We start from the raw sequence: 115,343 nt of genomic DNA on the forward strand, positions 1-115,343 counted from the left end.
GGCCCCTTGTGGCCCATGGGGGCGGGGGGGGGGGGGGGCGGGGGGGGGGGGCGGGGGGGGGGGGGGGGGCCCCCCCCCCCCCCCCCCCCCGGCCGCTCCCTGTCGCGGGACTCGCGCAGGTCGACGGAGGATCACCGACCGGTCTCGCCGGGACACCGCTGTTCCCTCTTCGAGACGCACCTGCAACACCCCGTACCGCACGTTCCGGACCCCTGCGACGTCACAGTCGGTGAAACGACGTCAACCGTCACAGGGGGTACCCAGGATGAAGTGGCACGGGACACGACGACCGGTCGGGATGGTGCTGGCGCTGACCGCGGCGAGCGGTCTGCTGCTCAGCGGGTGCAGCGGGGAGGACGGCGGGGCGGATGCCACGTCGGCCGACCACGGCCGCACCCGGGATGTGCCCCGCCCCGGCCCTGACGGCCCCGGCCGGTACGAGGGCGGTGAGCCCGAGGGCGAGCAGGAGTCCCGCGAGGTGGCGCCCGAACCCGGCCACCTGTCGACCTTCGCACTGGACGTCGACACCGCCTCCTACGGCTACGCCCGCCGCACCCTCGCCGAGGGACGGCTGCCCGACCCGTCGACCGTGCGTCCCGAGGAGTTCGTCAACAGCTTCCGCCAGGACTACCCGCGCCCCGACGGCGACGGCTTCACCGTCACCGTGGACGGCGCCCGCACCGACGAGGACGACTGGTCACTGGTCCGGGTGGGTCTCGCCACCCGGGCGGCCGAGCGGGACGCCGACCGGCCGCCCGCCGCCCTCACGTTCGTCGTCGACATCTCCGGCTCGATGGCCGAACCGGGCCGGCTCGACCTGGCCCGCGAGGCCCTCGGCACCATGACCGACCGGTTGCGCGACGACGACTCCGTCGCGCTCGTCACCTTCAGCGACGAGGCGGAGACCGTCCTGCCGATGACCCGGCTCGGCGGCCGCCGGGGGACGGTCCACGACGCCGTCGACAGCCTGGAGCCCGCCGACTCCACCAACCTCGAGGCCGGGGTGGAGACCGGGTACGGGACCGCCGTGGACGGGCTGCGCGAGGGCGCCACCAACCGGGTCGTGCTGGTGTCCGACGCCCTCGCCAACACCGGCGAGACGGAGGCGGAGGCGATCCTGGAGCGCATCTCGGCCTCCCGCCGCGAGCACGGCATCACGCTGTTCGGCGTCGGCGTCGGCAGCGACTACGGCGACGCGCTCATGGAACAGCTCGCCGACGAGGGCGACGGCCACACCGTGTACGTGTCCGACAAGGCGGACGCCCGCGAGGTGTTCTGCGAGCAGCTGCCACGCAACATCGAGCTCACGGCCCGCGACGCCAAGGCGCAGGTGGCCTTCGACCCGGAGACGGTCGCCGAGTTCCGTCTGGTCGGCTACGACAACCGCCGGGTCGCCGACGAGGACTTCCGCGACGACCGGGTCGACGGCGGAGAGGTGGGCCCCGGTCACACCGTGACCGCCCTGTACGCGGTGCGCACCCGTCCCGGCGCCGAGGGGCACCTCGCCACGGCGACCGTGCGCTACCTGGACCCCGGCAGCCGCACGCCGCACGAGGAGTCCGGCGACCTGGAGACCGGCGGACTCGTCGACTCGGTGTGGGAGGCGCGGCGCGGGCTGACGGTCACGGCCACCGCCGCCTACTTCGCCGACGCGCTGCGCTCCCCCGGCCGGCGCGACAGCGACCTGCCGGGCGCCCCGGGGCTCGGCGAGCTGTCCGAGCGGGCCGAGTCGCTGGCAGGCCGGACCGAGGACGCGGACGTGCGTGAGCTGGCGGAGGCGATCCGTACGGCGGACCGGCTGGACTGATCCGCCCCGGCCCGTTGACTCGTCCTTACGCATGGGTAAGTTTACTCCCGAGTAAGTAACTAGGGACAGCACCAGCACAGCATCAGCCGCGACCGGGAGCCGTCATGGGCGTACGCAAGGATCTGAAACGGGCGAAGCGACGGGCCGATCTGGCGGGCCGTACCACGGTGGAGACGGTCAGGGACGAGCACGGAGTCGTCCGGGAGGCCCGCACCGAGGCGCTGGCCGCGCGCCCCGCCACGGGGAGCACCGCCGACATCCCGTTCACCAACGCGGCCGAGGCCCCGGACGCGGTCGTGCTGCGGAGGCAGGAGGAGGGCGTCTGGCGTCCGGTCACGGCGGCGGCCTTCGCCGGGGAGGTCACCGCCGTGGCCAAGGGGCTGGTCGCCGCCGGTCTCGAGCCGGGTGACCGGGTCGCCGTGATGTCCCGCACGCGGTACGAGTGGACGCTTGTGGACTTCGCCGTCTGGGCGGCCGGCGGGCAGACCGTGCCGGTGTACCCGACGTCCTCGCCGGACCAGGTGGAGTGGATCGTCCGGGACTCCGGCGCCCGGTACGTCGTCACGGAGACCGCCGGCAACACCGCCGCCGTCCGGACGGGCACCGCCGACCTGCCCTCGCCGCCGCGCGTGTGGGAGCTGGACGGCGGCGCCGTGACGGACCTGGTCACGCGGGGCCGGGACGTGCCGGACGAGGAGGTCACCAAGCGCCGTACCGCCCTCACCCCGGACACCGTGGCGACCGTCTGCTACACCTCCGGCACCACGGGACGTCCCAAGGGCTGCGTACTCACCCACGCCAACCTGTACGCCGAGGCCGCGAACACGGTCGAACTGCTGCACCCCGTGTTCAGGGCGGTCACCGACCAGGTCGCCTCGACGCTGCTGTTCCTGCCGCTCGCCCACATCCTGGGCCGCACCCTGCAGATCTCCTGTCTGATGGCGCGCATCGAGACCGGGCACTGCCCGAGCATCAAGCCGGACGAACTGCGGCCCGCGCTCAAGGCGTTCCGCCCGACGTTCGTGGTGGGCGTGCCCTACCTCTTCGAGAAGATCCACGACACGGGCCGGGCCACCGCCGAGAAGATCGGGCGCGGCGCCTCCTTCGAGCGCGCCCACCGCCTCGCCGTGCGGTTCGGCCAGGCCCACCTCGACCGCTTCCTGGGGCGCGGCAAGGGTCCCGGACCCGGCCTGTACGCCGCGTGGGCGCTGTACGACCTGCTGGTCTACCGCCGGGTCCGCAAGGAGCTCGGCGGGCGCCTGCGGTACGCGATCAGCGGCGGCTCCCCGCTGGAGCGCGACCTCAACCTGTTCTTCTACGCGGCCGGCGTCATGGTGTACGAGGGGTACGGTCTGACCGAGACGACGGCCGCCGCCACCATCGTCCCGCCGCTGGGTCCCCGCCCCGGCACGGTCGGCATCCCGGTCCCGGGCACGGCGGTGCGCATCGCCGACGACGGCGAGGTGCACATCAAGGGCGGCATCGTCTTCGGCGCCTACTGGAACAACGCCGACGCCACCGAAGAGGTCCTGGACGACGGCTGGTTCGCCACCGGAGACCTCGGTGCGCTGGACGAGGACGGTTATCTGACCATCACGGGCCGCAAGAAGGACCTCATCGTCACCTCCGGCGGCAAGAACGTCTCCCCCGCCCTGCTGGAGGACCGGCTGCGCAGCAGGCCCCCCGTCGCCCAGTGCCTCGTCGTCGGCGACAACCGGCCTTTCGTGGCCGCGCTGGTCACCCTGGACCCGGAGACCGTCGCGCACTGGCTGTCGGTGCGCGGGATGCCCGCCGACACGCCGCTGTCCGAGGTGGTCCGCGACCCCCGGATGCGCGCCGACGTGCAGAAGGCCGTGGACTACGCCAACGAGGCCGTCTCCCGCGCGGAGTCCATCCGCAAGTTCACCGTCGTGGAGGGCGAGTTCACCGAGGAGAACGGCCTGCTGACCCCGTCGCTGAAGGTCAAGCGGAAGGCGGCGCAGGAGGCGTACGCGAAGGAGATCGCGGCGCTGTACGCGTGAGCCGGGCGGTCGGGGCCGTCAGGGGCCGTCAGCGCAGGTCGAGCCGCATCAGCACGCGCGGGTGGCCGGCCAGGACGGACGTGGTGTCGGCGGCGTGGGTGAAGCCCGCCCGCTCGAAGTTCTTGCGGAGCCCGGCGTACGCCATGGTCAGGTCGACGCGGGCGTCGCCGTTGTCGAGCGGGTAGGCCTCGACGGCGGGGGCGCCCTGCGCGCGGGCGTACGCGACGGCGCCGGCGATCAGGGCGTGCGAGAGGCCCTCGCCGCGGTGGCCGGGGCGGACCCGCACGCACCACAGCGACCAGACCGGCAGGTCGTCGACGTACGGGATCTTGCGGTTGCGGGCGAAGGAGGTGTCGGCGCGCGGGGCGACGGCGGCCCAGCCGACGGGCACGCCGTCGTCGTGGGCGAGCACGCCGAGCGGGGTTCCGGCGCGGAGCAGTCCGGCGACGTGCTCCCCTCGGGCGGGACCCCTCAGTTCCCGGTTGAGCTTGGAGGGGATGCGGTAGCTCAGGCACCAGCAGACGTTCGCCTGCGGGGACTTGGGACCGAGTACGGCACGGACGTCCTCGAACTCCGTGGCCGGGCGGACGTCGACGCTCATGGGCCCACGATGTCACGTCCGGCCCGCCGGCGCCTCCGTACGAACGGCGCCGGCGGGCCCTGGCGTCAGTGCGCGGCCGGGGTCTCCTTCAGGAAGTCCGCCAGGCCTTCGAGGAGGCGGTCGACGTCCTCGTCGGAGGTGTAGGGCGCGAGACCGACGCGGAGACCGCCGGTGTCACCGAGACCGAGGTGGCGGGACGCCTCCAGGGCGTAGAAGTGGCTGGAGGGCGCATGGACGTTCCGCCCGGCGAGGAAGCGGTAGGCGTCCTCGGTGCGGCGGCCGTCGAACGTGATCAGCAGGGTCGGGGTGCGCCGGGCCGCCCGGGAGTGGACGGTCACCCCGTCGAGGGCCGCGAGTCCCTTCTCCAGGCGGGCCCGCAACCGCCCCTCGTGCTCCTCGATCGCCTCGTAGGCGGCGGCGAGCCGGGTCCTGCGGTCGCCGTCCGGCAGCCCGCCGAGACCGGCCAGGAAGTCGACGGCCGCGCGGGTGCCGGCGAGGAACTCGTAGGGCAGCGTGCCCAGCTCGAACCGTTCGGGCACCGTGTCGGCCGAGGGCAGCAGCTTCTCCGGGCGCAGGGTCTCCAGCAGCTCCGGGTCGGCGGCCAGCACGCCGTGGTGCGGGCCGAGGAACTTGTACGGCGAGCACACGTAGAAGTCCGCGCCGAGCGCCCGGACGTCGACCGGCGCGTGCGCCGTGTGGTGCACACCGTCGACGTACAGCAGGGCGCCCGCGTCGTGGACGAGGCGCGCGATCTCGGCGACCGGGGGCTTCGTGCCGATGAGGTTGGAAGCGGCGGTGACCGCGACCAGCCGGGTGCGCGCCGAGAGCTGGGCGCGGATGTGGTCGGCGGTGAGTTCGCCGGTGGCCGGGTCGAAGTCGGCGCGGCGGACGGTGACTCCGGCGCGTTCGGCGGCCTGCACCCAGGGGCGGATGTTGGCGTCGTGGTCGAGCCGCGTGACGACCACCTCGTCACCGGGCTGCCAGCCTGCGGCGAGGGTGCGGGCGAAGTCGTAGGTGAGCTGGGTGGCGCTGCGGCCGAAGACGATGCCCGCCGGGTCGGCGCCGAGCAGGTCGGCCATGGCGCGGCGCGCCTCGGCGACGAGGGTGTCGGCGTGGCGCTCGCCGGGGAGCAGGCTGCCCCGGTTGGACAGCGGCCGTGCCAGGGCGTCGGCGATCGCCTCGATGACGGGGCGCGGTGTCTGGGTGCCGCCGGGGCCGTCGAAGTGAGCGGTGCCCGAGGCCAGCGCGGGGATGTCGGCGCGCAGGGCGGTGAGGTCGTACGTCACGGGAGCTTCCTGGAGGTCGGAGGGCGGTCAGGCGGTGGGGGCGTCGGGCGCCGGGGACCGCGGGGCCGTGGGCGGCGGCGCCGACGGCTGCGGAGGCCGGGGCGCCGACGGTTCGGGGGCCGGGGGCTGCGGTGCGGGCGGGTCGGTGAGCTGTTCGCGCAGGTAGTTCCAGACGACCGCGATCAGGGCGGCGACCGGCACGGCGAGCAGGCTGCCGACGATGCCGGCCAGGCTGCCACCCAGCGTCACCGCGAGCAGGACGACGGCGGCGTGCAGCCCGAGACCGCGGCTCTGGATGATCGGCTGGAACACGTTGCCCTCGAGCTGCTGCACGACGATGATCACGGCCAGTACGAGCAGCGCGTTGACCACCCCGTTGGACACCAGCGCGATCAGCACGGCGACGAGCCCGGCGAACAGGGCGCCGATGATGGGCACGAACGCGGACACGAAGGTCAGGACCGCCAGCGGCAGAACCAGGGGCACGTCGAGGATCCACAGGCCGATGCCGATGAGCACGCCGTCGATGAGACCGACCAGCGCCTGCGACCGGACGAACGAGCCGAGGGTGTTCCAGCAGCGGGCGGCGACGGCCGGCACGTCGGTGGCGAGCCGGCCGGGCAACTGGCGGCGCAGCCACGGAAGGAACCGCGGCCCGTCCTTCAGGAAGAAGAACATCAGGAAGAGCGCCAGCACGGCCGTGACGACGCCGCTGACGACGGTGCTCACCCCGGTGACGGCGGTGGTCGCGATGGACCCGGCGCTGTCCTGGAGGCGCGCGATGGTCGCGTCCAGGGCGGTGGAGATCTGCGCGTCGTCGATGTTCAGCGGCGGGCCCTCCGCCCAGTCGCGCAGTTTCTGCACGCCCGCGACGACACCGTCGCCGAGTTCGCCGGCCTCGGACGCGACGGGCACGGCGATGAGCGCCACGGTGCCCGCGCCGACCAGCAGGAACACCACGGTCACCAGGGAGGCGGCGACCGCGGGGCGCAGTCCGCGCCGCAGCAGCCAGCGGGTCGGCGGCCAGGTGAGCGTGGTGAGCAGCAGGCCGACCACCAGGGGCCAGACCACCGACCACATCCGGCCCAGCAGCCAGAGGGCCACTCCGGTCGCCACCAGGACCAGCAGCAGCTCGCCCGAGATACGTGCCGAGGTGCGCAGCGCGGCGCGGGTTTTACCGGCGTTCAACGAGGCAGACATGGTGGAACCTTATGGTGCCCACGGGGGCGCGCGGTGATCGCGGTGCACAACGGGCGGGCGCCGGCGGGCCGTCAGGCGGGTGCCGCCCCGGCCGGCGGGCCGGCGGGGGCGGCGTGCGGGAACCGTCAGTCGAACGGGTCGAGCGTCAGGGACGCCCCGCGCGGGTCGCCGTCGTGGACGAGCGACTCGTGGGCGCCGACGTCGTCGAAGGCGAAGGCGTACGCCTTCCCGTCGGCCATGTGCGCGTGGACGATCCGCGCGTAGTGGTTGGTGACCGGCTCCTGGTAGAAGCCGGCCGCGCTCCGGTCGGGCTGGTTCGGGTTGGCAAGCAGGGTGGTGCGGTTGAAGCCCGCGCACAGGGTGCGTGAGATGGGGCCGCGCACCTGGTCGTTGGGCGCGTCCAGGAGCCGGTGACAGCCGAAGACGGACGAGGCGTCGGGTTTCTGGAAGGTGGTGACCTCGTTGCCCGCGCCGTCCCTGAAGCGCAGCACTCCGCCGGAGACCCGCCCGGTGTACCGGACGTCGGGACGGTCGGCGAAGGGGGTGACGGTCAGGTCCGTGCCCGTGTACTTGTCCCAGACGCGGTTGACGTAGTCGTCCATGACCGACGCCGGGAGGGCGCCGGTCTCCACGCCGTACAGCGGGGACAGGGCGCGCAGCACGGTGCCGTCGGAGCGGGTCTGGACGAGGTTCGCCCAGCCGCCGGACTGTCCTCTGAGGGCGTTGAACACGCCGTTGTAGCCGCCGGGCCTGAGCCTGCCCGCGCTCAGCGTGCTGCCGTCGCCGCGCCGCACGCCGACCGTGTAGGGCGCGGAGAACATGTCGACCTGGGTGCTGTTGATCCACAGTCCGGAGTCGTTGAGCGTGTACTCGGACCAGTTGAAGAGGATGTCGCGGTTGGGGTCGGTGGGGTTCTGCACGGCGGGCTGCACGAGGCCGCCGGTGGTGAGGCGGAACTCCATCTTGCGGCCGTAGGAGAAGTAGATGCGGCCCGAGAACTTGGGGACCTGGATGGTGGTGGACCGACCGGGGGCCGGGCCCGGGATGGAGGCGTCGGGCGCGGGGGTGGGCGGGTTGCCGCCCGCGGGCCAGGGGTGGAAGGCGCCGCCGGCGTCGGCCCAGCCCTGGCGGCCGGACGACAGCTCGGTGCCGAGGTTGTAGATGTGGACCTGCTCGGCGCGGCCCGAGTTGTTGGTGATGGTCAGCGGGATGGTGGCCGGGACCGCGGCGTGTGCGGGGGACGGGACCCCGGCGGCGAGCCAGCCGCCGCCCAGCGCGGTCGCGATGCCCAGAGCGACGGCGGTGACCCGGCGTCTGAGGGTGCGCAGCATGGTCGTTCTCCGTTCGACGAGTGGCCGACTACGGGTATGAGAGCGCTCTCACGGAGCGTCCCGCCCTGGTATGGACCTGTCAACGGTTCAAGCAGAAGTTGAGGAGGAGAAGGTTCCGCATCCCCTGCCCGCGCCGGCCGGGGTCGCGGCTCAGTCGTGCCGGACGACGCCGTGCGCCGAGAAGCTGACGGGGCCGCGGGAGGTGAGGTCGCCGGGCGGGAAGCCGGGGTGATGGTCTCCCTGGACCCCTTCCGCCTCGCCCGGACGCGAGGCACTCGGACCCAGGGCCAGCCGGGAGACGATGCGGTAGCGGTCGCCCCGGTAGACGGAGTGGACGTACTCCACCGGACGCCCCTCGGTGTCGGTGGTGAGGCGCTCGAACAGCAGCGCCGGTGACAGCTCGGGCACGTCGAGCAGGTCCGCCTCCGCGCGGGTCACGACGGTCGGCTCGATGGACTGCACCGCCTCGCCGACCCGCACGCCGTGCCGGTCGCGGAAGTGCTCGTAGAGGTCGCCCTGTTCGAGCTCCACCTCGGTGAGGCCGGGCACCAGGGCGGCGGGGAGGTGCAGGTGCTCGATGGCCATGGGAGCGCCGTCCACCAGCCGCAGCCGGGCCGCGTACCGGACCTCGGCAGCCGGTGACACGCGCAGTCTGCGGCCCACGCGGGCGCCGGCCGGGAGGGTGCGGAACTCGAGGATGCGGCTGCTCCACTCGCCGGCGGCGCGAGCCACGGTGAACACGCTGTGCTCCGGGACCAGTTCCTGGGTGATCTTCTCGGCCGCCACGAACATGCCCCGGCCGTGTTCGCGCACCAGCAGCCCGGCGACCACGAGTTCGTCGACCGCGGCCCGCACGGTGGGACGTGAGACGCCGAGTTGGACGCAGAGGGCCCGCTCGGAGGGGATGGCGTCCCCGGGGCTGCGGGCCTCGACGAGTTCGAGGAGCGCGTCGCGCACCCGTTCCCGCTTGGCGAGGACCGGCCTGAGCTACGTGGGCGTCGAGGGCGCCGCGCGCAACGCGGCCGCCGAGACGCGCGGCAGGTCCTTCGACGCGGTCCGCGCGCAGGCCGCCCGCGTGTGGCGGGACGCCCTGGGCACCGTGCGGGTGGACGGCGGCACCCGGGACCAGCGGGTGAAGTTCTACACCGCGCTCTACCACGCGCTGCTGCACCCGAACGTCTTCGACGACGTCGGCGGGGAGTACCGCGGCTACGACGGCGCGGTCCACCGGGTCCGCCCGGGACACCACCACTACGTCACCTACGCGGGCTGGGACATCTACCGCAGTCAGGCCCAGCTGGTCGCGCTGCTGTTCCCCCGGGTCGGCAGCGACATCAACCAGTCGCTCACCGAGATGGCGCGGCAGACCGGCACCTGGCCCAACTGGCCGCACCTCAACCAGTCCCAGCAGAAGATGAGCGGCGACTCGCTGCAGTCGGTGGTCGCCTCGATCGACGCGTTCGGCGGCACGGACTACGACCGGCGCGCCGCGATGGAGTCGATGCGGTCGACGCAGACCCTGCCCGCCGACGCCACCCTGCGCCGGCACGCCTACCAGTACGCGACGGTCGGTTTCGTCGAGTCCCGCAAGGGCGACTCGGCGACCTCCAAGACGCTCGAGTACGCGGTGGACGACTTCGGTATCGCGCAGCTGGCGAAGCGGCTGGGCGACACGGAGACGTACGACCGGTTCATGGTGCGGGCGCAGAGCTGGCAGAACCTGTTCGACGACGTCGGCGGGCACATCCGGCCGCGTGAGCGTACGGGCTTCGACCGGAACTTCGACCTGGGTGAGCGGGGCAACCAGTTCGAGCAGGCGACCGGCTACCAGTACGGCTGGATGGTGCCGCACAACGTGGGCACGCTGGTCGAGAAGCGGGGCGGCGTCGAGGCCGCCCTGCGGGACCTGGACGAGCACACCCGTGAGCTGGACGCGGGCGTGTACGGCACGAAGGGCGCGTACCTGAGCAACCAGCCCAGCTTCACGATGCCGTTCGTGTACCACTGGCTGGGCCGGCCGGACCGCACCGGCGAGGTGCTGCGCCGCGCGGTGGACGAGATGTACGGCACCTCGGCGTCGGGGCTGCCCGGCAACGACGACCTCGGCTCGCTGAGCAGCTGGTACGTGTGGGCGAACATCGGTCTGTTCCCCGTCGTGCCGGGCACCGCCGACCTGGCGGTGAGCGGTCCCCTGTTCGAGCGGGTCGTGCTGGACAGCGCCGACAGCCGGCGCCGGATCACGCTGGACGCCCCCGGGGCGGCAGGGGCGCCGTACGTGGCGGCGCTGAAGGTCGACGGGCGGGCCACCACCCGCTCCTGGCTCCCCTCGGAGTTCGTCCGCGAGGGCGGCAGGCTCACCTTCCGGACGGCCGCGCGGCCCGGCGTCTGGGGTACCGGTGCGCGGGACGTGCCGCCGTCGTACACGGACGGTACCGACGCCCGGAACAACATCGGCACCACGCCGGACGGACACGGCGGCCTGGGGTCGCTGGACCTCAGTGACAACTCGCTGTCGCGGGAGCGGCTGGCCCAGGCCGGGGCGGCGCCGGGTGCGAGGCTGCCGCTGGGCGACACCGGCATCGAGTTCCTCTGGCCGGACGCCGGGCCGGGCGAGCCCGACAACTGGATACCGCACGGCCAGCGCGTCACGCTCGGCGGCCGGCCGGCCACGGGGATCTCCTTCCTGGGGCTGGCCACCAACGGTCCGTCGCAGGGCAGCGCGGTGGTCGAGTACACCGACGGGACCACGCAGACGGTGCCGGTCGGGTTCACCGACTGGACTCCGGGGACGGCCTACCAGTTCGGGAACGAGCCGCTGGTGACGACGACCGGCCGCAACCGGGCCGCGAGCGGTTCGGACACCGCGCAGACCAAGGTGTTCGGCACGCGTCCGGTGGCGCTGGACCCGGCGAAGCGGGTGGCCGCCGTCGTGCTGCCGACGGGCACCGACCGGGGGGTGATGCACGTCTTCGACGTGGCGCTCACCGACCGGCCGCTGCCGGGGGCCGGGCAGGACGGCTGACCGGCCTGCCGACTGGCCGACTGGCCGACTGGCCGACTGGCCGACTGGCCGACTGGCCGACGGGCCGGTTGCCCGGCCCGCTTGACGGAAGCCCTCGTTCCGATCGGAGCGGGGGCTTCCCTTGCCGTCGGCGGGCCGCTGCCGCAGGCTGGACGCATGGGTGCGAGCCCGACGCTCATCTCCTCCGTGCAGCGGGCCTTCCGGCTGCTGGAGGCGGCGAGCGCCCACGAGAACGGCGCGCCGGCCAAGCAGCTGGCGCGGGAGACCGGGCTGCCCCTGGGCACCGCCTACCATCTGCTGCGGACCCTGGTGCACGACGGCTACCTGCGGAAACTCGACGACGGCGGGTTCGTCCTGGGCGACCGGCTGCAGTCCCTGCATTCGGGCGGCCGGGACCAGGCGATGATCGGCCGGGTGCGGCCGGTCCTCTCCGCACTGCGGGACGAGCTGTCGAGCGCCGCCTACCTCACCTTGTACGAGGACGGCGAGATCCGGGTCTCCGAGATCGTGGACGGTCCGCGTGCCCCGCGGGTCGACCTGTGGGTGGGGTTCGAGGACGCCGGGCACGCCACCGCCCTCGGCAAGGCCGTGCTGCGGGAGCTGGAGGACGAGGAGCGCAAGGACTACCTGTCCCGGCACACGCTGAACGACCTCACCCCGCACACGGTCACCTCGGCCGCGGAACTGGTCCGCCGCCTGGACGCCGCCGAGGTCTCCCCGGCCGTGACGGACCTGGAGGAGTACGCGCTCGGCACGGTGTGCGTGGCGGTGCCGGTCTACAGCGGCAGCACGCTGGGCTCCATCGGCGTGTCCATGCCGCGCAGCCGGCTCGGCCGGCTCGGCGAGGTCCGCGACCGGCTCGTGCCCACCGCCGGCCGGGTCACCCGCACCCTGTCTCTCACTATGTGAAAATCATGTCCTTGTGATACCGGACACCATCACCTTTTCTTGAAAGAGCAGGCAATTCGGACACGCGCGCAGCGCAAAGGTGAGGACACCGGACAGCACATGAGTCACGCCCGCCAGCATGGACGCGACCGCCTGACGACACAGGCCTACGCACGAGCGGTCAGGCGCCTTCGATCACCCCGGACGCGGGCCCTCGCGCACTGGGCCGCCGAGACGCCGGCCCTGCCCCTGTTGATCGTCTGCGTCATCGTGTGCATCGACATGCTCGCCGGGACCGGCCGGATCTGGCTGCCGCTGCTCGCCACCGGCCCCGCCCTGGCCGCCGCCACCAGCAGCCCCCGGGGTGTGCTGGGCGTGGGCGCCCTGGCCTCCCTGCTCGGCGCGACCATCGCCTACCGGCACCACATGGCGTTCGCACACCTGTCCGTCGTGTTCGCCGCCCTGGTGACCGTCACCTTCGCGGGGACGCTGGCCAGCGCGCTGCGCGCACGCCGTGAGCGGGTGCTCGCCGCCGTGCGCTCCGTCGCGGAGACCGCTCAGCACGCCCTGCTCCAGCCGGTGCCCGCGACGGTCGGCCCCTTCCAGGCCGCGGTCCGCTACAGCGCGGCGGCCGCCGAGGCCCGGATCGGCGGCGATCTGTACGCGCTCGTCCCCACCCCGTACGGCGTGCGGATGATCGTCGGCGACGTACGGGGCAAAGGGCTGCCCGCCGTGGGGACGGCCGCGCTGGTGCTCGGCGTGTTCCGCGAGGCGGCGTACGACGAGCCGGACCTGCTGGACGTGGTGTGCCGGATCGAGCGGAGCCTGGCCCGCAACCTGGGCGGCGACGACTTCGTCACCGCCGTGGTCGTCGGCTGCCCGGGGACCGGCCCGCTGGAGATGGTCAACTGCGGTCACGCTCCCCCGCTGCTGATCCGGGACGCCGAGGTGGCCGCCGTCGAGACCGAGCACCCCGCGCCGCCGCTCGGCCTGCGCGCCCTGTCGGACGACTCCCCGCACCTGCAGGTGGTGCCCTTCGACGACGGGGACCAGTTGCTCCTCTACACCGACGGCGTCACGGAGGCGCGGGACGCCGACCGCGCGTTCTACCCGCTGTCCGAGGGGCTGGCCCGGCATCTGTGCGACGAGCCGGACCGTACGCTGGCCGCGCTGCACGAGGACCTGCTGGACCATGTGGGCGGGCGCCTCCACGACGACGCGGCGCTGCTCCTGCTGCGCAAGCCGGCCGCCGCGGAGGCCGGGGAGCCCGCCGCGGAGGCCGGGATGTCGGCCGCGGCGCGCCCCGCGGCGGACGTGGACGACGCCACGGCCGCCTGAGGCGGGTCCCGTCAGTCCCGCTGGGCGGCGATCATGCGCCGGTACCAGTGGTAGCTGTCCTTCGGGGTGCGCCGCTGGGTGTCGTAGTCGACGCGGACGATGCCGAAGCGCTTGTCGTAGCCGAAGGCCCACTCGAAGTTGTCCAGCAGGGACCACACGTAGTAGCCGCGCACGTCGACCCCGGCGTCCATCGCGGCGCGCAGCGCGGTCAGGTGGTCACGGAGGTACCGCACGCGGGCCTCGTCGTGCACGGCTCCGTCGGCGGCCACCTCGTCGTCCTCGGCGGAGCCGTTCTCCGTGATGTGGACGGGCGGCAGCGCCTCCCCGTACTGCTTGCCGAGGTCCACGAGGAGGTCGGTGAAGGTGGCGGGGGCCACCGGCCAGCCCATGGCTGTGCGCCGGACGCCGGGCATCGGCTCCTCCGTGTACCGGTTGTCGGTGGCCACCCGCAGGGCGGGGTCGCTCTCCCGGTGGGGGGCGTCGGCCACGACGATCGGGCGGTAGTAGTTGACGCCCAGGAAGTCCAGCGGCTGCGCGATCAGCTGCAGGTCGCCGTCGCGGCGGAAGTCCTGCCCGGTGATCAGCTCGCCCCAGGTCTCCTCCTCGGTGTCCGGGTAGCGCCCGGCGAGGATCGGCTCCGTCCACACGAGGTTGTGCAGGGTGTCGGCGCGTACCACCGCCGCCCGGTCGGCGTCGGAGTCCGTCGCGGGGAGGTGGTGGTCGAGGTTGAGGGTGATGCCCGCCTCGCGCACCCCCGCCGCGCGCAGGGCCTGTACGGCGAGGCCGTGGCCGACCAGCAGGTGGTGGGCGGCGGCGAGCGCGCCCCGGCCCTCCTGCGCGCCGGGGGCGTGGCGGCCGACGGAGTAGCCGAGGAAGGCGCTGCACCACGGCTCGTTCAGGGTGATCCAGCGGGGCACCCGGTCGCCCAGGTGGTCCGCGACGACGGCCGTGTACTCGGCGAACCGCTCCGCGGTCTCCCGCACCCGCCAGCCGCCCCGGTCCTCGAGGGCCTGCGGGAGGTCCCAGTGGTAGAGGGTGACGGCCGGTTCGATCCCGGCGGCGAGGAGTTCGTCGACCAGCCGGGAGTAGAAGTCGAGGCCCTTGGGGTTCACCGGCCCTGAGCCGTCGGGCACGATCCGCGGCCAGGCGACGGAGAAGCGGTACGAGCCGACGCCCAGGTCGCGCAGCAGCGTCACGTCCTGCGGGTAGCGGTGGTAGTGGTCGCAGGCGACGTCACCGGTGCCGCCGTTCGCCACCCGGCCGGGGGTGTGGCTGTAGGTGTCCCAGATGGACGGGCCGCGTCCGTCCTCCCGGGCCGCTCCCTCGATCTGGTAGGAGGCGGTGGCGGCGCCGAAGACGAAGCCGGGCGGGAACCGGGGGAAGTCGCTCATGCGGGTCTGGTCCATCTCGGTGTGTGCGGTGGTCACTTGACTGAGCCCCCGGAGATCCCGGCGGCGATGTACTTCTGGGCGAGGACGAGCAGGATCGCGGCGGGCACGGCGGAGAGCACGGCCGCGGCCATCACCGAGCCCCAGTCCCCGACGTGGGCGCCGATGTACTGGTAGATGCCCAGGGTGATCGGCTTGACGTCGTCGGTGGTGTTCAGGGTGAGGGCGAACATGAAGTCGCTCCACGCGAACAGGAAGGCGAACAGCCCTGAGGTGATCAGCGCGTTGCGGCTCATCGGCAGCACCACGCGCAGGAACACCCGTACCGGTCCCGCCCCGTCGATCTCGGCGGCCTCGATCACCTCGCCGGGGATGGACACCATGAAGGAACGCATCAGGACGATGGAGAACGGTATGCCGAGCGAGGCGTCCGCGAGCATCAGGCCGGCGTAGGAGTTCACCAGGCCGAGGTCGACGTAGGAGTTGTAGAGCGCGTTGGCGATGACGATGCCCGGCACCATCTGGGTGATCAGGGTGCCGAAAACCATGGTGCGCGAGCCGCGCAGGCCGAAGCGGGCCAGTCCGTAGGCGGCCGGGGCGGCGATCGCGAGGCAGATCGCGACCGCGCCGACGGACACCAGCAGTGAGGTCAGCAGGTTGGTGCCCTGGTCGGAGACGGCCTTGGAGAACCCGGACAGGTCCAGGCCGGAGGGCACCGGGTCGACCTGGAGCAGGCCGGACTCGGGCTGGAGCGCGGTGTTGAGCATCCAGTACAGCGGGAACAGCATCACCGCGAGGACGAGCAGACCCGCGACGGTGGAGCCCCAGCGGCGGCGGGGCGCGGTGGGTGCCTGTGCGGCCATGTCGGTCACTTCCCCTCGGTGCGGTTGGCCCGCAGGTAGAACACCGCGAACACGGCGGAGATCAGGATCAGGACGTTGCCGACGACCGCGCCGGCACCGAAGTCCAGTTCCACGAAGGAGTTCTGGTAGGTGAGCGTGCCCAGGGTCTGGGTGGCGTCGGCGGGGCCGCCGTCGGTGAGGGCGAGGATCAGGTCGAGGATCTTCACCGTCGACATGAAGCCCAGCACCAGCACGACCGTGATCACCGGCTTGAGCATCGGCAGGGTGACGGAGCGGAAGGCCCGCCAGGCCGAGGCGCCGTCCAGGGAGGCCGCCTCGTACAGCTCCTTGGGGATCTCCTGGAGGCCGCCGTAGAGGATGACCATGTTGAACGGGATGCCGATCCAGACGTTGACGAGGATCACCGAGAGCAGCGCCATGTCCGGGCTGGTGAGCCACGGGGTGTGCCCGGCGAGGCCGAGGGTGTCGAGGAAGCCGTTCAGGACGCCGGTGTCCTGGTCGAGGATGCGGCGCCAGACGATGCCGGACACCACCATCGGCACCAGCCAGGGCAGCAGGATCAGCGACCGCAGGACGCCGCCGAGGGGGAAGCGGCGGTTGAAGAAGACGGCGAGGGCCAGGCCGACGCAGAACTGGCCGAGCAGGGAGCCCGCCGTGAAGACGAGGGTGTGCCACAGGGCCTTGCCGAAGAGGGCGTCGCGGAAGACGGACGACCAGTTGTCGGCGCCGTTGAAGGGGGCCTCGCCGGTGAAGAACGTCTTCGGCGTGTAGTGCTGGAAGCTCATCACGACGTTGCGCACGAGCGGGTAGCCGAAGAACAGCAGCATGAAGACGACGGCGGGCGCGACGAAGCCCCACTGGGCGAGCCTGCGGCGCCGGCGGGCGCGGGCCGGGTCCGGCGCGGCGGCCTTCGCGGGCGCGGCGGACGGCGGGGCGGTGACGGTGGACGTGGTCATGGGGGCGTACCTCAGTTCCCGCTCGTGGCCCGCTGCTGGGCGCGCTTCAGTGCGGCCTCGCTGGACTGGCCGGTCAGGGCGGACTGGAAGGCGCTCTGCAGGGCCAGGGAGACGGCCGGCCAGCCGGCGCCGAGCTGTGCGGTGCGGGAGCGGGCGGCGGCGACCTGGTCGGCCAGCGCGTCCAGTTCGGGCACCCGCTTGCGCCACGCGGCGGCGGCGCGTTCGTCGGCGGGGACCATCCAGCTGTTCAGGGCGTAGGTGAGCTGTTCCTTCTCGCCGGCCAGGCAGGCGACGATCTTGCCGGCCATGCGCTCGCGCCCGGTGTCACCGGTGCGGGGGACGGTGAGCACGGACCCGCCGAGCGGGCCCACCGAGTCGGCGCCGGCCTCGGGCACGGGGATCTCGGCGATGCCCCAGTGCAGCGACGGGTCGCCGTTGAGGGTCTCGACCTGCCAGGGGCCGTTGATCATCATGGCGGCGTTGCCGGCCATGAACTGGTCGTTCACGTCGGCCTGGGTCCAGTTGACGGTGGACCGGGAGAGCGAGCCGTCCCTGAGCAGCGCCTTCCAGAAGTCGAGCGCCTCCGCCACCTCCGGGCTGTCGAGGTGCCGTTCGTCGCCGCCGTTGGACCACATGAACGGCGTGAACTGGAAGACGCCGTCCTCGGCGCCGCCCGCGCTGAGCGCCACGCCGTACCGCTTGCCGCGGGTGAGCTGCCGTGCGGCGTCCCGCAGTTCGTCCCAGGTGGCGGGGACCCGGATGCCCGCCTCGTCCAGGACGTCCTTGTTGTAGAAGAGCGCGAGGGTGTTCACGGAACGGGCGGCGCCGTAGTAGGTGCCCCGGTAGGAGCCGAAGCCGACGATGCCCTCGGGGACATGCTCGGTGGACAGGCCGAGGGAGCGCAGGTCGACCAGCCCGCCGGCCTCCGCGAAGGTCGGCATCTCGGAGGCGTCGAACTGCACGACGTCCGGCAGCGACTTGGACGAGGCCATGCGCAGCGCCTTCGTCATGACCTGGGACGCGGGGACGCTCTGCTGCTCGACGGTGACCCCCAGCTGCTTGCCGCAGCGGCCCATCGCCTCGGCGTCCCAGCGGTGGTAGGTCTCGTCGGTCGAGGAGTTGAGGACGGTGTACACGTCGTCGTCGCGCTGCTCGGCGCAGCCGGCCGTCAGCGCGGCCGAGGCGACGAGGACCGCGGCGGTGGCCAGCGAGGTGACGGCTCTGCGTGCGCGTCCGCGCGCAGGACGTGCGGCAACCGTTGGATGTGCTGTCACGGTGGGTGCCCCTGTGTGGGACCGGCTCGGCGTGGGCCGGGCCGGCGGCTCTGTGGGATGACAGGTGAAGCGCTTCGACAACGGGCCGCCGCAAGCGGGGTCTCGTCTGACGCTGCACCGGGGTGTAATTTGTTTTGCCTGGTTACTAATACGCCAGCGCGAGCCCGTCGCGCTAGCCCCCCAGCGACACGATCTCTCCTCTCCAGGGCGTGACAGGTTCCGCGGATCCTGTCATAGTTCCTGGTCAGAGGTTCTCTCGCACCTCCCCTGCCTCCCCGATTCCGAGGAAGACCATGAAATTCACCGACGGCTTCTGGCGCATCCGCGACGGCGTGCAGATCTCGTACGCCACCGAGGTGCGAGATGTACACAGGGAATCGAAGCGCTTCACCAGCTTCGCGTCGACGAAGAAGGTGACGCGCCGGGGCGACACCCTGAACGCCCCGCTGGTCACGGTCGAGTGCTTCTCCCCCGCCGAGGGCGTGGTCGGTGTCCGGGTCACCCACCACGCGGGCAAGCGCCGCCCCGGCCCCGACTTCGCCCTGGCGGGAGAGACCGAGGGCGCGGGCGAGGTGCGCCAGGACGGCCCGGTCACGGAGCTGACCAGCGGTCCGCTGACCCTGCGGCTGGACGCGGACGGCGCCTTCGGGCTGACCTTCCTCGACGCGGACGGACGGGAACTGACCCGGGCCGGCGCCAAGAGCACCGCGTACGCCACCACCGGCGACGGGGCGCACCACGTGCTGAGCCGGCTGTCCCTGGGCGTCGGCGAGCAGGTCTACGGGCTGGGGGAACGCTTCACCCCGTTCGTCAAGAACGGCCAGACCGTCGACGTGTGGCAGGCCGACGGCGGCACCAGCAGCGAACAGGCCTACAAGAACGTCCCGTTCTACCTGTCGTCGCGCGGCTACGGCGTCTTCGTCAACCACCCGGGCGCCGTCTCCTTCGAGGTCGGCTCCGAGTCCGTCGGACAGGTGCAGTTCAGCGTCGAGGACCAGTCGCTCGAGTACTACGTGATCGCGGGCCCCACGCCCAAGGAGGTCCTCGGCCGCTACACGGCACTGACCGGCCGCCCGGCGCTGCCGCCGGCCTGGTCGTTCGGCCTGTGGCTGAGCACCTCGTTCACCACCTCCTACGACGAGGCCACCGTGACCTCGTTCGTCGACGGCATGGCCGACCGCGGCATCCCGCTGTCGGTGTTCCACTTCGACTGCTTCTGGATGCGCGAGTACCAGTGGTGCGACTTCGAGTGGGACCCGGAGGTCTTCCCGGACCCGGAGGGCATGCTGGCCCGGCTGAAGGACAAGGGCCTGCGCATCAGCGTGTGGATCAACCCGTACATCGCGCAGAAGTCACCGCTCTTCGACGAGGCCGCCGCGCTCGGGCACCTGGTGCGGCGGCCGGACGGCGACGTGTGGCAGTGGGACCTGTGGCAGGCGGGCATGGGACTGGTCGACTTCACCAGCCCGGACGCCCGCGCCTGGTTCCAGTCCAAGCTCAAGGCGCTGCTCGACCAGGGCGTGGACTGCTTCAAGACGGACTTCGGCGAGCGCATCCCGACGGACGTCGTCTGGCACGACGGCTCGGACCCCGAGCGGATGCACAACTACTACACGCACCTGTACAACCGCACGGTGTTCGAACTGCTGGAGAAGGAGCGCGGGCAGGGTGAGGCGGTCCTGTTCGCCCGGTCGGCGACCGCCGGCGGGCAGCAGTACCCGGTGCACTGGGGCGGGGACTGCTGGTCGTCCTTCGAGGCGATGGCGGAGTCGCTGCGGGGCGGGCTGTCCCTGTCGCTGAGCGGGTTCGGCTTCTGGAGCCACGACATCGGCGGGTTCGAGGGGACGCCCGACCCGGAGGTGTTCAAGCGCTGGCTGGCCTTCGGGCTGCTGTCCTCGCACAGCCGGCTGCACGGCTCCACGTCGTACCGGGTGCCGTGGGAGTTCGGCGACGAGGCGGTCGACGTCGCCCGGCGGTTCACGCTGCTCAAGCACCGGCTGATGCCGTACCTGTACGGCGCGGCGGCCGAGGCGCACCGGACGGGCCTGCCGATGATGCGGCCGATGATGCTGGAGTTCCCGCGCGATCCGTCGTGCCGCCCGCTCGACCGCCAGTACATGCTGGGCCCCGACCTGCTGGTCGCGCCCGTGTTCAGTGCGGACGGCGAGGTGGAGGTGTACCTGCCCGAGGGCACCTGGACGCATCTGCTCAGCGGCGAGCGGGTGGCGGGCCCCTGCTGGCGCACCGAGCACCACGGCTACGACAGCCTGCCGCTGTACGTCCGTGAGGGCGCCGTGCTGCCGCTGGCCGGCGACGACTCCCGGCCGGACGGCGACTGGCTGGACGCGCCGGTGCTGCTGGTCCACCCGCCGGCCGCGTCCGACTACGCGGCGGAGATCACCGTGCCGGACACGGCGGGGCTGCCGGCCGCGGCGTTCCGGGTGCGGCGGGACGGGGACCGGCTGCGGGTGACGGCTTCCGGCACGGACCGCCCGTTCACGGTACGCGTCCCGGGCGGCGCGGAGGCGACGGGCAGCAACGAGGTGACGCTGCCGCTGGGGTGACGGTCCCGCGCCCGCTCCCGCTGCCGCTGCCGCTTGGGGGGGGACGCTGCGAGGTCGGAGACGTCTCCCGGGCGGTGAACGACCGCTGCCGCACCGCTGCCAGGGCAGTGACGCCTCCGGTGACGGCGGCGGTGGGGCGTTGCAGGGCGGCGCGGCGCTGGGGTCGGTGACCGGACGGTGGAGGCGTGCGCGGCTCCCGGGGCAGGACTCCGGGCGGTGGAGGCCGCCCGGAGTTCGGGTCAGAGATCCGGGCGGCGCCGGCCGTTCTCCGGGTGGCTGCCCGGGCCGTGGCCCGGTCCCGCGAGGGGGGTCGGCGAGAGGACCGCGGGCTCCTCGCCGGCCTCCAGCAGCGTGTCGGCCGCGCCCACGATCAGCGGGTCCGGCTTGCCGAGCGCCCCGTGGTCCTTGGCCGGGTAGTCGCAGCGGTCGAGGAGACTGCGCATGGCCTCCAGCCGCCCGCGCCGCTTGTCGTTGTTCTTCACGACCGTCCACGGCGCGTGCGGGGTGTCGGTGGCGCGGAACATCTCCACCTTGGCCTTGGTGTAGTCGTCCCAGCGGTCCAGGGACTCAAGGTCCATCGGCGACAGCTTCCACCGCCGCAGCGGGTCGACCTGGCGGATGGCGAAGCGGGTGCGCTGCTCGGCCCGGGAAACCGAGAACCAGAACTTCACCAGCAGGATGCCGTCGTCGGTTAGCAGCCGTTCGAACAGCGGGGTCTGTTCCAGGAACAGCCGGTACTCGTCGTCGGAGCAGAAACCCATGACCCGCTCGACACCGGCCCGGTTGTACCAGGAGCGGTCGAAGAAGACGATCTCGCCACGGGCCGGCAGGTGGGCCACGTAGCGCTGGAAGTACCACTGCCCCGCTTCCCGCTCGGTCGGCTTCTCCAGGGCGACCACGCGGGCGCCACGCGGGTTGAGGCGTTCCATGAACCGCTGGATGGTGCCGCCCTTGCCGGCCGCGTCCCGCCCCTCGCACACCACGACCATCCGCTGGCCGGTGTCCTTCACCCAGCGCTGCATCTTCAGCAGTTCGATCTGCAGCACGCGTTTCGTGCGCTCGTACTCCGACCTGCGGACCTTGCGGTCGTAGGGGTGGTTCTCGCGCCAGGTCTCGATGGGGGTGCCGTCCGCGTCCAGGAGCACCGGGCGCTCGGGACGCCGGACGTCCACCTCCAGCCCGTGGAGCAGATCGTCGCCGGTCGTGCGGGACTCGCCCGTCCCCTCGTCCGTACGGCCCTCGTGCGCGTCCGGGTGGTCGGCCGTCACGTCGTCTCCCGCCTTTCCGGTTCCCGTCTCACCGGGTTCCCCCTTGTGCAGCGTATGCCCGACGGGCGTGCGCGGTGATGCGCATGCGGGTGCCCGCAGAGGCCCGGCCGAAGCACGGTCACGCGGCGGTGATTCGGCGCCCGGCCGAAGGGGAAGTCGGGGCGGGTCGGAGGCGCGGCCGGCGCGGACGGTGGTCCGCGGGCCGGGCCGTCGTATCCGGGCAGGGAAAGGTGAGGACGTGCAGATCGATCTCAAGGGCCGTACAGCGCTGGTCACGGGCTCCACCCAGGGCATCGGGGCGGCGATCGCCGCCGGGCTCGCGCGGGCGGGGGCCCGGGTCGCGGTCAACGGACGCTCGGAGGAACGGGTGCGCGAGGGTGCGGCCGCGCTGGAGCGGGAGGTGCCGGGTGCGGAGGTGGTGCCGGTCGCGGCGGACGTGACCACCGAGGAGGGCGCCGCGCGGGTCGCCGAGGCACTGCCCCGGGTCGACATCCTGGTCAACAACCTCGGGGTGTTCGGTGCCGCCGACCCGCTGGAGATCAGCGACGACGAGTGGCGCCGCTACTTCGAGGTGAACGTGCTGGCGGCGGTGCGGCTGATCCGCCTCTTCCTGCCCGGGATGACCGAGCGAGGCTGGGGGCGGGTGCAGAACATCGCCAGCGACTCGGCGATCGTCATCCCGGCCGAGATGATCCACTACGGCATGTCCAAGACCGCGCTGCTCGCCGTGGGCCGTGGCTTCGCCAAGCAGGCCGCGGGCACCGGGGTCACGGTGAACTCGGTCATCGCGGGTCCCACCCACACGGGCGGCGTGGAGGACTTCGTCTACGAGCTGGTGGACCGCGACCTGCCGTGGGACGAGGCGCAGCGCGCCTTCATGCGGAAGCACCGGCCGCAGTCGCTGCTGCAGCGGCTGATCGAGCCCGAGGAGATCGCCAACATGGTCGTCTACCTCGCCTCCGACCAGGCGTCGGCCACGACCGGAGGGGCGGTGCGGGTCGACGGCGGGTACGTGGACTCGATCCTCCCGTGAGGGGCGGGCCGGCACCCGGTGGACAGGTGCCGGCCTGCCGGTCATGCGCCTCGGGAGCCGTCCGGGGTCCGGATGCGGTCGCGGATCCAGACACCTGCGGGCTTCAGCGACGCCGTGCCGGTCCACGGGCCGTCGCCGGCGCAGGTGCCCGGCTGGAACACGGCGCCGGAGCGGTGGTCGTCGGAGAAGTTCCAGTTGACCCAGCTGATCTGCTTCCGCGCCATCAGATCCAGGTAGCGCCGGGCCATCGGGAAGTCGTCGGCGCCGTCACCGGCGTAGTTCTGGGTGCCGAACTCTGTGACGAACACGGGGATCCGGTCGGCGGCGCGGGACAGGGCCGCGAGGTACTCGTCCCGGTGCGAGGCGGCGTAGAAGTGGAAGGTGTACATGATGTTCGAGGCGTCGACCGGGTCGTTGACGACCTCGGACTCGTCGGCGCTCTCGGACACCCCGAACGAGGACCAGGCCCGGGTGCCGACGAGCACGGGCGCGTCGGGGTCGGCGGCGCGGATGACCGGGATGATCCGCTCCGCGTAGTCCTTGATGCGTGACCAGCTCACCCCGCTGGGCTCGTTGGCGATCTCGTAGAGGACGTTGACGCGGTCCTTGTGGCGGCTCGCGATGTCGGTGAAGAACGTCCGGGCACGGTCCAGGTTGGCCATGGGGTCGCCCGGCTCCAGCATGTGCCAGTCGACGATCACGTACAGGCCGCGGTCGCTCGCCTGCCGGATCAGGCGGTCGGCGAGGGCGGTGAAGTGCGCGGGGTCGGTCTCGTAGCCGCCCTCCTGCACGTAGGTGGACACCCGCAGGACGTCGGCGCGCCAGTCGTGGGCGAGGGCGTCGAGGGAGGCGTCGGTCAGACACTGCGCGTACCACTGGGTGCCGTGCGTGCTCATGCCGCGCAGCTGGACGGGGGTGCCGTGCCGGTCGCAGAGTTTTGTACCGCAGACCCTGAGCTGTCCGTGGGTGTCGACGGGGGTGGCTGCGCGGCTGGTGATCGGCACCTGCGCACCGTACCGGGTGGGGGCCGGTGCGGCGGCGGCGGGGAGCGCCGAGGTCAGGACGAGGAGAAGGGCACTGGCGAGAGCCGCCGCGAGGGCGGCGGGGCGTGTGCGAGGACGTGCCGGTGTCATGTGGGGGGACTCCGTCCGGGCGATGGTTAGGAAAGTTTCCTAACCTGATGGAACTGCAGCTCCCCTCCGTTGACAAGGGTGGTGACGAAGCTGTCGCGTACGCCGGAACGCGCCCCCTGGTCAGCGCAGCAGGAGCTGGACGAGGGCGACGGTGCCGACCGCGACGACGAGGGCCCGCAGCACGGCGGGGCTGAAGCGGCGGCCCGTCCTCGCCCCGAGCTGGCCGCCCAGCGCGGAACCGGCCGCGACGAGGGCGACGGCCGTCCAGTCGAAGTCGGCGACGAAGAGGAAGAGGGTCGCGGCGACCGTGTTGACGACGGCGACGAGGACGTTCTTCACGGCGTTGAGGCGTTGCAGCGGCTCGTCGAGGAGCAGGCCCATGAGGGAGATGTAGATGATGCCCTGGGCGGCGGCGAAGTACCCGCCGTAGACGCTGGCCAGGGTCAGACCGGTGGACAGCGGCCATCCCCCGTCGCGCCGGACGGGGCGGTCCGCGGGGCGCCGGTTCCGTACCGTGCGGCTGATCAGGGGCTGGAGGGCGACCAGGACGAGGGCCAGGCCCACCAGGCAGGGCACGATCGTCTCGAACGCCTCGGCCGGCAGGGTGAGCAGCAGGCAGGCCCCGGTGATCCCGCCGAGCGCCGCGCCCACGCCCAGCCTGCGTACGCGCCGCCCCTGCCCCGCGAGTTCGCGGCGGTAGCCGATGGCTCCGCTGACGGCTCCGGGCACGAGCCCGAGGGCGTTGGAGACGGTCGCGGTGAGGGGCGACAGGCCGGCGGCGAGCAGCACGGGGAACGTCACGAGCGTGCCCGAGCCGACGACGGCGTTCAGGGCGCCCGCGCCGATCCCGGCCGCGAACACGCCGAGCATCTCGAACGGCGTCACACCACGCCCCCGGTCGCGGCGGGGGCGTCCGGGGGCGCGGGAAGGAGGGCGGGTGCCGCAGAGTCGTTCATACGGGCACGCTAGCCCGCGAACGCTTCGGCACCCGCCGACAGGTCGGTGCCCGAAGGGCCCGGCCGGTCAGGCGCCGGGGCTCTGGCTCTGGGGGTCGGCGGGGCTGCCCAGCATCTCCGAGGCCGCCTCGAGCGGGGAGAGAGCGCGCGGGGCGGGCGGCACGGCGTCGGGGTGGGGGTGGCAGGTGAAGCCGAGCCGGGTCATGGCCCGCACGACCTCGCCGGAGGTGAAGTCGCGGCGGTCCTGCCGGGTGATGACCTGGCCGACCTGCTTCGCCGGGTAGCGGCGGCGGCCGATGGTCACGGACTCACCGGTGATCGCTTCGGGGGTGATGCCCTTCATCGACTCCAGCACTCCGGCCTTGGTCAGGTCGAAGGGGTAGCGGGCGATGACACAGCGCATGGTGCCTCTCAGGGGAAGAAGGACGGGCCGTCCACCCGGGCGGGTGAGCGGGGCGAGCGGCCCACGGAGAACAGCGGTCGGTACGGGACACGGGGGGGGCGACAGGGCAGCCGGGGACCGCTGCGCGGCGGTGCCGACAGGTCACCATGTCGCCTTCTCGTCATGTCGTCACATCGTCACGGACGCGTCGTGTCGGGCGACGTCGTCGATCGGAGGACACGCCGTCGGTCACCGGACGCCTGGTCGCGCGCCCGGCGCCCGGCGGGCCCGGCGGCCTAGGCCGCGCGGTCAGCGGCCTGTGCGGTACGGGCCCTGCGGCGCTGCCCGCCGTCGGCGCGGCGGGGCCCGCCGGAGCGGTCCTGCGCCGACGCGGTCTGCGCCGTGGTGCCCTGGGCCTTGCCGCCGGTGACCTGACGGCCGCCCTGGGCCGTACCGCCCTGGGTACGGCGTCCCTGCCCACCCCGGCCGCGGCGGCGGGAGGACGAGGAGGCGGCGCGGCGGGGCCGCTCCACGACCGGCACCGTGATCACGACGGGCACGCCGGACGGCGTACGGGCGCCGGTGATGCGGTTCAGCTCCTCGTCGCCCGGCCGGACCTCGGTGATGCGCGGGGTGATGCCCGCCTGCGCCATCAGCCGGCTGACGTCGCGCCGCTGGTCGCGCGTGACCAGCGTGATCACGCTGCCGGACTCGCCGGCGCGGGCCGTGCGTCCGCCGCGGTGCAGGTAGTCCTTGGGGTCACCGGGCGGGTCGACGTTGACGACCAGGCCAAGGTTGTCGACGTGGATGCCGCGCGCGGCGACGTTGGTCGCCACCAGGACGGTCACGTGCCCGTCCTTGAACTGGGTGAGCGTCCGGGTGCGCTGCGGCTGCGACTTGCCGCCGTGCAGGCCCGCGGCGCGCACGCCGTTGCTCAGCAGGTGCTTGGTCAGCCGGTCCACCGCGTGCTTGGTGTCCAGGAACATGATGACCCGGCCGTCGCGCGCCGCGATCTCCGTGGTCGTCCGGCGCTTGTCGGCGTCGTCGACGTGGAGCAGGTGGTGCTCCATGGTGGTCACCGCACCCGCGGACGGGTCGACGGAGTGGACCACCGGGTCGCTGAGGTAGCGCCGGACCAGCTGGTCGACGTTGCGGTCGAGGGTGGCCGAGAACAGCAGGCGCTGTCCGTCGGGCCGCACCTGGTCGAGGAGCCTGGTGACCTGGGGCATGAAGCCCATGTCGGTCATCTGGTCGGCCTCGTCGAGCACCGTGATGGCGACCTCTTCGAGTATGCAGTCGCCCCGGTCGACGAGGTCCTTCAGCCGTCCGGGCGTCGCGACGACGACCTCGGCGCCGGCCCGCAGCGCGGACGCCTGCTTGCCGATCGACAGCCCGCCGACCACCGTGGCCAGCCGCAGCCGCACGGAGCGGGCGTACGGCGTCAGCGCGTCGGTGACCTGCCCGGCGAGCTCCCGGGTGGGGACGAGGACCAGGGCCAGCGGCCTGCGGGGCTCGGCCCGGCGGCCGGCGGTGCGGGCCAGCAGCGGCAGGCCGAAGGCGAGCGTCTTGCCCGAGCCGGTGCGGCCACGGCCGAGGACGTCACGGCCGGCCAGGGAGTTCGGCAGGGTGGCCGCCTGGATGGGGAACGGGGCCGTCACACCTTCGCCGGCGAGGGCGGCCAGCATCTCGGCGGGGAGGGCCAGCTCCTCGAACGCCTCCACGGCGGGGAGGGCGGGGGTGGTCGTCACGGGGAGGGCGAACTCGCCCGTCGGCGCGCTCCTGCGGTTGCCGGAGCCCTTGGACTGCCGCGGCGCACCGCCACGGCCGCCGGCGAAGCCGCCTCGGCGGCCACCGCTCTTGGCGGAGCCCTTGCCTGCGGTGCGGGTCCGGGACGTTCGATCGTTCGCGCGTGCCTGTGTCACGGAGAACCTTCCTTGATGTGGCGCGTGTCAAGGAATGTCCGCCGCTGTGGAACGCGGGGAATTGCAAGAACGAGCCGGGGTGAAGGGCCGCGGGGCGGTTTCGCCTGTGGGGGGCGCGACCCATGAGAAGCAGCGAGCGGAGTGTGCACCTCTCCGTGTGATCCGTGTGAGATCCAGCTGCGCAGCAGGCGCCGGTGTGGCACAGGGACGGTCCGACCGGCCCTGCGGGTTCGATGACCGCGCGACTACAACAGAGATCGACACTAGCACGGCGGGTGCCCGGCCCGTGCGGGAGATAGGTCACCCCGGCGGGGGGAATGCCGGGCGCCGCCCCTGCGCGCGGCGGCCCCGCACCCCGGTGGCGGGGTGCGGGGCCGTCCCGCGCGCAGGGGCGCCCCGCTGGCGGGGTGCGGGCCCGTCGGTGCCGGCCGGGCTAGCCGCGGGTGGTGCGTCGGCGGCGCATCCACCACACCAGGGCCGCGCCCGCGGCGAGCGCCGCTGCCGCGATGCCCGTGATCAGGCCGACCGGGGCGCTGTTGCCGGTGTCGGCGAGGTCGCCGTCGGGGTCGTGGCCGGCCGGGGGCTTGTGGCTCCCCCCGGTCTGCGTCGCGCTCGGCGCGGGCGCCGACGGGGTGTCGCCCGGCGCCGGCTCGTCACCGCCGGTGGGTGTCGGGGTGGGGGTCGGGGCGGGGGTCGGCGTGTCTCCCCCGTCGTCGCTCCTGCCCGCGCTGTTGCCGCCGAGCATCAGCATGCCGTCGCGGTCGGCGTCGTCCGTCGCGGCCTTCACGGCCGTGTCCTTGGTACGCGGTGTGTAGGGGTGCTCCGCGCGGAACTCCTGGCGCGTGACGTTGCGCTTGGGCTGCTTGGAGAAGTCGACACCGCCGACGGTGACGACCCAGACCTCCTGGCCCTTGGCCAGTTCGTACGTGAACTCGCCCTCCTTGAAGATCTTGGCGTACCTGTCGAAGACGTCGGTCTTCTCCCAGTCCTGGTGGGGCGCGCGCAGCGGCCACCGGCCGACGTCGTTGCTGTTGACGATCCGCCGGTAGTCGGTCGGCTGCTTCGCGTCCTGCTGCCGGATCCATTCCGCGGCGACGCGGGCGGTGTAGACGCGGCGCAGGTCGGCGTACTCGGGCCGGGTGTTGATCCAGTTCTCGACCTCGGGAACGACGGTGCGCCGCAGGACGCTCTCGTTGTGCTCGATCTCGGCCTTGCTGAGCCGGTCCTGGCAGGACTCGCCGCCGCCCGGGCCGGGGGTGTCGATGTCCATGAACTCGGACTGGAGTGCGAGAGGAGCGTCGAGGATGTAGATCCCGCCGTCCTGTTCACGGACCGTGGCGGTCCTCGGCTCGATCCAGTTGCGCCCGGAGTTCAGGCACGGCCAGCCGTCGACCTTCGCGAGACCGTCCCAGGCGGCCTTGCCCACCTCGGTCTTGGGGTCCATCGCCTTGAAGAAGTCGTGCTTGAGCTGGAGGTCGGCTTCGAGCAGGACCCGGCCGGCGTCGGTCGAGGCGAACGCGTCGTCCATGATCGTGCCGGGGGTGTCCGGGTTGAGGTTCACCCAGAACTTGTCCGGGGTGAGGGCGAGCCAGGTGAAGAAGGCGTCGGAGATCATCTGCGCCTTCTCCTTGCCGCCCCAGCCACCGGACTCGTCCGGGGCCTTCTTGGCGGAGAACGCGTAGTCCAGGCCTTCGCCCTTGACGGGCTTGCCGACGTACTTCAGGTCCAGGGTGGTGAAGTCGATGCCGCCGGGTCCCTTGGGGAAGCGGCCCCCGGAGGCCTGTTCACGCCTCTGGAGGAAGTCGGCCATGTCCTTCGGAGTCGGCCTGGACTGCTTGATCTGGTCCACCGCGCCGCCACGGGACCCGCTGTTCCTGGACGGATCGGCGTTCATGTAAGGGGCGTTGTACCGGTGCGGGCTGTTGTTGGCCTTCGCGGGCGCCTTCTCGACGGCGACGGAACGGTGCTCGTGGACGGTGACGCGTTCACGGCCGAGGCTGTCCTTGCCCAGGTTCTTGCGCATCTCGTCGAAGAACTTCTGGCCGTTGCCTCCGCGTTCCTCGGCGAAGACGAACCGGATCCGGTAGCCGGACTTCTGCCAGGCCTTGTTCCGCGTCAGGGCCAGGTCCTTGGGTTTCTGGCTGTCCTCCGGCTTGTTGTTGGACTTGATCTCCACGATCTCGCGGGTCTTCGTGTTGATCGCGTCCAGGATCCGCCGGTGGACCTTGCCGGTCTTCGGGTCGCGGACCTTGATCTCCTTCTGGCATATCCAGTCCGGTCCGACCAGGCCGTAGTCCTTGACGACCTTCGCCTCGAACGCCTTGCCCCGCGGGTCGTGGCCGGACTGCGGGATGTACTTGCCGTCCCGCCATCCCTCCCAGTCCGCCGTCCACTTGCTGCCGGGCTTGGCGATCTCCTTGGCGTAGTACGCGTACACGCGCCGCGGGTCGCCCTTGCCGTAGGCGTCCGGGTCGGTGCCGACCTTCTTGAGGAACGCGTCGCGTTCGGCCGGGTCGGCGGGCAGTTCCAGGCCGTCGTACTGTTTGCCCGGGTTGACGTAGTCGAACTCGTCCCACTGCGTCCTGGGCCGGCTGGAGTCCCTGGCCGGGAGACCGCCGGGGCGCGCGCCCCGCAGCCCGTACAGGTCGTCGCACCGCTTGCCCGGTGACAGCGGCTTCTCCGCGGCCTCCGCGGTGGCGTTCAGCGCGGGCAGCGCGCCGGCGGCGAGGACGGCGGTGCACACGAAGGCGACGGCGCTCCTGGTCAGGGCGCGCAGTCGGCCTGTTCTGTTCTGGTACTTCACGATGAGCAGGTCTTCCCCAAGGGCCCGCTGGGGGTCGGATCCCGTGCGCCACCAGGGCCCCCGTAGTCATGGGCGGCACACAAGGTGCACCACCATAGGTACGCAACTCCGCTCTGGCACAAGGGATTTGAGCGCATGTCAGACGTCACCCCGGCATGTCCACACGACCCTTACAAGACGGTCCCGGTGCCGCGTTATGGTCACCGCATGGAGGAACAGCAGCGCAGGGACGAGCAGGAGTGGGCGGACAATCCGCGGCTGAACGCGTGGACCGCCGCACGGGCCGCCGTCTTCGAGACGCGCTCACCGTTCGACGGCGGCGGATGGGACTTCGGTGTCCGTTCCCTCGACCGGCTCGAGGACCTGCTGCGCGGCCGCTTCGCCTCCTACGAGGACATCCTCGCGGCCCACGACACCGAGTTCGTCGCCGTCGCCGCCTGGTACCTCGGGGAGGTCCACGTCCGCCTCCACGGCGCGCAGTGGCAGTGCGGGCCCGACCCGGACCCGCGCGGCCCCGGGAACCACGAGCCCTACGTCACCATCCCGTTCGACCGCGCCGACGAGTTCCCCCCGGCCGACGACGACCCCGACGAGGACGGCCGCCCCCTGACCGTCCCCCTCGGCGAACTGGACGCCCTCTTCCTGCGCGGCCCGGGGTATCACCTCCGCGACACCCTCGACCGCTACCGGCCGCGGGACCGGTGACCGCCCGGCCGGTGCGCCTCCCGCGCCCGCCAGGGCCTGACTGGCAACCCTGCTTACCGGCCGGGGGCCAGGGTGCGCAGGACGTCGAACTCGTTGCCCTCGGGGTCGGCCATGACCACCCAGCTCCGGCCGGCGCCCTGGCCCACGTCCACCCTGGCGGCGCCGAGGGTGAGCAGCCGGGCCACCTCGTCCTCGGTGCTGCCGTCGACCGGGCTGACGTCCAGGTGGAGCCGGTTCTTCACCGTCTTGCCCTCGGGCACCCCGACGAAGACCAGGGTGGGCGGCATCTGGCGGGCCCGGACCTCCTCGACGGTCGGCACCCAGGAGCCGATCTCGACCTTGCCCTCGTCCTGGTCGATCACCTCGAAGCCCAGGACGGCGCACCAGAAGGCCGCGAGCCGTCGCGGGTCGTGACAGTCGACGACCAGCTCGGTGAACCTGCTGGTCATCGCTCCCCCGGCGGGTACGGAGGGCGCATCAGCGCACGCGTGCCACGGCCGCGTAGATCCCGCTGTCCTCGGCCGGCGGCGCCGGCTCCGTGCGGAACCACTCGGGGGCCGTCACCAGGCCGGGGTCGACCAGGTCCAGGCCGTCGAAGAAGCGGGCCACCTCGTCGCGGGTGCGGAAGCCGAGGCGGATGCCGGCCCGGGCGTACTCCTCGGTGACCTGCCGCGCCAGGTCGGAGTGCAGGTCGGACGCGGCGTGCGACAGCACGAGGTGGCTGCCCGGCGGCAACGCGTCCACCAGTTCCCGGACGATGCCCCGCGGGTCCAGGTCGTCGGGGAGGAAGTGCAGGAGGGCGATCAGGGAGAGGGCCACGGGGCGTGAGAAGTCGAGGACCTCGCGCGCGCGGCGCAGTATCTCGCCCGGTTCGCGCACGTCGGCCTGGAGGTAGTCCGTGGTGCCCTCGGGGCTGCTGACGAGCAGCGCCTCGGCGTGACGCAGCACGATGGGGTCGTTGTCGACGTATACGATCCGCGCCGCGGGGACCGCGCGCTGGACGATCTGGTGCAGGTTCGGCTCGGTGGGGATGCCGGTGCCGACGTCGAGGAACTGGTCGACGCCCTGGTCCGCGAGCCAGGCGGCGGCTCGGTGCATGAACGCGCGGTTCTGCCGCGCCGCGTCCTTCGCCTCGGCCGGCAGTTTCCGCCCGACGGCCTCGTCGACCGGGTAGTTGTCCTTGCCGCCCAGCAGCCAGTCGTAGACCCGCGCCGGCTGCGCCCTGCTGGTGTCGGTTCGCGGCGGGGTGGGGGATGTGCCCGTCGACATGCGCGTCCGTCCTGACGAGTGGGGTGACCGAAGCCCTGACGATCACCGAGTCTGACACACCGACAGGCGCACCAGTAGGGGCGGTTCGGTCCGCCCCCTCATGGGCGAGGGGCGGCTCGCGCTCCATCCCGCCACGGCGGTGGGCGGAACAGGAGCGCGGCCCGTGCTCCACGGCGGCGGGCCGAGGCGACTTGCAGCCGATCACACCGCTGCGGCAAGCAGGGGCCGCTCACTGTCCGACGCACCCGGCGGCGGGCGGGCGGCTGCAGGCGGGCGGCACCGGCCGTCGCACCGCGGCGACGACGTCAGCGCTCCGCGCTCAGCCCCTTGGCGGCGGTGCCGTGCTCGCGCGGTGTACCAGGCGGGCCGGGACCAGGGTGGTGCCGCGTTCCGGGCCCTCCTGGCGCATCTTGCGCAGGACCGCCCGCACGCACAGCCGCCCCACCTCGGCGAAGTCCTGGTGGAGGGTGGTGAGCGGGGGGAGGAAGGAGGAAGCCTCGGGGATGTCGTCGAAGCCGACGACGCTCACGTCCTCCGGAACCCGCCGGCCGTGCTCGTGCAGGGCCCGCAACAGCCCCAGCGCCATCTGGTCGTTGGCCGCGAAGACGGCCGTGCACTCCTCGCGGGCGGCGAGGTCCAGGCCGGCCCGGTAGCCGGACTCCGCCGACCAGTCGCCCCGGACCAGCGGCGGTGCCTCCCGGCCCGCCTCGGCGAGCGCGGCGCGCCACGCGTCGGTGCGGCGCTGGGCGGCGAAGGAGTCCTCGGGGCCGGCCAGGTGCCACACCGTGCGGTGGCCGAGGCCGAGCAGGTGCCGTACGGCGTCGCGGGTGCCGCCGTGCTGGTCGGTGTCGACGACCGTGTAGCGGTCGCCGGCGTCGGAGTCGACCACCACCACCTGGACGTGCGGGGGCAGTTGGACCGTCGCCGCGTCGAGGAGGTGGACCTCCATGATGACGATCACGGCGTCGACCGCGAGCTCCTCCAGCCGGGAGAACGCCCCGCGCACCTCGTCCTGGGTGGGCACGGCGACCGGCAGCAGCGTCACCGCGTAGCCCTCGCGCGCGGCGGAGGTGGCGATCGCCTCCAGCGTGCGCACGTTGCCCGTGGTGGCGAGGGTGAAGGTGATGACGCCTATCGTCCGGAACTCGCCGCGCTTCAGGGCGCGGGCGGCGCTGTTGGGCCGGTAGCCGAGCTCCTTCATCGCGGCGAGGACCTGGCGGCGGGTCTCCTCGGTGACCCCCGGGTAGCCGTTGGACACCCGGGAGACGGTCTGCGCGGAGACCCCCGCGAGCCGGGCCACGTCCGCCATGGAGGCGGTGGCGCGGACCCGGGCGCGGCGCCGGGGGACGGAGGCGCCGGCCGTACCCGCCCCCGCCCCGGCTCCCGCTTCCGTTCCCGCCGTCGCGACGGGCGGGCCGCTCGGGTCCGCCGCCGCTTCGTCGACCGTCTCCACTCGGTGCCGCCGCCTTCCTGTCTCGCGTGTCACGGTCCGTAAAAGGACCCTTGACCGTCGTCCTCGGGGCAGTGTAAACATGCCGCCACCGGATGTTTACGTAAACATAACAGCTCAGCGCGTTTCCGCGGCGAGAGATGTTTGCGTAAACATCCGGCCGGGCGACCTGCCGCCCGGCTCCGTGCCGGGTGCCGAGCCGCTGGTGACCGGAACGCCGACGAGCGAGGAACGACCATGACGACGCTGCATCCGCCGGCGGCCGCAGAGCCGCGGCCGGCCCCGCCTCCGGCGAGACGGGACCGGCGCTCCTGGAAGGGCTGGGGGTTCATCGGACCGTTCGTGGCCGTCTTCGCCCTGGTCTTCCTCGCACCGATCGCCTACTCGGTCTACCTGAGCCTGTTCCGCGACCAGCTCATCGGCGGCAACACCTTCGTCGGGTTCGACAACTACCAGCAGGCGCTCAAGGACGAGCTGTTCTGGGCCTCGCTGGGCCGGGTGGCGCTGTTCCTCGTGGTACAGGTGCCGATCATGCTGGGCATCGCCCTGCTGGTGGCGCTGGCCCTGGACAGCGGCCGGCTCTACGGCAAAGGCTTCTTCCGCATCACGATCTTCCTGCCGTACGCCGTGCCCGCCGTGGTCGCCACCCTGATGTGGGGCTTCATGTACGGCACCAAGTACGGCCTGGTCGGCGACTTCAACTCGGCCTTCGGCTGGTCGCTGCCCGACCCGCTCTCCGCCGACCTGGTGCTGGCCTCCATCGGCAACATCGTGACGTGGGAGTTCGTCGGCTACAACATGCTGATCTTCTACTCGGCGCTGCGGGTCGTCCCGCACTCCCTGTACGAGGCGGCGGAGATCGACGGCGCCGGCCAGTGGCGGGTCGTCACGGCGATCAAACTGCCCGCGATCCGCGGCGCGCTGGTCATCGCGACGATCTTCTCCGTCATCGGCAGCTTCCAGCTCTTCAACGAGCCGAGCATCCTGCGTCCGCTGGCCCGCAACGCCATCACCACGGACTACACCCCGAACTTCTACACGTACTCGCTGTCCTTCAGCGGCCAGCAGCACAACTACTCCGCGACCGTGGCCATCATCATGGGCCTGATCACGATGGTGGTCGCCTACGTCGTGCAGCTTCGCGGCATGCGCAAGGGAGCGTGACCCGATGACCACCCCTGTCACCACCCCCGCACCCGCCGCCACGGCCCCCGGCGGTGTGAAGAGCGCCCCGCGTCTGCGGCGCGCCAGGCAGCACCGTCCGGGCCGCCCCCGGCGCAGCAAGCTGCTGACCGCGCTGACCTCGCTGGTGGTCCTCTACACCGTGGTCCCGCTGGTCTGGCTGGTCGTCAACGCCACCAAGACCCAGTCGGGCCTGGCCGACTCGAACGGCCTGTGGTTCGCGGACGACTTCGCGCTGTGGGACAACATCCGGGACACCTTCACCTACCACGACGGCGTGTTCACGCGCTGGCTCCTCAACACCCTGCTGTACGTGGTGCTGGGCGCCGGCGGCGCCACCCTGCTGGCGGTGCTCGGCGGGTACGCGCTGGCGAAGTTCGACTTCCCCGGCAAGCGCGGCATCTTCGCCACGGTCATCGGCGCGGTGGCGGTGCCGGGCACGGCGCTCGCCGTCCCCACCTTCCTGATGTTCAGCAAGATGGGCCTGACCGACACCCCCTGGGCGGTCATCCTCCCGTCGCTGGTGTCGCCGTTCGGCCTCTACCTGATGTGGGTGTTCGCCACCGAGGCGATCCCCACCGAGCTGCTGGAGGCCGCCCGGATGGACGGCGCCGGTGAGGCGCGCACCTTCTTCCGGGTGGCGCTCCCGCTGCTCGCCCCCGGCATCGTGACCGTGCTGCTGTTCACCACGGTCGCCACCTGGAACAACTACTTCCTGCCGCTGATCATGCTCAAGGACCCGGACTGGTATCCCCTGACCCTGGGCCTGAGCGCGTGGAACTCCCAGGCGGAGACCGTCGGCGGCGAGGTCGTCTTCAACCTGGTGATCACCGGCTCCCTCATCACGATCCTGCCGCTCGTCGCCGCGTTCCTGATCCTGCAGAAGTACTGGCAGTCGGGACTCGCCGCCGGAAGCGTCAAGGAGTGACCCCGCGGCCCGCCGGCCGCCCTCGACCCCGCACCCCACGTTCGCGCGCCCCCCACCCCCATCTGTCCCACCCACGAAGAAGTGGAAGCACACTCATGCGCAGAAGGACCAGCCGCCTGCTGGGCGGCATCGCCCTCGTGACCTCCCTCGCCCTGGGCGCCACCGCCTGCGGCGGCTCGGACGACGGCTCCGGCACCGAGGCGGTCTCCGCCGAGGACATCCAGGCCGCCCTGGACAAGGGCGGCACCGTCACCGTCTGGTCGTGGGAGCCCACGCTGAAGACGGTCGCCGCCGACTTCCAGAAGAAGTACCCCAAGGTCAAGATCAACCTGGTCGGCGAGCGTTCCGGCGACAAGCACTACACCGCGCTGTCGAACGCCATCTCCGCCGGCAAGGGCGTCCCGGACGTCGCCCAGCTCGAGTACTTCTCGGTCGGCCAGTACTCCCTCACCAAGGGCCTGACCGACCTGTCCGGCTTCGGCGCGGACAAGCTGGCCTCGAAGTACACCCCGGGCCCGTGGAACGCCGTCACCGAGGGCGACAAGGTCTACGGCCTGCCCATGGACTCCGGTCCGATGGCGCTGTTCTACAACAAGCAGGTCTTCGACAAGTACAAGATCACCGTCCCCACCACCTGGGACGAGTACCTGGACGCGGCCCGCAAGCTGCACAAGGCCGACCCCAAGGCCTACATCGCCAACGACACCGGTGACGCCGGCTTCACCACCAGCCTGCTCTGGCAGGCCGGTTCGCGGCCCTACAAGGTCGACGGCACCAAGGTGAAGATCGACTTCAGTGACCCGGGCGCCCAGAAGTTCACGGCCGTCTGGCAGAAGCTGATCGACGAGAAGCTGCTCGCGCCGGTCACCAGCTGGAGCGACGACTGGTACAAGGGCCTCGGCGACGGCTCCATAGCCACCCTGTCGACCGGCGCCTGGATGCCCGCCAACTTCGAGTCGGGGGTGCCGAACGCCTCCGGCCAGTGGCGCGTGGCCGCCCTGCCCGCGTGGGCCAAGGGCGACAAGGCCAGTGCGGAGAACGGCGGCAGCGCGCTGAGCGTGCCCGCTCTCGCCAAGAACAAGGAACTGGCCTACGCCTTCGTGGAGTACGCCAACTCCGGTGACGGTGTCGCCTCCCGCGTCTCCGAGGGTGCCTTCCCCGCCACCCAGGCGGAACTGAAGTCCACCGAGTTCCTGAACAAGGAGTTCGCGTACTTCGGCGGCCAGAAGGCCAACGAGGTCTTCGCCGCCTCCGCCGCCAACGTCGCCGACGACTGGTCGTACCTGCCCTTCCAGGCGTACGCCAACTCCATCTTCAACGACACGGTCGGCAAGGCCTACATCTCCGGCACCACGCTGCCGGACGGTCTGAAGGCCTGGCAGGACGCCTCGGTGAAGTACGGCGAGGAGCAGGGCTTCACCGTCGAGAAGTAGCGACACGCACCACTCCGCGGGCGGCGCGCGCATCCGCGCGCCGCCCGATGCGCCCACCCGGAAGGACCGCCATGATCTCCACCCTCCTGTCCCGTACCGGCGGGACGGACGGTGACCCCGCCCCCCGTCTCCTCTTCGGCGCCGACTACAACCCCGAGCAGTGGCCCCGGTCCGTGTGGGAGGAGGACGTCCGGCTGATGCGGGAGGCCGGCGTGAACCTCGTGTCCGTCGGCATCTTCTCCTGGGCCCGCATCCAGCCGACGGCGGACACCTGGGACTTCGGCTGGCTGGACGAGGTGCTCGACCTGCTGCACCAGGGCGGGGTCGGCGTCGACCTGGCCACCGCCACCGCTTCCCCGCCGCCGTGGCTGACCACGGCCCACCCGGAGGTCCTCCCGGTCACCGCCACCGGCGAGACCCTGTGGCCGGGCGCCCGCCAGCACTGGCGTCCCACCTCGCCGGTCTTCCGCCGGTACGCCCTGGACCTGGTGCGGAAGATCGCCGAGCGCTACCGGGACCACCCGGCGCTCGTCGCCTGGCACGTCAGCAACGAGCTGGGCTGTCACAACGTCTACGACCACTCCGACGACGCGGCCCGTGCGTTCCGTCAGTGGCTGCGCGAGCGGTACCGCACTCTGGACGCGCTCAACGACGCGTGGGGCACCGCGTTCTGGTCGCAGCGGTACTCCGCCTGGGAGCAGATCCTGCCGCCGCGGCTGGCCGCCTCGCACCCCAACCCGACGCAGCAGCTGGACTTCAAGCGGTTCTCGTCGGACGCGCTGAAGGACCACCTGCGTGCCGAGCGGGACGTCCTGCGCGAGATCACCCCGGACGTGCCCGTCACCACCAACTTCATGGTGATGGGCAACACCAAGGGCATGGACTACGCGGACTGGGCGGAGGAGATCGACTTCGTCTCCAACGACCACTACGTACACCCCGGCCCGCAGGACCGCGACGAGCTGTCCTTCTCCGCCAACCTCACCAGCGGCATCGCCGGCGGCCGGCCGTGGTTCCTGATGGAGCACTCCACCAGCGCCGTCAACTGGCAGCCGGTGAACGTGGCCAAGCGCCCCGGCGAGCTGGCGCGCGACTCCCTGCTGCACGTGGCGCACGGCGCGGACGCGGTCTGCTTCTTCCAGTGGCGTCAGTCGGCGGCGGGCGCCGAGAAGTACCACTCGGCGATGGTGCCGCACGCCGGGGCGGACAGCGAGCTGTTCCGCTCGGTGACCGAACTCGGCGCCACGCTGAAGGCGCTGGCCCCGGTGGCCGGCAGCGAGCGCGAGCCCGCGAAGGTCGGCATCGTGTACGACTGGGACTCGTGGTGGGCCAGCGAGCAGGACTCCCACCCCACCTCGCTGCTCGACTACCGGCAGGAGGCCCTCGACTGGTACTCGGCGCTGCTGCGCCTCGGTATCCGCGCCGACCTCGTCACCACCCGGTCCGACCTGCACCGTCACCAGGTGCTGATCGCGCCGGTGCTGCACATGGTGCCCGCCGACCTGGCCAAGACCCTCACCCGGTACGCCGAGCAGGGCGGCCATCTGATCACCACCTACTTCTCGGGCGTCGTCGACGAGCACGACCACGTGTGGCTCGGCGGCTACCCGGGCGCCCTGCGGGACCTGCTGGGCATCCGGGTCGAGGAGTTCGCGCCGCTGCTCGCCGGGGACGGTGTGGAGCTGGACGACGCCACGACCGGCACCCTGTGGACCGACCGCATCACGGTGACCGCCGACGAGACGGAGGTCCTGGTCCGCTACCGCACCGGGGAGCAGGCCGGCCGGCCCGCCGTCACCCGGCGCCCGGCCGGCAGCGGCTCCGCCGCCTACGTCTCCACCCGGCTCGGCGTGGACGGGCTCGCCGCGCTGCTGCCGCGGCTGCTGGAGCCGGCCGGGGTGGGGAGCGAACTGCCCGCCGTTGCGCGGGGATCCGTGGAGCCGGTGGTCCGCCGGGGTCCCGGGGGCCGCTTCGTGTTCCTGGTGAACCGTACCGACGGCACCGTCCCGGTGCCGGGCCTCGACGGCGAGGTGCTGCTCGGCTCCGCCGACGCCGACGGCACCCTCACCCTCGGCCCGCGCGCCGTCGCCGTACTGCGGCAGCCCGCTTCCTGACGGGCGCGGCCGAGCTCACGGACGCGGCGGGCCGATCCGCCCCGGCGTGTCGAGCGGCCCGGTGAGTGACTCGCCGGGCCGCTCATCGGTGCGGGTCGCCGATGGTGACCGCGCGCGCCCACTCGGGAGGGGTGTCCAGCACGTACTCCGGACTGTCCTCGTCGACGGCCCGGGGTCAGGTGGTTTTTCCCGGCCGGGGCGATCCCTCCGCCAGGAACGTGCGGTAGTTGCGGTGTAAACCGACCTCCCCCACGGGCATGCCTTGTCATGAACCTGCGGCCCGGTGGTCGGGCCGCAGTCTCATGGAGGTGTGGGATGCACCGAAGAATCGCCGCCGCACTCGCCACCCCGGCCCTCGCCCTCGTCGGTGTCCTCGGCACCGCCACCGCCGCCGACGCGGCACCCGCCGACAAGCCGCAGGTGCTGTCCGGCTGGACCCAGACCAGCGCGTCCAGCCACAACCAGTGGGTCGCCGCCCGGGCCAACCGGTCGGCCTGGTCGGCCTACCAGTTCGACTGGTCCACCGACTACTGCTCCTCCTCCCCCGACAACCCCTTCGGATTCCCCTTCTCGACCGCCTGCGCCCGCCACGACTTCGGCTACCGCAACTACAAGGCCGCCGGCGCCTTCTCCGCCAACAAGTCCCGGCTCGACAGCGCCTTCTACGAGGACCTCAAGCGCGTCTGCAACGGCTACGGCGGCGCCACCAGGACCGCCTGCGACAGCACCGCGTGGACCTACTACCAGGCCGTCAAGGCCTTCGGCTGACCGTCAGCGGCCGAAGAACACCGCGGGCCCCGCGGCCGGGAGAGACAACTCCCCGCCACGAGGCCCCCGGTGACGGCCCGCACCGCCTACCGGCGGCTGCGCACCAGCACATGGAGGAAGTACGGCGTGCCGATCACCGCCGTCATCAGACCGGCACCCAGCTGCGCCGGGGCGATGACCGTACGGCCCAACAGGTCCGCCGTGCACACCAGTACGGCGCCGAGCAGCACGGCGACCGGGAGCACCCGGGTGTGCCGCCGGCCGACCAGGGCCCGGGCGGCGTGCGGTGCCACCAGGCCGACGAAGCCGATGGTGCCCGCGGCGGCCACGGCGGTCGCGGTGAGCAGCACGCTCAGCACGAGGAAGCCCAGCCGGCCCCGCGACAGGTCGAGGCCGAGCAGCCGGGGGGTGTCCTCGTCCAGGGAGACCAGGTCGAGCTCCCGGTGCCGGACGGCGGCCACCGCGACACCCGCGGCGAGGACCAGCGCGAGCGGCACCACGTCCGGCAGGGTCCGGCCGTACGTGGAGCCCGACAGCCAGGTGAGCGCCTTGGTGGCGTTGAACGGGTCGGTGAGCACGATCAGCAGGCTGATCACGGCGGTCGTCCCCGACGCCACGCCGATGCCGACGAGGACCAGCCGGTTCTGCTGGAACCCGCCGCGCGCGGCCAGCCCGAACACCACGACCGCGGTGAGCGCGGACCCGGCGAAGGCCGCCCCGGCGACGCCCCACCCCCCGGCCGTCGGGACGGTGGTCACCAGGATCACGGCGCCGAGCGCACCGCCGCCGGAGACACCGAGGACGGACGGTTCCGCCAGCGGGTTGCGGGTGACGGCCTGGACCAGGGTGCCGGCCAGCGCGAGCGCGGCGCCCGCGAGGAGCGCGGCGAACACCCGGGGCGTACGGGTGTCCAGCACGAACGAGACGGTCCTGCCCGCCCTGCCCTGCGCCCAGTTGACCACGTCGCCCAGCAACAGCTTGCTGTCACCGAGCAGCAGGCCCGCGACGGTGACGCCGGCCAGGGCGAGCACCAGCACCGCGAGCGTGGCCAGGAAGACCGTACGGCTGCGGATGCGCAGCTTGTCGGGGGCGGCGCCCCCGGTGTCGCGCAGCCGGGCAGCCATCACCACCAGGAACGTGGCGCCCACGAAGCTGGTGACCACGCCGGTGGGCACCGCCACGGCCGTGTCCGCGTCGACCAGTGCGCGCAGCAGCACGTCCGCGCCGAGCACCAGAGCGGCGCCGACGAGACCGGCGACGGGCGCGCCCGCGCGCAGCCGCCGCAGGCCTCGGGACCGGCGGGCGAGGGGCCGGGCGAGCGCCGGGGCGCACAGGCCGACGAAGCCGATCGGGCCGGCGAGGGTGACGGCCGCGGCGGACAGCAGCGTGGCCAGCACGACGGCCGTGACGCGGGTGGCCCGTACGGGTACGCCCAGTCCGCGCGCGGTGTCGTCGCCGAGCGCGAGGGCGTCGACCCGGCGGGCGACGAGGAGCAGTCCGGCGAGTCCGGCCACGACGACGGGCAGCATCTGCAGCACGCCGTCGAAGCCGTTCTGGCCGATGTTGCCCTGGTTCCACTGGTAGAGGCCCTCGGTCTGCCGCGGGAACAGCAGGAGCAGCCCTTCGGTCACGGCGGTGAGTCCGAGCGCGAGCGCGGTACCGGCCAGCACCAGCCGTACGGTGCCGGCGCCGAGCCCCGACAGACCGAGGACGACGGCCGCCGCGGCGAGACCGCCCGCGAAGGCGATGCCGGAGGAGGCGAGCAGCGGCAGCGACAGGCCGGTGACGGCGGCGACGCCGAGCGCGAAGTAGGAACCGGCGTTGACCGCGAGGGTGTCCGGGGAGGCCAGGACGTTGCGGCTGACGGCCTGCAGCGCGAGGCCCGCGATGCCGAGAGCCGCGCCCACGAGCAGTCCGGCGGCGGCCCGGGGCAGTCGCGAGGCGATGACGACGGACGCGTCGGCCGGGTCGGCCCGCCCGGTGAGGGCCTTGAGGACCTCGGCCGGGCCGACCGCGGCCGTGCCCTGGGTGATGTCGACGACGGCGAGGGCGGCGACCAGGAGCACGAGCGCGGTCGTCACCGCGGCCGCGCCCGCCCGGGACGGGGCCGTCTCCGGGCGGACGGTGGGAGGGGTGGCGGTGACGGCCATCGCGCTACTTCGTCAGGGCCGTGACGAGGGAGTCGACGTAACGCTCCATGGAGCCGGTGCCGCCGAACATCCAGATGCCGTCGTCCAGGCGGTGCACGTCACCGGACTTCACGAACGGCAGCGACGTCCACACGGAGTTCTTCGCGAGCTCCTTGCCGAACGGGTCGCTGCTCGCGTCCTGCTTGTTGCCGATGTAGACGAACTGCGCCTCGCCCAGGCCCGTCAGGCCCTCGACGTCGGTGGTGCCCAGGCCGTAGGCCGGGTCACCCTCGACCTTCCAGGCGTTCTTCAGACCGAGCCGCTCGTTGACGCCGCCGATGAGGGAGCCGGAGGTGTAGGGCCGCAGGGAGACCTGGTTGGAGGCGACGTAGCCGTCGGCGAAGGCCACCTGGGCGCCCTTCAGGCCGGCGGCGTCGAGGGCCTCGGCGCCCTCGGCGAGCTTCGCGTCGAAGTCCTTCTTCAGGGTGGCCGCCTGCTCGGTGGTGCCCGTGGCCTTCGCGATGAGGTCGAGGTTCTCCAGCATCTGCCCGACGGGGTCGGAGGCGTCGGCGGACTTCACCTCGAGGACCGGGGCGATCTTCCGCAGCTGCTTGACGGCGTTCGGCTGGAGGTCGGTGGTGGCGACGATGAGGTCCGGGTTCAGCGCGGCGATGGTGTCCACGCTGGGCTCGCCGCGGGTGCCGATGTCCTTGGCGTCGTTGGCCAGCGGCACGGCGCTGTCCCACGTCTTGTAGCCCTTGACGTCGGCCACGCCGACGGGCTCGACGCCGAGCGAGAGGAGGTGCTCGACGACGTTCCACTCGGTGCCGACGACCTTCTTGGCGGGGCCGTCGAGTTCCACCTTCGCGCCGGACGCGTCGGTGAGGGTGATGGGCTCGGCCGACGCCTTGGGCTTCTCGTCGGCCGCCGGCTCGGTGGTGCCGCAGGCGGCGAGCAGCAGGGCCGCGGCGGCGGCCAGGGGCGCGGTGCGCAGGAGGCGTCTCATGAGGTGGTGCTGAGCCTTTCGCTTCGGGTGTGGTGACGGCCGATGGCGCGGGTGCGCAGCCGGCCGGTGAGGGGGTCGGTGTCGACCTCGATGCGGATGCCGTAGACGGCGGTCAGCCGCTCGGGGGTGAGGACGTCCTCGGGCGCTCCCTCGGCGACGACACGTCCGTCCGCCAGGAGCACGACGCGGTCGGCGACGGCGGCCGCCTGGTCGAGGTCGTGCAGCACGACGCCGACGGCGATGCCCTGGTCGTCCGCCAGTTCGCGCACAAGGTCGAGGAGTTCGACCTGGTAGCGCAGGTCGAGGTAGGTGGTGGGCTCGTCGAGGAGCAGCACGCCGGTCTCCTGGGCGAGGCAGCCGGCCAGCCAGACGCGCTGGAGCTGTCCGCCGGAGAGGTGTTCGGCGCCGCGGTCGGCGAGTTCGGTGACGCCGGTGAGGGCGAGGGCGCGGTCGACGGCGGCCCGGCCGCCCGGGTCGGTGCCGCCCCAGCGGCCCCGGTGCGGGTAGCGGCCGAACTCCACGACGTCGCGGACGCTCAGGCCGCTCGGGGTGGGCCGGCCCTGCAGCAGCAGGGCGACGCGCCGGGCGAACTCCCGGGGGCCGAGGGCCAGCGCGTCGGTGCCGTCGTCGATCGTGAGGGTGGCCCGCCGGGGCCGCTGCAGGCGGGCGACGGTGCGCAGCAGGGTCGACTTGCCGCTGCCGTTGGGGCCGACGAGGACGGTCACCTCGCCGGGCCGCAGGGTCAGCTCCGCGTCGTGCACGACGTCCGTGCCGTCGTACGCCACGGTCACGCCGGTGGCCGACAGTTCATGCCCGTGCCGGCCCGGAAGCACCTTCTCACCAGGAATCACGAGGCCAGGTTAGCCTAACCTTAGTACCGCTTGTCACGGGGTGACCAGGGAAAAGTTCGCGGAGGCTGTCACGGCCTCAGAACGCGTACCGGACACCCAGCCACGGTGTGCGGCGGGCGATGATGTCGCGCAGCTCCGCGAGCGCCTGGCGTTTGACGCCCGCGTGGTAGCGGAGGTTGAGGGCGCCGTTCTGGGACCGCTTGGTCTCCTGCGCGGCCGGCTGCCACAGCACGTCCTCACCACGCGGGTGCCAGCGGAGGTTCACCTCGTGCAGGTCCGCGTTGTGGGTGAGCATGATGACCTCGGCCAGCGCCTGCCGTTTGACCCGCTCCGGCAGGACGTCGTCCATGTGCCGCAGCAGTTCGTCCCAGGCGTCCTGCCAGCCGGGGCGGACGACGACGGGCGAGAGGTTGAAGTGCACCTCGTAGCCCGCGTCGAGGAAGTCCGCGGCGGCGGCGATCCGCCGGTCCACCGGGCTGGTGCGCAGGTCCAGCAGGCGGGAGTCGTCGGCGGGCGTCACCGAGAACCGGACGCGGGTACGGCCGCGCGGGTCGAGCTCCAGCAGGTCGGGGTTGACGAACTTGGTCGCGAACGACGCCTTCGCGGTGGGCCAGTCACGGAAGGCACGGATCAGATCGGCGGTGTTGTCGCAGATCAGAGCGTCGACCGAGCAGTCGCCGTTCTCCCCGATGTCGTACACCCACGCCTCGGGGTCGCACTGGTTCGGCTCCGTCTTCGGGCCCTGCGCGGCGACGTGACGGCCGAGGTGGGCGACGATCGCGTCGATGTTGGTGAACAGGGTGATGGGGTTGGCGAAGCCCTTGCGGCGGGGCACGTAGCAGTACACGCAGGACAGGGCGCAGCCGTTGGAGGGGCCGGGGGCGATCCAGTCGGCGGAGCGGCCGTTGGGGCGGGTGGTGAGCTTTTTCCTCACCCCCAGGACGAGGGTTTCGCGCTTGATGCGCATCCAGCGGTCGGCGCTGCCCTCGTTGCCGTGCAGCTCGGGGATGCGCCAGTGGGAGGCCACCTCGACGAGGCGCGCCTCGGGGAAGCGGGCGAGGATCTGGCGGCCTCGGGGGGAGGCGGCCGCGGCCGGTTCGGCGTGGATCTCCTTGACCGCCAGGAGGCGGCGGGCCTGCGGGGAGTCCCGGAAGGGGGATGCCGTCGGCGAGGGGGCGGGGTCCGTCGAGGGCGCCTGGGGCAAGTCGTCGATGCCGAAGAGGGGCTCTTGCGAGCCGTGGGGGGAGGGTGAGGGGGTGGGGTGGTGGCGCATGGGCGGTCGGCTTCCGGGTGGGGGCTGGCGGACACAGCCGTGAGTTCCACTGTACGGCTGTGTCCGCCTTGGCCCCTTTCGCACCGGCGGGTGCGGGCCGGTGAGGGCTGGTCGCGCAGTTCCCCGCGCCCCTGGGGGATGACACTCACGGTGCGTGAGCAGGTGCGGGTCCGATCCAGCTGAGCGCGCAGTTCCCCGCGCCCCTTGAGTGCCGTTGCGGGCCCGGTGGGGGCTGAGCGCGCAGTTCCCCGCGCCCCTGGGGGATGACACTCACGGTGCGTGAGCAGGTGCGGGTCCGATCCGGCTGAGCGCGCAGTTCCCCGCGCCCCTTCGGGGGCGCCACCGAACCCCGGCGACCGCCACACCCTAAGGGGCGCGGGGAACTGCGCGAACGACCCCCACCGGGCCCGCACTGGCCCGTGCGACGTCCCGCCGGGGGGCAGTCGCCGTTGGCGGAAAAACTACGCGCCGGCGGTGAAGCGTTCCCACACCCGGTGGGACCCCAGCAGCTCCCGCACCTGCGCGAGGACCGCCGGACCGGAGTCGGCGACGACGACACCCGGCGCGTCGACCGGCACCCCCGCCGACGCGAGCGTCGCCTCGCCGCCCGCCCACGCCCCGATCGCCTTGCCGTGCCGGAACGCCTCCTGGAGGAGCTGGGTGACCCGCGGGTCGGGCGCGGCCGGCGCGGCGCCGGGAGCCCCCTTGCCGTCCGTCGCCCCGGGCGCGTCCGGCCCCGCGGCCGGCGGCCCGGCGAGCAGTACGGCGTCGAACTCGATCGACCGCGCCGTGACGTGGCTGCGCTGCGCCGTCAGCGCCTGCGCACCCGTACCGAGCGTGCCGCCCGTGGGCGCGACGACCAGCGGGACCATGCCCGCCTCCAGGACGGCGTCACGCACCGCGTGCACCCCGTCCAGGTCGCCGTCCGGACCGGCGAGGATGCCGACGACGCGGCCGTCCACCGGCCAGGTCCCGCCGATCTGCGACAGCGCCGGGCTCGGCTCGACGTCGGCGAGCGGCACCGTCGGCTCCGGCGCGGTCATGCCGAGCCCCTCGGCGACCCGGGAGCACAGCTCGGGGTCGATGTTGGCGAGGACCTGGAGGGTCCGCTCGCGGATCGCCTCCTCGTAGCACTTGCCCAGCTCGAAGGTGTACGCGCCGATGATGTGCTCGCGCTCCACCTGGCTCATGCTGAGCCAGAACCTTCGGGGCTGGCTGAAGTGGTCGGCGAACGACTCCGGCGCCTCGCGCACCTTCCGCCCCTCGGGGACGGTCACCGGCGTCTCGACGTAGGCGCTCATGTCCGCGCCCGCGGTGAACGGGCAGCCGCCGTCGAGGGAGTTGGGCTTGTAGGGCGCCACGCCCCGGTGCACGGCCGTCTGGTGCATGCCGTCACGGAGCATGTCGTTGACGGGCGCGTGCGGCCGGTTGATGGGCAGCTGCGGGAAGTTGGGGCCGCCGAGGCGGGTGATCTGGGTGTCGAGGTAGGAGAACAGCCGGCCCGCGAGCAGCGGGTCGTCGGTGACGTCGATGCCGGGCACGAGGTGGCCGACGTGGAAGGCGACCTGCTCGGTCTCGGCGAAGAAGTTGGACGGGTTGCGGTTGAGCGTCATCAGTCCGATCGGCTGCACCGGGGCGAGCTCCTCCGGCACGATGTTCGTCGGGTCCAGCAGGTCGATGCCCTCGAAGGTCTGGTCGGGGGTGTCGGGGAAGGTCTGGATGCCCAGTTCCCACTGCGGGTAGGCGCCCGCCTCGATGGCGTCGGCGAGGTCCCGGCGGTGGAAGTCGGGGTCGTTGCCGTTGATGAGCTGCGCCTCGTCCCACACCAGGGAGTGCACGCCCAGCTTGGGCTTCCAGTGGAACTTCACCAGCGTGGTCCCGCCCTCGGCGTTGACCAGGCGGAAGGTGTGGACTCCGAAGCCCTCCATCATCCGGTACGAGCGCGGGATGCCGCGGTCGCCCATGAAGAAGAGGGTGTGGTGGGTGGCCTCGGTGTGCAGCGAGACGAAGTCCCAGAAGGTGTCGTGGGCGCTCTGGGCCTGCGGGATCTCCCGGTCGGGGTGCGGCTTGGCGGCGTGCACGACGTCGGGGAACTTGATGGCGTCCTGGATGAAGAAGACCGGGATGTTGTTGCCGACCAGGTCGAAGACGCCCTCACTGGTGTAGAACTTCGTCGCGAAGCCGCGGGTGTCGCGCACGGTGTCCGCGGAGCCGCGCGAGCCGACGACCGTGGAGAAACGCACGAAGACCGGCGTCTCGACGTCCGGGGCGAGGAACCCGGCCTTGGTCACGGCTGACGCAGTGCCGTAGCTCTGGAAGACGCCGTGCGCGCCGGCGCCGCGGGCGTGGACCACGCGCTCCGGGATGCGCTCGTGGTCGAAGTGCATGATCTTCTCGCGCAGGTGGTGGTCCTGGAGCAGGACCGGGCCGCGCGGACCCGCCTTGAGCGAGTGGTCGGTGTCGTACAGCCGGGTGCCCTGGGCGTTCGTCAGGTGCGCGCCGGACTGGGCCATGCGCGCCTGGTCGGCCCCGGTGGGCTGGCCGGTGGGCGAGACGGTGGCCGGGGCACTCTGGTCCGGCTTGGGCGGCAGCGGCTCACGCGGCTCCGTCGGCTCCGCCACGGACGGCGGCTCGGGGGCGGGCCGGCCGGGGATGCCGTCGGCCGGGGCCGAACCGCCGCCCTGCAGGGTCTCGGACACCTTCTTGGCTACCCGACGCACGGGGTTGGCCTCGCTCATGTATGAACTCTCCTCCGCTTCGGACCGGCCACGACGGCGTGGCCGCACTTCAACTGCCGACTGCGGGTGATCCCGGGGACATACGACGCACAAGGGGCGTCCGGCCCCGCCAACGTCTCATGACCGGCTGCCCGGCGCAGGAGACGCCCTCCGACGGAGTGACCCCGGGTCTCCCCGCTCCGGGCCACGGCGTCCGGGCCTCCGCGCACTGCGCCTCCCGATGATCCGACCGCCACCGCCGCGTACCCCTCACATCGGATTCAAGGCACATCCATGTGCCGTCCCGCCGTCACGCCCGGCCCGGCCCCCTGTGCCTCCTGTGCGGCAATTCGTGTCCGAGGGCTTGCCCGCAACAAGCCTCACCACTTAAATCAACTCCTGAACTAAGCGACGGGGCCGCCCAGTTCGCCTGCTCGCACACCCTTTCGGCAACGAGCCCCGCACCCCCACCCGTCCCCACGCCAGAAAGCTGACGCATGAGACACACGGAGCACTCCGGCCTCCTCAGACGCGGAGCGCTGGGCACGGCGCTTCTCGCCCTGGCCGCGCTCGTCACCCTGCCCTCCGCGCAGTCCCCGGCCGCCGCGGCAGGCGCGCCACTCCCCCAGGCCCGTGCGGCCGCCGACTGCGGCACGGCGGACGCCGCCCGGGGCGGACCCGCGACGGCGTCCTCCACGGAACACGCGGGCACCCCCGCCTCCGCCGCCTTCGACGGCGACCCCGGCACCCGCTGGTCGAGCCAGTGGTCCGACCCGCAGTGGCTCCGGGTCGACCTCGGCTCGGTGCGCGAGCTGTGCGGGGTGGACCTCCACTGGGAGGCCGCCTACGGCAAGGACTTCCGGATCGAGGCCTCCCCCGACGGACGGAACTGGACCACGCTCAGGTCGGTGACCGGCGCGACCGGCGGCCGGGCGTCGTACGAGGTGAGCGGCGAGGGCCGGTACGTCCGCGTCCTCGGCACGGCCCGCGGCACCGGCTACGGCTACTCCCTGTGGGAGGTCGCGGTGCACACCACGACGGACGTCACGGGGCCGGTCCAGGGCGGCGGCGACCTGGGGCCGAACGTCATCGTGGTCGACCCCTCCACGCCCGGCCTCCAGCAGAAGTTCGACGAGGTCTTCGCACGGCAGGAGGAGAGCCAGTTCGGCACCGGGCGCTACCAGTTCCTGCTGAAGCCCGGCACGTACAACGGCCTGAACGCGCAACTCGGCTTCTACACCTCGGTCTCGGGCCTCGGCCTCAACCCCGACGACGTGCAGATCAACGGGGACATCACCGTCGACGCCGGCTGGTTCGACGGCAACGCCACGCAGAACTTCTGGCGTTCGGCGGAGAACCTCGCCCTCACCCCGGTCAACGGCACCGACCGGTGGGCCGTGGCGCAGGCCGCGCCGTTCCGCCGGATCCACGTCAAGGGCGGCCTCAATCTCGCTCCCAACGGCTACGGCTGGGCCTCCGGCGGCTACATCGCCGACTCGCGGATCGACGGCACCGTCGGACCGTACTCCCAGCAGCAGTGGTACACCCGGGACAGCTCCGTCGGGGGCTGGACCAACGGCGTCTGGAACATGACGTTCACGGGGGTCGAGGGCGCTCCGGCCACCGACTTCCCGAGCGGCCCGTACACGACGCTGGACACCACGCCGGTCTCCCGCGAGAAGCCGTTCCTGTACCTGGACGGCGACGCGTACAAGGTGTTCGTGCCCGCCAAGCGCACGAACGCGCGCGGGGTCTCCTGGCCGGCCAACACCGGCGGCAGCTCGCTGCCGCTCGACCGGTTCTACGTGGTCAAGCCGGGCGCGACGGCCGCGACGATCAACGCGGCGCTCGGCCAGGGCCTCAACCTGCTGTTCACGCCCGGGGTCTACCCGATCGACGAGACGATCCGGGTCGACCGCCCCGGCACGGTGGTGCTCGGGCTGGGCCTCGCGACGCTCGTCCCGCAGAACGGCGTCGACGCCCTGCACGTGGCGGACGTCGACGGGGTGCGGCTCGCAGGATTCCTGATCGACGCCGGTCCCGTCAGGTCGGACACCCTGCTGCGGATCGGCCCGCCCGGCTCGTCCGCCGACCACTCCGCCGACCCGACCACCATGCAGGACGTGTTCATCCGCATCGGCGGGGCGGGCCCCGGCCTGGCCACCGACTCCGTGGTGGTCAACAGTGACGACGTCCTGATCGACCACACCTGGATCTGGCGCGCCGACCACGGCGAAGGCGTCGGCTGGGAGACCAACCGCGCCGACCACGGGCTGCGGGTGAACGGCGACGACGTGCTCGCCACGGGCCTGTTCGTCGAGCACTTCAACAAGTACGACGTCGTCTGGAGCGGCGAGCGTGGCCGCACGATCTTCTTCCAGAACGAGAAGGCGTACGACGCCCCGAACGAGGCCGCCATCACCCATGACGGCATCGTCGGCTACGCGGCCTACAAGGTCGCCGACTCGGTGGAGCGGCACGAGGCGTGGGCGCTCGGCAGTTACTGCAACTACACGGCCGACGACTCCATCGTGCAGCACCACGGTTTCCAGGTGCCGGTGAAGCCCGGCATCAGGATGCGGCACCTGCAGGTGATCTCACTCGGCGGCAAGGGACAGTACCGCCACGTCGTCAACGACACCGGCGGCCCCACCTCCGGGACCGACACCGTCCCGTCCAAGGTCGTCCAGTTCCCCTGACAGGGGCGCCGCCCCGGGCCGGACTCAGAACAACCGCCCCTGCTGCCCGTCGGGGGCGGTGCGGCGCGGGGTGCGGCGCGGGACCGGGCGGCGTTCGGGGATCTCGTCACCGAACAGCGGCTCGGTCCCGTACTCGTCCGGCTCGGCGGGGACGACGGCCGGGCCGGTGCGCACGTGGAGGCACAGCGGGGCCTCACGGTCGAAGTCCCCCGGCGTCATGTCCGTCCAGTCGCGTTCCCGACGCTCACTCACCCGGCGCTCCGCTCCCCGTCCACGCGGCAAGGTTATCGGCCGCTTCGTGCCCGCTGGACGGGGTGCCGCACACGGTCACGACAGGATGAGACGTAGGTCACATCTGCCAGGCTGTCACACTCCCCGCGGCCGGTCCGTCAGTGCTACGACACCGCAACGGCGGAAGCAACGACGGACCCGAGGAGAGCACATGAACGCGCGCATCGACTTCTTCGCCAACCCCCTCGCCGGCAAGGTGCTGCGGCACATCAACTCGGCGGGGAAGGCGGTGACGGACTCCGGTCTGCCGCACGCGACCCAGGAGCTGGTGAAGATCCGCGCCAGCCAGATCAACGGCTGCGGCTTCTGCACCGACATGCACACCAAGGACGCCACCGCCGCGGGCGAGACCCAGCAGCGCCTCAACCTGGTCGCCGCCTGGCGCGAGGCCACGGTCTTCACCGACGCCGAGCGCGCCGCGCTCGAACTGGCCGAGGAGGGCACGCGGATCGCGGACGCCGCCGGCGGGGTGAGCGACGAGGTGTGGGCGCGCGCCGCCAAGCACTACGCCGAGGAGCAGCTCGCCGCGCTGATCTCCCTGATCGCGATCATCAACGCCTACAACCGCATCAACGTCATCAACCAGCAGCCCGCCGGCGACTACCAGCCCGGCCAGTTCGGCTGACCCCGCCCCGGGCGGCCCGCGCGCTGCACCTGCCCGAGGGCGGTGCGCAGGGCCGCCGGGGTCGCGGCGGCCCAGGCCTGCGGCGAGCAGGAGTGCGGGTACGGCACCGGGGACGGGTGGTCCGCGCGGTCGTACCCGGCGAGCACCTCGGGCAGCCGGTAGCCGCAGCGGGCCGCGGCCTCGGCGAGTCCGCCGGCGAGGGTGCGCACCTCGTCACCGAGGCCGTACCGCGCGAGGCCCAGCGCGATCAGGGCGTTGTCGTGGGGCCAGGCGCTGCCCCGGTGGTAGGACAGCGGGTGGTAGGGCGGCTGTCCGCTCGCGAGGGTCCGTACGGCCCAGCCGGAGAAGAAGTCCGGCCGCAGCAGCCTTCGTCCGACGGTCCGGGCCCGCTCGTCGTCGAGGATGCCGGACCACAGCAGGTGCCCGGCGTCGGAGCCGAGCGCGTCGGCCTGCCGGCCGGCGCCGTCCAGGGCGAGGGCGGGGAACTCGGGGCCGGGCATCCAGAAGTCCCGCAGGAAGCGGTCGCGCAGTCCGGCCGCGAGGTCGTCGAGCCGCCGGGCGTAGGGCTCGTCGTCCCAGACCTCCCGTGCCAGGCGGGCGGTGCGCAGCAGGGCGTCGTAGGCGTAGCCCTGGACCTCCGACACGGCGACGGGGCCCTCGGCGGGGGCGCCGTCGGCGGAGCAGATGGAGCCCGGGGAGTCCTTCCAGTTCTGGTTGGCCAGGCCGCCCGGGTCCGGCATGTAGACCAGGTAGCCGTGCTTCTGGAGTCCGCCGTCGGTGAGCATCCAGTCGACGGCCCGGCGGGCGTGCTCCTCCAGGCGCACGGCGGTCACGCGGTCGCCGGTGGTCTCGTGGTGGGCGTGCAGCAGCACCAGGAACAGCGGGGTGGCGTCGACGGTGCCGTAGTAGCGGCCGTAGGGGACCTGCCGGAAGTGGGCGAGTTCGCCGTGCCGGATCTCGTGCACGATGCGGCCGGGCTGCTCGCCGCTGAACGTGTCGTGGCGCCGCCCCTGGGTGGCGGCGAGCGCGCCGAGGGTGGCGGCGGCCGCCTCCGGCCGGTACGGCAGCAGGAAGTACGAGGTGAGGAGGGCGTCGCGGCCGAAGAGGGTGAGGAACCAGGGAACGCCGGCCGCGGGGACGGCCAGGTCCTCGCCGTCCACGCCGGTGGCGTGGATCGTCAGCAGGTCGAGGTCGGCCATGCCCTGCTCGAACGCCCGGTCCAGGTCGTCGGTACCGGGCGCCGGGGCCCGGCCGGTGTCCGGTGCCGTGCGGGGGACGGGCGGGGCCGGCGTGTGCGGGCGGGCGCGCGCGGTCAGCCGCAGTACGGCCTGGCCGTGCGGCGCCAGGGCGAGCCGCCAGCGCAGGGTGCGGGCTGTGCCGCCGTCCGGTGTCTCCCGCACGGCGTCGGGTGCGGGCCGGCACTCCACGTCGGTCCGCGCGTGCCACTCGTCCCTGCGGTAGCCGAACCGCACGCCGTCGGGCGTGGGTTCGGCGGTGTGCTCCGCCCCCGGCCTGGCGTACGTCCGCCGGTCGGCGCGGAGTTCGAAGAGGTCGGCGAAGTCGGCGTCGACGGTGAGCTCCAGCTCGGCGGTCACCCGCTCGGGAAGGTTGTTGACCAGGCGCAGGTCCTCGGTGAGCGTTCCGGCCGTCACCGTCTGGCCTCGGAACACCGTGTAGGCGGCGGGTGCCTCGCGGGTGGTGCGGGGGGTCAGCACGCAGCCTGCCGTGGAGCCGGTCTCCTCGCGGGCGGGCCTCAGCGTGACCGGCGCTTCCCCGTCGACGCGCAGCCGCCAGCGGCTGAGGTGGCGGGCGTCGTGGGTGAACAGTCCGTCCGGCGCGGTGCCGCCCGCGCCGTCGATGTCGCCGTGCGGGCCGAGCCGGGCGAACGTGCCGTCGCGTACGAGCTGCACGGTCCCGGTGGTCTCGGTCATCGGGTCGGCTCCTTCTCGTCGGTGTGCAGCAGGTCGAGAGCGAGGGCGGCCGTCCAGGAGAACTGCCGGGCACCGCGGCCCTCGCCGGTCAGCGGGTCCACGTACTCGGCGAAGCCGGTGCGTCCGGCCTCCGTGACCAGAGCCTCGCGCAGGGTCCGGGCGCGCGCATGCCGGCCGTGGGTGCGCAGCCCCCGTTCGACGAGCCACGCGGTGTTGAACCAGGCGGGGCCGCGCCAGTACCGGTGGGGGTCGAAGTCCGCTCCGGTCAGGTCGTGGCTGGGGACGAGCCCGGTGCCGGGCGCCCGGAAGTGCGGGCCGTCCAGGGTGCGGGTGAGGGCGTGCACGACGTCCTCGGGCAGGCCGGGGACGACGAGCGGCAGCAGTCCGGCGACGCCCCGCCGGCCGACGAGGGTGCCGTCGGTGAGGTCACGGGCGCGGAAGACGCCGGCGGTGTCGTCCCACAGGCGGTCCACGAGCCGGCGGGTCAGCTCGGCGGCGCGTGCCGTGTGGCGGGCCCCGTCCCGGCCGAGGTGGCCCGCCATGCGGGCGAGGGCGAGTTCGCCGGTGATCAGCAGGGCGTTGAAGGCGGGGTCCTCCAGGGCGAACCGGTGCGTCGTGGCCCGGTCGTCGTAGCCGGCCGCGCGGTAGGTGGTCACCAGGCGGACGTAGCGGCCGTAGTCGAGGTCGGTGGGGCGGTCGGCGGGGTCGCCGTGGTCGAGGTCGGCGCGGCGGAAGGTGCCGGTGTCGGGTTCGACGCGGGCCAGGGCGCGGTCCCAGGCGGGACTGTTGTCCATGCCGGGTTCCCAGGGGTGGACGACCGCGGCCAGTCCCCCGCCGCCGAGGTCACGGCGGGTCAGGAGGTAGTCGTGCCAGGCGGTGAGCCGCGGCAGGACCCGCTCCAGGAAGCCTCGCCGGGCGGACTCGGCGGGGTCCGCGCGGTGCACCAGCCAGGCCGCCAGCGCGTGCACCGGGGGCTGCACGATGCCCGAGGTCTCGGGTGAGGCGGGGGCGCCCGCCGCGCGGCCCGCGCGGGAGGACTGCCAGAAGTCGGGGCTCGGGAAATAGGCGCCGTACGGCACCTCGGGGTTGAAGACGATGTGCGGGAGGCGTCCGTCGGCCCACTGCCCGGCGAGCAGGGATTCGAGTTCCTGCTGGGCGCGGCGCACGGAGAGGTGGCGCAGCCCGATCGCGACGAACGCCGAGTCCCAGCTCCACTGGTGGGGGTAGAGCGTGCGGGAGGGGACGGTGGAGGTGCCGGTCCAGTTGCCGAGGAGGACCCGCGCCGCACCGCGCCGCAGTGTCAGGTGGTCTGCGGGCGCGGTGGGCGCGGGCCGGTCGTGGGGGGCCAGCCGGTCGAGGAGGGTCTTCACGCGCCGGACCTCTTCAGGAAGGCGGGGACGGAGCGGACGGCGTCCACGGGGTCGCCGGTGAGCCGGCATTCCAGGGCGAGGTGGCCGTCGTAGCCGATGGTGTGCAGGGCGGCCAGCCAGGCGCGCCAGTCGAGGTGTCCGGCGCCGGGCTGGAAACGGTTGGAGTCGGAGACCTGGGCGTGGCCGATGAGGTCGGCGTGGGCGAGGATCGCGGCGGCGGGGTCGGACTCCTCGATGTTCATGTGGTAGCTGTCGATGCCGATCCGGAGCGAGTCGAGGCCGGTGGCGCGGATCAGGTCGGCGGCCTGGTCGAGGCGGTTGACCATGTGGTCCTCGTAGCGGTTGAGCGGTTCGAGGAAGAGGGTGACGCCCTCCTTCCGCGCGTGCTCGCCGAGTTCGGTGAGTCCGGCCAGCAGGACCTCCCGGTCCTCGGCCTCACCGCGCGGGGGTTCGAAGGGCGGCAGGCGGCGGGAGAACATGCCGTACGACGCCGGGGTCTGCGCGCCGGTGCCGCCGATCTCGGCGATGACGGTGAGCTGGGACTTCATCTGGGCGACGGCGTCGCGGCGCAGGTCGTCGTCGAACGCTCCGAGGAAGTGGAGCATGTCGACGCACACGGTCGGCATGACGACGCCGTCCTTGCGGGCCTGCTTGAGCTCGTCGAGGCGGGAGGCGAAGTGCCGGTCGCCCTTGCCGCGCAGCTCGATGGCGTCGTAGCCGGCCTGCTGCGCGAACTCCCATTTGGCCTGGAGGGTGTCTCCGGGCAGGAGTTGCTCCTGTACGGCGGTCTTGAGCATGAGGGGGGCCTTTCGCGCTCTCAGAATTCCAGGACGACCTGAAGGGCCTCGGCGGGCCGCTCGTCCAGCAGGACGTAGGCGTCCGCCGCGTCGGCGGCCGGGACGACATGGCTGACCAGCGAGGTGACGTCGACCTGGCACTCGGCGACCAGCCGCAGGAAGGTCCGCTGCAGGCGGTCGACGCTCCAACGGCCGGACAGCTGCGGCGGCACCCCGCCGATCTGGGAGCAGACGAGCTGCACGCGGTTGTGGTGGAACTCGTCGCCGAGGCGCAGTCCGATCCCGTCGCCCTGGTAGAAGCCGGAGGCGACGACGCGCCCGCCGACGGCGACCGAGCGCAGGGCCTCGTGCAGGGCGGGGTAGGCGCCGCTGATCTCGATGGCCAGGTCGGCGCCGAGTCCGCCGGTGGCCTCGCGGACGCGTTCGGCGACCTGGTCCGTGCGGGCGTTGAGCGTGGTGTGGGCGCCGTAGCGGCGGGCGGTCTCCAGGCGGCCGTCGAGGGCGTCGACGGCGGTGACGCGGGCGCCGCTGAGCTGGGCGAGGCGCGTGGTGAGCAGGCCGATCACGCCCTGCCCGAACACGGCCACGTCCTCGCCGAGGTGGATGTCGCCGGCCAGGACGGCGTTGTGGGCGATCGCACCGACCCGGGCGAAGGCGCCGGCCAGCGGGTCGAGTCCGGCCGGGAGGGTGTGGCCGATGAGGCGTTCGGCGGGGACGACGCCCTCGCTGCGGTGGCCCCAGATGCCCCACACGAGGTCGCCGGGGGCGGGCAGTCCTGGGGTGCCGTCCAGTTCCGGGGAGACCTCGACGACCTCGCCGACCTCGGAGTAGCCCCAGCCGGCCACGGGGTACTCGATGCCGGCGGCGCCGTCGCGGAAGAGCCGGGCCTCAGGGTCCCAGGTGCGGGTCAGATACGGGTTGGTGCCGCGGTACGCGGTGAGTTCGGTGCCGGCCGAGATGCCGGAGTACCGGGTGCGGACCCGCAGGTGGCCCGGCGGCAGAGCGGCTCTTTCCTGCTCGGCGATCTCCACGTGACGGGGGCCGGTGAACTGGACGACGCGTTCCACGGATGGCTCTCCGGAGGGTGCGGTGGGTGGGTTGCGTCGACGATATCCCGAACTTATGTCTTGTCAACCAGCAAAAGTGATGCTGTGATGCGCTCTCAGTAGACGTAAGTCGGAGCGAGGACGTGCAATGCGCTTGAGGACCCTGCGGTCGCGGATGACCGCGGCCGGCGTCGCGGCAGCCTTGGGAAGCGGGCTGCTGGCGGGCTGTTCCACCGGCGGCACCGGGCCCGGCGCCCCGGACCGCGAGATCAAGGTCTGGTCCCTGGAGAACCTCCCGGACCGCGCCGCGACGACCCGGAAGATCGTCGCCGGGTTCGAGAAGGAGTCGGGGATCGACGTCGACCTGGTCACCGTCGACGAGGGACAGCTGCCGCAGCTGATCATGTCGGCCGCGGCGGCGGGCGAACTGCCCGACGTCATCGGCGCCGTGCCGATGGGCCAGGTCTGGCAGATGTACAGCAACGGCCTGCTGAACACCGACATCCCCCAGCAGGTCATCGACGGGCAGGGGCGCGACACCTTCAACGCCAACGCCCTGGACCTCACCTCGGACGGCGCGACCAGCCTCAGCGTCCCCTCGGACTCCTGGCTGCAGTTGCTGGTCCACCGTCAGGACCAGTTCGACGAGAAGGGACTGCCCGCGCCCGACACCTACGAGCGTGCCCTGACCGCCGCCGAGGCGCTCACCACCAAGGGGCACGACGGCGTCTCGGCGGCCACCGACCCGGGCGACGTCTTCACCTCGCAGAGCTTCGAGAGCATCGCGCTCGCCAACGACTGCCAACTCGTCGACGACCGGCACGACGTGGACCTCGACTCGCCGCAGTGCGAGACCGCGTTCCGCACCTACGACAAGCTGGCCCGCGAGTACGGCGCCCCCGGCACCCAGACCGTGGACTCCACCCGGGCCACCTACTTCGCCGGGCGGTCCTCGATGATCGTCTGGTCCTCGTTCCTGCTCGACGAGCTGGCGGGGCTGCGCAAGGACGCGTTGCCCAGCTGCCCCGAGTGCCGGGACGACCCCGGCTACCTGGCGGACCACAGCGGCATCGTGACCGCCATGCGGGGCCCGGACGCCGCGGAGCCCGCGCAGTTCGGCGAGATCACCTCGTGGGTGACGACGAAGACCGCCGAGACGGCCGCCTCCCGCGAGTTCATCCAGTACATGACCAGCGACGGCTACGAGGCGTGGTTCGGCATGGCCCCCGAGGGCAAGATCCCGGTCCGGCGCGGCACGGCGGCCGACCCCGACCGCTATCTCGACGCCTGGCGCAACAGCGAGATCGGGGTGGACACCAGGAAGCCCTTCGACGAGGTCTACCCGCCGGCCCTGCTCGACCGGCTGGCGGAGGGCATCACGAATCTGCGCCGCTGGGGCATCACCCAGGGCGACGGCGCCCTGGTCGGCGCGACCAACGGCGAACTGCCCGTGCCCAAGGCCGTGGGCGCGATGACCAGCGGCCAGTCCTCGCCCGAGGAGACGGCGCGCGAGGCCGACGAAGAGATCTCCGACCTGCAGAAGTCCCTCCAGTAGCAGCCGCCCGCCCGCACGTCACAAAGGTCCTTCCATGACAACTGCCCCCACCGGCGCGCCGAAGCGCCGGATCCCGACCCCCCGGCCCACGGGCGGCCCCGTCACGCCGGGCCGCCGCCCGAGGACGGCGCGCAGCCGCGCCAACCGCGCGGGCCTGGCCTTCGTCACGCCCACCTTCCTGGTCGTCCTGGTGGTGGTCGTGCTGCCCATCGCCTGGACGGTGCTGCTGGCGTTCCAGGACGCCAAGCTCGTCGACATCCAGGGCATGGGCCTGTTCGGCAACTGGTCGCTGGACAACTTCGGCGACGTGTTCGCCTCGGCCGGCTTCTGGTCGAGCCTGAAAACCACCCTGATCTACACCGCGGGCAGCACCGCAGGCTCCGTCCTGCTCGGTCTTGTCGCCGCGCTCGCGCTGCGCAAGCCGTTCCGCGGGCGCGGGCTGCTGCGGGCGGCGATGCTGCTGCCGTACGTGGCGCCCGTGGTGGCCGTCGCGTTCGTGTGGGAGGTCGCGCTCAGCCCGCAGTACGGCATCGTCAACGACTGGGGCCGCCGCCTGTTCGGCTGGGACGACCCCATCGCCTTCCTCTCCACCCGCGCCTACGAAGTGAACCTCCTCGGGGCGCACTTCGACATCCCGCTCGCGCTGCTCACCGTGATCGCGTTCGAGTGCTGGCGGTACTTCCCCTTCGCGTTCCTGTTCATCCTCGCCCGGCTGCAGGCCGTGCCCGACGTGCTGGAGGAGGCCGCGACCGTCGACGGGGCGACCCCGCTCCAGCGGTTCCGGCACATCCTGCTCCCCCAGCTGATGCCGGTCATCGCGCTGCTGTGCGTGCTGCGGTTCATCATGACCTTCAACAAGTTCGACGACGTCTACCTGCTGACCGGCGGCGGCGCGGGCACCGACGTCGCGGCCGTACGGGTCTACGACTTCCTCACCGCCCGCTACGACGTGGGCGCCGCCGCGGCCCAGGCGCTCGTGCTGGCCGCCTCGCTGATGATCCTGCTGGGCTTCTACTTCAAGTTCTTCGGCAACAAGGTCCAGGAGGAAGCGTGACCGGCAAGACCGCCCTGACCCGGGCCCGGGTCGAGGACCGCGTCCTCGGCGTCCTGAAGTGGCTGGTGATCGCGTTCCTCGCGGTGATCACCCTGCTGCCCTTCTACTACATGCTCCTGCTGTCCCTGAAGCCCATCGACGCGCTGCTGCTCGACCCGGGGTCCCTGTGGCTGTCGGCGAAGGACTTCACGGTCGCCACCTACCAGGACGTCATGCGGTCCACCGACGCCGGCGGGCAGGGCTTCGTACGGTTCCTGCTCAACTCGGCGCTGGTGTCGCTGGGTACGGTGCTGCTGACCCTGGCCGCCGCGGTGCCCGGCGCGTACGCGGTGAGCCGGCTGAGGTTCTTCGGGCACCGGCAGGTCAGCGCCCTGTTCCTGGCCGTCTACCTGTTCCCGGCGACGCTGCTCGCGGTCCCGCTGTTCGTGATCTTCGCCAGGATGGGACTGTCCTCCAGCCTGGTGGGCCTCGCCATCGTCTACGTCGCCCAGACCGTGCCCGTGTCGGTCTACATGCTGAAGAACTACCTCGTCACCATCCCGTACTCCATCGAGGAGGCGGCGGCCCTGGACGGGTGCAGCAGGCTGCAGACCGTGCGCAAGGTGATCCTGCCGCTGGCCCTGCCCTCGCTGATGGCGACCGGCCTGTACGTCTTCATGATCGCCTGGAACGAGTTCCTCTTCGCCCTGCTGTTCCTGGCCGCCGATCCCGACAAGTGGACGGTGTCGCTCGGCCTGGCGCAGCTCTCCAACGGCATCGAGGTGCCCAAGACCGTTCTGATGGCCGGATCGGTGGTACTGACGATCCCCGTGGTATTCCTGTTCTTCGCCGCCGAACGGCTGCTCACCGAAGGCCTGACCAGCGGCGCCGACAAGAGCTGACGCCATGGGGGAACGTGTGACGACGCCGCAGCCGGTCAGCGCGGGCGGACTGCTGGACCTGATCCGCGGTGGCCGCGCCAACACCCGCGCCGCCCTGCAACGCGCCACCGGGCTGTCCCGCTCCACCGTGGGACACCGCCTGGACCTGCTGAACCGGGCCGGCTGGCTGCGGCACACCACGGGCGCCTCCACCGGGGGCCGCCCCTCGGAGCGGATCGTCTTCGACCCGGCGCACGCCTCGGTCCTCGCCGTCGACCTGGAGACCCGGCACGCCCGGGCGGCGGTCCTGGACCTGGCGGGCACGATCCTCGCCGAGCACACCGGCCCGCTCGACATCACCGAGGGGCCCGACCACGTCCTGGACCACGTGTCCCGCTGGTTCCCCGAACTGATCGCCGCGGCGGGCACCGAGGCGTCCCGGATCTGCGGGATCGGCCTGTCGGTGCCCGGCCCGGTCGACTGGGAGATCGGGCAGGTGATCGAGCCGCCCATCATGCCCGGCTGGGACCGCCATCCCATCCGCGAGCGCCTGCAGGAGGCGTACGCCCGTCACGTGGGCGGGAGTCTGGAGGGCGGGCCGGTGCCGGTCCTGGTCGACAACGACGCCAACTTGATGGCGGTGGCCGAGCAGCAGGCCAACCACCGGGACTGCGGCGCGTTCGTGCTGGTGAAGGTCTCCACCGGCATCGGCGCCGGAGTGGTGGTCGACGGCAGCGTCTACCGGGGCATCGACGGCGGCGCCGGCGACATCGGGCACATCCGGGTGCACGACCGGGCCGACGCGCTGTGCATGTGCGGCTCCTACGGCTGTCTGGCCGCCGTCGCCAGCGGCCGGGCCCTGGCCAGGGAACTGTCCGGGGCCGACGCCACGGCCGCCTCCGGCTCGGACGTCAAGCGGCTGCTCGCCGAGGGCGACCCCGACGCCATCCGCCTCGCCCGGGAGGCGGGCCGCCGGGTCGGCGAGGTCCTCGTCACCGTCGTCACCCTCCTCAACCCCGGTGTGCTGATGCTGGCCGGGGACCTGTCCGGAGTGCCGTTCATGACCGGTGTGCGCGAACTGCTCTACCAGCGCGCCATGCCCCGCACCACCGCCAACCTGCAGATCGTCACCTCACGCCTCGGCGACCACGCCGGCCTCATCGGGGCCGCGAGCACGGTCGTCGAGCACCTCTACTCCCCCGCGCGTGCGGACGCCCGCCTCGCCGGCATCCTCGCCACCGCGCAGTCAGGAACACCGTGAGCACCTCCCCCTGGACCCACCGGCCCGTCGAGGTCGGACTGGTCGGCGCCGGCCCCTGGGCCCGCGCCATGCACGCCCGGATCCTCGCGGCCGGGCCGGAGACGCGGCTCGCCGCCGTCTGGGCCCGCCGCGCCGAGGCGGCACGCGAGACGGCGGCCCCCTACGGCGCGCACGTGGCGGGCGGTTTCGAGGAGCTGCTCGACCGGTGCGAGGCCGTGGCCTTCGCCGTGCCGCCCGCCGTCCAGGCGGAGCTGGCGCCCCTGGCCGCCCGGCGGGGCAAGGCGGTGCTGCTGGAGAAACCGCTCGGCCCGGACCTGGCGGCGGCCCGGCGCGTGGCGGACGCGGTGGGCGAGGCGGGGGTCGTCTCCCAGCTCGTCCTGACCAAGCGCTACCACCCCGCGACCCGGGCGTTCCTCGCCGCCGCGCGGGAGCTGAAGGTGTCCGGCGCCCGCTCCTGCTATCTGCACGGGGCGTTCCTCGGCGGCGACTTCGCGACCGGCTGGCGGCTGGAACAGGGAGCGCTGCTCGACCTGGGGCCGCATCTGCTGGACCTCCTGGACGCGGCGGTGGGCCCCATCGCCGCGATCCGCGCCACGGGCGACCCCCGCACCTGGATCGAGCTGACCTGCGAGCACGCCGACGGCGCGGTCAGCCAGGCGTCGTTGTCCGGCGCGGTGGACGTACCCCGGGCGATCACCCGTGTCGAGCTCTTCGGCGCCGGGGCGCCCCTGGTGTACGACACCGCGGGGATCGACCACGAGGAGTGCTGGCCGGTGCTGCGCAGGGAGTTCGCGACCGCGGTGCGCACCGGCGTGGGGTCGGCGCCCGACGCGGGACGGGGACTGTACCTCCAGGAGCTGATCGAGCGCGTGGTGACCGGCCCGTGACGGCGAAGGCCGCCCGGGCATGACAACGGGGGCGGGGCCCCCGGGGGGGGGGGCCCCCCGGGGGGCCGGGCCGGGGGCCCGGGGGGGGGGGGGCCCCGCCCGCCGGGGGGCGGGCGCGGGGGGGGGGGGGGGGGGGGGGGGGGTGCGACGCCCCCCCCCCCCCCCCCCCCCCCCCCCCCCCCCCCCCCCCCCCCCCCCCCCCGCCGCCCCCCCCCCCCCCCCCCCCCCCCCCCCCCCCCCCCCCCCCCCCCCCGTGTTCCGCTGCCGCGGACGCCTGTCAGGTCAGGACGCCGCGCGCTTCGGCAGGCGCCAGTTGGGGCGCGGGAAGTGGCAGGTGTAGCCCTCCGGGTAGCGCTGCAGGTAGTCCTGGTGCTCCGGCTCGGCCTCCCAGAAGGGACCGGCCGGGACGACCTCGGTCACCACCTTGCCCGGCCACAGTCCGGACGCCTCGACGTCGGCGATCGTGTCCTCGGCGACGCGCTTCTGCTCGTCGTCGAAGTAGAAGATCGCCGAGCGGTAGCTCATGCCGATGTCGTTGCCCTGCCGGTTCTTCGTGGTCGGGTCGTGGATCTGGAAGAAGTACTCCAGGATCGCCCGGTAGTCGGTCTCGGCGGGGTCGTAGGTGATCTCGATCGACTCCGCGTGGGTGCCGTGGTCGCGGTAGGTCGCGTTGGGCACGTCACCGCCGCTGTACCCCACCCGGGTGCTGAGCACGCCCGGCAGCGTGCGGATCAGCTCCTGCATGCCCCAGAAGCAGCCGCCCGCGAGCAGCGCCCTCTCCTCGGTCCTTGTCATCGTGTGTCGCCCTTCTCCCAGGTGTGCTGCGGCGTTCCTCAGTGAGAACCGCGCCGGGACCTGCATTGTTCCGGTCGCGCCGCCTCCGCCGGACACCGGGGCGCGCCGTCCGCCCGCGGGGCGCCGTACGGCGTCACCGGCGTCCGTCCCGGGCGCATTCCAGGTCCTCGGGATCGACGGCGTCGGCCATGGCCCGCATGCCCTCGTCGGTGAAGTGCAGGTGGTCGCCATTGTCGTAGGCGGGCAGGATGCGCTCGGGGTCGCCGGGGTCGCGCACCGCGCGGTCGAAGTCGGCCACGGCGTCGAAAGCGCCGCCGGCGCGGATGAACGCGTTGACGTCCTGGCGGACCGCCTCGGCCTTCGCGTTCCACTCCGGCCGGCCCTTGTAGGGGGCGATCGTGACGCCGACGACGCAGTGGCCGGCCGCGTGGACGCGGTCGACGATCTCCTGGTAGCCGTCGATCAGGTCCGCGGCCGTGACACCCGTGGGGGCCTTGATGTCGTTCACCCCCTCGAACACCAGCACCGTGCGCACGCCGGGGTGGGACAGGACGTCACGGTCGAGGCGGTTGAGGGCGCTCGGCGCGCCGCCGTCGGCGAGCACCTTGTTGGCGGAGATGCCGGCGTTGGCCACGCCCCGGACCGTGGTGCGGGGCGACCGCCGCAGTCGGTCGGCGAGTTGGTCGGGCCAGCGGCGGTTGAGGTCGGTGGTGGACGCCCAGCCGTCGGTGATGGAGTCGCCCAGGGCGACCACCGCTCCGGTGCGGGCGGAGGTGCGGACGGTGACGGCGTCCAGGTAGAACGACGAGGCGGTCGTCGTGGTCCACGCGTCGCCGCTCTCGTCCGCGGTGTGGTCGCCCTGGGTGAGGTACGAGGTCTGCATGGCGAGGCGGTGTCCGGTGGCGGGACCCGCCGCGTCAGGGCTGTGCAGGCTGACGACCAGGTCGGTGCGGCCGCGGACCCGGCCGGGCAGCGGGTCGCTCAGGACCACCTCACCGGGCGGGATCGTCACGGTGGGCCGGCCGTCGAAGGTGAGCCGGCGGTTGCTGCCGGGGACCAGCTCGGCGCCCTGCCGCCGGACTCCGGCATACACGCTGTCGAAGGTCAGCGGCCGGTCACCGAAGGCGTTGGTCAGCCGTAACCGCGCCCGGTCGCCGCCCACGCTGGTGTGCACCACGAGCCGGTAGGCGCGGTCGGGCACGCCCGTGCCCAGCCGGAAGGCGCTCGCGGTCCAGGTGACCACGTCGTGCCGGGGTTCCGCCGCGCGGGCCTGCGAGGGGACGGGGCCCAGGAGCGCGGCGATCAGGGCCAGGACGGACAGTCCGCGCAGGCGGATCCCCGCCGGGCGGAGTCTTCGGGGGGTGTGCGTCGTGGTGAGCAGTTCCGCCTCCCAGAACTCGACGGCACCCTTCTCGCCGACGGGGAGATCCTCGCGAGTCGGCGTGCGCGATCCGGTGTCCTCGTTACCCGTGACGAGAGTAGCGCCGGGCGTCCGGCCGGGCACTCCCTGCCGGACGCCTTCATCCGCCGTTCATCTCCGGGGACTTGGCGGGCCGGGGGCGTCAGCGGCCCACGAAGGACTGAATGGCGGTGGCGGCGGCCCCGCGGGCCCACTCCTCGAACGGCAGCGGGCGGGTGCGGACCTCGCAGCGGGCGGCGGAGCCGAAGGCGGCGGCGGCGAAGGTGTCGCGGATCTGCCCGGCGTACAGGTCGTACGCGGCCAGTCCCTCGCCGGAGATGATCACGCGCTGGGGGCCGAGCAGGTTGGCCACGGTGGCGATCCCGCGGCCGATGGCCTCCCCGGCCCGCGCGTAGACGGCGCGGGCGCCCTCGTCGCCCCGGTGGGCCAGGGCGACGGCCTCCGCGCTGCCGGCGACGTCGGACCCGGTGACCTCGCGGACCCGGGCGAGGATCGCCGCGTCGGACGCGACGGCCTCCAGGCATCCGCGGTTGCCGCAGTGGCAGGGCGGGCCGTCGGGGTCGACGGGGACGTGTCCGATCTCCCCCGCGACGCCGTGGGCGCCGGAGACGACCCGGCCGTGCACGACGAGGCCACAGCCGATGCCGGCGCCCACGGTGACGACGGCGAAGTCGGAGAGGCCCACGCCGTCGCCGAACCACTGCTCGGCCACCGTCAGAGCGCGGACGTCGTTGTCGACGGTGACCGGGAGCCCGCTCGCCGCCCCGGCCGGCCCGGCGAGCGGCACGTCGTGCCAGTCCAGGAAGGGCGAGTAGCGCACCGTGCCCTCGGCGCGGTCCACATCTCCGGCGAGGGCGATGCCGAGGCCCAGGACGGGCACGCCGAACCCGTCGGCCTCGGTGCGCAGCTCGTCCACCAGGTCCACCGCGACCGCCAGGACGTCCCGCGGGGCGCGGCCGGCCAGGGGGACACGCCGGGCGACGAGACTGCGGCAGCACAGGTCGGTGAGCACACCGATGATCTCGTCGCCGGTCACCTTCAGCCCGGTGAACAGGGCGCGTCCGCCGTCGACCCGGACCGGGTTCGCCGGGCGGCCGAGGGCCGGGCGGGCCTCCGCGCCGGCGTCCTCCACCAGGTAGCCCGCCTCGATCAGGGGCCGTACCGCCTTGGTGACCGCGGCCGGGGACAGGCCGGCCCGGCGGGCCAGGTCGAGCCGGGTGAGGGGGCCGTGCGCCAGGACGGTCGTGAAGACCTGGGAGGCCGCCGGGGTGTGCGCCGGGAACGTCTCGGCGGGGAAGGTCGGCTGCATGGCCGGGAACCTAGCGGTCCTTAATTTCTGCTGTCAATGAAAGTGGCCTTCTTTCTTTCGAAGGAAAAAGAGCGCGCGGAATCGCCTTGCAAACACAAGAGAGGGTCCGGCCTTGACACATGATCGAAGGCCACGCTTGGGTTTGCGGTGCAACCCCCGACGCCGATCGTGAGGCCACATGCCGCTCATCACCCGCTCCCCCGACACCGGGGTCTGGCTGCTGACCACCCCGCACACGTCGTACGCCCTGCGGATCGACGAGACCGGTGCGCCCTGGCACGTGGCGTGGGGGCCACGGCTCACCCCCGAGGAGGCGGACGCGCTCGCGGTGCCCGCCGGGGAACCGGCGAACAGCTTCGAGGGCCGGCCGCCCGTGGGCGAGGAACTGCCGGTGGACGGCGGCACCCGCTACGGACCGCCCTCGCTCCAGGTGCGGCACGCCGACGGCTCCCGCGCCTTCGAGTGGCAGGCCACCGGGCACCGGGTGGACGAGCCCGCCCCCGGCTGCGCCGAGCTGGTCCTGGAGTTCCGCGACCGGGTGTTCCCCCTGTCGGTCGCCCTGCACTACCGGGTCCGCGCCGGCACCGACGTGATCGAGCGCTGGACCGTGCTGCGCAACGACGGGGACCGGAGCGCGCAGCTGCTGCGCGCCGACTCCGCGGCGTGGACCCTGCCGCCGCTGCCCGACTACCGGCTGAGCCATGTCACCGGGCAGTGGTCGGCGGAGAGCCAGCTGCGCCGCGAGCCCCTGCCCCACGGGGAGACGGTGCTGACCAGCCGGCGCGGCATCACCAGCCACCACGCCAACCCCTGGACCATGCTCGACGACGGCACCGCCACCGAGGAGAGCGGCCGGGTCTGGAGCACCGCCCTGGCGTGGAGCGGCAGCTGGCGGATCACCGTGCAGCGGACGCCCGACGGCCGGGCGGGTCTGACCGGGGGCGTGGGCCACGAGGGGACCCGCGTGCCGCTCGGCCCGGGCGAGGAGTTCCGCACACCGGTGCTGGCGGGCCTGTTCACCGACGGCGGTTTCGGCGCGGCGAGCCGGGCCTGGCACGGTTACGTCCGCGGCCATGTGCTGCGGCACGCCGGGGAGACGGCACCGGTGCTCTACAACTCCTGGGAGGCGACCGGCTTCGACGTCGACGAGGCGAGCCAGCTGGCACTGGCCGAGCGGGCCGCCCGGCTGGGCGTCGAGCTGTACGTGGTGGACGACGGCTGGTTCGGCGCCCGCCGCAGCGACCGGGCGGGCCTCGGCGACTGGACCCCGGCACCCGACCGGTTCCCCGGGGGACTCGGCCCGCTGTCGGACGCCGTGCACCGGCTGGGCATGCGGTTCGGCGTCTGGGTGGAGCCGGAGATGGTCAACCCGGACAGCGACCTGTACCGGGCGCACCCCGACTGGGTGCTGCACCTGCCGGGCCGCCCGCGCACCGAGATGCGCAACCAGCTGGTGCTGAACTTCGCCCGGCCGGACGTGGCCGACTGGGCCTTCGACTGGCTCACCCGGCTGGTCGCCGAGCACCGCGTGGACTTCCTCAAGTGGGACATGAACCGCGCGTTCGGCGAGTCCGGCTGGTCCGGCCCGGACGACGGTGACGACCGGCTGTGGACGCGGTACGTGCGGAACCTCTACGGCGTGCTCGACCGGCTCCGGCAGGCGCACCCGGACCTGCGGATCGAGACGTGCAGCGGGGGCGGCGGCCGGGTCGACCTGGGCATCCTCGCCCGTACCGACCAGGCGTGGACGTCCGACAACACCGACGCCGTGGACCGGCTGGCGATCCAGCGGGGGTTCAGCCAGATCTACCCGGCGCGGGTGATGTCCGCCTGGGTGACCGACGTGCCCAACCAGCTCACCGGACTGACCGTGCCGCTGCGCTTCCGCTTCCACGTGGCGATGGCCGGGCTCCTGGGCGTCGGCGGCGACCTCACCCGCTGGAACGAGGCGGAGCTCGCCGAGGGCGCCGCGCTGGTGGCCCGGTACAAGGAGATCCGGCACCTGGTGCAGCACGGCGACCAGTACCGGATCGACGCCCCGTACGGCGACGGCCCGTCGGCCGTCCAGTACGTGGCGGCAGGCGGCGACGAGACGGTGGTGCTCGCCTTCCGCGGCAGCCCCCGGCACGGCACCCCGCGGGTGCCGCTCCGGCTGCGCGGCCTGCCGCCGGGCCTGCGCTACCGGGACACGGAGACGGGCACCGTCCACCACTCCACGGTACTCACGGAGTACGGCCTGGACCCGGAGCTGCCGGGCGGCGACTGGTCGAGTGCCCTGATCCATCTGCGGCGGGTGCCGGAAGGGGAACGGCCGCGGGTCTGACGGCCGGGGGCCGGCGCCACGGGACCGCACCCGCGCCGGGTGCGGTTCAGGCGGAGAGGGAGATGCGGGCGGTGATGCTCTTGCCCTCGGCCTCCTGGCGGATGTCGAGGGCCTGGGTGATGGCCATGACGATCTCCAGGCCGTGCTGCCCCACCCGCCCGGGGTCGGCGTCCCGGGGCCGCGGCGCGTCCGGGTTGCCGTCACGGACGACCACCTCGACGACGTCGCTGAAGACGCGCAGATCCAGGCCGACGGGGCCCGGGGCGTACTTGCGGGCGTTGGTGACCAGCTCACTGACGACGAGCTGGGTGATCTCCACCACACGCTCCGACACCGGCAGTCCGTCCTCCACCCGCGCCCGGGTGAGGAACTCGGCCGCGAGGTGGCGTGCCTGAGCTATCCAGGCGCCCTCGGCGTCCAGGGCGTAGGAGGCCCTCAGCCGGGGTGTGCCTGACACCATCTCCCCCTCGTCGACAGGAACTGGTTCCATCCGGTCCGCCTTTACTCACCGATCACACCGCGCGACTACCCGCATCGCTCCCCCACACGCCCATGAAGTGTGACAGGTGCCGCCGACAGGTCATCCCGCCAGGTGCCGTTCCAGCCAGTCACCCGCCGTCCGGCGGAACAGCCGGCGGTTGTCGGCGCGGCGGAAGTCGTGGCCCTCGTCACGCAGCAGCAGCAGTTCCGCCTCCAGTCCGCGCTCCCGCGCGGCCCGTACGAACTGCTCGGACTCGCCGGGCGGCACGTTGGTGTCGTACTCGCCGTGCACGGCGAGGACCGGGGCCCGCAGGGCGTCGACGCGGCTCATCGGCGACAGGGAGCGCAGCAGCTCACGGTCGTGTTCCGGATGCCCGTACTTGTGCGCGGCGGACTGCGCGATCCAGGGCTCGGTCCCCTCGAAGAACGTGTTCAGGTCGGACATGCCGCAGACCGCCACCCCGGTGCGGAACAGGCCCGGGTGCCACACCAGGGCGGCCATCGTCAGATAGCCGCCGTAGGAGCGGCCCATCACGGCCATCCGCCGGGGGTCGGCGAGGCCCCGCACCATGACGTGCGCCGCGCAGTCCGCGACGTCGTTGATGGCGTCGAAGCGTCCGGCCCCGAGGTCGGCGTCGACGAAGCCGCGGCCGTGCCCGGACGAGCCGCGGACGTCGGGGGCGAACACGTCGAGGCCCCGGCCCAGCAGCTCCAGGTAGAGCGGGTCGAGCACCGGGCGTTCCTGTTCCTCGGGCCCGCCGTGCAGGTGCAGCACGCAGGGTGCCGCCTCGCCGGGCGAGCGGCCGGGGGCGCGGTAGTACCAGCCGCCGAGGGCGAGGCCGTCGCGGGCCACCGGCCGCACGGGCGTGGGCCGTACGGGTGTCAGGCCCGGCGGGAAGGCGTCCTCGTCGCGGGAGGACCAGGGGGTGCGCAGGGGCGCGCCGTGCGGCAGCCACCACACGCCGGGGTGGCGGCGGGATCCGGACAGCGCGACCACGGGCGCGTCGGCGTCGGCGGTGGGGGCGATCCGGGTGACCACCTCGTGGGGCAGGTCGACGTGGCGTGCCGCCCCGGCCGTCGGGGGCGTCTCGTCGCCCGGGCTGGCGCGACGGGCCGCGTTCAGCCGTACCAGTTCCAGCTCGCTCACCCCGTGCCGGTTCCAGGCGAGCACCGCGCGCCGGCCGTCCCGGCCCAGCGCGAGGAGTTCCAGGCCGCAGTCGGGCCGTTGCGCGACCACCGTGGTCGTGCGCAGCTGTCCGCGCGCGTCGAGGCGCGCGGCGAGCAGCGCGGCGTACTCGCGCCCGGCGTCGCTGCGCAGCCAGACCGTGCCGGCGTCCGGGGAGAAGCCGCCGATCCAGGGGTCGCCGTCGGCGACCGGGAAGGCGCAGGTCACGGAGGAGTCCGTGGTGCGTACGACCAGCGCCTCACGGCGCCCGCGGGGGCCCCGGTAGACCAGGGCGAGGCGGCCGTCGTGGCTCAGGTCGCACACCCGTTGGTTGGCCGCGCCGCGTTCGCTGAACAGCAGGACGGGGGCGGCCGTGCCCTCCGGGTCGACCAGGTAGGCGGACAGCGTCCGCTGCTCGGTGCCGGAGTCGCGTCGCGCGTTCCCGGCGCCGGGCCACCGCCGGCCGCCCGCGGGATTCAGCAGGACCGCCCGGCCGTCCCGGCCCGCCCAGCGCGGGGCGTGCTCGGTGCCCGGCGGTCCGGGCGCCTCCGCGTGGTGGCGGTCGGCGTGCGCCTGGCCGGGCGGGGCGGACTCGGTGACGGTGACCGCGATCGCGGAGCCGTCGTGCTGCCAGCAGCCGAGCCGCGCGGAGGTCCCCGACTCGCCGCCGGCCAGCAGGTGCCGCCCGCTTCCGTCGGGCCGTACGCACAGCACCCGGGTGAGTTCGCCGCCGCCCGGCGCCGAGGTGTAGGCGATCCACCGGCCGTCCGGGGACCAGGACACCTCGGTGACCGGATGCGGGTCGCCGTCGAGCAGCCGTACCTGCGCCCCGTCCACCGGGCCGGTCCACAGCTGCGGCACCCCGGCCCGGTCGCAGATGAAGGCGACGTTGCGGCCGCTCGGATCGGCCGAGGGGTACCAGCAGCCGTGCACGGCCGGGGGTGGCACGTCGTACGGCGCCGAGGTGTCCGCCAGCGCGGCGGGCTCGGGGGCGTACAGCGGACCCCTGGGGAGGTCGGTGGCCGTCATCGGATCCCGTGCGTCTGCAGCCATGTCTCCAGCAGCGCGACCTGCCACAGGGTGTTGGCGCCCCGTCGGGTGCGGTGCGCGTCGGGCGCGGCCAGCAGTTCGGCGACGTACTCCTCGCGGAACACCCCGCGGGCGCGGGCCTCGGGGGCGTTCAGGGTGTCGCGGACCCGCTGCAGGACCGGGCCCGCCATGTGGCGGATCGCCGGGACGGGGAAGTAGCCCTTGGGCCGGTCGACGACCTCGCGCGGCAGCACCCGGCGCCCGGCGGCCTTCAGGACGCCCTTGCCGCCGTCCGCGAGCTTCAGCTCGGGCGGGCAGGCGGCGGCCAGCTCGACCAGCTCGTGGTCGAGGAACGGCACCCGGGCCTCCAGGCCCCAGTCCATGGTCATGTTGTCGACCCGCTTGACCGGGTCGTCGACCATCATCACCAGGGTGTCGAGGCGGAGCTGGGCGTCGAGGGCGGTGTCGGCTCCGTGCCGCGCCATGTGCTCGCGGATGAACTCCGCCGAGGTGTCGCGGTCCGGCAGCAGCTCGGGGTGCAGCACGGCCGCCATGTCGGCGTGCGAGCGGTCGGTGTAGGCGTCGATGTACGCCTCGGCGGCCCGCTCGCGCGGCACGCCCGCCATCTTCGGGTACCAGTCGTAGCCGGCGAACACCTCGTCCGCGCCCTGGCCGCTCTGCACGACCTTGACCTCCTTGGCGACCTGCTCGGACAGCAGGTGGAAGGCGACCACGTCGTGGCTCATCATCGGTTCGCTCATGGCGCGGACGGCTCCGTCGAGGGCGCCGGCCACCCGGTCGGAGGGGACCATCAGCTGGTGGTGGCGGGTGTCGAAGTGCCGCGCCACGAGGTCGGAGTAGTGGAACTCGTCGCCCTCCTCGTCGCCCTCGGACTCGAAGCCGACGCTGAAGGTCGCCAGGTCCTGCTGCCCCTCGCCGGCCAGCAGGGCCACGATGAGGCTGGAGTCCAGGCCGCCGGAGAGCAGCACGCCCACCGGCACGTCGGCCACCATGCGGCGGCGCACGGCGGTGCGCAGGGCGTCCAGGACCGCGTCGGTCCAGTCGTCGGCGGTGAGGTCCGCGTACTCGGGGCGGCGGGTGTGCACGGGGTGCCAGTAGCGGCGGTCACGCTGGGTGCCGTCGGGCTCGACGACGCGCACGGTCGCCGGGGGCAGCTTGCGGATGCCGTTCAGGACGGTGCGCGGCGCGGCGACGGTGGCGTGCCAGCTGAGGTACTGGTGCAGGGCCACGGGGTCCAGCGAGGTGTCGACGTCGCCGCCGGCGAGCAGCGCGGGCAGCGAGGAGGCGAACCGCAGGCGTTCCGTGGTCGCGGAGACGTAGAGCGGCTTGATGCCGAGCCGGTCACGGGCCAGCACCACGCGTCCCGTGTCCTGCTCGACGATGACGAAGGCGAACATGCCGTGGAAACGGTCGACGCAGTCGGTGCCCCACTCCAGGTACGCCTTGAGCACCACCTCGGTGTCGGACTCCGAGAAGAAGCGGTGGCCGAGGGCGTGCAGCTCGTCGCGCAGCTCGCGGTAGTTGTAGACGCATCCGTTGAAGACACCGGTCAGGCGGGCCCGTGGGTCCGTCATGGGCTGGGCGCCGTGGTCCGACAGGTCGATGATCTTCAGCCTGCGGTGTCCGAGGGCCACGGGGCCCTGGGACCACAGGCCGCGCCCGTCGGGGCCGCGTGGGGCGAGGCGGTCGGTCATGCGTTCCACCGCCGCGATGTCGGGCCGTCCGCCGTCGAGCCGGATCTCCCCGCTGAGGCCGCACATCAGTGGTCCCTCCCTTCCCTCGGCTCCCGGTCCCTCGGGGCGGTGTCCTGACCTGTGACGGTGTCCTGACCTGTGACGGTGTCCTGACCTTTGGAGCTGTCCTGACCTGTGAAGGTGTCCTGGCCTGTGACGGCGTGCGTCGTGCTGGACATGGGGATGTGCACACTCTCCTCGGATCGGAAACGGGGGGAGGCCCGTGGCCGGTGGTTCGCGGCACGGGCCGGGCCGGTCGGATCAGCCCGGCGTGCCCGGGGTGGCGACCGGGTGCAGGGGGGCGTGGGGCAGGCCGTTCGCGCGCCGGGTGGTGACCGCGGGACGCGGGCGGCGGGTGCCGGTGCGGGACGGCGCGCGTCCGCCCCGGGTCTCGGCGGCCAGCATGGTGATGCCGGCGAGCAGGTCCTCGTCGCGGACGGTGCGGCGGAACCGGTCGGCGGCGCTGCCCGCGGCGAGCGCCTCGTCGAGGAGGTCGCGCACGGTGTCGAAGTCGCCGGACGCCTCCAGCGCCGGGCGCAGCCGGTGCAGCATGCGGCGCAGCACCAGCTGGGCCGGGGCGGCGCGGCGGGTCCAGGGGTCGACGAGCGGGCCTTCGAGACCGGAGCGCGCGGCGCGCCAGCCGGCGGCGCGCAGCCACTCGTGGTGTCCGTCGCAGCGGGGGTCGGCGCCGCGTTCCAGGCGGTGGCAGGCGTCGCGCACCAACGCCCGGAAGAGGCCGGCGATCAGCACGACGGTCTCGGCGCGCGGGCACGCGTCGCAGATGCGCAGCTCCAGGGTGCCCTGGTGGGCGGAGGGGCGTACGTCCTGGTAAAGCATGCCGGCGTCGCTGATGACGCCCGAGCCGATCAGTTCGGCGACGGCCGCGTCGTACTCGGCGGCGTCCCGGTAGCATCCGGCCGGGCCCGCGGTGGGCCAGCGCTGCCAGAGCATGGTGCGCCAGGAGGCGTAGCCGGTGTCGGAGCCCAGCCAGTACGGTGAGCTGGCGGACAGCGCGAGCAGCGGCGGCAGCCAGGGCGACACCAGGCACATGGCGCGGACCGCGGTGTCGCGGTCGGGTACGTCGGCGTGCACCTGGGCGCTGCAGATGAGCTGTTCGTCCGCGACCCGCCGGTACTCGTCCGCCATGCGCCGGAAGCGGGGCACCGCGGTGACGTCGCGCGGGGTCACCCGGGCGAGCGGCACGGTGCCCGCGGCCACGACGGCCAGTCCCTGCGCGGAGGCCGCGGCGGCCAGACGCCGCCGGGTGCCGGTCAGGTCCGCGTACAGCCCGTCGAGGGTGTCATGGACCTGGCTGTTGCTCTCCACCGCGGACTGCTGCAGCTCGCTGCTGAAACCGGTGTCGCCGAGTCTTTCCAACAGCGCACCGGCCCGTGGCACGAGTCGCCCGCTCTCCGCGTCAAGGACGTGGAATTCTTCCTCTGCTCCGATACGCACCGTCACCGCCGGTTCCCCTTGCCCGTAGTCCTGTGCCGGCCCCGCGACGGCCTTCGGGCCACCGGCGGCGCATTCGGCACACCCCGGGTGCCCCGGATGGCCCAGCCGCAATCGAACAGCCCTCGTCAGCGGGATCGCCCACGCGGCGGGCGACCCGGACGGGCGGGGGAACGAGGGGCGAGCCGGCCTCGCCGGCCCGGCCATCGGGAAGCGGGACGTCGCCACGGGTGTGCCCCGGCGCCCACGGTCACGCCGGACCGGGGTCCTGAGGGCGGCCGACGGACGGCAGGAGCCTGGATGCGCGGACACGACCGGCCGGAAGCCACGGGCGCACGGCCACGACCGGCCGGCACCGCGGGACGTACGGCTACGACGGACCGGGGACCGGCCTCGGTCGGCCGCAGGCCGGAGCGGGCGGCCCGCACGCGACGGGGGCCGGGAGCGGGACGAGCCCCGACCCCTCGGGAGCCCTCTCGACCAGGGGCGTGGTCCCGGGGTCAGTTCGTCCGGAGGCTGAAGGTGTCGCGGATGTCGAAGACCTGGTCCAGGCCGGTCATGTGCAGCAGACGCCGCAGGGTCTCCGGCACGGCCACCAGGACGACCGCGGCGCCCGCCGCGACCGCGTGGTTGCGGACGGCGATCAGCGCGGTGATGCCGCTGGAGTCGCAGAAGCCCAGCGCGCCCAGGTCCACCACGAGCAGCAGCCCGGCGGAGAGGAAGGCGCCCACGGCGGCCCCGCGCAGCTGCTGCGCGTTGCTGTGGTCGAGGTCGCCCGCGACCTCCAGCAGGGATCCGGTGGACGTGCGCGACGAGACGATCGTCAGGGGCTTCATGGCGGGGTCACTCTGTTCGTTCCGTGGGACTGTGAGGGCTCAGGGGGTGGCGGGCACGCCGATGGCGAGCAGGGCGGTGTCGTCGTCCAGCCCCTCGCCGAAGTCGCGCAGCAGACCGGTGAAGGTGTCGATCAGACGGTGGCTGCCCGCGGGGGCGCGGGCGGCGGCGAACGACAGCAGCGCCTCGTAGCCGTAGAGCTCCCGGTCGGGGCCGACCCGGGCCTCGGTGAGGCCGTCGGTGTACAGCAGCAGCGTGTCGCCGGGGTGCAGGACGGTGCTCACCTCGACGAACTGCGCCGCCGGCAGGACGCCGACCAGCATGCCGCCCTTGGTGCTCAGGTACTCGGCGCCGCCGTCCGCGCGCAGCACCAGCGCGGGCGGGTGGCCGCCGGAGGCCAGCCGCACCCGCAGCGTGTCCCCCTCGCGTTCGAACACCCCGGCCACGGCGGTGCAGTAGCGCGGATCGTCGCCGGTGTAGCGCTCCATGAGGGCCCGGTTGAGGACCCGCAGGTCGGCGACCGGGTCGGCGTCCTGGATCATGGCGGCGCGCAAGGTGTAGCGGGTGAGCGACGTGAGCGCCGCGGCCTGCGGGCCCTTGCCGCAGACGTCCCCGAGGAAGAAGGCGGTCCGGGTGTCGTCCAGCGCGAACAGGTCGTAGAAGTCGCCGCCCAGTTCCATCGGGGAGGCCGTGTGGTAGTAACCGGCGACCTCCACCCCGGGAAGGTCCGGCAGGGTCGCGGGCAGCAGGCTGCGCTGGAGCACCGCCAGCGCCTCGCGCAGCTGCGCGCGGTCGGCCTCGGCCTGCGCGCGGGCCTCGTCGGCGGCCTTGCGGGCCCGCAGCAGTTCCTTCTCGTAGGCGCGCCGGTCGGTGGCGTCGAAGACGGTCGTGCGGATCAGCAGCGGTTCGCCGTCGCCGCTCCGCTTGAGGGTGGAGGTGACCAGGACCGGCAGCCGCTTGCCGGAGGCCGCCCTCATCTCCAGCGCGATGCCGCCGAGGTGTCCCTGCATGCGGAGCAGCGGGGCGAAGTGCGTCTCGTGGTACAGCCTGCCGCCGACGGTGAGCAGGTCGCTGAAGCGCTTGCGGCCGACCACGTCCTCACGGCGCAGACCGAGCCAGCCCAGCAGGGTGGCGTTGATCTTGGCGACGGTGCCGTCCATGAGGGTGGACAGGTAGCCGCACGGCGCCGACTCGTACAGGTCCTCCGCCGAGTCCTCCAGCAGCGCGCTGAACGCAGCGCTCGTGCCCGGCGCTCCCGCGCCGGGCTCGTCCGGCCCACCGGCGGCGCGGTTCACCGAGCTCCGGCGGACAGGAACGCGCGGATCGCCCCGGCGGTGGCCTCGGGGGCGCTGAGCTGCGGGCAGTGACCGGTGGCGTCCAGGGTGACCAGGTCGCTGCCGGGTATCGCGGCGTGTACGTACGCGCCGACCTCACGGGGCGCGATGACGTCCTGCTCGCACTCCAGGATCAGGGTGGGGACGGTCACGGTCTCGAGGTCCTTGCGGCTGTCCGAGAGGAACGTGGTGCGGGCGAACACCCGGGCGATGTCCGGGTCGGTGGCGCAGAAGCTGTTGGTCAGCTCCTGACCGAGCTCGGGACGGTCCGGGTTTCCCATGATGACCGGGGCCATGGTCGCGGACCAGCCGAGGTAGTTGGACTCCAGCGACTCCAGGAGTTCGTCGATGTCATCGGCCGTGAAACCGCCGCGGTAGTCGTCCTCGTCGATGTAACGGGGCGAGGGGCACACCATGACCAGGGAGCCGATGCGGTCCGGGGCGGCGGCCGCGGCCAGCACGCCGGTCATCGCGCTCACCGAGTGGCCTACGACCACGGCGTCGCGCAGGTCCAGCTCCTCGCAGACCTCCACCAGGTCACGGGCGTAGCCGTCGAGGGAGGAGTAGCGGTCCTCCCGCCAGGCGGACAGGTCGGAGCGGCCGGCGCCGACGTAGTCGAACAGCACCAGGGGGTGCTCGTCAGCGAGGAGGGGCTCGACCAGGCGCCACATGTTCTGGTCACAGCCGAAGCCGTGCACCAGGACGACGGGACGTCCGGTGGCGGCGCCTGTCACACGGACGTTGTTCCTGCGGAGAATGCTCATCCGCCCATGCTCGCACGCCGTGCGGCGGCCCTGTCGGTGGCCTCGGGCGGGCCGGCCGTCCAGGCTCCGGCCGCTCGCGAGCCGGTCACCCCCGGGGTCCCGACGCTGCGTCGTCACGGTTCACGCCCGCGTCGGCGGCCCGCTCCCCGCCCGCGTCGGCGGTGCGGGCTTCCAGGGCCCGCAGCACCGCCACCATGTCCTCGCCGCCGTGCCCGCCGGCCACGGTCTCCTGGAACAGGGTGTGGCAGACGTCGAGCACCGGGGAGGCCACTCCCCTCCCCCGGGCGGCCTCCGCGATCAGACGGTTGTTCTTCAGTACGTCGTGGGCGGCGGCCTGGACGGTGAAGTCCCGGGCGAGCAGCTTGGGCGCCTTCATCCGGGAGACGGAGCTGGCCATCGGACCCGCGTCCAGCACCTCGAGGAAGCGGGCGCGGTCCAGCCCGTGCCGTTCGGCGAAGTGGAACGCCTCGGTGAACCCGGTGACCTGGGTGATCAGGAAGAGGTTGACGGCGAGCTTCATCAGCAGCGCGTTCGGCACCGGCCCGCAGACGAACGTCTCACGGCACAGGGGGCCGAGCAGGGGCCGTACGGAGGCGAGGGCCGAGTCGTCGCCGGCCAGCATCGCCACCAGCTGCCCCTGTTCCGCGGGGACGCGGGAGCCGGACACCGGGACCTCGGCGTAGGCGCCGCCCGCGGCACGTACGGCCTGCTCGAGGCCGGCCGAGTACTCCGGCGAGGTGGTGCCCATGTGGACGAGGGTGCGACCGGCCACGCGGTCGGCGAAGGCGGGGGTGCCACGGGCCAGCACCGCGTCGACCGCCGTCTCGTCCGCGAGCATCAGCAGGACGGTGTCCGCCCGATCGAAGACCTCGGCGGGGCTCGCGGCGACCTCGGCACCGGCGTCCCGCAGGGGTGCGCACCGATCGGCGGTGCGGTTCCACACGACGAGCGGGGTGCCGGCGCGCGCGAGGTTGAGTGCCATGGGCCGGCCCATGACTCCGAGTCCGACGAAACCCACCCGCATGTCGCACCACCGTTCCGGGCCGAGCGCGGCCGCCCCGAGCCCTCGTGAAGCCACCGGCTATGACAGCTGTCATAGTAGCGGCTGCTATGACGGCGGTCATAGGCTGGACGGGCCGGGGGGACGAGAAACGACGAGGACGTGCGGGAGGCCGGGATGGCAGGGGCCGAGCGGGGGCCGCGGGAGCGGATGGTGTTCAGCGCCGCCCAGCTGATCCGGCGCGAGGGGGTCGCGGCGACCGGGATGCGCGAGGTGGCCGCCCACGCCGGGGCGCCGCGCGGATCGCTCCAGCACTACTTCCCCGACGGCAAGGAGCAGCTCGTCAACGAGGCGGTGGGCTGGGCCGGCCGGTACGCCGGGAACCGCGTGGCCCGGTTCCTGGCCGCGCTGCCCGAGCCGACCCCGTCCGGTCTGTTCGCGCAGATGGTCCGCCAGTGGACCGACGAGTACGAGTCCGGCGGCTTCGACGGCGGCTGCCCGGTCGCCGCGGCCACGGTGGACCGCGCCCGGACGGCCGACTCGACCCGGGAGGCGGCGGCAGCGGCCTTCGCCCGGTGGACGGGCGCGGTGGCCGGGGCCCTGACGGACATGGGCGTCCCCCGGGAGCGCAGCGGGCCGCTCGCCACGCTGATGATCAGCTCCCTCGAAGGGGCGATCCTGATCGCCCGGGCGGAGCGCGACGTCCGCGCCCTGACGACGGCGGCCCGCGAACTGGGTCCGCTGCTCGACGCGGCGGTGACCGTCCCCGGACCGGACGCGCGTACGGGGGAACCGGCCGGTGGCTGACGCTCCGTTGACTACAGTGATCGCGCCACCATCCGGCTACCACGGACCTGTGAGGTAATCGCGAACCATGTCGACCGAAACGTTTGAGTTCCAGGTAGAGGCTCGTCAGCTGCTCCAGCTGATGATCCACTCGGTCTACTCGAACAAGGACGTCTTCCTCCGCGAGCTCGTCTCCAACGCCTCGGACGCGCTCGACAAGCTGCGGCTGGCCAAGCTGCGCGACGACACGCTCGACGCCGACGTCTCCGACCCGCACATCGAGCTGGAGATCGACCCGGACGCCCGCACGCTCACCGTGCGCGACAACGGCATCGGCATGTCGTACGACGAGGTCGGCAAGCTGATCGGCACCATCGCCAACTCGGGCACGGCGCAGTTCCTGAAGGAACTGAAGGAGGCGCAGGACGCGGCCGGGGCGGAGGGACTGATCGGCCAGTTCGGCGTCGGCTTCTACTCCGGGTTCATGGTCGCCGACGAGGTCACCCTGCTGACCCGGCGGGCCGGCGAGCACCAGGGCACCCGCTGGACCTCGCGCGGCGAGGGCACGTACACGCTGGAGCGGGTCGACGACGCACCCCAGGGCACCTCGGTCGTCCTGCACCTCAAGCCGGCCGACCCGGACAACCAGCTGCACGACTACACGTCGGTGTGGAAGGTCAAGGAGATCGTCAAGCGCTACTCGGACTTCATCACCTGGCCGATCCGGCTGGTCGGGGGGAAGAGCGAGCAGGGCGACGACGGCGAGGCGGCCGGGCCCGAGACGCTGAACTCGATGAAGGCGCTGTGGGCGCGCTCACGCGACGAGGTGTCCGAGGACGAGTACCACGAGCTGTACAAGCACATCGGCCACGACTGGCGGGAGCCGCTGGAGACCGTCCAGCTGCACGCCGAGGGCACCTTCGAGTACCAGGCCCTGCTGTTCGTCCCCTCGCACGCCCCGCACGACCTGTTCCAGCAGAACATGCGGCACGGCCTCCAGCTGTACGTGAAGCGTGTCTTCATCATGGACGACTGCGAGGCGCTGCTCCCGGCGTACCTGCGGTTCGTCAAGGGCGTCGTCGACGCGCAGGACCTCTCGCTCAACGTGTCCCGCGAGATCCTCCAGCAGGACCGGCACATCCGGATGATGCAGCGCCGCCTCACCAAGAAGGTGCTGTCCTCGGTGAAGAGCATGATGACCGGGGCCCCGGAGAAGTACGCCACCTTCTGGCGCGAGTTCGGTGCCGTGCTCAAGGAGGGCCTGGTCACCGACCCCGACAACCGGGACGCGCTGCTCGCGGTGGCGTCCTTCGCGTCCACGCACGAGGACGGCGAGGCGGTCACGCTCAAGCAGTACGTGGAGCGGATGCCGGACGGACAGGACGACATCTACTTCATCACCGGCGAGTCCCGCGAGGCGATCGACAACTCCCCGCACATGGAGGCCTTCCGGGAGCGCGGCATCGAGGTGCTGCTGCTCACCGACCCGGTCGACGAGGTGTGGGCGGACGCCGTCGGCGAGTTCGAGGGCAAGCGGCTGCGGTCGGTCGCCAAGGGCGAGATCGACCTGGACGCGCGCGAGGACGACAGGAGCGAGGACGAGCAGAAGCAGCAGGCCGAGGCGTACGCCGGTCTGCTCGGCTGGATGCGGGAGCGGCTGGAGGACGACGTCAAGGAGGTGCGGCTGTCGACGCGTCTCACCGTGTCCCCGGCCTGCCTCGTCGCCGGCGCGGACGACCTCACGCCGGCGCTGGAGAACATGTACCGGGCGATGGGGCAGGAGGTGCCGCGCAGCAGGCGCGTCCTCGAACTGAACCCGGACCACGCCCTGGTGAAGGGCCTCAACGAGGCGTACGGGGAGCGGGAGGACCGCACGGAGCTCACCGACACCGCGGAACTGCTGTACACGCTGGCCGTGGTGGCCGAGGGCGGCCGGCCCAAGGACCCGGCGCGTTTCGTGCGGCTGATGGCGGACCGCCTGGAGCGCACCCTGTGAGTGACGCCGCGAGGTGACGGCCCACGGCCCGTCGTCCCCGCCCGCGGTCAGACGCGGGCGGGTGCGGCGGGCCTCGGCCCGCGCGCGGCCTCCCGCAGGCGACGGCCGCGGCGGGTGAGACCCCACGGCTTGAGCACCGAGATCACGGTCATGAAGACGTAGGCGGACAGGGACACGATCGGGCCCATGAGGACGTCGCCGCCGTCGGGCAGCGCGTGACCGGCGGAGACGGCCGCCACCGCGTCGTTCACGCCCGGCCGCAGGGCGAAGGCGGTGGCGGTGGTCGTGGCGAGGGTCAGCCAGAACTTGGTCCACACCCAGCGGTGCCGGGCCAGGCCCCAGGGTGTGCCCAGGGACAGGACCAGACCGCTCACCAGCGTCAGCACGGCGACCGGCAGCAGGAGCCAGTCGGCGAACAGCTTCATGGCGCGGACGGCCGCCTCCACCGTGGCAGCCGACCCGGTGGTGTTCGCGGCGAGGCCGAGCGCGAGCAGTCCCGCGGACAGCCCCAGCCAGCCGGCGGAGGCGACGACGTGGACGACGAGGAGGGCCCGGCGTGCGGGGCGGTCGAGTTTCACGCCGTCCACGGTGCCGGGCCGGGCCTCCGGGGACATCCCACGGCGGGAGTAACCCCGCGTACCGACACGGGCGTACACGACGGCGGGCCGGCGGGCCGTCCCCGGCCCGTGTCGCACGTCACGCCTCGTGGTCAGGCATTTCCGGCCGGACGGGCGGCTTGCGCACGAGAAGGTGGGGGCACAAGTGAGCGGTGACCACAGCAGACTTCCTTCTCGCCCTCCTCGGCGCGGTCGCCCTCGGCGCGGCCGTGCTGCCGCGGCTGCTGGCCCGCAGGCCGCTGTCCCTCCCCCTGGTGTTCCTCGGCCTCGGCGCCGTCGTGCAGCTGCTGCCCCTCCCGCTGCCGGAGATCGACCCGGTGGCGGACGGGCTGTGGGTGGAGCACCTCGCGGAGATCTGCGTGGTCCTGTCCCTCATGGGCGCGGGTCTCGCCCTGAACCGGCCCTTCGGCCTCGCGAACTGGCAGGGGGTGTGGCGACAGCTCGGCATCACGATGCCGCTGACCATAGCCGCCGTCGCCGCCCTCATCTGGGGCCTGCTGGACTGGCCCGTCGCCGCGGCGCTGCTGCTGGCGGCCGTGCTCTCCCCGACGGATCCGGTGCTCGCCTCCGAGGTGCGCGTCGGGGAGCCGACGGACGCGGAGCACGACGAGGACGAGGTCCGCTTCACGCTGACCGGTGAGGCCGGGCTGAACGACGGGCTGGCCTTCCCCTTCGTCGCGGGGGCGATGGCCCTGGCGGCCGCGGGCGGGCAGCTGACCGGCGGCGGTGTCGGCCACTGGCTGCTGGTGGACGTGCTCTACAAGTGCGCGGCGGGCGTGGCCGCGGGGCTGCTCGTCGGGGCGCTGCTGGGCCGGCTGTTCTTCCGGGCCCGGTGGCAGGCGATGCGGCTGTCGGAGCACAGCGAGGGGTTCGTGGCCCTCGGCGCGACGTTCCTCGCGTACGGGGTGACGGAGCTGGTGCACGGCTACGGCTTCCTCGCCGTGTTCGTCACCGCATGCCGGATCCGCTCGGCGGAGCGCGCGCACGGCTTCCACGGGGTGCTGCACGACTTCGTGGAGCAGATCGAGCGGCTGCTGACGGCGGTGCTGCTGTTCCTGCTGGGCGCGTTCGTCGCCCAGGGCGGGCTGGCGCCGCTCAGCTGGCAGGGCGCGGTGGTGGGCGTGCTGCTGCTCGTCGTCCGCCCGGTGACCGGGTGGGTCGCCCAGCTCGGCGCCGCGGCCGGCCCCCGGGAGCGGGTGGTGACCGCGTTCTTCGGCATCCGCGGCATCGGCTCCCTGTTCTACCTGGCGTACGCGCTGGACTCGCACGACTTCGGGGTGCCCCCCGAGGTGCTGTGGGCCGTGGTGACCTTCGCGGTGGTCGCCTCGGTGGCGCTGCACGGGGTGAGCGCCACGCCTGTCATCGCGCGTCTGGACCGGCTGCGGCTGCACCGCGCCAAGGCGAGGGGCGCGGGGCACTCCCCCGCGGACCACGAAGTGGCCGGGGAACGGCTGTGAACCTCCTGCCCGCGACCGCACGACACACGGCCCGCCCCGATGTGCGGGGCCGCCGGGTTCGGTGTTGTGTGGGGATCATGCGGCGTGAGGACGGGCGGGCCGGCCCGGTGGACGACGTCGAGGCGGTTCTCGACGAACTGTACGCGCTGCCGCCGTCGGACTTCGTCGCCCGGCGTGAGGAACGCGCGGCGGCGGCCCGGACGGCGCGGCGGGCCGAGGACGCCCGCCGTATCCACGCCGCCCGCCGTCCCACCCTCGCCGCGTGGGCGGCGAACCTGCTGCGTCGCTCACGGCCCGACGAGGCGCGGCAGTTCCTGGAGCTGGGGCAGGCGCTGCGCGAGGCCTACGCCACCCTGGACCCGAGCGGTCTGAAGGAGCTGTCGGCGCAGCGGCGGCGCATCGTCTCCGAGCTGTCGCGGCAGGCGGCGCAGCTCGCGCGGACGGCCGGACACCCGCTGTCGGACGCGGTGCAGCGGGACGTGGAGACGACGCTGCGCGCGGTGCTCGCCGACCCGGAGGCGGCGGCCGTGTGGGACGCGGCCCGGGTGGAGGGCGTGCTCACCCCTCCCTCGGAGTTCGGTGCGGAGGCGGTCGCCGCCGCGCCGGCCCGCCGCGAGCCGGCGCGCACCCGGACATCGCGTACGGATCCGGTGGCGAAGCGCGAGGACGAGGCGGCCGTGCGGCGGCGTGCCGAACGGGAGGAGCGGGCGGCCCGGGCGCGGGAGGAGGCGCGGGCCGCCGACGCGCGGCTGCGCGAGCGGCGCGACGCCCGCGAGGACGCCCGGGCCGCGCTGGAACGGGCCGGCGAGCGGGAGCGGGAGGCCGGGGAGCGGGTGGCCGAGCTGGAGGAACAGCTCGGGCGGGCCCGCACCGAACGGGAGCGGACGCGGACCGAACGCGCGGAGGCCGAGGAACGGGACGCCGCCGCCGTGGACGCCCTCGCCGGGGCCGAACGGGAGGCGGCGGCCGCCGCGCGCCGGGCCGGACGGGCGGAGAGGAACGGCACGTGACCGACGGCGGACGACCGTGCGAGCGGGTGCGAGGGTCCTGGCGCCCCGGGTACCCGGGGGCCGCACCCGCGTGCGGACGCGCCCGGGCAGCGGCGCCCGGGCGGGACGTCGGTACACAGGAGGACGGGCGCCACGTGACCCGGCGGGAACGGGCCGCCCGCAGGACGGGGGGTACGGCATGACACGCGAAGACATCAGGGACACGGACACCAGAGGCGCGGTCGCCGGGAACACGGCGGGCGGACGGACGGCGCCGGCGTCGCTGGCCTCGCTGCTGGTGTCCCTCGGCACCGGCGCCTACGTGGTGGACTCCAAGGGCGCCGTCGTCGGGGTCAACGCGCACGCCGAGCGGCTGCTGGGCCGGCCCGAGGAGGAGTTCCTCGGCCGCGACGCGCACGATCTGCTGCACCGCAGCCGGTACGGCGCCCCGCTGCCCCGCACCCAGTGCGGGATGCGGCACGCCTACATGGCCGGACGCACGCTGCAGTCGGAGGAGGAGTGGTTCGAGCGCGGCGACGGTTCCCTCGTCCTGGTGTCCTGGCTGGTCACTCCGTGCCGCACCGACGACGGGGCCGATCGCACCCTGGTGCTCTTCCACACGCCGCACGACCCGGAGGAGGTGCGCGCGCCGGGCAACCGGTTCATCAGTCCGCTGCCCGAGCTGGAGCGGCTCGCCCTGCTGGCCGAGACCACCACCCAGCTCACCGCCACCCTCGACGTCGAGACGGCGCTGCGCAGGCTGGTGCGGCTGGTGGTGCCGCAGCTCGCCGACTGGGCGGTCGTCGACCTGGTCACCGAACGCGGCGAGGTGCGGCGAACGACCGTGGTCCACGCCGACGACGGCGACCTGGTGCGTCGCGAGGACCTGCAGGGCCCCCTGCCACCCGTGCCGCAGGACTCCCTGATGCCGCTCGCCCGGGCTCTGCGCGGGGTCTCCCCCGCCCTGGCCGATCCCTCCCTGCACCGGTCGCCGGACTCCCCGCTCGCCGTGGAGCAGCGCCGGCTGTTCGCGGAGTCCGGCATCCGCTCCGCGGCCGTCGCGCCGATCCGGGGGGTGCGCGAGGTGCTCGGGGCGCTGACCCTGGGCCGGGCGGACCGTCCGGAACCGTTCACCGCGGCCGACCTGCCGCTGCTGGAGGACATCTGCCGGCGGGCCGGTCTGGCGCTCGACAACGCCCGGCTGTACCAGCGGCAGCGCACGGTCGCCGAGACCATGCAGCGTCACCTGCTGCCGCAGCTGCCCCACGTGCCCGGGCTGCAGATGAGCGCCCGGTACCTGGCCGCGCCCGACGCCTCGCAGGTCGGCGGCGACTGGTACGACGCGTTCGTGCTGCCCGACGGGGCCACGGCGCTGGTCGTCGGGGACGTCGTCGGGCACGACCTCGACGCGGCGGCGGGCATGGCGCAGATGCGCAACGTGCTGCGGGCGTACGCGTGGTCGCAGGAGGATCCACCGAGCCTCATCGTCTCCCGGCTGGACCGGGCGGCCGTGCACATCACCGAAGTCACCATGGCCACGCTGTTGTTCGCCCGGATGACCCCCGTCGGGGACGGCCGGTGGACGCTGTCGTGGACCAACGCCGGCCACCCCCCGCCGCTGCTGGTCACCCGGGACGGCGAGGCCTCCTATCTCACCGACGGGCACGGCATCCTGCTCGGTTCCGGTACGGACCGCCCCCGCCCCGACGGGGAGGCCGAACTCCCCCCGGGGGCGACGCTGTTGTTCTACACCGACGGTCTCATCGAGGAGCCCGGCCGCGATCTCGAGGAAGGGATGGAGCGGCTGCGCGTCCACGCGGCCGCCCTGGCCCAGCAGTCGCCGGACCGGTTCACGGACCTCGTGCTGGAGCGGGCCCGGCCGGCCGACAACGACGACGACGTCGCCCTGCTGACCGTCCGCGTCCCGGTCGACGGAGCGGCCTGACCGCACTGACGGCCGGCCAACCGCGCCCAGATGTCCGGAAGTTGGTCTGGACCAGCTGTGCCCCCGTCGCTAGACTCCCCCTCGACTCGGGTTGAGAGCGCTCTCACACGTGGTTGTTCCACCCCCACCTCGCTGGAACGACGAAGGGCCACCATCCATGAGAAGACGCACCGGACTCACGCGTGCCGTGCTCGCCGCCGCGCTCCTGATCGGCAGCTTCACCGCCGCGGGCACCCTCCCCGCCTCGGCGCACGACGCCCCCGCCACCGCCGGCGGCACCGACGAGGCACCCGCCTCCCCCGGGCTGCTGCGGGCGATGCAGCGCGACCTCGGCCTGACCCCCGCCGAGGCGGAGGACCGGCTGGCCGCCGAACGCGAGGCCACCGCCCTGGCCCCGAAGGCGCGCAAGGCCGCCGGATCCGCCTACGGCGGCTCGTGGTTCGACGCCGGCAACGGAAAGCTCACCGTCGCCGTCACCCCGGACGCCGACGCCACGACCGTACGCACCCTGCGCGACTCCGGCGCCGCCGTGCGCACCGTCGCGCACACCGAACGGCAGCTGGACGCGGCCAAGTCCCGCCTCGACCGGCTCGACGCCCCGGCCGGCGTGGCCAGTTGGTCCGTGGACCCGGTGGCTAACTCGGTCGTGGTGAACGTGGTCGACGGCCGGCGGGCCGACAACGATGTCCGCGCCTTCGTGGGCAAGGCCCGCGAGGCCGGCCCGGTCACCGTGCGGACCGTGCGCACCGCCCCCAGCACCTTCGCCGCGGGCACGGTCGGCGGCGACCCGTACTACACCGGCAACGTGCGCTGCTCCATCGGCTTCTCGGTGCACGGCGGCTTCGTCACCGCCGGGCACTGCGGCGGTGCCGGGCAGCAGGTGCGGGGCTGGGACGGCTCGTACATCGGGAATTTCCAGGGCTCCTCGTTCCCGGACAACGACTACGCCTGGGTGAACGTGGGCAGCGGCTGGTGGACCGTGCCGGTGGTGCTCGGCTGGGGCACCGTGCCGGACCAGCTGGTGCGCGGCTCGACGGAGGCGCCGGTGGGCGCCTCGATCTGCCGCTCGGGCTCCACGACGCGCTGGCACTGCGGCCGCGTGCTGGCCAAGAACGAGACCGTCAACTACAGCCAGGGCGCGGTGCACCAGATGACGAAGACCAGCGTGTGCGCCGAGGGCGGCGACTCGGGCGGTTCGTTCATCAGCGGCGACCAGGCCCAGGGCGTCACCTCCGGCGGCTGGGGCAACTGCTCCGGCGGGGGCGAGACCTGGTTCCAGCCGGTCAACGAGATCCTCAACCGCTACGGGCTGACGCTGCACACGGCCTGACCTTCCGGCAGCGAACGGGCGGGCCCCGCCGAACGACTCGGCGGGGCCCGCCTCTCGCGCTGCCCGAGGCCTTTCGGCCCCGCGTTCACAACAGTTACCGGTCCGTAACTTACTCGTGGGTTACCGCCGGTAAGTAAGCGCTGTTAGTTTTCGGTTTCATCTTCTGCAGCCGCAGCGAGGAGAGAGCCGTGAGCCGTATCAGCAGCGTGCTGACCACCGTCGTCGCCACGACGGCGTGTGTGTGCGCGTCCGCTTCACCCGCCGCCGCGACCGACCCGGTCGTGTCGCGGGGCGTCACCATCCCCGCCTTCTACTCCCCGCCCGCCGAACTGCCCTCGGGCAACGGCAAGCTGATCCGCCATGAGCCGCTGCGTCTCGGGCTGAGCCTGCCCGGCCTGGACGGCCGCCGGCTGCCGGGCACGGCCACCCGCCTGATGTACACCTCGACCGACGCGAACGGGCACCAAGTCGCCGTCACCGGCGCCTACATCGAGCCGTCCGCCGACTGGAAGGGCACCGGACCGCGCCCCCTGGTCGTCGTCGGCTCCGGCACCATGGGCCAGGGCGACCAGTGCGCCCCCTCCCTCGCCCTGGAGAACCCGCTGACCCTCACCGGCGAAACCCTGTCGTTCGGCTACGAGAACCTGGCGGTCTACCGCCTGCTCGCCACCGGCGCGGCGGTCGTCGTCACCGACTACGTGGGCCTCGGCGCCACCGACCGGCTGCACACCTACGTCAACCGCGTCGACGAGGGCCACGCGATGCTGGACGCGGCCCGGGTGGCGCGTTCCGTGCCCGGCGCGTCCGTCACCGCCGCCTCCCGGGTGGGGATGTACGGCTACAGCCAGGGCGGCGGGGCCAGCGCCTCCGCGGCCGAACTCCAGAGCGGCTACGCGCCCGACGTCCCCCTGGCCGGCACCTACAGCGGCGCGCCGCCGGCCAACCTGACCGACGTGACCAAGGGCATCGACGGCAGTGCCCTGGCCGGCGCGCTGGGCTGGTCCATCAACGGCTTCGCCCAGACCTCGCCGGCCCTGCGGGCGGTGGTCGAGGCGAACATGAACGACGCCGGGCGCAAGGCGCTCGCGGACATCTCCACCACCTGCGTCGGCGACGCGATCCTGGGCTACGGCTTCACCAAGAGCACCAAGTGGACGAAGAACGGCAAGTCCGTCGGCGACATCATCGCCGGGGAGCCCGCCGCCCAGGCGGTGCTGGACGACCAGCGCATCGGGCGCCTGCGGCCCACCGGGCCGGTCCGCGTGGTCACCGGCGTGCAGGACGACATCGTGCCGCACGCCCAGGCCCGGCAGATGGCCGTGGACTGGTGCAAGAAGGGCGGCGACGTCACCTACAAGGCGGTCCGGCTGCCGAACCTCGGTGACAAGCTGCTGACCAACCATCTGGCGCCGCTGCTGACCGACCAGGGCGACGCGATCGAATGGCTGACCGACCGGCTCAAGGGCAAGGCCACCAGCTCGAACTGCTGGACGATGCCGGTCCAGCCGTGAACGGCGGGAGATGACACGAGCCCCGCCCCGCGACCGCGGGACGGGGCTCGTGAGCGGAGCGCCGGGCAGGCCTTGCACCTGCATCTCCCCGCAGGAAGCGGGGCGTCTTTCCTTGGACCACCAACGCACGGCCGGCCGGCGGGGTTTCGTCCTCGCCGTGACCTGGGACAACCATAGCGCCGATCGCCCCAGTAGTCACATCGGTCACATGACCAGCCCGGCGAGGGCTCCGTCGAAGTTCTTCTCGACCTGCGCCTGCTCGGCCGCGTTCGGCCGGGCGACGGTGCAGGACGGCCCGGCGCTGGCGCCGGACATCAAGCTGGAACAGGGGCCGGGCTTGCGGTCGGGCAGGCCCAGGACATGGCCCAGTTCGTGAGCGGCGATACGGACGATGGAGTGGCCCGCGTCCACCGCCTGGCGGCCGAAGTGGACGGTCCCGCTGCCCATGGACGAGGGCAGGGTGCGCGGCCAGCCGTCGTCCACGACGATCCGTATGTCGGCGCGCTCGCCGGACGTCACCGGGCGCAGTTCCACACCGTCGACGCTGTCGTTCCAGACCGCCGCTCCCCGGTCGACCGCGGACGCGAACTCCCCGGCCCCGCTCGTGTCGTAGGTGAGCACCCGGGTCTCCCCCGCGGGCGCCGTCGTGTCGGCGGTCCTGACCGCCACGGCCTTTCCGCCCACCACGGGTCCGTACAGCAGGAATACGGCGGCCACGGCGCCGGTGAGCGTACGGATCCGCATGGTCGACCTCCTGTGGGGGGAAGGCGGCGGGTCGAGGTGCCGCTTCGGAGCGACTTCCCGCCGTCCGGCCGGTCAATCACCGGGCCCGGCGATTCAGAAGCGCCGCTGCTCAATCCCATGCGACGTATCGGTTGGACTTCCGGATCACTCGGGGGCACTGTGGGGCCAGGATCGACACCGTCCCACGGGACACCCCCGCCCGCATCACCGGAGAACGCCCCGATGAACCATCTCGCCAGTCCCGACCGCTACGACGGCACCATGCGCTACCGGCGCACCGGCCGCTCGGGCCTCGACCTCCCGCTGCTGTCCCTGGGCTACTGGCACAACTTCGGTGACGACCGGTCCTTCGAGAGCCAGCGCGCCATCGCCCTGCGCGCCTTCGACCTGGGCATCACCCACCACGACCTCGCCAACAACTACGGCCCGCCCTACGGCTCCGCCGAGATCAACTTCGGCCGGCTGATGAAGCGGGACCTGGCGCCGTACCGCGACGAGATGGTCATCTCCACCAAGGCCGGCTGGGACATGTGGCCCGGTCCCTACGGCCAGGGCGGCGGCTCCCGGAAGTACCTGCTGGCCTCGTTGGACCAGTCCCTGAAGCGCATGGGCCTGGAGTACGTGGACATCTTCTACTCGCACCGTTTGGACGCCACCACTCCCCTCGAGGAGACCATGGGCGCCCTGGACACCGCGGTGCGGCAGGGCAAGGCGCTCTACGTCGGCATCTCCTCCTACGACGCCGAGCGCAGCCGCCAGGCCGCGGAGATCCTGCGCGACCTGGGCACCCCGCTGCTGATCCACCAGCCGTCGTACAACATGCTCAACCGCTGGATCGAGACGGACGGCCTGCTGGACGTGGCGCAGGAGGAGGGCTTCGGCGTCATCGGGTTCACCGCCCTGGCCCAAGGGCTGCTCACCGGCCGCTACCTGGACGGCGTACCGCAGGACTCGCGGGCCGCCGCCGGGACCTCCTTCGACGCCGGCTGGCTGACCGACGACATGCTGCGCCGGCTGCGGGCCCTGAACGACATCGCCGCCCGCCGCGGCCAGACGCTCGCGCAGATGGCCCTGGCCTGGGCGCTGCGCGACCCCCGCGTCACCTCGCTGGTCATCGGCGCCTCGCGCACCGAGCAGCTGGAGCAGAACGTGGCGGCGCTGGAGAACCTCGACTTCACCGCCGAGGAGCTCGCCGAGATCGACACCTACGCCACGGAGGGCGGCGTCGACCTGTGGCGGGACGCCCGCCAGGGCGCGCTGGGCTGACCCCGCCGGGGGGCCGGTGAGGTGTGCTCCGCCCGGTTCGGGGAACTGAGGTGCGGAGGACCGCTTGGCCCCCCACCGTTCGGACGGCCGCCCATGCAGACCTTCCTTCCCTACCCCGACTTCTGCGGATCCGCGCTGGTGCTCGACCGGAAGCGGCTCGGCAAACAGCGGGTGGAGGCGCTCCAGGTGCTGCGCGGGCTGATCGTGCCGGGCTACGGCTGGCGCCGCCATCCCGCGGTGCGCATGTGGACCGGGTACGAGGAGGCACTCGTGCGCTACGGCCTGGACGTGTGCCGGGTCTGGCGCGACCGCGGCCACCAGGACAGCTGCGCCGCGACGCTGGTCGCCGACCTCGCCACCGTACGGCCCGGCGCTCCGGTGCGCGAGCAGCGGGAGCTGGCGGAGGCCGGTGAGCTGCCGCCGTGGCTGGGCGACGACGCCGTGCACCGCAGTCACCGCTCCGCGCTGGTGCGCAAGGACCCGGACGTGTACCGGGAGCTGTTCCCCGACGAGCCGGACGACCTGCCGTACGTCTGGCCGTCCTCCGACCGCGACCCGGAGGCGGCGGCCGGCTGAGCACCGGCGCCCCGGCGCACCTCACGGGAGGTGCGCCGGGGCGCCGGCGGTCGTGTCATCGGGCGGACAGGTACTCCTCGACCCCCGGGGCGGTGTGCGCGTCCTCGGCGTTCACCACGCCGCCGACCGCCTTGGCGTCGGGCTTGAGCACGTACGTCTCCACGCTGGCGGGACGGTTCACGTCGGAGAAGTTCTGCGGCGTGCCCAGCCCGGTGTCGGCGTTGGTCTGCGAGCGGTGCGCCTTGACGACGTCCTCCCGGCCCAGGCCGCCCGCCTCACAGGCCTTGGCCAGGTCGGAGCCGATGAGCTGGGCGGCGTTGTAGCCGGACAGCACACCGGAGTCGACCGGCGAGTCCGGGTACTTCTTCTTGTACGACGCCACCATGCGCTCGACGCCGGGCAGGTCGGAGCTGACCGCGGGCGCGGCGCTGACCACGCTCAGCATGGCCGCGAGAGCGGGCGCGGCGGGCGTCTCCATCAGCTGGGGCGCGAACCCGGGTGCGCTGCTGACCACGGGGACCTTCAGGCCGCGTGAGGCGGCGACACCGACCAGGGAGGCGGTCTGCGCCGGTCCCGCGCTGATCAGGACGGCCTTGACGCCCTGCTTGCGCAGCGCCGAGACCTGCGCCGACAGATCGGTGTCCGTGGCCTGGATCTTCTGGCCGGCCACCTTGATCCCGGCCCGCTCGGCCGCCCAGGTGGCGCCTTCCAGGGCGTTCGCGCCGTAGTCGCCCTCGAAGTAGACGTGGCCGATGGTGTCGCCCTTCTTCAGGGCCTTGGTGCGGGTGAGGAACTCGACCGCGGCGATCATGTCGACGTCGTAGGTGGTGCCGAGAACCTGGACGGCGTCCTTGCCGAGCAGGGAGGCGGCCCAGGCCTGCGGGAAGGTGAGCATCTTGTCCCGCTCGATGTCGTCGAGCAGGGCGGCGACCACCGGGGAGCCGATCACCTGGGGCAGCGCCACCACGTCCGGGGCGATGTCGGCGTAGGCGGTGACGGCCTTCTGCACGTCGTAGCCGTGGTCCTTGACGACGATCTCCACCTTGCGGTCGCAGATGCCGCCCTTGGCGTTGGTCTCGTCGGCCCACATCTGCTGGGCCTGCACGATGCTCTTGCCGAGGGTGGCGTAGGGCCCGGTCAGGTCGGTGAGGGCGCCCAGTCTGATGGTGTCGGCGTCGACGCCGGGTCCGGTACGGACGCCGTCCGCGGCGTCGCCGCCCTTGTCGCCGTCGTCCGCCTTGGAGCTGCATCCCGTGGCCGCGAGCAGCAGGGCGAGGGTGCCGGCGAGGACGGCCCCGGCGGCGCGGCGGCGGGGGCGGCGGGTGTACGTGGTGTTCACGGGGTGTGCTCCTTGGGTCGTGCGGCCGCGGCCGGCGGCGGCGTGGGAACGGTGGGGTCCGGGGAGGAGGTCGGGGTGCGGCGGCGCCGCAGGCGGTCGCGGGCCCGGCGGGCCAGACCGTGCAGTCCGTCGGGGGCGTACAGCAGGACGAGGACGATGGCGGCGCCGTACAGGTAGCGGGCGGCCTCGGTGGGGCCGACGGCGCCGTCGGTGGATCCCGGCGCGGCCACCAGCGGGAGCTGGTCGGCGTAGCGGGTCATCAGCAGTGGGAGCGCGGTGACGAAGACGGCGCCCGCGGTGGCGCCGGCGACCGAGCCGAGGCCGCCGATGACGATCATGGCGAGGTAGTCGACGGACAGCACCAGCGAGAAGTAGTCGGGCACCACCCGGCGGAAGACCAGCGCGAGCAGCACTCCCGCGAGGCCCGCGTACATCGACGACACCACGAAGGCGGCGGAGCGGTGCCGGGCCACGTCGACGCCCATCACGGCGGCGGCGGTCTCGCTGTCGCGCAGCGCGGCCAGTGCCCGTCCGGGGCGGGAGCGCAGCAGGCCCCTGGCGGTGAACCAGGTGAGCGCGAACAGGGCCAGGCCCAGGAACCACAGCCGTTCCTCCGCGCCGAACGGCACGCCGAGTACGGTCAGTTCGTCGCTCGCGTCGAAGGTGAAGCCGCCGAGGGCGAGCGGCTGGACGGAGCGGCCGTTGAAGCCTCCGGTGACCGAGTCGGCGGTGAGCAGGACGTGGTGGCCGAGGAAGACCAGGGCGAGGGTGGCGATGCCCAGGTAGATGCCCTTGACCCGGCCGGCGACGGGGCTGAACAGCCCGCCGGCGACGCCGGCCATCAGCACCGCCAGGGGGGCGGCCAGGGCGGACGGCAGCCCGGGGCCGGGGTCCCCGGCCAGCCAGGCGTAGCCGTACGCCCCGACGGCGAGGAAGAAGGCGTGGCCCAGGGAGAGCTGGCCCGCGGTGCCGCTGAGCAGGGCGAGACCGACGGCGCCGATGGCCGCCGCCATGGAGAACAGGCCGATCCGCAGCCAGAAGGCGTCCAGGTAGAACGGCGGCAGGCACAGGAGCACGGCGACCGTCAGCAGCGTCGCCCGGCGGCGGGTGAGGAGCGCGGTGAGACGGTCAGACACGGGCCGCTCCCTTCGCGCCGAACAGCCCGTTGGGCCGTACGAGGAGCACCAGCAGCATCACGGCGTACGGGGCGACGTCACCGAACCCCTCGCCGAGGACGTGCAGTTCGGACTGGTAGCCGATGACGAGGGACTCGGTCAGCCCGATGATGAGACTTCCCGCGAGGGCGCCCGTCGGGGAGGCGAGTCCGCCGAGGATGGCGGCGGGGAAGGCGTTGAGCGCGATCTGGCCGGTGGTGCGCTCCAGGCCCGGGGCCGGGAACGCGGCGAGGAAGACCGCCGCCAGCGCGGCGAGCGCGCCCGCCAGGCACCAGGCGCCCGCCCGTACCCGGCCCAGCCGTACGCCCATCAGCGCGGCGGCCTCCCTGTCCTCCGCCGCCGCCCGCAGGGACAGGCCCCAGGAGGTGAAGCGGAACAACGCGAACACGCCGCCGATGACCACGGCCGACACCACGATCGCGGCGAGGCGGCTGTCCGCGACGGTCAGGGGCCCGAGTTCGGTCACCGCGTCGCCCCACGGGTCGCCGAGCGTCAGCAGGTCACCGCCGATGCGCCGGGCCAGTTCGGTGAGCAGCACGATGTCGATGCCGATGGTGACGATGGTCTGCACGTGCGCGGAGTGGGCGTCGGTGCCGCCGCGTTGCAGCAGGAACCGGTCCATCGCGCCGGCGAGGGCGGCCGTGACGAGGACCGCGAGGGCGAGGGCCCCGGCGAAGCCCAGGTCGTCGTGGAGGACGGCGACCAGGTAGCCGCCGAACAGGAGCAGGGAGCCGTGGGCGAAGTTGAGCACGCCCGAGGCCTTGAAGATGACGACGAAGCCGAGGGCGACCAGCGCGTACACCGCGCCGAGGGCCAGTCCGCCCAGCAGGCTGTCCAGGAGGTCCGTCATGCCGCGTCCTCCCCGGTCGCGTCGGTGCCGAGATAGGCGCGCAGCACCTCGGGGTCCTGGCGGACCTCGTCGGGCGTGCCGTGCGCGATGGGCCGGCCGAAGTCCAGCACGGTGACGTCGTCGGCGAGGCGCATCACGAGCCCCATGTCGTGCTCCACGAGCACGACGGACAGGCCGAGTTCGGCGCGGAGTTCCGCCACCACCTCGGCGGTGCGGGCGCGTTCGGCGGCGTTCATGCCCGCCACCGGTTCGTCGAGCAGCAGCACACGGGGCTCCAGGCAGAGGGCGCGGGCGAGTTCGACGCGCTTGCGGTCGCCGTAGGACAGCAGGCCGACCGGGGAGTCGAAGTGGGCTCCGAGCCCGGTGAGTTCGGCGATCTCGCGGGCGCGGGCGAGGTGCTCGCGCTGTTCGCGCCGGGCGCCCGGCAGCCGCAGGGCGCTCGCGGTGAACCCGGCGCGGGTCAGGGCGTGCCGGCCGAGCATCAGGTTGTCGGCGACGGTGCCCTGGGTGGTGACGATGTTCTGGAAGGTACGGGCCACGCCGAGCGCGGCGATACGGTGCGGGGCGAGCCGGGTCAGTTCGGTGTCGCCGAGCGTCACGCTGCCGGCGGCGGGGCGGCAGAGCCCCGACAGCACGTTGAAACAGGTGGACTTGCCGGCGCCGTTCGGTCCGATGAGCGCGTGCACCGAGCCGGGGGCGACGGTGAAGGACACGCCGTCGAGCGCGGTGAGCCCGGCGAAGCGCACGGTGACGTCCCGTACGGCGAGCACGGGCGGTGCGGTGGTGGTGCGGTCCTTCACGCGGCCCCCTGGTCCTGCGCCGACTCGCCCAGGTAGAGGCGGCGTACGGCGTCGGTGCGGGCGAGTTCGTCGGCGGGGCCGGACAGGCGGGTCTCGCCGACCTCGAGGACGTGCGCGTGGCTCGCGAGGGAGAGCGCCATGCCGGCGTTCTGCTCGACGAGGAGCACGGCGGTGCCCTGGGCGTTGATCTCCCGGATCACCTCGGCGATCCGGTACACCATCTGCGGGGCGAGACCGAGGGACGGCTCGTCCAGGAGCAGCAGCCGGGGGGCGGCCATCAGGGCACGGCCGATGGCGAGCATCTGCTGTTCGCCGCCGGAGAGCAGTCCCGCGGCCTGGTGGGTGCGTTCGGCGAGCCGGGGGAACAGTGTGAAGACGCGGTCGCGGGCCTCCTGGACCTGGGCGCGTCCGCGGCGTCCGAGGCCGAGGCCGCCGGAGCGGAGGTTCTCGTCGACGGACAGCCCGGCGAACACCCGGCGGCCCTCCGGGACTTGGACGACACCGGCGCGGACCGCGGCGACGGGGTCCTTGCCGTCCAGCACCGTGTCGCCGTAGCGGATGCGCCCTGCCGTGACGGCACCGCGGTGCAGGCGGAGGGTGCCGGAGACGGCGCGCAGCAGCGTCGTCTTGCCGGCGCCGTTCGCGCCGAGCAGGGCGACGACCGCGCCGGGTGGCACGGTCAGGGACACGGAGCGGAGAGCGGACAGCGCGCGCCCGTACGTCACGTCGACGTCCTCGACGTGCAGCGCGGGCAGGCCGTCCGGTGGTGCTTCGGGCATCACGACTCCTCGGGGCCGCCACGCGGGGCGGTGACGGCTTCGGGGGAAGGGGTGCTCACGACAGCACGGGGGTGACCGGGCGGTACAGCGGTTCGGCTCCGCGTGCTGCGGTGTACCAACGGGGGTGGGGGTGGGTTGTGCGGGTGCCCATGCGGGCGGCAGGTCCTTACCGCGGTCCCCGTGCCCGGGGGGTGGGGGGGTGGGGTGGTTCGGGTTCGGCGGCGGGTGCGGGGTGGTGGGGGCTGGGCGCGCAGTTCCCCGCGTCCCTGGGGGTGCGGGGCGCCATGGGGGGTGTGGCGGCCCGCTGCGCTGCGCCCACGGGGTGGGGTGGTTCTGGATCGGCGGCGGGTGCGGGGGCGTAGGGGCTGGGCGCGCAGTTCCCCGCGCCCCTGGGGGTGTCTGCTCCAAGGGGGCGGGGAGCTTCCCGAAATCCTTCGGGGGGAAGGGCGCGCAGTTCCCCACACGTCCTAAGAGCGTAGGAGGTTGCGGGCTGTGAGGGCGAGGCTGGCTTCTATCAGGTCGGTCGGGCGGGAGAGGGAGCGGCCGGTCAGTTGTTCGTAGCGGCGCAGGCGGTTGAGGACCGTGTTGCGGTGGCAGTAGAGGCGGCGGCTCGCCCGCTGGGCGGAGCCGTCGCAGGCCAGCCAGGTGGCGAGGGTGTCCAGCAGGACCTCGGCGTCGGCCGGTTCCAGACCGGCCAGCGGGCCCAGCAGCCGGTCGGCCAGCGCGGCGGCCAGGTCGGGGCTCGACGCCACCAGCGCCGCCGGCAGGTGCTCGGTCAGCCGGACCGTGCCCCCCTGCCCGGGGCACAGCCGCAGCGCCGTGTCCGCCAGCCCGCGGGCCTCCCCCACGGCGGCCAGCCCCTCGACCACGCTGCTGACGCCCACCCGCACGCCGGGCGGCTGCTCGTCCGGGACGACCGCCGCCACGTCACCCTCGACCAGCACGATGCCGTGGTCGGTGTCCACACCGGTGTGCCAGTGCACGCGCACACCGGGTGCGAGGGCCGCCTGGGCACCCGTACAGCCCGCGGACCGGGCCCCCTCGACCGCGACCACGACGTACCGGCCCTGCTCCGGCAGGTCCAGCGCCTGGGCCGCCTCGGGCAGGTCGGCGATGCGGCTCGTGCCGTCCAGCAGGGCCGCGGCCAGCAGACGCACCCTGTTCTCCCTCCGCCACGCCAGTTGCCGTTCGGTCTGCCGGTAGGCGTCGGCGACGATGGTGGAGTGCTCGTCGACGAAGTCCCACACGTCGGACGCCACGTGCACCAGCAGCCGTACGTCCTCCGGTGCCGCCCGCGACGTCTCGTCCACCAGGCCCTGCCACACCAGCGAGCCGCCCAGCCGGAAGGCATGCAGCACCGCGTCCAGCGGCAGGCCCTGCTCGGCGCGGGTGGCGCCGATCTTCCAGGAGCAGGCGCGCGCCGCCTCCCGGGCTCCGCGCGGATCCAGCAGCGAGGAAATGCTGTGCCGCAGCGAGCGGTGCACCTCCTGCCAGGTGGCGACGGCGTCACCCTCGACGGCGGTGCGGTAGGCCGGCTCCTGCTCCTGGAGCACGGCGACCAGCCGGTCCGTCAGCTGGGGCAGGTCGTCCAGCAGGAGGCGGGCGGCCCGGTGCAGCACCCGCAGCGCGTCGGCGTCGATCAGCGACCGCACGCGCGGTGTCCGTGACCGGGGTGCGGGCACGGGGCCGGGGCGCAGCAGGGTACGTGGCCGTACGGCGTGAGGCATGGCGCATTCCCCCCAGGGTCGGGCTTCCCGGCGGTGCCCGTGCGGCGGCCCCGTACCGGCGCCCGGCAGGTACGGGGAGCCCGCGGGCCGGCCGCCGTCGGACTCGTCCTGCCCCGAAGGATGGCATACCGTCCGGTCGGTCCCTAGAGTCGTGCACCGGTCTTTTCCTCCTGCTCGACCAGACGCACCAGCTCGACCCGGGAACGGAGACCGAGTGTGGCGAACACGTTCCGCAGGTGGTAGTCGACCGTACGGGTGCTCACGGAGAGCCGGAAGGCCACCTCCCGGTTGGTGGCGCCCTCGGCGACGCACCGTGCGATCCGCAGTTGCTGCGGGGTCAGCCGGGCCAGCTCCCCCGCCCCCGTGGCCGCCGCCGGGGCCGCGCCGCCCGCGCGCAGTTCGGCGGCGGCCTGCTGCGCCCACAGTCCCGCGCCGCAGCGTTCGAACCCGATCCGCGCCTCCTCCAGCCGGGTACGGGCCTCACGCAGCCGGCGCCGGCGGCGCAGCCACTTGCCGTAGAGCAGTTCGGTGCGCGCCCGTTCGAAGTCGCCCGCGTCGTCGTCGTGCCGGTCCAGGGCGCGCAGGTACAGCGCGTCGGCCGCGTCCGGCGCGGCCAGCAGGGCGCGGCAGCGCAGGAGCTGGGCGGGGGCCTGCGGATCGGCGCCGCAGGCCGCCCACAGCGCGAAGTCCTCCACCACCGCGGTCGCGTACTGGGGGCGCCCGGCGGACGCGGCGGCCTCGACGAAGCAGGGGACGGCCAGCATCCACACCGCGAAGTGGCCACGGCGGGCGCCCGGCCGGACCAGCGGACCGAGCCGGGCGGCCGCCTCGCGGGGACGGCCGGCGCCGAGGTCGGCGCGGGCGGCGGCCCAGTGGGCGAGGGTGGCGGCCTGGGCGAGCCCGTGGCGGCGGGCGGTGCGCAGCGCCGCCTCGGCGTGCTCGCCGACCAGGTCGGCCTCGCCCTCGATGGACGCGGCGAGGGCAAGGACGGCGTGGTGGTGCGCGGCGGTGTTCCGCTGCCCGGCGCGCTCCGCCGTGCGCAGGCCTTCCTCGGCGTGGGCGCGGGCCAGCTGGTGGCGTCCGGCGCGCAGTTCGGCGTACGCCAGGTATTCGAGGGCGCGGGGTTCGAGGGCGGCGGACCCCGACGTCCGTGCGGCGGCGAGGGCGCGGGCGCCGGCGCGACGGGCGGCGGTCACCTCGCCGAGCATGAGGGCCGCCGCGGCGGAACGGAGGAGCGGGGCGGGATCGGTGCCGTGCAGTCCGCGTTCGAGTACGCGTAGCAGCGGGTGCGCGGCGAGGTCGAACCGTCCGAGCAGGACGGCGCGCATGCCGTCCCGGTGGTCCCGGGCGACGTCGGCGCCCGGCGGGGTGCCGGCGTCCGGCACGGGTCCGGTGGGCGGCGCGGGTGCGGTGGGCGGCGCGTCCGCCGCGCGCGGGGCCGTCGCCCCCACCCGTGCCGCCCTGCGGGACGGCTGCCCGCAACGGCGCGCGGCCTTGGCGGCGGGTCCCCCCACTCCCCAGGCCAGGGTCCCGGCGGGGACGGCGGAGATTTCCGGCGTGTCGGTCCTCGGGACGCGGACGCAGGCGGTGGCCAGGGGGGTGACGGGCGGTGCGTAGGTGGGGGCCAGGGCGGACAGGCAGGCGGCGGGGTCGCCGGCCGACCAGGCCGCGTCCGCCGCGCCGAGGGTGGCCCGGGCGGCGGCGCGCGGGGCCGTGGCGGCCAGCAGGCCGGCGGCGAGCAGGAAGGACTCGCGGGCGTCGTCGACCGGGCCGTCGGCCAGCAGTACGGCGCCGCGCAGCAGTTCCGCGCCGCCCCGCACCGACACGGGAGCGCCGGGGCCGCGGGCCAGGTCGAGCAGGCGCCGGGCGTCGCGGGCGTGGCCGGCGAGGAGGGCCTGTTCGGCGGCGGCGAGGTTCCGCCGGGCGCGGTCCGCGTCGTCCGGGACGAGGTCCGCCGCCCGGGCCAGGGCGCGTTGGCGGAGTGCGGGCGTCGCCGGGCACACCGGATCGGCCGCGGCCGCAGCCAGCGCGTCCGCGAGGCCGGACACCGGGCCGGGCACGGCCCACGAACGGTGCAGCAGGGCGAGGATCCCGCCCCCCTCCGCCTCCGCCGCCGCGCCGGCCAGGGCACGGTGCGCGGCACGGCGGCGCTCGGGCGGCGCGCAGGCGTACACCGCCCGGCCCACCAGCGCGCTGCGGAAGCGCAGCCGGCCCTCGGTGCGGGCCAGTACCTCGGGCAGCGGCCCCTCCGCAGGGGCGCCGCACGCCCGCAGGACGAGGCCGGCGTCCGCGTCCTCCTCCCCCGTCGCCCGTACGGCCGCCGCCGTGGTCAGCGACAGGTCCCCGCACTCCCCCGGCGGGCCGGGCAGGCGTCCGCCGGCCACCCCGGCCAGCACCTCGGCGTCGACGAGCGGCCGGGGCAGCGCCCGCGCGCCGGTGAGCTGGGCGGGCGACAGCCGCTGGACCGCCGCCCGCAGCAGCGCGGGGTTCCCCTCGGCGGCGGTCACCAGCTCCTCCCGCACGGCGGGGTCGACGGCGCCGTCCGCGGCCTCCTCGACCAGGAGCGCCGCGTCGCCGGGCGTGAGCGGGCCGAGCCGCAGCACGGGCAAGCCCGTGAACTCCCGGTCCACGGGCCGGTGTCCGGCGACGGTCAGCAGCAGCAGCGCCGGCGGGCCCGACTCCCGTACGAGCGCCGCCGCGTGTCCCAGCGCGGCGCGCGACGGGGCGTCCCACAGGTGGGCGTCGTCCACGCAGACAAGCGGGGGCCCGTCGGCGGCGGCCGTCCGCAGGGCGTCGTCCAGCTCGCCCACGCGGTCCGCGCCGAGGTGCCGCACCGGTCCGTCGTGGAAGAGGCGGGCGGCGGTCTCGAGGAACGTGGTGCGTCCGCAACCGGGTTCACCGGTCACGACACGGACGCCGCCGTAGGTGTGCAGCGCGTCCAGCAGCTCGGCGACCTGCTGCTGTCGCGCGGTCGTGTGTCCGGTCATTCCCGCGACCTTACTCACGCGTAAGGTCGCGCGGAAGGAGTGCGTCCGTGGGTGGGTGAACGCGCAACGGCCGTGCCATCAGGGGCTTTCCCCGTGCCGCGCACGGTGCGGGGTGTGACGCCGCCCAAGGCGGGGAGCGCCCGTCGGTGCGTGCGCACAACGCCGGTGGCGGCCCGCGTCGTGCGCGGACCGCCACCGGTGGTACGGGCGCCGGGTGCCTGGCGCCTTGGGATCAGGAGGAGTGCGGGCAGTTGCCCCGCGACTCCTCGATCGTCAGGCTCGGCCGGGGCAGCGGGCAGAGGAACTGCTCGTAGCGGGTGTCGTTGTCGATGAAGCGCTTCAGCCAGGAAATGCTGTACTTCGCGATCGTCGTGTTCGACGAGTTCGGGGTGAAGTGGGAGGCGTTGTTGAGCTCCAGGTAGGCCCGGTCCAGGGACGAGGGCAGGTTGTTGTAGAAGGGCTCGGCGTGGCTGGCGACGGGGGCGATGGAGTCGCCGTCGGCGCCGAAGATGAGCGTGGGGGTCCGCAGTTCCGGCCAGGTCTTGTCGAGGTTCCAGGGCGTCAGCGGGATGGCGGCCTGGAGGGACGGCCGGGTCTTGGCGGCCTCGAGGGAGCCGCCGCCGCCCATGGAGTGGCCCATGACGCCCAGTCTGCTGCTGTCCACGCGGTTGCGGACGGAGCTGCGCTGGGTGAGGTAGTCCAGCGCGGCCAGCAGCTGGTCGCCGCGGGAGCCGGGCTGGTCGACGGTGGTGTTGGTGTCGATGGTGAACACCACGAAGCCCTGCGAGGCGAGACGCGGGCCGAGCCAGGAGATGGAGGACTCGAGCGCGGTGAAGCCGGGCGAGATGGCGATGGCGCCGAAGGTGCCGTCGGCGGTGGTCGTGGGGTAGTGGATGGTGCCGCCGCCGAAGCCGGTGACGACGAGCCGGGAGACGGAGGTCTGCGACACCGCGTAGGGGCCTCGCAGCGCCTCGATGCTCGATTCGGTGGGCGCCGGCCCGCGCTCGTAGGGGTTGTCCGCCGCCGCGTGGGCGCCCGGGCCGGTGAGCGTGCTGAGGCCGACGACGGCGGCCAGCGCCGCGGTCAGTCCGGCCAGGCGGCCGGTCCTGCGCCTGCTGGTGTGGGGGTGCTGCTGCACGACGAGTGGTCCTCTCTGTCACGGCGAGCGGCCCGGTCGGCCGGTGCACGGGGTCACGGCGTGGGTGGGGAGCCGTGCGGTGGCCGGGGGCGCCGCCTTCTGACTGGCGGTGCCACTGTCGAGGGGGAGGTGTCGTGGGGGGACCGGCGAAATCACCGGTCTTGAGTGGGGTGGGGGCGTGCCGGGGTGGTGGGTGGTGGGTTTTCGCGCAGTTCCCCGCGCCCCTGAGGGGGCGGTGGTGCCGCGCGCTTCCGGCGCGGGGTGCGCATGGGCACCGGTCGGGTGCGGGTGGGTGGGGGTTGAGCGCGCAGTTCCCCGCGCCCCTGAGGGGGCAGTGGCGCCCTGTGTTTCAAGCGCGGGGTGCGCATGGGCACCTGTCGGGTGCGGGTTGTGGGGGCTGAGCGCGCAGTTCCCCGCGCCCCTGAGGGGGGGTGGTGGCGCCCTGTGCATCAGGCGCGGGGTGCGCACGGGACCGGTCGGGTGCGGGTGGGGGGGGTGGGCGCGCAGTTCCCCGCGCCCCTCGGGGGCGTCCGCTCGGGATCGTTGGGGTGGGGTGCATGTGTGTGTCCGGGCGGGGTACCCGGACGGGCATGGTCACCGTCGGAGTCGGCGCTGACGGTGGCGGCGACGGCGTCCCCTCGGGGGCGCCGTCGTTTCATGCCGCGTCGTAGACGTGGGCCCGGCCGCCGACCCACTTCACCCAGGCCGGATCGTCCAGCAGCCGCTCACCCTCCGGCAGCCCGACGCGTCGCAGGAACTCAACGACGTCCCGGTCGGAGTAGGCGAGGCCGACGATCTCGCCGCGCACAGTCACGCGCCGGCCGCCCGAGCCGAGCGGCGGGTGCACCACGATCGGAGCCTTCGTCATCACTCCAGGATCCGCCCGTACCGTCCCGTATGCATGCCGGGCCCCCGCGTCACCCGACTGGCCCGCCGGACGAGCCGTCCGGTCCCCCGCCGTGCTGATATGGAAGCGGCCTCCATGCCTACCCGGAGGGAGCTGGGAATGCACGAGATGTGGTGCGGTGCAGACACTTCGGGGGAGCCGGTCTGGCATGTCCTCACCCCTGACAAGACCTCGACGCTGTGCGGGGTGGAGAAGGAGGAGGAATCACCCCGACGCGACACGACGGACCGGCACTGCTTCTCCTGCATGCAGTCGTTCCAGGCCGTCGTGGCGTCCCGCTGAGGACCCCGGCCGCCCCCACGCCGCCGGCGGCCCCGGGAACCACCCGGGGCCGCCGGCGTCGTGTCAGTGGCAGGCGTGCTCCCTCGGGTCCGCGACGACACCCGGACCGGCGCCGTGCGTCTCCAGCCGGCAGAAGCAGGACGCCTCGACGGGTACGTCCGCCAGCGCGGCCGCCTGCCGCAGCTGCCGGGCGACGATCGCGGCCTCGCCGGTCTTGCCGCCGCGCAGCAGGCACTCGTGGAACCCGTGCAGCGCCCAGACGTTGTTGGGGTGCTGCAGCGGCCGGGGCAGGGCGTCGTCCAGCCCCAGGTCGGCCCGGTACACGGCCTCCGCCTCCGCGACCCGGCCCTGTTCCAGGAGCAGCGCCCCGTAGGCGTGCCGGGTGGGCTGCATCCAGCCCCACGGCTCGTCGTAGGGCAGGTTGTCGTCGAGGTCCACGGCCCGCTCCAGTGCGGCGAAGGCGGTGTCGTGGTCACCCTTGCGGTAGGCGAGTTCGCCGTCCAGCATCGCCGACGCGATGGCGAGGAGGTCGTGACAGGTGTTGTTGAACAGCATCCGGGTCTCCGGGACCCGGTCCACCGCCGCGCGGAACTCCTCCCGCTCCGCGTCGGCCCGCGCGGTGTCGCCGGTCACGGCCAGGGCGATGCCCCGCGCGTAGTGCAGCATCGCGGTGGTGACGCAGTACAGCCCCGGGTCCGCGGGGAACGGCAGGGCGAGGATGTCGTCCCAGCGGCCGAAGCGGATCAGGACGTGGAAGCGCATCGCCAGGAAGCCCTCCAGCCAGTCGGCCATGGGCGGGCTCTCCACCCGGAGCAGCTTCTCGGGGACGGCGGCCTCCAGCCGTGCGGCGGCGTCCAGCGCCACCGCCGACTGCCCGGCGAACATGGCGCCGTAGATCCGGAAGTGATGGTTGTGGCCGCGGTAGAGCGTGTAGAAGTTCATCGCTCCCGCCCGCCGCAGGTACTTCTCGTCGGCGGCCACGGCGGCGGTGTTGTCCGAGACGACCCGGCGGTAGTCGCCGCACAGCACCTCCAGGTGCGAGGGCATGTGGAGCAGGTGCCCGGCGTCGGGGGCGAGGCCGCGCAGCCGGTCGGCGACGGTGAGGGCCGCCTCGGGGGTGGGTGACATCTCCATCAGGTGGATGTAGAGGTGCACCACGCCGGGGTGGTGGGCGCCGGCCTCGGTGGCGAGGGCGCCGTCGAGCACGGCCTTGGCCTCCTCGGTGCGGGCGCCGTCGGCGGGCCGGCCTGCCTTGAGGTCCCACAGCTGCCAGGGGGTGAGGTTCATCAGGGCGTCGGCACAGAGCGCGGCCACGTCCGGGTCGCCCGGGGCGCTCTCGTACACGGCGAGCATGCGGTCCGCGTACGGTTCGTTCCACACGGAGCAGTCCTCGGCGGCGTGGGCCTGCGGGTAGCGGGCGCGCAGGGCCTCCACGAGGGCGCGTTCGACGGGAGTGGCGCGGGCCGCCGCCCGGTGGGCCCGTTCCACCGCGGCGTGGGTCCGCTCGACGGTGGTGGTGAGTTCCTCGCCGTCGAAGGCCTCCCACGGCTTGTTGTAGTTGGGGCCGAGGGCGTAGGCGACGCCCCAGTGGGCCATGGCGCAGTCGGGGTCGGCGTCGGCGGCCCGCCGAAAACAGGCGACCGCCTCCTCGTGGTTGAAGGCGTAGGTCCACATCAGCCCGCGGTCGAACCAGAGTTGGGCCTCCGGGGAGGTCGTCGTCACGGGCCGTCCGTAGGCGCCGAGGTCGTAGTAGCCGTCCATGGTGCCCTCCCGGGGGACCGGCCGGGCCGGCCGCCGCTCGTCCGGCGGCCGACGTCCCGTGGGGACGAAACCGACGATAGCGGGGCACGAGGGCGCGCGCAGGCGCGCCGCCGAACCGGTTGGTACCCGGGCGGTCAGACGCTGACGAGGAGCTGCGGGGACAGCACCTTGATCATTGTGTTGGTCCAGCGCATCTGCCGCAGGGTCTGCGGACGGCAGTCGGAAACCAGCTCCAGCAGTTCCCGGTCCCGGGTGGCCTGTGCCGCCTGGGCCAGCATCTCCCAGTTCAGGGAGTTGCGGACGGCGGCCAGGTGCAGGTCGCGCAGGTCCTCCAGGAGGAGCAGCCCTGTCTCGGGGCGGCGCCCGAGGGCCTGCGCGGCCTTCTCGCGGAGGGCGGCGAGCGCGCCGGGTGCGGTGTGGTCGCGCGGGCCGGGCAGGTCGACGCCGTGATCGGGGCCGAGGGCGGCCAGCCGTACCGCGTGCTCGCGGGACCAGCGGGCCACGTCGGTCGCGACGTGGTGCACCTCGTGCTCGGTGCGGTGGCGCTCGGCGACGGCGAGCAGGTGCGTCTCCAGGTCGCGCTCGCCGTCGTGCAGGGCGCGCAGGGTGATGCCGATGCCGTTCATGCGGTGCTCCCCGCCCTCGCGTCGTCCGTGACCGGCTGCCGGGACGTCCCGCGCCGGGCGACCAGGGTCACGCGGGCGGCGGCCGTCTTGAACAGGGGCTGTTTGGACAGCGGGTCCCAGTCGGTGACGGTGGTCTCGTTGGCGGCGCGTCCTGGTCGGCCGTCGGGCGGCCGGTGGCCCTCCGGGGTGTCCCAGTAGCCGTAGTGGAACGGCACGAACACCACGCCGTCGCGGACCGCCACCGTCCGCAGCCGGGCCCTGATGGCGCCGCGCGGTGTGGTGACCTGCACCAGGTCGCCGTCGGCCAGTCCCTGTGCGGCGGCCTCGGACGGGGAAATCTCGGCCCAGACGTCCGGTGCGGCGGCGTTCAGCTCCGGTACGCGGCCGGTCTTGGTGCGGGTGTGGAAGTGGTGGACGGTGCGGCCGGTGATCAGCTGGAGGGGGTACTCCGGGGAGGCGTCCTCGTGGAGCGGGAGGTACTCGGCGGCCTTGATCACCGCCTTGCCGTCCGGATTGAGGGAGCGGTACTCGACCGGAGTGACGGTGGCACCGGTGACCATGTCCTTGCCGTAGCTCTCGCACCGGTCGGGGTGGGCGTGGTCGAAGCCGTCGGCGTAGAGGCGGGCGGTGCCGTCGGGGGCGTCCTCGGTGCAGGGCCACTGGATGCCGCCGTCGCGCAGCTTGTCGTAGGTCAGCCCGGTGTAGTCGCAGGGGCGTCCGGCGCTGCACCGCTGCCAGGCGGCGAAGGCTCCCTGCGGGTCGTGCCAGCCGATCAGCGGGCCGCCGTCCTTGTCGCGGAAGTCCATGCGGGCCGCGTAGTCGAGGAAGATGTCGAGGTCGGGCCGGGCCTCACCGGGCGGGTCCACGGCCTTCTCGGAGAGGTGGACGGTGCGGTCGGCGTTGGTGAAGGTGCCGGTCTTCTCGCCCCAGGTCGCGGCGGGCAGGACGACGTCGGCGAGCTGCGCGGTCTCGGTGAGGAACAGGTCCTGCACCACCACGAACAGCCGTTCCTGGGCGAGGACCGACCGGATCCGGCCGAGTTCGGGCAGGGAGACGGCCGGGTTGGTGCCGGAGATCCACAGCATCCGCAGGGACCCCTGCTCGGCGTAGCGGAACATCTGCATCGCGTGGGTGGGCGGGCCGTGGTGCGGGATCGCGTCCGGTTCGACGTTCCAGATCTCGGCCAGTTCGGCCACGTGCCGGTCGTTCTGCCAGTTGCGGAAGCCGGGGAGGTCGCCGTCGGCGCCGCACTCCCGGGTGTTCTGGGCGGTGGGCTGCCCGTTCATCTGCATCAGCCCGCAGCCGGGACGGCCCAGCATGCCGCGGATCAGGTGCAGGTTGTTGACCTGCACGGCGGCGGCGGAGGCCTGGTGGGACTGGTAGACGCCCTGCAGCACGGTGGAGGTGAGCCGCCGCGCGTCGCCGAGAAGATCGGCCGCGCGTTCGATCTCGGCGGCGGGGACGTCGCAGATCTCCGCGGCCCAGCGCGGGGTGCACCGCTCGACACCGGCGGCGAGTTCGTCGTAGCCCACGGTGTGCGCGTCGACGTAGGCGCGGTCGATCCGGCCGGTGCGGATGATCTCGTGGAGCAGGGCGTTGAGCAGGGCGACGTTGGTGCCGGGGCGCGGTGCCAGATGGACGTCGGCGCGGCGCGCGACGGGGGTGTACCGGGGGTCGACGCACAGCAGCCGGGGCGGGTCGGAGCCCTCGAGCCGGTCCAGGACGCGCATCCACAGCACCGTCTGCGTCTCGGCCATGTTGTGCCCGAACAGGGCGATCGTGTCGGCGTGGTCGATGTCCTCGTAGGAGCCGGGCTGGCCGTCGGATCCGAAGCTCTCCTTGAGGGCCTCGGCGGCGGTCGCGGTGCACAGCCGGGTGTTGCCGTCGAGGTGGTTGGTGCGGATGCCGACGTGGGCGAGGACGGCGAGGGTGTAGTACTCCTCCAGGAAGAGCTGCCCGCTGGTGTAGAAGCCGACGGAGCCGGGACCGCGCTCGTCCAGCAGGCTCCTGCTGCGGGAGACGACGCGTTCCATGGCGGTGTCCCAGTCGGTCTCGACGAGCCGGCCGCCCTCCCGGACGAGCGGGCGGGTGAGGCGGTCCGGGGAGTGGTTGGCCTGCCAGCCGTAGAGATCCTTCGGGCCGAGCCGGCCGCGGTTGACCCGGTCGGCGGCGCGGCCCCGCACCCCCACGATGCGTCCGCCGCGCACCGCGATGTCCATGGCGTCGCCGTTGGAGTGCAGGATCGAGGCGGAGGGCACCCACCGCTCCACGTCGTCCTCCGTCACCCCGTCCGCCAGGTGCAGGTCGGTGCGGGCCGGCCAGGAGGTGCCGGGCGCGTAGGGGGTCCGCACGCCCCAGGGGTTGGTGATCCGGTCCGGCGAGCTGTTCACGGTGGTCCGACCTCCACGGCGCGGGAATGTCGCGGGGCGGGTACCCCGGCCCCCACCGGTCAGACCATAACTCCACACACTCAACACGAAACCCAGAGTGACGACCTGACACACCTTCACCATTCCTTCGAGGTCATGTTCGCCATCGGGCTGGCAAGGGCCGTACGGCCCTCCCTAGGATGTATTTCCTGTCCAGCCAGTCCAGTTGGCGGCACTCCGCAGGGGGAACGATGCACACCGGTAAGCAGCTGTCCACCGAGATCGACGCGACCGTGCCGACGGCCGCGCGTATGTACGACTATTACCTGGGCGGCAAGGACAACTACGCTGCGGACCGGTCCGCGGTCGAGGAACTCGACAAGGTGGTGCCCAGCACCCGCCGGCTGGCCCTGAACAACCGGCGCTTCCTCCAGCGCGTGGTCCGCACACTGACGCAGGAGTACGGCATCCGGCAGTACCTGGACCACGGGTCCGGCCTGCCCACCCAGGACAACGTGCACCAGGTCGCGCAGCGCATCGACCCCACCACCCACGTGGTGTACGTCGACAACGACCCGATGGTGCTGGTGCACGGCCGTGCCCTGCTGGAGCAGGACGAGCGCACCGTGGTCATACAGGCGGACATGCGCGAGACCGACGGGATCTTCGGCCACGCCGAGACCCAGCGGCTGATCAACTTCGACGAGCCGGTCTGTGTGCTGTTCAACTCGGTCTTCCACTGCATCCCGGACAGTGACACCGACGGCCCGATGGCCGTCGCCAACCGGGTGCGGGAGCGGCTGGCGCCGGGCAGCTTCATGGTGATGTGCCAGCTGGTCAGCGAGGACGAGAAGGTCCGCGACTTCGTCACCGGCTTCATGGACCAGGTGACCCAGGGACACTGGGGCCGGGTCCGCCAGCGGAAGGACGTCGAGGCGCTCTTCGACGGCCTCGAGATCCTGGAGCCCGGTCTGGTGGAGGTGTCCACCTGGCGCCCGGACACCGAGGTGGCGCCCCGTCAGCTCACCCAGGAGTGGATCGAGTTCGGCGGTGTGGCCCGGATACCCGAGTAGCCCCCCCCGACACCGCGACGCCCCTCCCGGTCCTCGTGGGACCGGGAGGGGCGTCGGTACGTCCGGCTCGCGTCGCGGAGGCAGGCACCATCGGCGCTCCTCAGGCGCTCGGGGGCTCCGCCTATTGCGCTGAGTAGCGTTCCCTTATCGTCCTGCGCAGCAGCTCCACCGACTCACGGGGCTTGAGGGCCTCGTCGGCGAGACGGTCGAGCACGATCCGGTACTCCTCGGTCTCGTCGCGGTCCTCGAGGAAGTTCGCGCTCCTGATGTGTTCCAGGTAGACCACGTCGGGCAGGTCGAGGCCGCCGAAGCGCAGATAGGTCACCGGGATGGCGGGGGCCGAGGCGTGGGTGACGTTCAGCGGGACGATCTGGACCGTGACGTTGGACCGGTCGGCCATCACGGCCAGGTGTTCGAGCTGTTCGCGCATCACCTGGCGGTCGCCGAGGACGCGCAGCAGCACCGACTCGTCGATGACGGCCCACAGCTGCGGGGCGTCCTGGCGCATCAGCAGCTCGGCGCGGCGCATCCGCAGCTCGACCCGTCGCTGCACCTCGCTCGCCGGCGCGTTGGGCAGACCGCGCTCGACCACCGCGCGGGTGTAGGCGGCGGTCTGCAGCAGACCGGGGACGTACTGGATCTCGAAGGTACGGATGGTGGCGGCGGCCTCCTGGAGCCCGACCAGACGGTCGAACCACTCGGGCATCAGCCGCTTGTCGTACCGCTGCCACCAGCCCGGCTCGCCGGCCCGCTGGAGCAGCTTGAGCAGGACGGAGGCCTCGTAGCCGTCGGTGCCGTAGAGGTCGAGCAGCGCCCGTACGTCGGTCTCGGTCGGCGGGCGGCGGCCCTTGCCGGACTCGATCCGGGACAGCTTGGCCCCGCTGAAGCCGACGGAACGGGCCGCCTGGTCCTGGGACAGACCGGCGTCCTCACGGAAACCGGCCAGCTGCACGCCCACCAGCATCTTGAGCAAGGTCGGCGCGGGCTCGGGCCTGTCCAGGTAGGGTTCCAGACGGGAGATGCGATGCGACGCGGCGGACATCCTGACTCCCAGCAGACCGGCACAAGGGCGATTCACACTATCGCATCTGACGACGCCTCACCGCACGTGGATGCGAAATGCCGACCGAAGTGGGGCAGTTGGGCTCCGGTTCGCCGGCGACGACGGAAGGCCGGCGCCGGCCCCACGGCGCTTCCGGACCGGCCGGCCGACACCCGGACGCGGGCGTCGGCTCCGGACGGGGGCGTCGGCTCCGGACGCGGCGGGCGGTTATCGGACGAGGTGGTCGAACTCGCCGTCCTTGGCCCCCGCCAGGAAGGCGGCCACCTCGGCGGCGGTGTAGACGAGGGCGGGCCCGTCGGGGTCGCGGGAGTTGCGCATCGCGACGTCACCGCCCGACAGCGGCGCGACCTCGACACAGTTGCCCTCGGCGTTGCTGTGCCGGCTCTTGATCCAGCGGGCGTCCAACTGGCTGGCCCGCACTCCGTTCCGCACTCCAGGCACCGCTGTCTCCTTGCTGTTGCCGTTCGCCGGGCACGGCCGTCGCCGCACGTGGCGAAAATTCTCGCGCAATTTCCCGTGCAATTGCACGCGAGCGCTGACAGCGTGGATAATAGCCGTGGCGTCAACCCCTGTGGGAGCGCCCCGTCCTGACGTCGCATCAAGGAGATGCCGTGTCATCACCTGTGCACTTGACGCTCCGGCCGCCGGCCTCGGCCGTGTTACCGGCGGGTGACCCCGGTGCCCGGTCGTACGGCCCGCGCCCGGCGGCGCCACGGAACGAGGACGGGACCCCTCTGCCGACGGTGCCCGCCGCCGCCCCCCACGCGGCGGTGAGCATCACCTGCAGCCGGGAGGGCCTCGCACGGGCGCGGTCCTTCACCCGCGACACCCTCGGGGACTGGTCGCTCGCCCACTGCGGCGACGACGCCACCCTTGTCATGACCGAGCTCGCCGCCAACGCCGTCACCCACGCGGCGTCGCGGTGCCCGGGTGTGCCGGACGTACGGCTGGGGTTCCGTCTGGAGCCGGCGCACCTGTTGCTCACCGTCTCCGACCCCGACGACCACCCGCCGGTGGTCTCCCCCGGCGCCGGCTTCGGCCTGGAGGAGCACGGCCGGGGGCTCCGCATCGTCGACGCGCTGTCCGAGGCGTGGGGCTGGACCCCCACCGTCCCGGCCGGCAAGACGGTGTGGGCCCGGTTGTCCACCCGCCCGCCCATCTGACACGACTGCCGCGGAAAGGCACCCACGCCATGCGCAGCGCTTCTACGGAACAGCCGAGCAGCGAGCGCCCAGTGCGCCACACGTCCCCCACCGGAGTGGCAGGATCCACGCCCCTCACGGCCCTGTCCCACATCCCGTGGGCCGACATGCAGGACTCCACCGGATCGGCGGCCGCCATTCCGCTGCTGCTCAACGGCATCGCCTGGGGCGACGCCGACACCGCCCGGGCCGCCCTGGAGGATCTGCGGAAACGCATCTGCCAGTACGGCTTCGTCACGGAACAGGCGACCGCCGCCACGGTCCCCTTCCTCTGGGAGCTGGCCCAGCTGCCGCACGTCACCTGCCGGGCCGGCATCATCCAGCTCCTCAAGGCCATCGCCGACGCCCGGCAGTGGGAGAGCACGGCCGCCGCGTACCCGAAGCTGCTCAACCGCCGTGAGAACCCGGTGGTGTGGGAGCGGGCCGCCCGGCAGGCGGTGCGGGCCCGGCGGGGCGAGCTGAACCGGCTGCTCGCGGAGCCGGACACGGAGATCGCCCGGGCCAGCACGGAGCTGGCCCGCGCCCTGGCCGACTGAGGCCCGCGCGGCCCCGTACCCGCGGACGCCGCCGTACGTCCACGGCCCCGCACCACGGGCCCCGCACCACGGGCCGTGCACCGCCGCGGGCCCCGTCACGGGCCGCGGTGCACGGGCCGCACCGCACCTGGCGGCGCACCACGGGCCCGTCACGGGCCGCACACTCCGGGCCGTCCCCACGGGGACGTGTCCGGTCAGGAAGACGCGCGACTGCTCGGGGGACGAGTCGCGCGTCGGGGGGAGGGTCGCGCGCGGCCGAGGGGGAAGGCCGCGCGCGACCCGCGTACGCAGGTGAAGCACAGTCGCACTGTTTCTCACGCCGGTAGGAATGCGCCCCAGGGGCGCGGGGAACTGCGCGGACAACCCCTACGGCGCCGCAGGCGTCCTCGCATCGATGTCCGACGCGTGCGCCCAGGAGGCTGCCCACCCGCGGTGAAGGGGTGGCCGCGGCGCCGTCCGGGCGGGTCGCGCAGCTCCCCGCGCCCCTCACGGGGAGATCCGTAGGTGCGAACGGTGCCGCCCCGTGGCCTACCCTCGCCTCGAATGGCCCGGCAGTGTAGACATGGCACATGGTCCGACTCATGGGTCGATCCCGGGCCCGGTCGCCCCAGCGGTCCGGTGCAGCCGCCTCCGTGCGGCGCCGGCGGCAGGAGAGCGGCCGCTCCGGGTGGCATCCGATGGCGGGGCTGCGGTCGGTGCTGAGCGGGCGCAGCGTCGCCGGACAGGTGTTCGTCCTGCTCCTGGTGATGGTGCTGCTGCTGGTGGTTGCCGCGGTCGTGGCCCTGGTGCTCCAGGTGCAGCGGGACAGCACGCAGGAGGCCCGCAGTCGTTCCCTCGCCGTCGCCGAGTCCTTCGCGAACGCCCCGGGCACCGTCGAGGCGCTTCGGTCCCCCGACCCCACGGCCGTGCTCCAGCCGCGCGCCGAGGCCGCCCGCGAGCGGTCGCACGTCGACTTCGTCGTGGTGATGGACACCGACGGCATCCGCTTCACGCACCCCAAGCAGGACCGCATCGGCAAGCAGTTCGTCGGCACCATCGAGCCCGCGCTGGCCGGCGAGCCGGTGGTGGAGGAGATCGAGGGCACCATCGGTCAGCTGGTGCAGGCGGTGGTCCCGGTGGAGGACGCCGACGGCACCGTGGTGGGCCTGGTGTCGGCGGGCATCACGACGGAGCACGTGGGCGGGGCCGCCGAGGACCAGCTGCCGCTGGTGCTGGGCGCGGCGCTCGCCGCACTGGCGCTGGCGACCTGCGGCGCGGCCCTGATCAGCAGACGGCTGCTGCGCCAGACCCACGGCCTGGGCCCGCACGAGATGACCCGGATGTACGAACACCACGACGCGGTGCTGCACTCGGTGCGCGAGGGCGTGATGATCGTCGAGGGCGACGGCACCCTCCTGCTCGCCAACGACGAGGCGCACCGGCTGTTCAGCCTGCCGGACGACGCCGAGGGCCGGCACGTGCGGGACCTGGGGCTGGACCCGGACACGACCGAGCTGCTGTCCTCGGGCCAGGTCGTCACGGACGAGGTGCTGCCGGTGGGCGACCGGCTGCTGGCGGTCAACCAGCGGGCCACCGACCCCTCGGGCGGCCACGGCGGCAGCGTCATCACCGTCCGCGACTCCACCGAGCTGCGGGCGCTGTCCGGCCGGGCGGAGGAGTCGCGTGAGCGGCTGAACATGCTCTACGACGCCGGTGTGGGCATCGGTACCAGCCTGGACGTGACCCGCACCGCGCAGGAGCTGTCGGACCTGGCCGTCCCCCGGTTCGCCGACTTCGTCACCGTGGACCTGTTCGAGTCGGTGCTGGCAGGCGGTCACCCCGACGCGGCCGCCGCGCTGCGCCGCACGGCCCGTACCGGTATCACCGACGACGCACCGCTCTACCCGAAGGAGCAGCAGATCCGCTTCGTCGCGTCCTCGCCGCAGGGCCGGAGTCTGGCCACCGGCCGGGCGGTCCTGGAGCCGCGGCTCGACGAGGCGCCGGGCTGGCAGGCGCAGGACCTCGAACGCTCCGCGCAGATCGTGGAGTACGGCATTCACTCGCTGATCACGGTGCCGCTGCGGGCCGGGGCGACGGTCCTGGGCGTGGTCAGCCTCTGGCGGTTCCGCAAGCCCGAGCCGTTCGACGTGGAGGAGCTGGCGCTGGCGGAGGAGCTGGTCGCCCGGGCCGCGGTGTCCATCGACAACGCCCGCCGCTACACGCGCGAGCACAGCATGGCGGTGACGCTGCAGCGCAGTCTGCTGCCGCGCACCCTGCCCGAGCAGAACGCCCTGGAGATCGCGTACCGCTACCTGCCGGCGCAGGCCGGGGTGGGCGGTGACTGGTTCGACGTGCTGCCGCTGTCGGGCGCCCGGGTGGCACTGGTGGTCGGCGACGTCGTCGGGCACGGACTGCACGCGGCGGCCACCATGGGGCGGCTGCGCACGGCGGTGCACAACTTCTCCGCGCTGGACCTGCCGCCGGGGGAGCTGCTCGCGCTGCTCGACGAGCTGGTCGGCCGGATCGACCAGGACGAGGCGCAGGACGAGCACGTGGCGCCGGTCATCGGCGCGACCTGTCTGTACGCCGTCTACGACCCGGTGTCACGTCGGTGCGGCGTGGCGCGCGCGGGTCATCCGCCGCCGGCGCTGGTCCGGCCGGACGGCCGGGTGGAGTTCCCGGACGTCCCCGCCGGTCCCCCGCTGGGCCTCGGCGGGCTGCCGTTCGAGTCGGCGGAGCTGGAGCTGCCGGAGGGCAGCAGGCTGGTCCTGTACACCGACGGACTCGTGGAGGACCGCGAGCACGACATCGACGTCGGTCTGGAGCAGCTGCGCGAGGCGCTGTCCCGGGCCGGGGACTCTCCCGAGGAGACGTGCCGGGTCGTGGTGGAGTCCCGGCGCCCGTCCCGGGCCGCGGACGACATCGCGCTGATCGTGGCGCGCACCCGGGCGCTCGCTCCGGACCGGGTCGCCGAGTGGCCGGTGCCCTCCGACCCGGCGGCCGTGGGCGAGGTGCGGGCGCAGGTCACCCGGAAGCTGACCGAGTGGGGGCTGGAGGAGCTGACGTTCAGCACGGAGCTGATCCTCAGCGAGCTCGTCACCAACGCGATGCGGCACGGCGCCGCCCCCATCCGGGTGCGGATGCTGTACGAGCGCCATCTGATCTGCGAGGTCTACGACAGCAGCAGCACCTCGCCGCACCTGCGGTACGCGACGATGACGGACGAGGGCGGGCGCGGGCTGTTCCTGGTCGCGCAGCTGGCCGAGCGCTGGGGCACCCGTTACCTGCCGGCGGGCAAGGTCATCTGGGCGGAGCAGAACCTTCCCTGAGGAGCTTGCGCCCGACGTGCCTGCGCCTGCCCGTCCCGAGGGGGCCCACGCCGACCCATAAGGCCATCTGAGGACATGGCATAAGGTCGGCTTATGAGCCCATAGACCGGACCCGCGTACCAGGTAAGGCAAGCCTGAGTTTAGGCTTCCCCACGAGACGCTTGTCATCGCTCGAAGGGAACCTGACCATGCCCCGCCCCCTGCGGGTAGCCATCGTCGGATCCGGCCCCGCCGGGATCTACGCCGCCGACGCCCTGCTCAAGTCCGACGTGGCCGCCGACCCGGGCGTGTCCATCGACATCTTCGAG

Annotated in this window: 91 protein-coding genes (1 of these 91 cut by a window edge); 36 read left to right on the plus strand and 55 right to left on the minus strand. The window is 73.2% G+C overall.

From position 1 onward, the window contains the following. The first annotated feature begins 265 nt into the window (after positions 1-265). Positions 266-1,807: a von Willebrand factor type A domain-containing protein gene (locus tag ACIF8S_RS07615; protein ID WP_399997936.1), complete on the plus strand. Its 1,542-nt coding sequence runs from the start codon at positions 266-268 to the stop codon at positions 1,805-1,807. A 104-nt stretch (positions 1,808-1,911) separates the two neighbouring features. Then, on the plus strand, positions 1,912-3,828 hold the full coding sequence (locus ACIF8S_RS07620; RefSeq protein WP_399997938.1) for an AMP-dependent synthetase/ligase: 1,917 nt from the start codon (positions 1,912-1,914) through the stop codon (positions 3,826-3,828). A 28-nt stretch (positions 3,829-3,856) separates the two neighbouring features. Here ACIF8S_RS07620 and ACIF8S_RS07625 read toward each other — a convergent pair whose 3' ends face one another. The 5 genes from ACIF8S_RS07625 to ACIF8S_RS07645 all read right to left on the minus strand — a co-directional run bounded on the left by ACIF8S_RS07625 (position 3,857) and on the right by ACIF8S_RS07645 (position 9,203). Continuing rightward, positions 3,857-4,429, minus strand: coding sequence for a GNAT family N-acetyltransferase (locus ACIF8S_RS07625; protein ID WP_399997939.1), 573 nt, complete (start codon positions 4,427-4,429; stop codon positions 3,857-3,859). 65 nt (positions 4,430-4,494) lie between these two features. Further along, a complete protein-coding gene (locus ACIF8S_RS07630) occupies positions 4,495-5,715 on the minus strand; it encodes a cysteine desulfurase-like protein (protein WP_399997941.1) in 1,221 nt (406 codons plus the stop codon). 27 nt (positions 5,716-5,742) lie between these two features. After that, entirely contained in the window at positions 5,743-6,915 is a 1,173-nt protein-coding gene (locus tag ACIF8S_RS07635) for an AI-2E family transporter (RefSeq protein WP_399997943.1), read from the minus strand. A gap of 125 nt (positions 6,916-7,040) precedes the next feature. Further along, a complete protein-coding gene (locus ACIF8S_RS07640) occupies positions 7,041-8,246 on the minus strand; it encodes a glycoside hydrolase family 64 protein (RefSeq protein ID WP_399997945.1) in 1,206 nt (401 codons plus the stop codon). A 150-nt stretch (positions 8,247-8,396) separates the two neighbouring features. Further along, the gene (locus tag ACIF8S_RS07645) at positions 8,397-9,203 is read right to left on the minus strand and encodes a GntR family transcriptional regulator (protein WP_399997946.1); all 807 of its coding nucleotides are present in this window, start codon (positions 9,201-9,203) and stop codon (positions 8,397-8,399) included. Positions 9,204-9,213: 10 nt separating this feature from the next. Here ACIF8S_RS07645 and ACIF8S_RS07650 point away from each other — a divergent pair, with 10 nt between their 5' ends. From ACIF8S_RS07650 to ACIF8S_RS07660, 3 genes are all read left to right on the plus strand, one after another. Further along, positions 9,214-11,268: a GH92 family glycosyl hydrolase gene (locus tag ACIF8S_RS07650; protein ID WP_399997947.1), complete on the plus strand. Its 2,055-nt coding sequence runs from the start codon at positions 9,214-9,216 to the stop codon at positions 11,266-11,268. Between the two features lie 156 nt (positions 11,269-11,424). After that, entirely contained in the window at positions 11,425-12,177 is a 753-nt protein-coding gene (locus ACIF8S_RS07655; protein ID WP_399997948.1) for an IclR family transcriptional regulator, read from the plus strand. A 228-nt stretch (positions 12,178-12,405) separates the two neighbouring features. After that, positions 12,406-13,494 (plus strand): PP2C family protein-serine/threonine phosphatase, encoded by a 1,089-nt coding sequence (locus ACIF8S_RS07660; RefSeq protein ID WP_399998467.1) that lies wholly within the window; start codon positions 12,406-12,408, stop codon positions 13,492-13,494. An 11-nt stretch (positions 13,495-13,505) separates the two neighbouring features. On the opposite strand, the gene ACIF8S_RS07665 is transcribed toward ACIF8S_RS07660, so the two are convergent. The 4 genes from ACIF8S_RS07665 to ACIF8S_RS07680 are packed head-to-tail and all read right to left on the minus strand — an operon-like array spanning position 13,506 to position 17,975. Beyond that, positions 13,506-14,885, minus strand: a complete 1,380-nt coding sequence (locus ACIF8S_RS07665) for a GH1 family beta-glucosidase (RefSeq protein WP_399998468.1) — start codon at positions 14,883-14,885, stop codon at positions 13,506-13,508. Positions 14,886-14,917: 32 nt separating this feature from the next. Next, positions 14,918-15,745, minus strand: coding sequence for a carbohydrate ABC transporter permease (locus ACIF8S_RS07670; protein ID WP_145824516.1), 828 nt, complete (start codon positions 15,743-15,745; stop codon positions 14,918-14,920). A gap of 5 nt (positions 15,746-15,750) precedes the next feature. Beyond that, a complete protein-coding gene (locus ACIF8S_RS07675) occupies positions 15,751-16,701 on the minus strand; it encodes a carbohydrate ABC transporter permease (protein ID WP_399997950.1) in 951 nt (316 codons plus the stop codon). 11 nt (positions 16,702-16,712) lie between these two features. Then, positions 16,713-17,975 carry an ABC transporter substrate-binding protein gene (locus ACIF8S_RS07680; protein WP_399997951.1) on the minus strand — a complete coding sequence of 421 codons (1,263 nt, stop codon included), beginning with the start codon at positions 17,973-17,975 and terminating at the stop codon, positions 16,713-16,715. Positions 17,976-18,268: 293 nt separating this feature from the next. On the opposite strand from ACIF8S_RS07680, the gene yicI reads away from it, so the two are divergent. Next, positions 18,269-20,539, plus strand: a complete 2,271-nt coding sequence (gene yicI, locus ACIF8S_RS07685; RefSeq protein ID WP_399997953.1) for an alpha-xylosidase — start codon at positions 18,269-18,271, stop codon at positions 20,537-20,539. Positions 20,540-20,778: 239 nt separating this feature from the next. On the opposite strand, the gene ppk2 is transcribed toward yicI, so the two are convergent. Continuing rightward, a complete protein-coding gene (gene ppk2 / locus ACIF8S_RS07690; RefSeq protein WP_399997954.1) occupies positions 20,779-21,807 on the minus strand; it encodes a polyphosphate kinase 2 in 1,029 nt (342 codons plus the stop codon). Between the two features lie 238 nt (positions 21,808-22,045). On the opposite strand from ppk2, the gene ACIF8S_RS07695 reads away from it, so the two are divergent. Then, positions 22,046-22,840, plus strand: a complete 795-nt coding sequence (locus ACIF8S_RS07695; RefSeq protein ID WP_399997955.1) for an SDR family NAD(P)-dependent oxidoreductase — start codon at positions 22,046-22,048, stop codon at positions 22,838-22,840. Between the two features lie 41 nt (positions 22,841-22,881). Here the strand turns inward: ACIF8S_RS07695 and ACIF8S_RS07700 are convergent, their stop codons facing one another. From ACIF8S_RS07700 to ACIF8S_RS07720, 5 genes are all read right to left on the minus strand, one after another. Further along, the gene (locus tag ACIF8S_RS07700; protein WP_399997957.1) at positions 22,882-23,973 is read right to left on the minus strand and encodes a glycoside hydrolase family 5 protein; all 1,092 of its coding nucleotides are present in this window, start codon (positions 23,971-23,973) and stop codon (positions 22,882-22,884) included. 120 nt (positions 23,974-24,093) lie between these two features. Continuing rightward, positions 24,094-24,858: a sulfite exporter TauE/SafE family protein gene (locus ACIF8S_RS07705; protein WP_399997959.1), complete on the minus strand. Its 765-nt coding sequence runs from the start codon at positions 24,856-24,858 to the stop codon at positions 24,094-24,096. Positions 24,859-24,996: 138 nt separating this feature from the next. Continuing rightward, positions 24,997-25,332 (minus strand): SCO5918 family protein, encoded by a 336-nt coding sequence (locus ACIF8S_RS07710; protein ID WP_349794849.1) that lies wholly within the window; start codon positions 25,330-25,332, stop codon positions 24,997-24,999. A 275-nt stretch (positions 25,333-25,607) separates the two neighbouring features. Continuing rightward, a complete protein-coding gene (locus ACIF8S_RS07715) occupies positions 25,608-27,233 on the minus strand; it encodes a DEAD/DEAH box helicase (RefSeq protein WP_349794848.1) in 1,626 nt (541 codons plus the stop codon). 433 nt (positions 27,234-27,666) lie between these two features. Then, positions 27,667-30,036 carry a hypothetical protein gene (locus ACIF8S_RS07720; protein WP_399997960.1) on the minus strand — a complete coding sequence of 790 codons (2,370 nt, stop codon included), beginning with the start codon at positions 30,034-30,036 and terminating at the stop codon, positions 27,667-27,669. 207 nt (positions 30,037-30,243) lie between these two features. On the opposite strand from ACIF8S_RS07720, the gene ACIF8S_RS07725 reads away from it, so the two are divergent. After that, positions 30,244-30,741, plus strand: a complete 498-nt coding sequence (locus tag ACIF8S_RS07725; RefSeq protein WP_399997962.1) for a hypothetical protein — start codon at positions 30,244-30,246, stop codon at positions 30,739-30,741. Between the two features lie 53 nt (positions 30,742-30,794). Here ACIF8S_RS07725 and ACIF8S_RS07730 read toward each other — a convergent pair whose 3' ends face one another. The 3 genes from ACIF8S_RS07730 to ACIF8S_RS07740 form a co-directional block, all read right to left on the minus strand. After that, positions 30,795-31,190: a VOC family protein gene (locus tag ACIF8S_RS07730; RefSeq protein ID WP_349794845.1), complete on the minus strand. Its 396-nt coding sequence runs from the start codon at positions 31,188-31,190 to the stop codon at positions 30,795-30,797. A 28-nt stretch (positions 31,191-31,218) separates the two neighbouring features. Next, positions 31,219-32,010 carry an SAM-dependent methyltransferase gene (locus ACIF8S_RS07735; RefSeq protein WP_399997963.1) on the minus strand — a complete coding sequence of 264 codons (792 nt, stop codon included), beginning with the start codon at positions 32,008-32,010 and terminating at the stop codon, positions 31,219-31,221. A 319-nt stretch (positions 32,011-32,329) separates the two neighbouring features. Beyond that, positions 32,330-33,319: a LacI family DNA-binding transcriptional regulator gene (locus ACIF8S_RS07740; protein WP_349794843.1), complete on the minus strand. Its 990-nt coding sequence runs from the start codon at positions 33,317-33,319 to the stop codon at positions 32,330-32,332. A 378-nt stretch (positions 33,320-33,697) separates the two neighbouring features. On the opposite strand from ACIF8S_RS07740, the gene ACIF8S_RS07745 reads away from it, so the two are divergent. The 5 genes from ACIF8S_RS07745 (at position 33,698) to ACIF8S_RS07765 (ending at position 39,885) form a co-directional block, all read left to right on the plus strand. Then, positions 33,698-34,624 carry a carbohydrate ABC transporter permease gene (locus ACIF8S_RS07745; protein WP_399997964.1) on the plus strand — a complete coding sequence of 309 codons (927 nt, stop codon included), beginning with the start codon at positions 33,698-33,700 and terminating at the stop codon, positions 34,622-34,624. Positions 34,625-34,628: 4 nt separating this feature from the next. Then, positions 34,629-35,570, plus strand: a complete 942-nt coding sequence (locus ACIF8S_RS07750) for a carbohydrate ABC transporter permease (RefSeq protein WP_399997965.1) — start codon at positions 34,629-34,631, stop codon at positions 35,568-35,570. Positions 35,571-35,665: 95 nt separating this feature from the next. Next, the gene (locus ACIF8S_RS07755) at positions 35,666-37,003 is read left to right on the plus strand and encodes an ABC transporter substrate-binding protein (RefSeq protein ID WP_399997966.1); all 1,338 of its coding nucleotides are present in this window, start codon (positions 35,666-35,668) and stop codon (positions 37,001-37,003) included. A gap of 71 nt (positions 37,004-37,074) precedes the next feature. Continuing rightward, on the plus strand, positions 37,075-39,117 hold the full coding sequence (locus tag ACIF8S_RS07760) for a beta-galactosidase (RefSeq protein ID WP_399997967.1): 2,043 nt from the start codon (positions 37,075-37,077) through the stop codon (positions 39,115-39,117). A 315-nt stretch (positions 39,118-39,432) separates the two neighbouring features. Next, positions 39,433-39,885 carry a phospholipase gene (locus ACIF8S_RS07765; protein ID WP_399997969.1) on the plus strand — a complete coding sequence of 151 codons (453 nt, stop codon included), beginning with the start codon at positions 39,433-39,435 and terminating at the stop codon, positions 39,883-39,885. A gap of 86 nt (positions 39,886-39,971) precedes the next feature. On the opposite strand, the gene ACIF8S_RS07770 is transcribed toward ACIF8S_RS07765, so the two are convergent. From ACIF8S_RS07770 to ACIF8S_RS07790, 5 genes are all read right to left on the minus strand, one after another. Continuing rightward, positions 39,972-42,035 (minus strand): iron ABC transporter permease, encoded by a 2,064-nt coding sequence (locus ACIF8S_RS07770; protein ID WP_399997971.1) that lies wholly within the window; start codon positions 42,033-42,035, stop codon positions 39,972-39,974. A gap of 4 nt (positions 42,036-42,039) precedes the next feature. Further along, on the minus strand, positions 42,040-43,020 hold the full coding sequence (locus ACIF8S_RS07775; protein ID WP_399997972.1) for an iron-siderophore ABC transporter substrate-binding protein: 981 nt from the start codon (positions 43,018-43,020) through the stop codon (positions 42,040-42,042). After that, positions 43,017-43,871 (minus strand): ABC transporter ATP-binding protein, encoded by an 855-nt coding sequence (locus ACIF8S_RS07780; RefSeq protein ID WP_399997974.1) that lies wholly within the window; start codon positions 43,869-43,871, stop codon positions 43,017-43,019. Before ACIF8S_RS07780 ends, ACIF8S_RS07775 begins: the two co-directional genes overlap by 4 nt. A 76-nt stretch (positions 43,872-43,947) precedes the next feature. Next, positions 43,948-45,144 carry a spore photoproduct lyase family protein gene (locus tag ACIF8S_RS07785; RefSeq protein ID WP_399997975.1) on the minus strand — a complete coding sequence of 399 codons (1,197 nt, stop codon included), beginning with the start codon at positions 45,142-45,144 and terminating at the stop codon, positions 43,948-43,950. A 461-nt stretch (positions 45,145-45,605) separates the two neighbouring features. After that, entirely contained in the window at positions 45,606-47,882 is a 2,277-nt protein-coding gene (locus ACIF8S_RS07790) for a catalase (protein WP_399997977.1), read from the minus strand. Between the two features lie 476 nt (positions 47,883-48,358). On the opposite strand from ACIF8S_RS07790, the gene ACIF8S_RS07795 reads away from it, so the two are divergent. Beyond that, positions 48,359-50,560 (plus strand): discoidin domain-containing protein, encoded by a 2,202-nt coding sequence (locus ACIF8S_RS07795; protein ID WP_399997978.1) that lies wholly within the window; start codon positions 48,359-48,361, stop codon positions 50,558-50,560. Between the two features lie 24 nt (positions 50,561-50,584). Here ACIF8S_RS07795 and ACIF8S_RS07800 read toward each other — a convergent pair whose 3' ends face one another. Continuing rightward, positions 50,585-50,812, minus strand: a complete 228-nt coding sequence (locus tag ACIF8S_RS07800) for a hypothetical protein (RefSeq protein ID WP_349794826.1) — start codon at positions 50,810-50,812, stop codon at positions 50,585-50,587. Between the two features lie 190 nt (positions 50,813-51,002). On the opposite strand from ACIF8S_RS07800, the gene ACIF8S_RS07805 reads away from it, so the two are divergent. Beyond that, positions 51,003-51,476 carry a carboxymuconolactone decarboxylase family protein gene (locus ACIF8S_RS07805; RefSeq protein ID WP_399997980.1) on the plus strand — a complete coding sequence of 158 codons (474 nt, stop codon included), beginning with the start codon at positions 51,003-51,005 and terminating at the stop codon, positions 51,474-51,476. Here ACIF8S_RS07805 and ACIF8S_RS07810 read toward each other — a convergent pair. Genes ACIF8S_RS07810 through ACIF8S_RS07825 form a run of 4 tightly spaced genes read right to left on the minus strand, consistent with a single transcriptional unit; the run spans position 51,452 to position 56,641 of the window. Continuing rightward, a complete protein-coding gene (locus tag ACIF8S_RS07810) occupies positions 51,452-53,407 on the minus strand; it encodes a glycogen debranching N-terminal domain-containing protein (protein ID WP_399997981.1) in 1,956 nt (651 codons plus the stop codon). The two genes, ACIF8S_RS07805 and ACIF8S_RS07810, sit on opposite strands and share 25 nt — an antisense overlap. Next, the gene (locus ACIF8S_RS07815) at positions 53,404-54,846 is read right to left on the minus strand and encodes an MGH1-like glycoside hydrolase domain-containing protein (protein WP_399997983.1); all 1,443 of its coding nucleotides are present in this window, start codon (positions 54,844-54,846) and stop codon (positions 53,404-53,406) included. The genes ACIF8S_RS07810 and ACIF8S_RS07815 overlap by 4 nt, the downstream gene beginning before the upstream one ends. Further along, positions 54,774-55,574, minus strand: a complete 801-nt coding sequence (locus ACIF8S_RS07820) for a sugar phosphate isomerase/epimerase family protein (protein WP_399997984.1) — start codon at positions 55,572-55,574, stop codon at positions 54,774-54,776. The genes ACIF8S_RS07815 and ACIF8S_RS07820 overlap by 73 nt, the downstream gene beginning before the upstream one ends. A gap of 20 nt (positions 55,575-55,594) precedes the next feature. After that, positions 55,595-56,641, minus strand: coding sequence for a zinc-binding alcohol dehydrogenase (locus ACIF8S_RS07825; RefSeq protein ID WP_399997985.1), 1,047 nt, complete (start codon positions 56,639-56,641; stop codon positions 55,595-55,597). A 127-nt stretch (positions 56,642-56,768) separates the two neighbouring features. Between ACIF8S_RS07825 and ACIF8S_RS07830 the strand changes: the two genes are divergently transcribed. From ACIF8S_RS07830 to ACIF8S_RS07850, 5 genes are read left to right on the plus strand one after another with little or no spacing between them, the layout of a single operon-like run. Continuing rightward, the gene (locus ACIF8S_RS07830; protein ID WP_399997987.1) at positions 56,769-58,175 is read left to right on the plus strand and encodes an ABC transporter substrate-binding protein; all 1,407 of its coding nucleotides are present in this window, start codon (positions 56,769-56,771) and stop codon (positions 58,173-58,175) included. 34 nt (positions 58,176-58,209) lie between these two features. After that, positions 58,210-59,229: a carbohydrate ABC transporter permease gene (locus ACIF8S_RS07835; RefSeq protein WP_399997988.1), complete on the plus strand. Its 1,020-nt coding sequence runs from the start codon at positions 58,210-58,212 to the stop codon at positions 59,227-59,229. Continuing rightward, positions 59,226-60,110 (plus strand): carbohydrate ABC transporter permease, encoded by an 885-nt coding sequence (locus ACIF8S_RS07840; protein WP_399997989.1) that lies wholly within the window; start codon positions 59,226-59,228, stop codon positions 60,108-60,110. The genes ACIF8S_RS07835 and ACIF8S_RS07840 overlap by 4 nt, the downstream gene beginning before the upstream one ends. A gap of 4 nt (positions 60,111-60,114) precedes the next feature. Next, positions 60,115-61,350: an ROK family protein gene (locus ACIF8S_RS07845; RefSeq protein ID WP_399997990.1), complete on the plus strand. Its 1,236-nt coding sequence runs from the start codon at positions 60,115-60,117 to the stop codon at positions 61,348-61,350. Beyond that, positions 61,347-62,237, plus strand: a complete 891-nt coding sequence (locus ACIF8S_RS07850) for a Gfo/Idh/MocA family protein (RefSeq protein WP_399997991.1) — start codon at positions 61,347-61,349, stop codon at positions 62,235-62,237. Before ACIF8S_RS07845 ends, ACIF8S_RS07850 begins: the two co-directional genes overlap by 4 nt. Before the next feature lie 282 nt (positions 62,238-62,519). On the opposite strand, the gene msrA is transcribed toward ACIF8S_RS07850, so the two are convergent. From msrA to ACIF8S_RS07865, 3 genes are all read right to left on the minus strand, one after another. Continuing rightward, positions 62,520-63,032: a peptide-methionine (S)-S-oxide reductase MsrA gene (gene msrA, locus ACIF8S_RS07855; protein ID WP_024888315.1), complete on the minus strand. Its 513-nt coding sequence runs from the start codon at positions 63,030-63,032 to the stop codon at positions 62,520-62,522. A gap of 133 nt (positions 63,033-63,165) precedes the next feature. Beyond that, positions 63,166-64,335 (minus strand): SGNH/GDSL hydrolase family protein, encoded by a 1,170-nt coding sequence (locus tag ACIF8S_RS07860; RefSeq protein ID WP_399998470.1) that lies wholly within the window; start codon positions 64,333-64,335, stop codon positions 63,166-63,168. Positions 64,336-64,594: 259 nt separating this feature from the next. Next, positions 64,595-65,761 carry an ROK family protein gene (locus tag ACIF8S_RS07865; protein WP_399997992.1) on the minus strand — a complete coding sequence of 389 codons (1,167 nt, stop codon included), beginning with the start codon at positions 65,759-65,761 and terminating at the stop codon, positions 64,595-64,597. Positions 65,762-65,939: 178 nt separating this feature from the next. Here ACIF8S_RS07865 and ACIF8S_RS07870 point away from each other — a divergent pair, with 178 nt between their 5' ends. Next, positions 65,940-68,084 (plus strand): alpha-galactosidase, encoded by a 2,145-nt coding sequence (locus ACIF8S_RS07870; protein ID WP_399997994.1) that lies wholly within the window; start codon positions 65,940-65,942, stop codon positions 68,082-68,084. Positions 68,085-68,130: 46 nt separating this feature from the next. Here ACIF8S_RS07870 and ACIF8S_RS07875 read toward each other — a convergent pair whose 3' ends face one another. The 8 genes from ACIF8S_RS07875 to ACIF8S_RS07910 all read right to left on the minus strand — a co-directional run bounded on the left by ACIF8S_RS07875 (position 68,131) and on the right by ACIF8S_RS07910 (position 77,920). After that, on the minus strand, positions 68,131-68,574 hold the full coding sequence (locus tag ACIF8S_RS07875; RefSeq protein WP_349794813.1) for an ATP-binding protein: 444 nt from the start codon (positions 68,572-68,574) through the stop codon (positions 68,131-68,133). 90 nt (positions 68,575-68,664) lie between these two features. After that, complete coding sequence (locus tag ACIF8S_RS07880) at positions 68,665-70,782, minus strand: S9 family peptidase (RefSeq protein WP_399997995.1); 2,118 nt, start codon at positions 70,780-70,782, stop codon at positions 68,665-68,667. Continuing rightward, entirely contained in the window at positions 70,755-72,539 is a 1,785-nt protein-coding gene (locus tag ACIF8S_RS07885; RefSeq protein WP_399997997.1) for an N-acetylglutaminylglutamine amidotransferase, read from the minus strand. The genes ACIF8S_RS07880 and ACIF8S_RS07885 overlap by 28 nt, the downstream gene beginning before the upstream one ends. A 234-nt stretch (positions 72,540-72,773) precedes the next feature. Next, positions 72,774-73,973, minus strand: coding sequence for a glutamate--cysteine ligase (locus tag ACIF8S_RS07890; RefSeq protein ID WP_399997998.1), 1,200 nt, complete (start codon positions 73,971-73,973; stop codon positions 72,774-72,776). Positions 73,974-74,464: 491 nt separating this feature from the next. Further along, positions 74,465-74,800, minus strand: coding sequence for an STAS domain-containing protein (locus tag ACIF8S_RS07895; protein ID WP_399997999.1), 336 nt, complete (start codon positions 74,798-74,800; stop codon positions 74,465-74,467). A 39-nt stretch (positions 74,801-74,839) separates the two neighbouring features. Continuing rightward, complete coding sequence (locus tag ACIF8S_RS07900) at positions 74,840-76,093, minus strand: PP2C family protein-serine/threonine phosphatase (RefSeq protein ID WP_399998001.1); 1,254 nt, start codon at positions 76,091-76,093, stop codon at positions 74,840-74,842. Further along, positions 76,090-76,896 (minus strand): alpha/beta fold hydrolase, encoded by an 807-nt coding sequence (locus tag ACIF8S_RS07905; RefSeq protein WP_399998002.1) that lies wholly within the window; start codon positions 76,894-76,896, stop codon positions 76,090-76,092. The genes ACIF8S_RS07900 and ACIF8S_RS07905 overlap by 4 nt, the downstream gene beginning before the upstream one ends. Positions 76,897-76,981: 85 nt before the next feature. Further along, the gene (locus tag ACIF8S_RS07910) at positions 76,982-77,920 is read right to left on the minus strand and encodes an NAD(P)-dependent oxidoreductase (protein WP_399998003.1); all 939 of its coding nucleotides are present in this window, start codon (positions 77,918-77,920) and stop codon (positions 76,982-76,984) included. Between the two features lie 153 nt (positions 77,921-78,073). Here ACIF8S_RS07910 and ACIF8S_RS07915 point away from each other — a divergent pair, with 153 nt between their 5' ends. After that, entirely contained in the window at positions 78,074-78,703 is a 630-nt protein-coding gene (locus ACIF8S_RS07915) for a TetR/AcrR family transcriptional regulator (protein ID WP_399998005.1), read from the plus strand. A 67-nt stretch (positions 78,704-78,770) separates the two neighbouring features. Continuing rightward, positions 78,771-80,678: a molecular chaperone HtpG gene (gene htpG / locus ACIF8S_RS07920; protein WP_399998007.1), complete on the plus strand. Its 1,908-nt coding sequence runs from the start codon at positions 78,771-78,773 to the stop codon at positions 80,676-80,678. A gap of 47 nt (positions 80,679-80,725) precedes the next feature. Here htpG and ACIF8S_RS07925 read toward each other — a convergent pair whose 3' ends face one another. Next, positions 80,726-81,292, minus strand: a complete 567-nt coding sequence (locus tag ACIF8S_RS07925) for a DUF2269 family protein (protein ID WP_399998009.1) — start codon at positions 81,290-81,292, stop codon at positions 80,726-80,728. Between the two features lie 155 nt (positions 81,293-81,447). Here ACIF8S_RS07925 and ACIF8S_RS07930 point away from each other — a divergent pair, with 155 nt between their 5' ends. The 5 genes from ACIF8S_RS07930 to ACIF8S_RS07950 all read left to right on the plus strand — a co-directional run bounded on the left by ACIF8S_RS07930 (position 81,448) and on the right by ACIF8S_RS07950 (position 88,527). Next, positions 81,448-82,752 (plus strand): cation:proton antiporter, encoded by a 1,305-nt coding sequence (locus ACIF8S_RS07930; protein ID WP_399998010.1) that lies wholly within the window; start codon positions 81,448-81,450, stop codon positions 82,750-82,752. 77 nt (positions 82,753-82,829) lie between these two features. Beyond that, entirely contained in the window at positions 82,830-83,762 is a 933-nt protein-coding gene (locus tag ACIF8S_RS07935) for a hypothetical protein (RefSeq protein WP_399998012.1), read from the plus strand. A 178-nt stretch (positions 83,763-83,940) separates the two neighbouring features. Continuing rightward, positions 83,941-85,686, plus strand: a complete 1,746-nt coding sequence (locus ACIF8S_RS07940; protein ID WP_399998013.1) for a SpoIIE family protein phosphatase — start codon at positions 83,941-83,943, stop codon at positions 85,684-85,686. A 157-nt stretch (positions 85,687-85,843) separates the two neighbouring features. Next, positions 85,844-87,016 (plus strand): S1 family peptidase, encoded by a 1,173-nt coding sequence (locus ACIF8S_RS07945; RefSeq protein ID WP_399998014.1) that lies wholly within the window; start codon positions 85,844-85,846, stop codon positions 87,014-87,016. 188 nt (positions 87,017-87,204) lie between these two features. Next, on the plus strand, positions 87,205-88,527 hold the full coding sequence (locus tag ACIF8S_RS07950) for a lipase family protein (protein ID WP_399998016.1): 1,323 nt from the start codon (positions 87,205-87,207) through the stop codon (positions 88,525-88,527). A gap of 204 nt (positions 88,528-88,731) precedes the next feature. On the opposite strand, the gene ACIF8S_RS07955 is transcribed toward ACIF8S_RS07950, so the two are convergent. Then, positions 88,732-89,271, minus strand: a complete 540-nt coding sequence (locus tag ACIF8S_RS07955; RefSeq protein WP_399998018.1) for a snapalysin family zinc-dependent metalloprotease — start codon at positions 89,269-89,271, stop codon at positions 88,732-88,734. A 222-nt stretch (positions 89,272-89,493) separates the two neighbouring features. Here ACIF8S_RS07955 and mgrA point away from each other — a divergent pair, with 222 nt between their 5' ends. Together mgrA and ACIF8S_RS07965 are read left to right on the plus strand one after the other, a co-directional pair. Further along, complete coding sequence (gene mgrA, locus ACIF8S_RS07960) at positions 89,494-90,537, plus strand: L-glyceraldehyde 3-phosphate reductase (RefSeq protein WP_399998020.1); 1,044 nt, start codon at positions 89,494-89,496, stop codon at positions 90,535-90,537. A gap of 93 nt (positions 90,538-90,630) precedes the next feature. Beyond that, positions 90,631-91,113: an MSMEG_6728 family protein gene (locus tag ACIF8S_RS07965; RefSeq protein WP_399998021.1), complete on the plus strand. Its 483-nt coding sequence runs from the start codon at positions 90,631-90,633 to the stop codon at positions 91,111-91,113. A 55-nt stretch (positions 91,114-91,168) separates the two neighbouring features. Here ACIF8S_RS07965 and ACIF8S_RS07970 read toward each other — a convergent pair whose 3' ends face one another. The 9 genes from ACIF8S_RS07970 to ACIF8S_RS08010 all read right to left on the minus strand — a co-directional run bounded on the left by ACIF8S_RS07970 (position 91,169) and on the right by ACIF8S_RS08010 (position 102,776). Continuing rightward, complete coding sequence (locus tag ACIF8S_RS07970) at positions 91,169-92,452, minus strand: ABC transporter substrate-binding protein (RefSeq protein ID WP_399998022.1); 1,284 nt, start codon at positions 92,450-92,452, stop codon at positions 91,169-91,171. Further along, entirely contained in the window at positions 92,449-93,588 is a 1,140-nt protein-coding gene (locus ACIF8S_RS07975) for a branched-chain amino acid ABC transporter permease (protein WP_399998023.1), read from the minus strand. Before ACIF8S_RS07975 ends, ACIF8S_RS07970 begins: the two co-directional genes overlap by 4 nt. Further along, positions 93,581-94,477, minus strand: a complete 897-nt coding sequence (locus ACIF8S_RS07980) for a branched-chain amino acid ABC transporter permease (RefSeq protein WP_349794791.1) — start codon at positions 94,475-94,477, stop codon at positions 93,581-93,583. The genes ACIF8S_RS07975 and ACIF8S_RS07980 overlap by 8 nt, the downstream gene beginning before the upstream one ends. Beyond that, positions 94,474-95,277, minus strand: a complete 804-nt coding sequence (locus tag ACIF8S_RS07985) for an ABC transporter ATP-binding protein (RefSeq protein WP_399998025.1) — start codon at positions 95,275-95,277, stop codon at positions 94,474-94,476. The genes ACIF8S_RS07980 and ACIF8S_RS07985 overlap by 4 nt, the downstream gene beginning before the upstream one ends. Next, complete coding sequence (locus ACIF8S_RS07990; RefSeq protein WP_399998026.1) at positions 95,274-96,056, minus strand: ABC transporter ATP-binding protein; 783 nt, start codon at positions 96,054-96,056, stop codon at positions 95,274-95,276. The genes ACIF8S_RS07985 and ACIF8S_RS07990 overlap by 4 nt, the downstream gene beginning before the upstream one ends. Before the next feature lie 467 nt (positions 96,057-96,523). Further along, complete coding sequence (locus ACIF8S_RS07995) at positions 96,524-97,783, minus strand: helix-turn-helix domain-containing protein (protein WP_399998027.1); 1,260 nt, start codon at positions 97,781-97,783, stop codon at positions 96,524-96,526. Positions 97,784-97,926: 143 nt separating this feature from the next. Next, positions 97,927-100,770, minus strand: coding sequence for a LuxR C-terminal-related transcriptional regulator (locus ACIF8S_RS08000; RefSeq protein ID WP_399998028.1), 2,844 nt, complete (start codon positions 100,768-100,770; stop codon positions 97,927-97,929). 232 nt (positions 100,771-101,002) lie between these two features. Further along, on the minus strand, positions 101,003-101,908 hold the full coding sequence (locus tag ACIF8S_RS08005; protein WP_399998029.1) for an alpha/beta hydrolase: 906 nt from the start codon (positions 101,906-101,908) through the stop codon (positions 101,003-101,005). A 655-nt stretch (positions 101,909-102,563) separates the two neighbouring features. Next, a complete protein-coding gene (locus ACIF8S_RS08010) occupies positions 102,564-102,776 on the minus strand; it encodes a hypothetical protein (RefSeq protein ID WP_024888284.1) in 213 nt (70 codons plus the stop codon). A 114-nt stretch (positions 102,777-102,890) separates the two neighbouring features. Between ACIF8S_RS08010 and ACIF8S_RS08015 the strand changes: the two genes are divergently transcribed. Continuing rightward, entirely contained in the window at positions 102,891-103,097 is a 207-nt protein-coding gene (locus ACIF8S_RS08015) for a hypothetical protein (RefSeq protein WP_145824573.1), read from the plus strand. A gap of 63 nt (positions 103,098-103,160) precedes the next feature. Here ACIF8S_RS08015 and ACIF8S_RS08020 read toward each other — a convergent pair whose 3' ends face one another. The 3 genes from ACIF8S_RS08020 to ACIF8S_RS08030 all read right to left on the minus strand — a co-directional run bounded on the left by ACIF8S_RS08020 (position 103,161) and on the right by ACIF8S_RS08030 (position 107,874). After that, positions 103,161-104,858 carry a tetratricopeptide repeat protein gene (locus tag ACIF8S_RS08020; protein ID WP_399998031.1) on the minus strand — a complete coding sequence of 566 codons (1,698 nt, stop codon included), beginning with the start codon at positions 104,856-104,858 and terminating at the stop codon, positions 103,161-103,163. A gap of 134 nt (positions 104,859-104,992) precedes the next feature. After that, complete coding sequence (locus tag ACIF8S_RS08025) at positions 104,993-105,484, minus strand: hypothetical protein (RefSeq protein WP_399998032.1); 492 nt, start codon at positions 105,482-105,484, stop codon at positions 104,993-104,995. Then, positions 105,481-107,874 (minus strand): molybdopterin oxidoreductase family protein, encoded by a 2,394-nt coding sequence (locus tag ACIF8S_RS08030; RefSeq protein WP_399998033.1) that lies wholly within the window; start codon positions 107,872-107,874, stop codon positions 105,481-105,483. The genes ACIF8S_RS08025 and ACIF8S_RS08030 overlap by 4 nt, the downstream gene beginning before the upstream one ends. A 230-nt stretch (positions 107,875-108,104) precedes the next feature. On the opposite strand from ACIF8S_RS08030, the gene ACIF8S_RS08035 reads away from it, so the two are divergent. Next, positions 108,105-108,926 carry an SAM-dependent methyltransferase gene (locus ACIF8S_RS08035; protein WP_399998035.1) on the plus strand — a complete coding sequence of 274 codons (822 nt, stop codon included), beginning with the start codon at positions 108,105-108,107 and terminating at the stop codon, positions 108,924-108,926. A gap of 121 nt (positions 108,927-109,047) precedes the next feature. Here ACIF8S_RS08035 and ACIF8S_RS08040 read toward each other — a convergent pair whose 3' ends face one another. Continuing rightward, positions 109,048-109,968 carry a helix-turn-helix transcriptional regulator gene (locus ACIF8S_RS08040; RefSeq protein ID WP_349794778.1) on the minus strand — a complete coding sequence of 307 codons (921 nt, stop codon included), beginning with the start codon at positions 109,966-109,968 and terminating at the stop codon, positions 109,048-109,050. A gap of 228 nt (positions 109,969-110,196) precedes the next feature. Then, positions 110,197-110,430 carry a DUF397 domain-containing protein gene (locus tag ACIF8S_RS08045; RefSeq protein ID WP_145824579.1) on the minus strand — a complete coding sequence of 78 codons (234 nt, stop codon included), beginning with the start codon at positions 110,428-110,430 and terminating at the stop codon, positions 110,197-110,199. A gap of 188 nt (positions 110,431-110,618) precedes the next feature. Between ACIF8S_RS08045 and ACIF8S_RS08050 the strand changes: the two genes are divergently transcribed. From ACIF8S_RS08050 to ACIF8S_RS08065, 4 genes are all read left to right on the plus strand, one after another. Further along, positions 110,619-111,152: an ATP-binding protein gene (locus tag ACIF8S_RS08050; RefSeq protein WP_399998472.1), complete on the plus strand. Its 534-nt coding sequence runs from the start codon at positions 110,619-110,621 to the stop codon at positions 111,150-111,152. A gap of 29 nt (positions 111,153-111,181) precedes the next feature. Beyond that, positions 111,182-111,727 (plus strand): hypothetical protein, encoded by a 546-nt coding sequence (locus ACIF8S_RS08055; RefSeq protein WP_399998038.1) that lies wholly within the window; start codon positions 111,182-111,184, stop codon positions 111,725-111,727. A gap of 677 nt (positions 111,728-112,404) precedes the next feature. Then, complete coding sequence (locus ACIF8S_RS08060) at positions 112,405-115,035, plus strand: SpoIIE family protein phosphatase (protein WP_399998474.1); 2,631 nt, start codon at positions 112,405-112,407, stop codon at positions 115,033-115,035. Positions 115,036-115,223: 188 nt separating this feature from the next. After that, positions 115,224-115,343, plus strand: the 5' portion of a protein-coding gene (locus ACIF8S_RS08065; protein ID WP_399998039.1) for an FAD-dependent oxidoreductase. 1,245 nt of this gene lie beyond the right edge of the window; 120 of the gene's 1,365 nt are visible here — the first part of the coding sequence; its start codon is at positions 115,224-115,226; the stop codon falls past the right edge of the window.

Origin of the sequence: Streptomyces sp. NPDC085937 (genome assembly GCF_044540535.1) — a bacterium.
Lineage (GTDB): Bacteria > Actinomycetota > Actinomycetes > Streptomycetales > Streptomycetaceae > Streptomyces.

Bases quoted from the DNA above. Each gene is read 5' to 3' on its own strand.
- ACIF8S_RS07615 (WP_399997936.1), top strand. From the start codon at position 266: ATGAAGTGGCACGGGACACGACGACCGGTCGGGATGGTGCTGGCGCTG.
- ACIF8S_RS07620 (WP_399997938.1), top strand. From the start codon at position 1,912: ATGGGCGTACGCAAGGATCTGAAACGGGCGAAGCGACGGGCCGATCTG.
- ACIF8S_RS07625 (WP_399997939.1), bottom strand. From the start codon at position 4,429: ATGAGCGTCGACGTCCGCCCGGCCACGGAGTTCGAGGACGTCCGTGCC.
- ACIF8S_RS07635 (WP_399997943.1), bottom strand. From the start codon at position 6,915: ATGTCTGCCTCGTTGAACGCCGGTAAAACCCGCGCCGCGCTGCGCACC.
- ACIF8S_RS07640 (WP_399997945.1), bottom strand. From the start codon at position 8,246: ATGCTGCGCACCCTCAGACGCCGGGTCACCGCCGTCGCTCTGGGCATC.
- ACIF8S_RS07655 (WP_399997948.1), top strand. From the start codon at position 11,425: ATGGGTGCGAGCCCGACGCTCATCTCCTCCGTGCAGCGGGCCTTCCGG.
- ACIF8S_RS07665 (WP_399998468.1), bottom strand. From the start codon at position 14,885: ATGAGCGACTTCCCCCGGTTCCCGCCCGGCTTCGTCTTCGGCGCCGCC.
- ACIF8S_RS07670 (WP_145824516.1), bottom strand. From the start codon at position 15,745: ATGGCCGCACAGGCACCCACCGCGCCCCGCCGCCGCTGGGGCTCCACC.
- ACIF8S_RS07675 (WP_399997950.1), bottom strand. From the start codon at position 16,701: ATGACCACGTCCACCGTCACCGCCCCGCCGTCCGCCGCGCCCGCGAAG.
- yicI (WP_399997953.1), top strand. From the start codon at position 18,269: ATGAAATTCACCGACGGCTTCTGGCGCATCCGCGACGGCGTGCAGATC.
- ACIF8S_RS07700 (WP_399997957.1), bottom strand. From the start codon at position 23,973: ATGACACCGGCACGTCCTCGCACACGCCCCGCCGCCCTCGCGGCGGCT.
- ACIF8S_RS07710 (WP_349794849.1), bottom strand. From the start codon at position 25,332: ATGCGCTGTGTCATCGCCCGCTACCCCTTCGACCTGACCAAGGCCGGA.
- ACIF8S_RS07725 (WP_399997962.1), top strand. From the start codon at position 30,244: ATGGAGGAACAGCAGCGCAGGGACGAGCAGGAGTGGGCGGACAATCCG.
- ACIF8S_RS07730 (WP_349794845.1), bottom strand. From the start codon at position 31,190: ATGACCAGCAGGTTCACCGAGCTGGTCGTCGACTGTCACGACCCGCGA.
- ACIF8S_RS07735 (WP_399997963.1), bottom strand. From the start codon at position 32,010: ATGTCGACGGGCACATCCCCCACCCCGCCGCGAACCGACACCAGCAGG.
- ACIF8S_RS07740 (WP_349794843.1), bottom strand. From the start codon at position 33,319: ATGGCGGACGTGGCCCGGCTCGCGGGGGTCTCCGCGCAGACCGTCTCC.
- ACIF8S_RS07745 (WP_399997964.1), top strand. From the start codon at position 33,698: ATGACGACGCTGCATCCGCCGGCGGCCGCAGAGCCGCGGCCGGCCCCG.
- ACIF8S_RS07750 (WP_399997965.1), top strand. From the start codon at position 34,629: ATGACCACCCCTGTCACCACCCCCGCACCCGCCGCCACGGCCCCCGGC.
- ACIF8S_RS07755 (WP_399997966.1), top strand. From the start codon at position 35,666: ATGCGCAGAAGGACCAGCCGCCTGCTGGGCGGCATCGCCCTCGTGACC.
- ACIF8S_RS07760 (WP_399997967.1), top strand. From the start codon at position 37,075: ATGATCTCCACCCTCCTGTCCCGTACCGGCGGGACGGACGGTGACCCC.
- ACIF8S_RS07765 (WP_399997969.1), top strand. From the start codon at position 39,433: ATGCACCGAAGAATCGCCGCCGCACTCGCCACCCCGGCCCTCGCCCTC.
- ACIF8S_RS07770 (WP_399997971.1), bottom strand. From the start codon at position 42,035: ATGGCCGTCACCGCCACCCCTCCCACCGTCCGCCCGGAGACGGCCCCG.
- ACIF8S_RS07775 (WP_399997972.1), bottom strand. From the start codon at position 43,020: ATGAGACGCCTCCTGCGCACCGCGCCCCTGGCCGCCGCCGCGGCCCTG.
- ACIF8S_RS07785 (WP_399997975.1), bottom strand. From the start codon at position 45,144: ATGCGCCACCACCCCACCCCCTCACCCTCCCCCCACGGCTCGCAAGAG.
- ACIF8S_RS07790 (WP_399997977.1), bottom strand. From the start codon at position 47,882: ATGAGCGAGGCCAACCCCGTGCGTCGGGTAGCCAAGAAGGTGTCCGAG.
- ACIF8S_RS07795 (WP_399997978.1), top strand. From the start codon at position 48,359: ATGAGACACACGGAGCACTCCGGCCTCCTCAGACGCGGAGCGCTGGGC.
- ACIF8S_RS07805 (WP_399997980.1), top strand. From the start codon at position 51,003: ATGAACGCGCGCATCGACTTCTTCGCCAACCCCCTCGCCGGCAAGGTG.
- ACIF8S_RS07810 (WP_399997981.1), bottom strand. From the start codon at position 53,407: ATGACCGAGACCACCGGGACCGTGCAGCTCGTACGCGACGGCACGTTC.
- ACIF8S_RS07815 (WP_399997983.1), bottom strand. From the start codon at position 54,846: ATGCCGGCTCACCGGCGACCCCGTGGACGCCGTCCGCTCCGTCCCCGC.
- ACIF8S_RS07820 (WP_399997984.1), bottom strand. From the start codon at position 55,574: ATGCTCAAGACCGCCGTACAGGAGCAACTCCTGCCCGGAGACACCCTC.
- ACIF8S_RS07830 (WP_399997987.1), top strand. From the start codon at position 56,769: ATGCGCTTGAGGACCCTGCGGTCGCGGATGACCGCGGCCGGCGTCGCG.
- ACIF8S_RS07835 (WP_399997988.1), top strand. From the start codon at position 58,210: ATGACAACTGCCCCCACCGGCGCGCCGAAGCGCCGGATCCCGACCCCC.
- ACIF8S_RS07845 (WP_399997990.1), top strand. From the start codon at position 60,115: ATGGGGGAACGTGTGACGACGCCGCAGCCGGTCAGCGCGGGCGGACTG.
- msrA (WP_024888315.1), bottom strand. From the start codon at position 63,032: ATGACAAGGACCGAGGAGAGGGCGCTGCTCGCGGGCGGCTGCTTCTGG.
- ACIF8S_RS07865 (WP_399997992.1), bottom strand. From the start codon at position 65,761: ATGCAGCCGACCTTCCCCGCCGAGACGTTCCCGGCGCACACCCCGGCG.
- ACIF8S_RS07870 (WP_399997994.1), top strand. From the start codon at position 65,940: ATGCCGCTCATCACCCGCTCCCCCGACACCGGGGTCTGGCTGCTGACC.
- ACIF8S_RS07875 (WP_349794813.1), bottom strand. From the start codon at position 68,574: ATGGAACCAGTTCCTGTCGACGAGGGGGAGATGGTGTCAGGCACACCC.
- ACIF8S_RS07880 (WP_399997995.1), bottom strand. From the start codon at position 70,782: ATGGCTGCAGACGCACGGGATCCGATGACGGCCACCGACCTCCCCAGG.
- ACIF8S_RS07885 (WP_399997997.1), bottom strand. From the start codon at position 72,539: ATGTGCGGCCTCAGCGGGGAGATCCGGCTCGACGGCGGACGGCCCGAC.
- ACIF8S_RS07895 (WP_399997999.1), bottom strand. From the start codon at position 74,800: ATGAAGCCCCTGACGATCGTCTCGTCGCGCACGTCCACCGGATCCCTG.
- ACIF8S_RS07905 (WP_399998002.1), bottom strand. From the start codon at position 76,896: ATGAGCATTCTCCGCAGGAACAACGTCCGTGTGACAGGCGCCGCCACC.
- ACIF8S_RS07910 (WP_399998003.1), bottom strand. From the start codon at position 77,920: ATGCGGGTGGGTTTCGTCGGACTCGGAGTCATGGGCCGGCCCATGGCA.
- ACIF8S_RS07915 (WP_399998005.1), top strand. From the start codon at position 78,074: ATGGCAGGGGCCGAGCGGGGGCCGCGGGAGCGGATGGTGTTCAGCGCC.
- htpG (WP_399998007.1), top strand. From the start codon at position 78,771: ATGTCGACCGAAACGTTTGAGTTCCAGGTAGAGGCTCGTCAGCTGCTC.
- ACIF8S_RS07925 (WP_399998009.1), bottom strand. From the start codon at position 81,292: ATGTCCCCGGAGGCCCGGCCCGGCACCGTGGACGGCGTGAAACTCGAC.
- ACIF8S_RS07935 (WP_399998012.1), top strand. From the start codon at position 82,830: ATGCGGCGTGAGGACGGGCGGGCCGGCCCGGTGGACGACGTCGAGGCG.
- ACIF8S_RS07940 (WP_399998013.1), top strand. From the start codon at position 83,941: ATGACACGCGAAGACATCAGGGACACGGACACCAGAGGCGCGGTCGCC.
- ACIF8S_RS07945 (WP_399998014.1), top strand. From the start codon at position 85,844: ATGAGAAGACGCACCGGACTCACGCGTGCCGTGCTCGCCGCCGCGCTC.
- ACIF8S_RS07955 (WP_399998018.1), bottom strand. From the start codon at position 89,271: ATGCGGATCCGTACGCTCACCGGCGCCGTGGCCGCCGTATTCCTGCTG.
- mgrA (WP_399998020.1), top strand. From the start codon at position 89,494: ATGAACCATCTCGCCAGTCCCGACCGCTACGACGGCACCATGCGCTAC.
- ACIF8S_RS07965 (WP_399998021.1), top strand. From the start codon at position 90,631: ATGCAGACCTTCCTTCCCTACCCCGACTTCTGCGGATCCGCGCTGGTG.
- ACIF8S_RS07980 (WP_349794791.1), bottom strand. From the start codon at position 94,477: ATGACGGACCTCCTGGACAGCCTGCTGGGCGGACTGGCCCTCGGCGCG.
- ACIF8S_RS07990 (WP_399998026.1), bottom strand. From the start codon at position 96,056: ATGCCCGAAGCACCACCGGACGGCCTGCCCGCGCTGCACGTCGAGGAC.
- ACIF8S_RS07995 (WP_399998027.1), bottom strand. From the start codon at position 97,783: ATGCCTCACGCCGTACGGCCACGTACCCTGCTGCGCCCCGGCCCCGTG.
- ACIF8S_RS08000 (WP_399998028.1), bottom strand. From the start codon at position 100,770: ATGACCGGACACACGACCGCGCGACAGCAGCAGGTCGCCGAGCTGCTG.
- ACIF8S_RS08010 (WP_024888284.1), bottom strand. From the start codon at position 102,776: ATGACGAAGGCTCCGATCGTGGTGCACCCGCCGCTCGGCTCGGGCGGC.
- ACIF8S_RS08015 (WP_145824573.1), top strand. From the start codon at position 102,891: ATGCCTACCCGGAGGGAGCTGGGAATGCACGAGATGTGGTGCGGTGCA.
- ACIF8S_RS08020 (WP_399998031.1), bottom strand. From the start codon at position 104,858: ATGGACGGCTACTACGACCTCGGCGCCTACGGACGGCCCGTGACGACG.
- ACIF8S_RS08025 (WP_399998032.1), bottom strand. From the start codon at position 105,484: ATGAACGGCATCGGCATCACCCTGCGCGCCCTGCACGACGGCGAGCGC.
- ACIF8S_RS08035 (WP_399998035.1), top strand. From the start codon at position 108,105: ATGCACACCGGTAAGCAGCTGTCCACCGAGATCGACGCGACCGTGCCG.
- ACIF8S_RS08040 (WP_349794778.1), bottom strand. From the start codon at position 109,968: ATGTCCGCCGCGTCGCATCGCATCTCCCGTCTGGAACCCTACCTGGAC.
- ACIF8S_RS08055 (WP_399998038.1), top strand. From the start codon at position 111,182: ATGCGCAGCGCTTCTACGGAACAGCCGAGCAGCGAGCGCCCAGTGCGC.
- ACIF8S_RS08060 (WP_399998474.1), top strand. From the start codon at position 112,405: ATGGCGGGGCTGCGGTCGGTGCTGAGCGGGCGCAGCGTCGCCGGACAG.